We start from the raw sequence: 83,014 nt of genomic DNA, 5'->3' as shown, positions 1-83,014 counted from the left end.
GGGCATGACTCCGGAATTAGGGGGCCTAACCGTCCGGACGATATACTCTCCGAAACAATACAAGTATTTTGTATTATTCAGCTTGGTTGGTCGTTTTTTCGAGGGTGGAGCGAAAACAATACAAATTAGTTGTATTAATCGCCCCCCAAATCGTCCGTCTCCGAAAATTAATACAAATAATTTGTATAACCTTCACCCTAAGCGTGGAGCCTCTTTAAGTGCGGCGGGTCGGATGCAAGTGTGCTGTCACACTCGCTACAGTGAATAAATGCGGAAAGGGCATCGACCTGACCGTGCCTTGATTGGCCTTTCCGCCCACAATATATCACTCACGGACAGGTCAGAGCCGCGGCCACTACAGCCCCACACCGTGTGCCGCTTCAATGCCGCTATTCCACCTTCCCCATTTCATCCGTCTGCAAAACCACCGGACAATGATCGCTCCCCAGAACATGGCAATCGATCTGCGCATCCACAAGCAACGGCGCAAGCCGCGCCGACACCAAAAAATAGTCAATGCGCCAGCCAATGTTCCGTTCTCTCACCTTCGGCATGAACGACCACCAGCTGTACACCTCTTCCCGGTCAGGATAAAAATATCGGAACGTATCAACAAATCCGCTTTCCAACAGCGTCGTCATCTTGCCCCGCTCTTCATCCGTAAAGCCTGAGTTACCCCGGTTCGATTTCGCATTTTTCAAATCAATGTCCTGGTGCGCCACGTTCAAGTCCCCACATACAATGACCGGCTTACTGGCATCCAGCTTGAGCAAATAAGCACGAAACCGTTCCTCCCATTCCAGGCGGTATTCCAGTCTCGACAAATCTCTGCGGGCATTCGGCGTGTACACATTGACTAAATAAAAACCGTCAAATTCCAGCGTAATCACACGGCCCTCCGGATCGTCCGGCTCGTCATCTAACCCATAGCGCACGGATAGCGGCTTTATTCTCGTGAACACAGCCGTACCGGAGTACCCCTTCTTTTCCGCATAGCTCCAGTACTGGCTGTATTCTTCCCCAAGCTCCAGGTCGATTTGCCCTTCCTGCAGCTTCGTCTCCTGTACGCAAAAAACATCTGCATCCGACTCGCGAAAATATTCCAAAAACCCTTTATTTACACAGGCCCTTAGGCCGTTAACATTCCATGATACAAGCTTCATTTCATTCTCCCCACCCTGATGTTCTCTTTGACCGTTTTGCTTCATATTCGCTTTATTATCGCACAGCCTTACAAGCTGCTGCTAGTATCTCTTCATTCAAACCGCATATGCCCAAAAACTCCTCCCCCATTGTGAATACAATCACAAACAACAATCGAAAAACACGCTATAGTGATGGTATCAACAATACATCGAGCATCAATCACAACTCATTAGGAGATGATTCCCATGATGAATATGGTCAAAACGATCGCCACCGCCTTCATTGAAGCATACGAACTTGCCAGCCAAACGAAGAGAAAACTTCAATACTTCGAATAAAACCTTGGCGTCACCGTAATCTACTAAACGAGTATCCATCGATAGCGGTACTGGAAAAAAGACTTCGCGCATTCCTTGCAGCGGTGTAATTCGTAGAGCATTTATCGAACTCTAAACTCTATACGGATAAACAGCTTCGTACAATGGGTTACTAAACCAATGCCGCTCGACGATCGACAATAGTTATCTCTAAGTATTGCGGAAAATATGTCTTCGTTTATTTATCCGTATCTACAGAAAAGACGAGCCTAAAGCATTCGCTTTACACTCGTCTTATTTTGCATTTTAGCTTTTTGCTCTGCTCTGTTGCTTTGTTGTTTGCTCTGCTTTGTTGTTTGCTTTGCTTTGTTGCTTTGTTGTTTGCTTTTTTCTCTTAATTTTTGCCCTACTGTCCTACTCTACTGTTTTGCTCGGGTGCTTGCTCCCAGCCTTCACTCTCTTATAGATGCTTGCTCCAACCTCTACACAAGCTCTACGTTCAAACCGTGCTTACGAAAAACCTTCAACATCGCTTCTTTTGCCTCAGCCTCGTCAGGACCGTGAATCTCCAAATGGTAAGTGTGGTCATGAAGAAGCGTTATGCTTAAACCTAGAATACTTTTGACATCGATTACTCTCCGTTCCTCACGCAGCACAATGCTCGATTGGAATTCAGATGCCGTCCGATTGATTTCAACAATAGAGTTAGGATTAATACCTGGCATAAAACAGCCTCCTGTTCATTTTTTGCTATTTGATTCCCGCCTGTTTCTAATATTTCCTAGATTTATATTCCCTGATTATAGCCCACAACAAAACCCACCACAAAACTCCTTACACAATCAACTCCATCAAACCAATGGTTAATTACAAAAATGTCAATAATTTTCACCATAGTAAACAATATTTTTTGTTACAGCCCCAAAGAAAGAGCTTTATAATTTTCATTGTAAACGTTTACAAAAGATTGTAAAGAGTTTCTTCACCGGCTGCTGCAGCACCCTGCTCGTCCACCTTCATGTCAGTCCCGACACCACACAAAAGGAGGAATCAAGATCTTGACCTTTACAGCAAAACCTACGGTTTGGAGGAAGGTAACATTACTGCTGCTTGGTGCCGTCTTATTTCTGTCCACCTTAATCTCCCCCTCAGCCGGCGTTGCAAATGCCCAAGTCGCAAACGATTTTCAAGCATCCGTCATGGCTCCGCTAACGAAAATCACTGATTGGAACGCGTTTAAGAACCAGCTGAAAACGTTAAAAAGCAACGGCGTCTACGCGCTGACCACCGACATCTGGTGGGGTGATGTCGAAGCCGCGGGCGACAACCAATTTGATTGGAGCTATTACAAAACCTATGCGAGTGCTGTCGCAGAAAGCGGCCTGAAATGGGTGCCGATCCTCTCTACCCACACCTGCGGCGGGAACCCGGGTGACGACTGCAACATTCCAATTCCGGCTTGGCTTTGGACAAAAGGTACTGCCGATGAAATGAAGTTCAAGAGCGAAACCGGGTACGTAAACGGTGAGGCGCTTTCTCCGTTTTGGAGCGGAATCGGCCAGCAGTACCGCGAGCTGTATGCCTCCTTTGCGCAAAATTTTTCCAGCTACAAGAGCTTAATTCCGAAAATTTATTTAAGCGCGGGCCCGTCCGGCGAGCTTCGCTTCCCTTCCTATTATTCGGCAGCGGGCTGGAGTTATCCTTCTCGCGGCAGCTTCCAGGCCTACACAGATACTGCAAAGCAAGCGTTCCGCAGTGCCATGCTGACCAAGTATGGCTCACTTAGCGGTGTAAATCAGGCCTGGGGCCTGCAGTTGACGAACGCAAACCAAATTAATCCGCCAAGCGACGGCGACAGCTTTTACAGCAGCGGCGGCTATGCAACAACGTATGGAAAGGACTTTCTTAGCTGGTACCAGGGGGTACTCGAAAATCATCTCCGTGTCGTAGCTTCGGCCGCGCATAGCAGCTTTGATCATGTGTTCGGCGTACGCATCGGGGCCAAAATTTCCGGCATCCATTGGCAGATGAACAACCCGTCCGCTCCGCACAGCGCCGAGCATGCAGCAGGATACTACGATTACAACAAGCTGATCCAAACATTTAAGGACACCGATCTTGATCTTACTTTTACTGCATTGGAAATGTACGATAGCGGCACGGCACCTGCGTACTCGCTGCCTTCTACACTCGTCGATACCGTATCGTCGATCGCCAATGCGAAGGGTGTACGCTTGAACGGCGAGAATGCGCTTCCAACAAACAACTTCCAAAAAATCGAGGAGCAGATTACAAAGTGGAACTACAACGGCTTCACGCTGCTACGCATGCAAAATCTTGTGAACAGCGACGGTTCTCCAACCGGCAGCATGGCAGGCTTTAAGCAGTATGTTATCAGTCATGCCCAAGCACCAGATCCGGGAACCGGCAATTCGGTAACGATTTATTACAAAAAAGGCTTCTCTACTCCGTACATTCACTATCGCCCGGCGGGAGGCACATGGACCACGGCTCCAGGCACAGCGATGGCCGATTTCGAGGTTAACGGCTACGCCAAGGTCACCATCAACATCGGCTCCGCTGNCTCTACTCCGTACATTCACTATCGCCCGGCGGGAGGCACATGGACAACGGCTCCAGGCACAGCGATGGCCGATTCCGAGGTTAACGGCTACGCCAAGGTCACCATCAACATCGGCTCCGCTGCCCAGCTTGAAGCGTGCTTTACTAACGGCAGCGGCTCTTGGGACAGCAATAACGGAAGCAACTATCTCTTCCCGGCAGGAACATCGACATACACGCCAAGCACCAATGGCTCAGCCGGCACCATCTCCTCCGGCGCTCCTTCCGGAGACGGCAATGGTTCGACTGGTAATACCGTCACGATCTACTACAAAAAAGGCTTCTCCACCCCGTACATCCATTACCGTCCGGCGGGAGGCACATGGACAACGGCTCCAGGCACAGCGATGGCCGATTCCGAGGTTAACGGCTACGCCAAGATCACCATCAACATCGGCACCGCCACCCAGCTTGAAGCGTGCTTTACTAACGGCAGCGGCTCATGGGACAGCAATAACCAAAGCAATTATTTCTTTAACGTTGGAACCTCCACCTACACTCCAGGCTCCAACGGCACCGCCGGAACGGTCTCTTCCGGCTCTCCAGAAAACAGCGGACCGGGCTTAAGCCCGGTCTCTGTTGATTGGAGTAAGCAGAGCAACGTTTTCACCGACCGCGACCGCCTAACCATCAACAGCCTCGCATTTTACTTTCCAAGTGCTGTTTTACATTCGGCCATTCCCGGTCAAGAATGCTGTAATACACGGAATCGCGGATATATCCATCCGGTAATATCATGTGGTTGCGCAGCACCCCTTCCTTTACAGCGCCCAGACGCTCAATTGCCATTTGCGAGCGAGTATTTCGGGAATCCGTTTTTAATTGAACGCGGATCATATGCAGCGTCTCAAAGCAATGCTTGAGAAGCAAGTACTTGCATTCCGTATTCACGTAGCTTCTCCACTTAGAGGGCGTTAACCAGGTCGAACCGATCTCTAACCCCTTGTTTGGTAAGGAAATATCAAAAAATCGCGTACTGCCTACGATCGCATCCGTTTCTTTATCTACAATGACAAAAGGGAGTGCGTTCATTTGCTCAAGCGCTTTTCGAACGTATTGTTCCGCATCCTGTAACGAGCTTATTTCCCCCTGCGTCACCGTCCAAATTTCCGGGAAATTCCCCGCCTCAAACAAGCCCTCCGTATGGCCCTCTTCCATAGGAACCAAACTAACTCTTTGGCCCGTAAGTACAACCGGATCGATCATCCAGCAACCTCTCCTTATTGTGTCAGCATACCTCTTCTGCAGAAAAACCTATCCAAGCTTGCTAGTCTTTGCCGCTCTCTCACTCCGGATCAGCACTTACAAATCATGAGCAGATTCCCGTCCGGATCCTTCAAATTAAACCAATGCCCATTTTCTATGCCGGTCACCAGCTCAATGCCCTGCTCCTCCACATAACGGTACGCAGCCTCAATATCATCGGTATTAAAATGAAATGCCGGATTCCGGTAAACCGCGTCCTCACTGTAAATTTTGCTGTCCAGCACGAGATTTGATCCATTATTGTCAAGCGGGATGCAGCACAAGTGGCCCGCTATAATCTTATAGTCCGCCTCCATGCCAAGCAGCGCGCAGTACCAGTCCCTCGCCTTTTCAATATTGCTCACCGGCACGAAAATCGCGCCTGCCCGGTTTAAAATTACTCCCATAAGATACACTCCCTTATTCGATTTCGAATGAATATGAATCCGGTTCATAAATAGCTGACGCATCCTTCGGAAGCTGCCGAACATGCTCAAGATAAGCCGTGACCTTGCGGTCCTCTTCGAAGTTATAGGTAAAGCTCATTTTGTCCGCAGCATGAATGGCGCTTTGGCGAAACAGCTCACACATGGTAAACAGCGCGTTCCAAGTTCTCTCGGTATCTGCATCCGCATACGTTGCTTCAAATGCACGCCACTCGCTTTCCGTAAGAAAGCGTTCAAGATATTTGCCGCACTTGCCTGTGTTTACCGAGAAATCCGTTTTTGTCCCGACGTACCATTCCAGCATCTGAATGAGTACATTGCGGTTAACCTGTTCAACCATAAATTTGACGTACGGCAGCTCCCCACGCCACAGCCCTTTACTGATATTGAGACAAATCCACCAGAACTCATTGCATAAATCGTGAAAATGCTTCTCTGTTGGCTTTTGAACCCAATAGTTACAGTCAGTGGAGGCAGGAAGTGGATCGATCACCCCGTCCTTATCGAGCAGCACGACTTCGAGACTATCCAATCCAACGTGCTCCTCCATTTTTTCTATTGGAATCAGCGTAAGATCAATTCGATTTCCGTCTGTAAACTGCATTAAGTATACAAGACAGCCGTTATTGCTCGGAGGCGGCAGCTCCTTGTCCTCCGGCATCTGCATCATAATTCGATCCCCGAAGCAATCGACCCACTGCGGATTTCTTTTGAACGAATGAATATCCCGAACCGCATACACAATGTCATAATCCTGGAAAATGTCTTTGGGTGCGTTCGGGTTCGCTCTTGATCCATGGAGTAGAACGGCACGCACCCTGTCATCGCTCTGTGCGGTCCCCAGCAGCAGCTCCATCATTTGATTTTCATCCCGCGTCTTCATGCTTCCGTCTCCTCGCATGGAATGGCTCTCGCGAATGCCTGCACTCTCTTATTCTCTTAATGCATCAATCACTCCAAGCAGAAAGGCAAAGAAAGGAAGAGCAGTGAGAACAGACAAAATCGATACTCCAGCGACAAAATATTTCTTGATTTTGCGGCTCTGCCCCGTCCAAATCAAATACACGGCAAGTAAAAACACGATAAAAAGCGACAACCATGGATTCATGTGTAAACAACCTCCTGTATGATGAAATTCCCGTTCCATTTGGAATATATTGTAGCATAACATCATCATATTGAAACATTGATTTTCATAGTGAGAGTACTAACTCAAGGCTATATGTCCACCCCCTTTTATTAAAAAAAAACGTCTCCTGTGGCAGCTAACGAACTGGCTAAATCCATCTCCACTTGCCGTTAGATGATATGTCATGTATAATCGCGATAAATGACATGTCATTCATGAACTCACTCTCGTATCGGAGGACCGCCTATCATGGGTAACGTATCGCGGATTCACATTTTACATACCGGCACTGTTCAAATCGACCGCGCTCTAGCATACCAAGAACGAACGCTTCATCCCCTGCCTTTTACCGGATGGCTTAGGCCTGCCTCGACGCGTATCACGGTTCCCGTATCGTCCTATATCATTGAGCATTCGGAAGGACTTGTTTTGATCGATACAGGCTGGCATACCGATCTGCGTCACAATCCGCGCGGCCATCTCGGCTTTCTGGCCTCAACAATGTTCCAAGGCAGCCTGCCCGAAGGGGCCGCTATTCACGAGCAGCTGGCAAAGCTCGGCGTCAGCGAACGGGAGCTAAAGGCAGTTGTTCTTACCCACCTCCATGCCGATCATGTAAGCGGGGTCAAGCATGTCTCGGGTGCGGAACGTATTCTTGTCAGCGAACGGGAGCTTCATGCTGCCGAACGCTCTCCAAGCTACACGAAATCAATGTGGGAAGGAGCCGTGTTGGAATCATTCCGGCTTGAGCCGATCCCTTTTGGCCCGTTTCGGCTTGGACTTGATTTATTTGGAGACGAATCGATTTATCTTGTCCATACCCCCGGACACAGCAAAGGACAGCTTTCTATTCTTGTAAAGCTGAAGGACGGCTGGGTGCTTCTTGCAAGCGACGTCGGATATTCAACGCGATCCTGGAGCGAAATGATCCTCCCGGGCGTAATGGACAATCGCACCGAGGCGGCCCGTTCTCTGGAATGGGTGCGGCAGTTTGCAGCGCGTCCCGATTGCCTCGGCGTTTATGCCAACCATGACCCGAACGTACTGCCAACGATCATTGAAGCGGAGGCAATATAGCCATGAACGATCAGGAGAAAAGAGAGCTGGCGGAGAAGCTCCGTTATATGATTCTCGCCGCCCAGCGCCAAGGCGGACGAATGCTGGAAGAGCTGCTCAAGCCGCTCGGCCTGACCGGCTCCCATTACGAGGTGATTCGCGTGCTGGCAAGCCGCGAACCATTGACCCTAAAGCAGCTGGGAGAGCTGCTGCTCTGCGAATCGGGCTCCCCGTCCCGTCTCGTCTCTCACATGGTTTCGCTGGAGCTGATTGAACGGCGGGCGTCCAAAACTGACGCCCGAGCCGTTGAGCTGTACCTTACACCGAAAGCAAAAGAACTTGCCGAGCAGGTGGAGCAGCTGGAAATGCAGTTTTGCGACCAGCTTGCTTCTCTGCTTCCGGACGAAGAGCTGAAGGAGGTCGTTCGCTTATTCGGAAAGCTGTTGTCACCGATGCCGATTGCGGACCCGTTACGGCGAAGAGGGTTTCTTGCGGACTAACCTTTTATTAATCGGCCGTGCCAAGCTCTGCCTTGTCCTCGGTCCCGCTGCCGGCGAGGACATGGGCTGCACGGCCGCCCTCTCGCAGCTTCCTGCTAACCGGTACGACAAGAACCGCCGCACAAGCACAAAGCAAACCAACACCTGCAAAGCCCCCTTGGCTAAGCAGCAGCGATGAGACCGCAGTCGCCGACATCATGCCCGCATACATAGCCGAGCTGTTCAGGGATAACACCGTCCCGCGATGCTCCGGACTTAGCTCGGAAGTGATTGCAGTAAGCGCCACATGTCCAAAGCCGAAAGCCGCCGACCAAACGACATGCAGACCAACGGCCAGGCCGACACTATGCTCGACCAATGAAAGCCCAAGCACACCCGCCGCCGATACTATGGCCGCAGTTCCAAGCACAACACGCTTTCCTACCGCGTCCGACAGCTTGCCGCCCGTAACCGTTCCGATCACACTGCCAAAACCTGCGGCCATCAGCACAAGGCCGATTTGCCCGACATCCAGCTGAAACCGGCTGCTGTAAAACAAACCGATATTCGCGAACATTCCCTGCAAACCGCCAAACCAAAGAAAGGTCGCGAGCAGCGAGAAACAGACCGTCCGGCTTGTTAACGCCGAACCCAATTGCGCTAAAAACAACGGGGATGGAGTAATTTCACCTTTTTGCTTCACCCTCGCTTCCCCTTCAGGCAGCGCTAGCTGAACAATAAGCATCGTAAGAAGTGCTAGTCCCCCGATCACTCCAAAGGCCCAGCGCCAAGAAAGCCACTCGGCAAGAAATGTACCCGCAGGCACACCAAAGAGGGTCGAGCCAACCAGCGCCCCCATTACAATGCCTACCGCACGCCCGCGCTGCGCGTAAGGAAACCTGTCTCCCACATAAGCCAATACACTTGGCTCGAGCATACCCGCTCCAAGCCCCGTTATCGCGCGAAAAGCCAATAAACTGACAAAACCATTTCCCAGCCCCGTTAATACGGTTCCAGCCGCAAGCACGAACAACCCGAGCAGGATCATCTTTTTACGTCCCCAACGATCGGCTATTACCCCAAACAAAGGTGCGCTGATCATATATACCAACGCATACGCCGTTACGAAAAGGGCTCCTAAATGACTCGCGATTCCGCCATCTTTAGCCATCAGCGGCAATAACGGCACCGTTATAATCGAATCTAGTCCGACCCAGAAGGAACACAGCGCTAATACAAATAAGATACGCCCATTGCCATTCATTTTCATAACACACATCCCTCTCTAACTATTAATCGATTTATAATTAAGTAATTAACTATAATCCCTTTTTAAGCCTTTGGACCAACAAGCAGTACAGTCCAAAGGCAAGTCGTCACACTTATTTCCCCTGCTCCAGCTTTCTCAATAAATGAAGAAGCTGCATTTGCTCCTCGACGCTTAAAGAACCGAAGTTACCTTCAATCGTCTCCTCATATACCGGCCAAGCCAGCTCCAAAAGCTTTTCTCCCTGCGGCGTCATATGGACGAAGACACGCCTGCGGTCCGATAAATCAAGCTCTCTCCGAACAAGCCCCGCTTTCTCCAAAGCATTCAAGAGTCCGCTTATATTCGCCCGCGTCACCGCCAAATCGTCCCCCAGCTCCGAAGGAAGCGCCGGCTTACCGGCCCGCTGCAAGGCGTATAACAGACAAAGCCGTCCTAAGGTCAGACCGAGAGGCTCCAGCTTCTCTTCAAGCTTACGGACCTGGGACGCGTTGTTTTTATACAATGTGAAAAATAGGTCTACCGACAGAAGGGGTTTTTCAAAGGGGTCGTGTTTTGGAATGGGAGATCTACCTCTCTTCAAGCATTATGTATTATAATTAATTACTTAATTAATAACAACCTAATCATAGCTGATTTATTCAAAATGTCAAGCCGAAAAGTTGCCGACAACCATAAAAATACCCGAATCATTCCTCGAGGGAACGACCCGGGCAAACTACTGAACCACAGCGTTTAAGCCTTCCTATACCGTCTTCTCACAACCATGACCACCGCAATCACAAAGAGTACTGCCAAAGCGGCATATACAAAGTTAGAGTAGACGTCCATGTAAGCGACAATGCTTTCCCATGACTCACCTGCAATAGTACCTACGTAAACCAACGCAAAATTCCAAATCAAGGTTCCTAGTGTGGTCAGGAGCAAAAATAAACCGATGTTCATTCGTACCATGCCGGCGGGAATGGAAATTAAGCTGCGAATGAGCGGAACAAACCTGCAGAAGAAGACCGTCCACACGCCGTATTTCGTGAACCATGCATTTGTTTTATGGAGATCCTGTTTGGTCAGTCTAAGGTATTTCCCCCATCGCTCCACAATGTATTCCATTCGAGCTTCATCCAGCTGGCGGCCAATGCCGTAAAGAATGACCGCGCCCGCTACGGAGCCTAACGTTGAAAAAAACACTACGCCCATTACACTCAACGCTGTTCTCGTCGTCATAAACCCGCTGAAGGTTAGAATGACCTCGGAAGGGATCGGGGGGAAAATATTTTCCAAAGCAATGAGTCCAAAAACCCCCCAATACCCGAATGTCTCCACAATTTTCTCAATCCACTCTTCCATCCCGCTCTCCTTTTCTATATCTTTTTTTTAAATTTCTGTCTTCGCTGTCTGCATCATTTAGCCCTCCACCCCGTTAGTACGTTCCATGTCCTCTTTCCGTTCCTTCGACAAAAACCATCCGGCTGCAGCAATCAAGATGAGAACCGCGTAGAAAGTAACCTTCCACACCGGATTTTTGGCGAAGCCTTCCGGCAATACGGACAAAGCTGGATGAGAAAGGGTGTATACAGATAATTTTACACCAACCCACCCTACAATGAAAAATGCTGCGATTTCAAGACCCGGTCTGCTGTTCAACAGCTTGACAAAGAAGGAAGCGGCGAAGCGCATGATGAGAAGCCCGATAAATCCTCCGGCGAAAATAACGAGAAAATGTCCGCCGTCCATTCCCCCGATTTGCGGCAGCGAGGTTGTAGGCAGCGCAACCGCCAAAGCAACCGCTGCCAGAATCGAATCGACCGCAAAAGCGATATCGGCCAGTTCAACTTTAAATACAGTTGACCAGAAGCCTGATTGTTTTTGCGGTTTTCCCATTTCCTTTGCGGCCTCAGCTTCACCTTTTTTCACAATGAGCTTTCGGAAAATATGATTCAGCGCTATAAAGAGCAAATAAACGGCGCCGATCGCCTGCACCTGCCAAACATCCACCAGAAACGAAATGATAAACAAAGAAGCAAACCGGAATACAAAGGCACCGGCCAACCCGTAAAACAATGCCTTTTTCCGCTGCTCATCCGGCAGATGCTTCACCATGATTGCCAGCACCAGTGCGTTATCCGCGGCTAAAAGCCCCTCTAAAGCGATTAATACAAGCAACACCCAGCTGTACTCAAACAATAATGCAAAATCCATAATCTCATCCCTCCGTTTTCTTTTTGTATGATGCGGCGTACTAACAAAAAACAGCCCTTACCGATGACGGCAAAGGCTGTTTCCATAAAAAAGACCTTTGCCGGGTAGGCAAAGGTCTCGCTAACAACGTGATCGTACGTCGCAACAAAGCCGGAGGCGATTCGCCACGGAATGACGACTTTGTTTAAGCAGCTACTCCCCTTTGAGGGCTGATTCAGTTATTTAAACTATAACAAGCATTTGAAGGATCGTCAATACTGGAAAAAAGTTTTTACTTCCCTTCTTCGTCTCTGCTCAAAATAAACTGGTCGGTATCCCGAATGAGCCGCTTCGCGGTTTCATCTAATTGCTCCGCCATTGACGTCAGTCGCTGGATGGAATCCCCCTGCGACGTAACGGTAGCCGAAACCTGCTGGGAGCCGGCTGCTGTTTGCTGACTGACAGCGGCCATGTCCGTGATAGAGCTCAAGATCCGATCTTTCACTTGATCAATTCGTTCAATTCCGCCATGCATAGCATGAATACTTTCGCTTGCAGACTCGACCGCCGAGGATATATCTGAGAACGAAGCCTTGGTTGTACGGAAGGTCGCATTCTGCTCCTCCAAGTTTTCCCTCGCTTCATGAATCGAGCGGATCGTCTCCTGAATACCGACGTTGATTTCATCTACGATAGATTGAATCTCATTGGCTGATTTCGCGGATTCCTCCGCGAGCTTCCGTACTTCTCCCGCTACGACTGCAAATCCAGCTCCATGCTCTCCTGCTCTTGCCGCTTCGATGGCCGCATTTAAGGCAAGTAAATTGGTCTGACTTGCAATATCCCGAATTAATCCGGTTACGCCGACAATTTTTTGCGATTTTTCATTTAACTGCTCAATTGTTTCGACGATGGCTTGATTTTTTTGCCCGCCTTCCACTACCAACCGTTCCATTTGCTCCAAGCGTTCATATCCGTCTCTGCTGGTCGACGCCATCAAGCCCGCCAGTTTCACCGTCTCATCCGTTTCCGTTTTTAAACTATGCAGTAAATCAACGAGACCATTGACCTCCTGATATCCGGTTTCCGTCTTTTCCGCTTGGGCCGCGGCGCCCTGCGCGATTTCTTCTACAGAAACGGCGATTTCTTGGGATTGAACGGAATATTCGGTCGTATGCTGGGCAATGGTCTGTGAAGCCCCGGTCACTTCTCTCGAGGCGTATACCACTTGCTGGATTAAGCGTCCTAAGGAATGGACCATTTCATTATACCGGTTACCCAAATCCGAAAACTCATCGCTGCCCCTAATCTCAACCCGTCGGGTAAAATCACCATGCTGCAGCGCTTTTATCCCCTCCTGCAGCTCCCGGATTTTTCGAATAAGCTGCCGGACAAACAAATACATGACAGCCATGCCGACAACAAAAGAAACAATAATAACGAGGATCGTTTTATTGCGGATATTATCCTGCATGGTCATTGCGAATTCATTCAGGTTAAAGTCCATTCCGACTACTCCAACTACATTGCCCGAAGGGTCGTGCACCGTTTTCGCAAACGTGATTGTAGAAGTTTTACTTCCCGTATCCAAATAAGGCTCTGTCCAGACGACCTGTCCCGGGGCCGCCGCCGCTTCGGTGTACCATTCCCGCCCCCGCGGATCAAATTGAGTCAGATCGACCTCCTTGGGAACAACCGGGTACACATAAAATTCACCCGTGCTCGAAGCAAGGTACACATTCAACATATTTGGGTTGTTATCCATAAGCTGTTCAAAGTAATGGACATAGAAGTCCGCCTTGTCGGTCTGATTTACAGAGGGCATGTTACTATAGCCAGCACCGGATGACTTTGGAAATGCATACGAGGTGTGCTGTAATTCCGGATTTTTCGACACTTGATCGAGGTCTGCTTCCGCTTTGTTGAATATGTCGGTAAACTGCTTCGATAGTTGCTCCAGTTCCTCTTTCTTTCCGATAACGGCGGTATGCTGTACAAACTCGGTCTCTTTATACGTGATATAACCGAGCAGTAAGGATGGAACCGTTAATGCCAAAGCAATAACCAGGATAAGCTTCGTTTGGACGCTATTGAGTGTGAATGATTGTTTCATTGTTGAAATCAGCCTCCGATGCAATAAAGTTATGTAACGATTCCTAACATGATGAAATCTATCATACTCGATTATTTCATAGATTTAAATAGTTTTTTGAATATTCTATGAAAATGTTAGTTTCTTATCTTTTTGCTAAGCTGATGTGACCTTTGTAATACGAAATCTATGACTCTTAATCGCTTAACCCTCTAAAATATGACTTTTTTTATCCAGTAGTCACTATTCGAGATCACAAAAATTCATTAAAGTGGATCAAGTAGAAATATTCTTCCAAATTATTGAAGAAGGGAACCACGAAGATGACAGCTTTACGAATGTTTATTGCAATCACACTTGGCCTCGCTGCAATTGTGTATACCTTTATTTTTGCAGCCGGTGGGATCAGCCCGACGGTGGACCGCGTGATGCTGATGCTGATTCCGACAATTGGCGCGATTAGCGCCGCTTGGATTCAGCGCAAAAACCTGAAAGGCTTCGGCTTAAAATGGGGGAAGCTGCGGTATTGGCTGGTTGGTGCGGTTGTTCCTATCCTCTCATTGGTTCTGGTTTATTTACCGGTATGGATTTTGGGCAGGGGAACCTTTTCACCGGCGCAATTAACGGACAAGTCGGGATTATCGCTTCCGATGACCCTCCTTATTTTGATGACCGTAATGTTCATCTTCAACTTACTCGCGGCTCTCGCTGAAGAGATCGGATGGAGAGGCTTTTTACCGGAGGAGCTGTCAAAAACACTCTCGTATCCGGCCGTTTGTTTGCGTATCGCTCTGGTCTGGGCGGTATACCACTACCCTTTACTCCTTTTTGGGGATTACAATAATGGCGGGCCGCTGCTGTACAATCTGATCTGCTTTACCCTTATGATCACGGGCTGGACTTTTATTGCCGTATGGCTTCGTATGCGTTCGGGAAGCGTCTGGCCGGCTGCGATCTTTCATGCGGTGCATAATTTATTCATTCAAGGCATATTTGATCCGCTTACCGTAAATACACCTTTTTCGGGGTATATCACCTCTGAGTTCGGCATCGGAATCGGTATCGTCTATGCTTGCATCGGTCTCTTTTTATACAAAAACTATCAGAAACACAAACCCTCCTATTTGCTGTCAAAAGCTAGCGCCTCATCCCCCCGGATTTCTGCGTAATCCAAGCATTCAAAGAAGCAGGAGAATTTCCTCCTGCTTCTTTTTACTCATTTCGATAGATCACAAACATCACATGGGGCCTATGGCGGTTATTCGTCCCTCATCTTAAGGACAAGCTCCAGCACGGGGTCTTTCCCTGCAAAATAGTCCTCCGATGTCAGCAATGCCTCCTTATGCGGGTAAACAGCATCCCGGTCATCGCGGCTTGGGTGGAAATATTTGCTGGAATAACACACCTTCACTCCGGATGCTGGAAGTGTTAATGTTTTGACCTCACCAAAATGGTTCGGTCTACCCCCCGTTGGCTCCCCGATCAAAATCACGCCCGCTTCATCTCGAAGCGCAACGGCATTGAGCACAGCCGAGGAAAATGTATTCCGTCCGATCGCCGCGTATACCTTACCCGTGCGGGCCGGACCTTCGGAAGCCAAATATCCAATCAAGGGCTCCAATAGCGAGGAGCTTCCTCCGCCATTATTTCGCAAATCAATAAGCAAAGTATCGTTGGGATTCGCCTGGATTGTTGATTTCAATTCGTTAAGAAAAGGCCGGATCGGCCGGTCCTTCAGCTCCCGGGCTTGATTATATGCAAAATAAATCAGCTGTTTCTCCGGGAGACGAGTGTACCAATAATTGACGTCTCTATTTTGACGGTACAGCGGCATCGCGGTTCCGTCCTTTTCTACTACATCTGGCTGCGGCTCCCCCCTGTTTATGGTATCGTCAGCAATCCCCGCGTTTTGCGGTTGTGCTTCCGGATTGAACGAAACGCTAAATTGCGTCCCCGTCTTTTCTAATGTAAACACCGGATGTCCGCCGTCCGTCAATCCGAGAAAATCAAGCACGTCCTGCATCACCAGCAGCTGTGGTGCGGCTTTGAGCCGCTGCATCCGGTTTTCATTCGGAATGAGAACCGACACCTTCTCAAGCGCCTCCGCCGCATCGGTATTCCCAATGCGAATGACTTTTGCGCCGATCATCTGCCTATACGCGTCCTCCGCTCCCGTAATAAACAAACCATCAGAAAAGGAATATAACGTAACCGGAAGCGAGGTCATGCCGTCGCGAATACGAATATCGGTATGCGCATCCTGCGCAAGCGCGGTCAGCCGCTTCAAGCTGAGCACCATTTGCTGATCCGTCAGTTCCGGGATACGGCGTGCAAGCTCCTCCGTCTCCTTTTGGAAGGAGACCCTGTCCATGCGGTAAAACCAGTTTGGGTGCCGTTCCGGCAGCTCCGTTACGAGCCAGCGTAAATCCTTGAGCCATGAGTCGTCCCTCGCCGTCGAATAATGATGGGAATCCAGCGCCTGCTTCGCCCAATGCCGGTAACCGAACTCCCACAAATGGTCGTCGTTACGGATGAAAAATAAGAACGACAAAAATACAGCGGCCAGCCCTAGTATGAGTCTTCGTTCTCTGCTGCCCGTCGTCCTGCGAAACCGCCATGATGCCACCAGCATAAAAAGTACGCCAACGAAAATAAGCCGAATAAGCGCACCGTATGGAATCCAATACGGCGTCATTAGCGGCCGAATTGGAAAATAAGCGACTGCCGCCGTGATCGGAAGCAGCAGCATCCACACATAGACGAGCAGCAGCACGGCCATTCCCGCAGAACGGTGCCGCAGCGAGCCGGCAGCCAGGCCCATTGCAAGCGCGAAGAAAATCGACGCCGGCACATAGGCAAGCCAAAATGTTCCGCTGACCGAAGGCATCGTCGCCGCTACAAATAAAACGACCACCAGCGTCACAGGGAACATCGCGCTGAAGGCCAAGGCGGCCTGCAGCAGACTCGCGCTGCTGCTTTTGAACACCGAAAGCTGCATAAATACCTGCACCCCCGGCTCGAATAAAAGGTTGCCGCCTGCATCGTCACGACGGATACGGCGATTAAATATAAGATGTACAGCTTATACGATTCTCCTTCGTACCGGAATTCCGGAAACAACAGCAGTGCGGCAAGCAGTAAACCCGATATGTAATAAACCAGCTTCTCTTCCCGAAGCCAAAGCAGCAGAGATTTCCAATAAAGGCGAATCAACCGCGCCACCTTCTTTGCTCCGTTTTTAAGACCGCCCAGTATAAGAAGGGCAGCAGTAAAATGTACAGCCCTCTTCCCGCCCAAAAGGAAGCATCCGCCTTCTCCGCGTAAGTGATCACTTGATCGGGCCCCCACCACAAGGACCATAAAGGGTGGCTTAATGCGAGCTGTCCGATCATAAACAGGAATAAGATCGGCACCGTGTAGATGACCTTTCGAATCCATTGCGCCGCCAATATGGACAGCAGCAGCAGAACCGCGTAAGCGGTAAAGAAGGCTGCCGCTCCTGCCCCTATCCCTTCCGCTCGCAGGCCTGTCCCTAACCATACAACGGTCAATAAAACGATCAAATGCGTCCCCAGTAGGCAAGCCAGCACGAGCACGGCCAGAGCAAACACCCGTGCAGCAGTATAGTCCAATCCACGCCTGAGCTTCGTCAGGATGACCGTTGAAATGAATCTTTCATGATCCTCGTTAAATAATATCGATACCAAGATGGGGAACGACAGCCCAAGCATGAGCAGCTGCATATGAAGCCAGCGGAGCCACAAGGTTTCCTCCACACCTCGCCCTGCCGCCGACATGAATAATGGCAGAACGAAGTCTGCCGCTATGAACACCAGCCAAAATAATCGGCTGCGTACAAGGAGCCGCAGCTCCAGCCTCACAAGACGAATCCGCTCATGCATGGGTCGGCTCCTCCAAGCTGTTGTAATACAAATAAGCATCTTCCAGCGTCGGAACCGCCGGAGTAAGCTCGTTAACATCCTCCGGTGCCGACTCGCTCAAAAACCGGGCCTGAATCAAGCCGCGTTTTCGAATAATGGTGACGAGCTTTACCCGGGTAGCCAATGATTCAATTTGATCGAGGGTAACCTCCGCCTCCCAAACTTTCCCCTCCGTTCGAAGCAGCAGATCATCGATCTTCCCTTGGAAAAGCGCATGCCCGCTGCGGATAAGCGCAACCTCCTCGCAGGTGCTGGCAATATCGCTGACAATATGCGTTGAAAGCAGGATTACCCGGCCCGCGCTGAAGCGGTTAATGAGCTGCCTAAAGCGAATCCGTTCTTCGGGATCGAGCCCTACGGTAGGCTCGTCTACTATTAATAACTTCGGATTGCCGATCAAGGCTTGGGCAATACCTAGTCTCTGCTTCATGCCCCCGGAAAGCTCTTTGATTTTTTTCCGCCGATGAGCCGTCAAGCCGACCTGCTCCAGCAATGTCTCCTTCTCTTCCCTCCATTTGGCGGAAGGCGGCAGCCCCTTAAGCTCCGCAAAGTAATCCATTGCGAAATCAACGCTTACCCCCGCAAAAAAATGAAAATCCTGCGGCAAATAACCGAGAAGCGCCCGAACGGCTCCCGGCTCTTTCTTCAGATCATGTCCAAATACCTCCACGCTGCCATGGTCGAAACCGTGGACAGTCGCCAGAATATTCAGCAGCGTCGTCTTACCGGCACCGTTATTTCCGAGCAGTCCATATACGCCTTCTTTAAAGTTAAGCGACAGTTGCGACAGCGCCCGAGTTGACCCATACGACTTGGATACGTCACGTATGCGAATCATTTCATTTCATCTCCAATTACACCCCAGAATTTTCCTCCATGAAGTCCATTATATAACGATGCACTGTATCCATTTGTTGCAAATCAGCTACAGATTTCGTAAAAATGCAGCTAACATACCCGTGCCTCTCCTCCCCATAGTCAACAACACCGTCTCCCTCCATTTAAGCTCCATTTAAGTAAAGTCGCTTATTGTAAAGGTACAGTAAAGATTTGCAAGGAGTGAATGTTCAAATGACCCACACGAAAAGAAAGCCGAGAAGAAAGCTCATCATCGGCCTGACCATTACCATTTGTACTATTGGCGCCATCCTCTACGGCTTGGCGGACCGCTATTTGATCCAGCATGTGGAGGCCATCGTGGAAAGCAAGCCCGCCGCTGCTTCCAGCACAGCAACCCTTGCTTCCTCAGCAGGAGCTGCCGTTTCAGCTGGAAATTCAGCGTCCATCATCACTTCCGATGATTGGAGCTACACGAGTGACCGTATCGATATTTCAATTGAAAAAGTGGAAACCGGCAGTGGCAATAGCAAAATTACATACTTTGTCGCTGACGTTCAGCTGAAGGATGCTGCAAATCTACTGACCGCCTTCGCAAACAACGCCTTTGGCCGCAACATTATCGCAAACACCTCGGAAATTGCATCCGCCAACCAAGCAATATTTGCCATGAACGGCGACTATTACGGCTTCCGCGAGGACGGCGTCATTATCCGCAATGGTCAGCTGTTCCGCAACGAACCGGCACGAGACGGGCTGGCCTTGTTTCGCGACGGTACGATGACTTCTTATTACGAGAAGGACATTTCCGCTGAGCAATTGCTAAAGCAAGGCGTCACCAACACGTTTTCCTTCGGGCCTGTTCTGGTCAAGAACGGCGAAGCGTCAGACCATTTCGATAACGTCAAGATCGATACGAACTTCGGCAACCGTACGATCGATGCTGCCAACCCGCGTACGGGAATCGGAGTCATTTCGCCCAACCATTACGTCTTCGTCGTCGTTGACGGGCGGCAGGAAAACAGCAGAGGAATGACGCTTAACGAATTTGCACAATTGTTTGAGGATCTCGGGGCAACGGATGCTTATAATCTCGACGGAGGGGGCTCGTCTACGATGTACTTTATGGGCAGAGTCGTCAATCGTCCGGGAAACAAGGGGCAGGAGCGCGGTGTCAGCGATATTATTTATGTCGCCGAATAACGATTACGAGGGAGGTAGAGCATCATGACTATAGTAATTCCAGCCTATGAACCGGATGAGCGGCTGCTAACGCTTATCGACAATCTTAGGACTGCATGCAGCTCCAGGATCGTCATTGTCGATGACGGAAGCGGTGAGGCATATCGCACTATTTTCGCCTCGGCTCGCGAGGCCGGCTGCATCGTCCTTACCCATTGTACCAATTTAGGTAAGGGACGCGCTTTAAAAACCGGCTTCAATTACCTCAAGGAAACAGGCGAGACCGAGGGCGTCATCTGCGCGGACAGCGATGGACAGCATCTCCCGTCTGATATAATGCGGGTCAACGATGCTGTAGCAAAACATCAATATTCGATTGTGCTCGGATGCAGATATTTCACAGGTAATGTCCCGCTTCGCAGCCGGATTGGGAACAGCGTCACACGCGCAATTTACGCCCTGACGACCGGCCGCCGCATCCACGATACCCAAACCGGCCTGCGCGGCTTTTCGGCCTCAATGCTGGACTGGCTGTGCCAAATCCCCGGCGATCGATTTGAATATGAGATGAATATGCTGCTAAAAGCGGAGAAGGACGGGTATTCGCTGCAGGAGGTACCGATCGAAACCGTATATCTTGAAAATAATAAATCGTCGCATTTCCGCCCGATTGCCGATTCCGCCAAAGTGTACGCGCCGATCCTAAAGTTTTGCTCATCCTCGGTGCTGTCTGGCGCACTCGACTTCGTGCTGCTTCTGCTGCTGCAGCTGTGGACCGGCAAGCTGCTTTTCTCCGTTATCGGAGCACGAGTCGGAAGCTCGATTTTTAATTATACGTTGAACCGCCGCTTCGTCTTTGACAAGCGCCATAAATCAAAAATGATCTCGTCTGCGCCTAAATATTTTGCTCTCGTTGTGCTTATTATGCTGTTGAACTATGGCTTGCTGTATCTTATTCATCAAAGACTGGGAGTCCCGCTCGTTTTCGCTAAGCTAGTAACGGAGGGCCTATTGTTCGTACTCAGCTTTTGGATGCAGCGTACCTTCGTGTTTACGGCTTCCCAGCCTTCTCCCTCTGCACATTGCGCATGTGAATACGGGACTACACATCGATAGCAGCATCGATGTATCCTTCAGCATCATTCTAGTCCTTTATGAGTCTGCAAGGCCGGAAGCTCAGCCTCGGGCCGCCAATACAACAGCGCGGCCTTAAAGCGATGGCGATATCCCGGCTTTCCATCAATATCTTCAATATAAGAGGAAACAATCCGCTCCACAGCGACGCGGTCGAACTCCGGCTCTACAATTTTTTTCAGCTGCTCCTCGATAAACTGTTCTACGCTGTCAAACGAATATGTCCGCTCCAAGGGGATGATGCGGCAGTTCACATCGATGCCAAGCTGATACAAAACATTGGTTATATAGATGTAATCACGCCGTGTGAATTTCATTCGGTAGCCTAATTTCCGGTGAATCTCCCAAAGATGAGCGGGCTCCGGACCGCTGGTCATCCCGACCACGGCCAGTCGCCGTGCCGCGCGGTTCATATTTAGCATAGCACGATCAATATCCTGCATACGGTAAAAGCAATTGATGCCAAATACCACATCATAGGCATCTGCCTCTGCAGCATATTCCTCCCACTTCCCGTGAAGGAATTCCATGCCGTCAATCCAAGAAGCTGCCGCCGCCTCCTGCAAGTAGGTCAGCACACTCTTGGAGCTGTCGAAACAGCTGTACTGCTTGACTCTTCGCGCTGCTTCAAATGTGTAATTTCCCCAGCCGGGGCCGATTTCCAGCACAGAGTCATCCGATTGAAGAAGGGGTAACAGCTCCTCCATAATGTGGACGGCATAGGCATGCGGCTCCGGCTTTTTTTTGCGTCTTTCTAAATATTCCTGCCAAAATTGCTCTTCAAGCCGATCATCAACCATTCGTTCTGGCATCCGGTTATTCCAATCCCTCATGCCATCGATCCATGCCTTTTTGTAATCCCCATGCAGCTTTGTTCCGAAATTCATCGCATTATTCCCTCAACTTTTCCTTCAGTTAGCTTGGGTAAAGGGCGTACCGGAGTCACTTTCAAGCCTAGAGGCCCGTTTTCCAGCACTACCTCGACCCCGTAAACCTCGCGGATGCGGTCGTGTGTCAGCACTTCTGACGGCTGTCCCTTCATGACGACCTCGCCCCGGTTCATTAAAATAAGGCGGTCGGAAAATCGCGCCGCAAGCTCCAAATCATGCAGAATCATCACAATTAATGTCCCATCCCGTGATGCTAATTCCCGCGTCTTCTCGAGCACCTCAAGCTGATGACGAATATCGAGTGCAGCTATGGGCTCGTCCAGCAGCAATATGTCGGGCTGCTGAGCCAGCGCCCTGGCAATCCATACCTTCTGACGCTCTCCCCCGCTAAGCTCATCGACAAATCGGGATGACATCGCCGTCAGGTTAAGATCTTGAAGGATCCTCTCAACGATCAAGAGATCACGCTCTCCTATGCTCCAAGAAACATAAGGCTTCCGGCCGAGCATGACTGTATCCATGACAGTCATCGGGAAGGAACCCGCCCCCTGCTGAGGTACATACGCGATACGCCGAGCCCGTTCTTTCGCGGCGTATTCCATCAATGGCTTCCCATCCAGTGCAATGACGCCGCGTTTGGTAGGCACAATCGCGCCCAAGCATTTTAACAGCGTCGTTTTTCCCGCCCCATTCGGACCCACAATCGAAACACACTGCCCTTCTCCAAGCGTGAGCGAAATACCGCGAATCGTCTCTTTATCCCCGTAACCGAAGCATAAATCGCGCACAGCAAGCTCCATAACCTTCCCCTCCCCGCTCAATTCCAGTGGTCCCTGCGTTTTTTGATAAGCAAATAAATAAAAAATGGCACTCCAATCACTGAGGTCACGATACCGACAGGAATTTCTACGGGTGATAAAATCGTTCTTGCAAAGGTATCGGCTGCCAGCAGCATAATCGCTCCGCAAAGACTAGCCGCCGGGATGAGAAAACGATGATCCACCCCGATCAGCATCCGCGCGATATGCGGCGCCACAAGACCGATAAAGCCGATCACACCGGTAAAGGCCGTCGCTGCGGAAGCGATAATGGTCACTGTAAGCAGGGTAACAAAGCGTGTCCTTCTGACGTGAACACCGGCCGTGCCGGCCACCTCTTCTCCCATGCCGAGCACGTTTAAGTCCCAAGCGAAGCACATCAAAACGACAAGACTCAGCAGAAGCCCAGGCGCCAGCCAACGGATTACTTCCCAGTCCGCGCCCCAAAAGCCGCCCATTAGCCATACGACTAAATCCTTCAACGCTTCATTGTTGGAGAAATATTTAAGTGCGGAAACCCCCGAGGAAAACAAATGCCCCATCGCCACTCCGGCAAGAAGCAGCACCGTCGTCGAGCCTTTTTTCAATTTAGCAATTCCATAGACGAGCATCACTGCAATACTTCCGAAGAGAAACGAATTCAAAGCGATCAGCCAGCGTGCAGAGTGAACGGCCTGCTCCAAACCGAACAAGCTTGTTCCAAGCACAATCGCCAGTGCCGCCCCGAACGATGCGCCGCTCGACACACCAAGTGTAAACGGGCTTGCTAGAGGATTGCGGAGAATCGCCTGCATGATCACCCCCGCCGCGGCCAAGGCCACCCCCGTTAACAGCGCCATCGCAATCCGCGGAAATCGGACCTCCCGTAAAATATAGCCCTTCATTTCATCAAGAGGCTCTTGGCCGGTCAGCCCTCTTATCAGTTCTTCCAATCCTACAGAAACGGTACCCGCATCAAAAGAAAAGAGTAATACGACCAGCAGCAATACGAGAAGAAGCGTTAGAACCAGCCATTTTTTCCGAACGCTTCCGTGATACGCTTGGCGCAAATCCGGCGTCATCCGTTCACCGGCTTCTCCGAGTAATGCCATACGCCCTGATAAGGAACACCGAGCCAGCGTTCAAAATATTCCTTCAAGTACGCATCCGGCTGTATATCGGCGAACCTTTCGGGATATAACACTTTAGCCAGCTGCAGAACACCGATGTACCGTTTATCCGAGCCGATAATATTCGTATGGAATACATAAAGCTCATTATTTTTGCCCGCCTTCAAACGAGGCACAGAGGATATGTTTCGAATATTGTCCAAAACCTTTTGATGCTCCTGAGTGTCCTTCGCGTTGTAGCCTCCTAAAAATGTGCCGTGCAGCGTAATCACATCGGGATCATGGGAGAGTATATATTCTTCGTCAACGAGAATGGTGGTGGAAGCTTCCGCACGATCCCAGCGGACATCCGCCGCATCACGTCCGCCCGCCAGCACCGTCGCGTACCCTTCTCCGACACCCGGCGACCCGTCCTTGGCTAAGCTCGGAAATACCCGATAGCCGCCGTTGGAATTCAAAAACCCGACGGATAACGCCAGCACGCTTTTCTTTTCCGACTCCGGAATTTGCTTCACACGTTCGGCTAACATGTCTTCCAGACCCTTCTTCCACGCAAGAAATTGCTCGGCTCTGTCTTCCTTGCCGAACAGCCGGCCTAATAGACGCAGTTCATCGTCCGTCTGCTCCGGCAAATAGTTGTTGATTCGGATCACCGCGATACCTGCCGGCTCCAGCTTTTGCTCCAGCATGATGTCAGGGCGGTTCGTATAGGTAAACACGGCCTTCGGCTTCAGTGACAGCAGCAGCTCCAGATTGACTTCGCTCGTTTTCCCTACATCCGGCAAGCTTGCAAAAGGCAAGTAGGGATTGTTTTGGATCGTCGTATCACCCGTGGCAATCACATGCTCCTGCGCTCCAAGCAGCTGAATGGCCTCCGCTGTGTTCCGATTTAAGACCACAACCCGATCAAGCGGAAGTGTCAGCTTATGCTCCTTTCCCGCCGTGTCGGTAAATACAAATTCATCGGACTTGCTTGCTGATTCAGGCTGCTTCTCCACAGGGGCTGCGATCGGAGCTTGTCCCGCACATGCGGAGAGGGCCAGCATGGCGATCATAATCACCCACAATAACATGCTGCGTGCTCTGTTCATCCTTTTCCACACTCCAACTCTTTTTTTACATACAAAAAAGACGCCTGTTTCTGATGGGAAAGGCGCCACTGCTCTTATGCACAATGCTGAACCGGCCCGCTATATTGTCCATTGCTTTAGCAGCTGCTTGCGCAAGACAGGGGTCGGCTAAGATCGGCATCCTTTTCCGCGAAGGATACGACATGTACCTCATAGGCAGGTCTCCTGGCTTACCCTTCATCGCTGCACCCTACCTTCCCATGATCGGCAGATCACAGTGGTTTATTAGGGCTCGCTAAGGGCTCACAGTGGCGGGACCGCGTCGGAATGAAACCGAACTTCCCTTTTAATCCTTGCCTTGTAACGGCTCGGAACCTATGAAGCTTCGTATGCAGTTGTCTTTTAAATGCGTTTTTTTGTACTGAGGTACAGTATAGATAATATTGGATAGGCTGTAAACCTAAATATTAACTTAAAGCCATTTTCTGTTATTTAACCATTTGATTCAAATTAAAATACCCGCAGCTCCTTCTTCAGGAGTTACGGGTATTGTGTACGTTATATTTATTACATTGCAGCCTTGCTGCGCTTGTCGAGCTCCGTTCGGTATTCCAAAATTCGTTCCTTGTACATTTTCGCTGTCTCAAACTCGAACATAACCGAGGCGTCCCGGTATCCGATTTTGCATTCCGCAATAAATTCCTTTAACTCGGCACTCGATAACTCTTCCAATGGCTTCACTTCCATCAATCCTCCCCGTGATGATTGCTCAAAACAAGCACTGATGTTTGTTGATTATATGAACCAATTTGATGAGTGATGCGTGTAATCCTTGTGAGAATCTAGGATGCGGATGCTTTAGCGAAGCACCTTACAATATTACTTCCCCAAACGCTTCACATTTTCCTGCAAATTCTGATTTTTCTATTGTAAAAGTTTCGTAATCTCAGTTTTCAGCCTAACTCGCCGTTCTCACCCACTTCAAGTTTATATTGCTCAACAAAAAGAACCGGGACATCCACCAGCTGCAGCGTTCTGCAAACTTGATGAATATCCCGGTATTTTTCTTCCCTAAAATGTAAATTCATTGCGCCTTCAAACGGTAAATCGATCTGGAGGTGAAATCCGTAATATAGAAATATTGACCGTCATAATCAAAATCTACGATGTAAACCGTATGATCTAGTCCTGTGTAATCAATATTGTCAGCCCACACTAGCATGTCAGGAATACCATTGGTTACTGTAAAAATTCCATGATCATTTAAAAAATACACTTTACCTTCATGATACAAGGGTCTTTCCATTAAGAAAACGGGATTGTACGAATCTTCCTCTGGAATCTCCACAAAACTCGTCATTCCATCGTCGAGCTTCATATCCATAATAAATCCATTCCCGTTATACAACCTTAACTCATTTCCTTTTACAACGGGCAGTACATGGCGGTTTGTCGTATAGATGGGTGAATATTTTCGAATGCTTCCGAGATGGGAGCCCCAGCTCATTAGCTCCTCCACTACACCGCTTGGACTTATCTTCACGATCCCATGATAGGAATGATTGACCTGCTGTCCTCCACCCTCTACTTCCTTGTAATGACGCTGGCCCAGCTCTCTGGGAACAATCAGTGAACCGTCATCAGCAAAAGTAAAACGCAGCTTCAATAAATATCGGCTGTAATCGTAGAGATAAAAATCTCCCCATTGCAAGAAATTTTCCGGTCCCCCGCTTTTGGTCTCATACCAGGTGAAATTGTCAGGCTTTTCGTTTACCTTAGCGCGTTCAACGTAAAGCAGTGTCGGCTGGTCATTTTCCAAATAGAAAATCACGTTATAGGAAAAGCCTAGTAGTAAAATCTTCTCTTTGTAATAATCGTACGTCTCTCCTTCTTTGTTGACAAACATCAGTCCGGAGATATACAAACGTCCGTCTCTCTCCTGCATGTCGGAAAGCCGGAAACTTTGAATCGTGCTCTGATCGTCAAGACCGTAGGACTTCAGCATCGGCGCTAAATCCTGCAGGTTAAAAAAGACTTCGTCGGTACCCTCACGATAACGCTTCACTTTAATGCCATCCATCGCGTACAGCGTCTGATCGGAACCAATCGTAAAGCCTTGGATCCAATCGTACATCTCGGACGGCGCTCCCATAGACCAGACCTTCTCCAGCTTCGGAATTGACGATTCCTGAGAAATCGTAACCGTTCTTGCTGCGGCATCCCAAGTGACCTCCGCTCCAAGGGACTCACCAACAAATCGCAGTGGAACATAGGTAGATTGATTTTTAATGACGGCGGGTACGGCTAACCCCATGTCCCTGCCATTTTTAGTGGCAATCCATCGACCGATCGTAATTTCAATTTTAGTATGACTCAATTCAGCAACGACGGTTTGGGTTTCCGGAATCCATGCGACCTCAGCACCTAATGCTTCAAATAAGGGCCGCATTGGCACAAGCACACTGTTGTTTTCAATCATTGGAGGCGCGTCGGTGTTGAGTTGACTCCCGTTAATATAAACGGTAATGTCACTGCTCGCCGATGCTTGGTGCAGCGGAGCGATGGAAACGAACAGAACGAGCGCTGCAAATAGCTTAAACCATTTTTTCATGATGTCACCTTCCCTGGCTGCTCTCTATTTCAGGCTAGCATATTATCTCACAACGATGTAGAAGAGAGTAGTAAGGATATGGGTTTGTCATCAAGAACTTCAAGGAGAAACCTGACCCTTCATCGTCTCGTAATCGATTGCTCCGAAAAACGCTCGACGAATGATGCCATGCCCATCAATGAAAAACGTCGTTGGATATGCGCGGATCTTGTAGGCGTTCATCACTTCCCCCTTCGAATCGAGTACGATCGGAAAGGTCAGTGCGAGCTGCTCCGCGAACGCTTTCGCATCGTTTGCATTATTTTCAATGGAGGTTAAATTCACCCCCAACACTACCGTGTTTTCCCCTTGATCATCCTCATGAAATCTCTGCATATGCGGCATTTCCGCACGACAGGGAGGACACCAGCTTGCCCAAAAATTAAGGACTACGTTCTTGCCGCGATACTGCGACAGTCGAACTGTATTCCCCTTCATATCAAGCAGTTCAAAGTCCGGAGCCTGCTGACCTTGAGCAATTCCAACCGTAACCTCCCCATTGTTTTGGGGGGCTTCCGACCACACTTGATGATAGTGATCGAACAAGGCATAAAATAGGAAACCTGCCGCCATTAGAGCAATAGCTGCATTTTTGCGGCTGTTGAACATCCATATACAGGCCAGCAGCAGCACGGCTAGAACGGCGAGAGCAGTATGCTGAAGCCAATTTACCCTATCGATTAGCGTCAAAATAATTTGATAGCCTGTCCACGCACCGAATAAATAAATCAGGGTGGTCTGAATGGAGCGAACCAGCGGAGCCTTTATTCTCTTAAGCCGAAAAGCAATATAGGCGGCAGTCAGGATACTTGCGAGCCATCGGCCGCGAATGCCACCGCTGTAATACAGCAAAGAAGCCGGATAGTGGATGACATCCGTCGGGTTAAATATTACTAAGCTCAGCTTCCAAGTCAGGAGCCATACAACCCACGCTGAAAAATAAATGGAGAGCAGCGCCTCGCGTTCGATTAGGTTACGGGCATAATATTGAAGAATCGTTACTCCAACGATACCAGAACCGGTATAAAGTATGATTTCACCATTTAGTACAAACGAGCCGAGTTGAATGGTGTACATGCTTGTTTTAGCTCCTCTCCTTTATCCCTTAGAAGGAATCCCCCAAAGAATTATACCAAAATTGCTGAATTCACATCTAACATCGAGAGGAATTTACAAATCATGTAAAGGGTGCTGTAAAAAGAACCGACACCCGTATCACGGATGTCGGCATTCCCCACATTTACAATGTTCCTGTCCTTTTACTATTATCGTTCGATCACGATATTATAGATCGCTTGCGCCATCTCAGCACGTGTCACGGAGGCTCCCGGCTGGAAGCTGTTTTCCGTGCGGCCTGCCATCAGGCCGTTCGCAAGTGCTTGGCCTACAGCAGTCATTGCCCACGGCGAAATCTCTTCCCGATCCTTAAACGTGAGTGTTAGATCGGATGCATCCCCTTGCGGCCCCGCCTGCTTCTTATACGCGCGTACTAGGAGCGCCGCCATCTCTTCCCTCGTTACCACACGGTCAGGCTCGAAACGGGAGTCTCCCGTTCCGTCGATCAGCCCGTGACGATGCGCGGTTACGACCGAATTCGCGTACCAAGCGCCGCTGTCGACATCGGAGAACGGATTCGAAGCGCTCGTATCCGAAAGGCGCAGCGCACGGGTCAACAGCGCGATGAATTCCGCTCTCGTTACCGGACGATCAGGTTCAAATTGTCGATCGGCTGATCCTTGGATAAGATGTTTTGCTCCCAATAAGCGAATCGTACGAGCAGCCCAATGCTCATTCCGAACATCGTCGAACGTCTGCACCCATTCCATAACGGCGTACGTGCTGAAGTGAGACAGCTTTGCCGTTACAGTGTTTGTCCGCGGATCCGCCTTGCTTTCAACATACTCCCACTTGTTAATCGACTCATTAAAGAAATACAGCCCTACTAAAGCTTCCTCGACCCCGGCATCGTCGTAGTCTACGGACAGTTCCACTGGTTCTTGGAACTCCGCCAGACGAACTTCCTCATCACCGTTTCTCCAGAACAGGTCGAAATCGTAAGCGCCGCCTACGACCGTATAATCGACGGTGTTAGCCGCAGAAGACGCCGCTGCGCCGGACAAGGTGATCGGCTCAATTTGCACGACGATCAGTCCTTCATCCGCCTGATCCCCAATATTCGTCCGCAATTGCCGCAGCACATCGCTCGGGAATGTGAGCGTTGCAGTTCCCTTCTTTACCAGCAACTGATTCTCGCCAAGCGTTTCTGCCGCATCGGCAGGTAACGTAATTTCCGCAGCGTCTCCCATTTCGATAACAACGACGCCATTATTCGCTTGTGACAATTGAGTTGTCGAAACGGACGGCTGAGTGGATGCAGCTGGTGTCGATCCGCCGCCGCTACTGTTTCCGCCGCTTCCTCCTCCACTGTTGTCCTCGTCGTCGCTATCTCCGCCGCCGCTATTGTCATCGCCGTCGTCGCCTCCACTATCCCCGCCGCCGTCATTGCCGCCTCCACCATTGTCAGGGGCTTCGGACTTCAGCGTTTGGATCCGCAGACTCGGCCCATCCGACGTCCACTGGCCATACCGGTTGCCGGCTTCCACCTTGAACGTATACGTCGTATCAGCGGCGAGTCCCTTGATTGTTGCGGAATAGACACTCTCCGTTACGGACTGCATCTCCGCGGTTGCAAGCTCGGAAGGGGCATCGGTGCCAAACCATACGTTATATCGATCCGCGTTCTGTGCGACGTACCAGGTCAATTCGACCTCGTTTGATTTCACGTTCGTCTTCAGCAGCAAGCTGCCCTTCGGCCACACCGGCACCGTTTCGGTCAACGGAACCAGACGGTCGATGCCTTCCTTGAGCGTCCGCTCTGCTTCATCAATCTGCAGCTGTGTCGCTTCGCCGTTTGCATAGACGGATTCCGCAGTTTGTAACCGCTCCAAAAGCGCCGACCATGAATCAGACGTATATAACGACGCGTCCAATGTCTTAGCTTGCGCGATCCGCCCACCAAGCGCCTGCTTTTCCACCGGCGGCGGTACCACAGTAACAGTCGCCGAGGCTTGAACGGATCCGCCAGGACCGCTCACGGTCACAACGGCTGTTCCGGCCTTCTTCGCAACGACCGTGCCTTGCGATACGTCCAGTACGGTATCGTCGGAGACCGTCCAGGAAAGCGCCGATTCCGTCGCCTCCTGCGGCAATACAGTGACTGTAAAATCATACGATTGTCCGATTTCAAGTGTGATCGCTTCTGGGCTCAGCTTAATCTGTTCAATCGGAATGCGTTTCGGCATAATCCGTATCCAGCTGACCGAAGGATCTGTCGTGCCGGTACGCAATACAGACACACTCAGACGCCCATCCTTCACTTCCGCTTCAAACCACTTTTCCTCGTTAGTGTTATAAGGTGGATTGTACGCCGTCAACCGCGTTTCACCGTTGATGGCCACGTCCTGCGTCCGGCCGGCGGTATCGACGGGGCTTCGGAAACCGATGGCGACGTCGTAGACGCCATTTGGCGCTTCGAAATCATACGTGATTCCTTTCCCAATGCCGCCGTTGTCCGTCAATACGCTGCTCCACGGATCAGGTCCGCCCTGCACTGTAGCCGTTCCATCCGTCCGATAACCCCACTGCTTTCCGGTCGCCGGGTCGGGACCGAACGGTTGATCAACAACCGAGTTCGAGGTACCGTACTTCTCTCCCGGAGGTAAGCGGCTTGGATCATCGCTGCCGGAATCAACGTAATAGAGCGGCTTTGCAAACGCGAAGCGTTCGGCAAAGTTAATATCGTACGAGAATCGGTCTTTCTCGCCGATCAGGTTTTTCATATCAAAATACGTCCGCTCTTCTTCCGGCATGCTTTCGACCCATGGCGAGAAGGTGTGGAATTGAATCGAGTTGTTGGCTTCGTCAAATTCGGCGAAGCGCATCCAGCCGTTGCCTCCGTGGTATTGGCTCTGATAATCCGCCAGCACTTCCAGAACCTCGTTGCCGTAGTCATTCTTGCTGACCATATACCCGGCTCCATGATGATGCCCGGATACGGTCATAAAGATCTGATCATTCGAACGTACGAAATCGTTCCAGTTGCGAGCGCCTCTTCCGGAATGCTTTACTTCCGTGCTTTGTTCCCCTTGGAACTCTAAAATTTCATGACTGATCAGGATCGTCGGCGTCGTCTTATGCTCGCGAAGCACCTGCTGGATCCAATCGCGGTCAGAGTTATAGTGGTCGTCTCTCCAATCCGACCCGATGATCATGTATTCATAAGAGCCTGCCTTAAAAAGGCTATAGGAACTATAACCCGAAGGCGATTCATTCGTATAATACGGCTTGTCCGAATAACGATTTTTACCGAAATACGTCAGGTACGGCTTATCGTTGCCGCCCCACCAGTACTCGTAATCGTGGTTACCCGCAATCGTCATGTAAGGTGCTTTTACATAGTCCAAGAAGGTAATTGCTTTGTTAGCCGCAAACCATTCGCTTTCTACGTTCCATTGGTCAACGATGTCACCCATGAACGCAGTAAACACAACGTTGTTTTCCTCTGCGTGATCCGCGATCCATCTTGTCTGTTCTTCCACGATTTCCGGCATATAACGGATTGGCTTTTGGATATCTGGAACAAACAGAATGTTGTAGTTGTCTTCCTTCTGCAAAAGCGGCAGGTCCTCGTTATTTCCATATTCCGGAGTACGATCGAGCGCGTTTGGAATGAGCCAGCGTTCCATCGGCAGCGCACGGTCGATGATTCGAATTTCTTCCAGGTTCCCGGCTAAGAAGTTTTCTGCACCGATGCCGTTTCCTAAGCTCGCCGCACCGATGTCCCATCCTTTACCTACAATTCCTGCAAAGTTCTTGATCTCCTGCGGTGCGTTGCGGAAGTCGGTGACGCCGTTTACGTAAATTTGCGTCTTCTTCCCGTCATTCACCAAAGCAATATGGTACCAGTCCTGAACGCTGTCTAGCGAAAACGACCAGCTTGTCGGGTTGCTTGCGAGCTCTGTGGTGTAATACGTCCACTGGAGCTCCTTCAGATTGGAAACGGCTAACTGGCCGAGCAGGTCGTATTCCCCCTGCGTCTTGCCAGCCAACGCCCCCGTTCCTTGACGGTTAAAGATTTTCATCCACGAATGTGAATTCCTTGAAAACTCGGCAGGCAGCTTGTAGATGAACTCCATCGTGTATCCGTGTGGGAACTGCTCGTCGTTCATCGGTGCGGATGAAACCGTTTCGAAGTAGCGCTGAACAGGTCCGGTTTTCTTGTTGTTGAACAACAAGCTCCGTGCGTCCGCATGCCCGTGGTAGTCATCCTCCGACCACTTCAGCACCTCATTAACCTCTGGCAACGCCGCATTACCCACAGTTACGAGCTTCAAGTCATTACCCTGATTCGTTAAATCGGCCAACACCAAGTCACCCGATTCCAACGAACCCGACTTTGCGTATGAAGGGTCGAATTTCCAGTGAACAACTGTTTTGGCTTCAGCAGGATCCTTCATTTCAGCCGACGCTGCATTGTCCAAGTAAGCGAACGAATTGGACCACAAGCCTGCAGCACCGCTCGGTATCGACGAATCGGCGGCCCTAATGAGCTGCTCGCCGTTGACGAATCCCGTTAATGCACTGCCGATTACATTAAGGCGCATATTATACGTCGTGCCTGGAACCATGGCATACGAGGCGCTGCTTAGGACATGCTCATCGCCCTCGATGCTCCGGACGAGCTCTAATGTTCCGTTCTCCTCTGGCGTCCAGCGGAACAAGTAATACGTCTCGGGACCCGCTACGCGACCAGCCACCCCGAAGACGGCCTCCGGTGAGGTCGGCGTCACATCCGCCTTCACATAATAGCTTTCCCATGCCGGATCACCCGTCGCCAGAAGGCCCGGTCCATTCATGGATAGCTGCTGGAACGCTTGATTATACACCGCTTCCGAAACGGTCTGATAGACGTTGTCAACAACACTCCAGCTGCCGGTAACCTGCACCCAAGGTGCGATGGATCCGGTTTCTGCATCGCTGTGCACCCTGCGCTCCTCCCTTACAACGATATCGTCGACGGATAACGCCGACCAACGATTACGGAATCCGATCCCGCCCGAATCGAAGGTATCGTCGTAAGCTTCAATCAGCTTGTGGCCATCAACATAACCTTGGATGATGTTCCCTTTCACGACAATTTTGAGCGTAACCCAAGACCCCGGCGTTGGGTTGTAGGAAGCTGACTGCAATAATCTGTCCGAGTTGTTTTGCCGAACAGTGAGGTCCATGCCCTTTTTACCTGGGTCGTATCGAAACATATAAAAATTGCTCCGGTCTTGCATTCTCGCAAGTACGCCAGGGTACCCGCCACCCTCTACCTTCACTCTCGATTCGAAGGAATAATCGGTCATCTTTTTATCCTCGAACCCAATAATCGCCTCTGTGCCGGGATCGCTATACACGAGTGCTCCCGAGGCGGCGTTCCAGCTCGAGCCCGCGAAAGTTGTCCATCCGTTAAAATTACCGTCATTAAAATTATCTTCGAATAAAATATCATTCGGGGCAGCCTTCACCTCAGGAGCCGGAACGACCGCGAAGCTCAACGAAGTCCAAAGCAGAGCAGCGGATACTACTGCAGAAATAGATCTATACAATCGCTTCAACCCAGTTCACCTCAACAAGTGTAAAATGTGATTAAGACCTGCTCACGCCCTGGTCCGGACGTAACCCTCCTTCCCCTTGAAAGTGGTTCTATGTCGCGGGCTTAAAACCGTACGAATCTGCTAAAAATCACTATTGAAAACGCTAGCATTATTGTGTCAAAATAAGTTTGGGCGTCTTGTCATAAGCAAGACCTCTAACGAGAGAAGGGCGGAGTCCGAGCGAATGGTTTCCGCCCCCTCCTTCCCGCGACATAGATTACATTACATTTTCTAATAGATTATTTAATAGAACGTTAGGGCAATGTAATTTTTTTCTAAACTTTCGCCATTTCCATCCAATAAATGACGTGTATCCCTATTAAAGGATTTCTATATAAAAAAACCTTGACCATTGGGATTTCCCAACGTATCAAGGTTTTTGTTATTCCTCTAACTACTATTTAACTGCCGATCCCTTCCACTTTTCCGACAAGCCGGTTCGCTTTCATACTTTCCTTATTAACCATCCAAATTCCAAAGGAGACAAACAAAAGAGCAACAATGTTCTTGATTTCCATTATCGTTTCCCCCAAAAAGATGGACGAGAGGATCGCCCCAAAGATAGGAATGAGGAAGTTATAAACCGATACCGACCCGACCTTATTGTACTTCAGAAGCATATTCCATAAAGAGAACGCCAAGGAAGACAATACAGCCAAGTATATAAGGATGGATGCTGAAGCTAGTGTAAAAGAGTGTACCTCTCCCCCATAAAACATTCCTAGAAGTGTCAATGCGATTCCTCCGAGAAAAAGGCTGTAGCCTGTTACGAGTATAACCTCCATCGTTTTCGTTAATTTTTTCGCATAAATAGCTGCTACGGAGAACACCAACGCTGCGATGATGACAAATCCTTCACCAACAAAACGGAACGAAAAATCCAGCAAATTGCTGCTGAAATTAACAACCATAACTCCAATAAACCCTACTAAACATCCTAAGGCTTTGTTAGCGCTCAATTTATCATTTTTATAAATATAATGAGCTAAAATTACGCTGAAGAACGTACCCGTGGAATTCATGATAGAGCCCTTGACTCCGGTAGTGTTAGCAAGACCAATATAGAAAAATATGTACTGCAGGGTGGTTTGGGCCAAGCCCAGAACGGCCAGGCTTCCAAATTGTTTGGCGGAAAAAGAAAACACCTTTCGTCCGAATGCTCTCGCCACGATCAGCAAAATTACCCCTGCAAGAATAAAGCGGTACCCGGCAAAAACAAACTGGGAGGGTATATCGCCGGCAGAAATATTAAATAACTGATAGCCAATTTTGATCGAAGGGTACGCGCTCCCCCATAATAAACAGCATATGGATGCGATAAGCGCTACGAATTTCACGTTTGTATACAAGCTCTTTTTGTCCAAAATAAGTATTTCCTCCTTAAGTCGTATCAATGGAACTTCTGTACAAATTATAAGCCGCTCATTTACATTAGTAAAATTAATTTTTATAATATTTAACATGAAATCCATTCATGAAATGGAGGCTTGAAAATGACACTGCAGCAGTTTGAGATTTTTGTTCAAGTCGTGAAGGCCGGCAGCTTTACGAAAGCGGGAGCAATGCTGTCCCTGACCCAATCTGCTGTGAGCCACATTATATCGGCATTTGAAGCGGAGCTAGGCTTTACGCTATTGTATCGCAATCGGTCTGGAATCAGCTTAACCAATGAAGGGCAAAAAATCTACCAGCACGCGCTCGATATTCTCGGCAAGGTGGAACTCATTAAGCAAGAAGCCGCTGCGATCGCCGGAGTGGAGTCAGGAATCCTTAACATTGGCTGTTTCCCCAGTTTTGCTGCCAAAAAATTGCCCGACATCATTGTACATTTCCAAGAAAAGTATCCGAAAATCGAGCTAAAAATCTTCGAAGGCAGCTATTACGAGATTGAAGAATGGGTTTCTACAGGAGTTATTGATATTGGATTTTCTGCCATTAACCCTGGTCATCTGGATTTTATCCCCCTCTGGGAAGATGAGCTCGTTGTAATTGTACAGCAGAATCACCCATTCAGCGCAAAAGAAACCGTCTGTATCGATGAAATTAGCGAGCAGCCTTTTATCATGCCGAAGTCCGGCTGCGACGTGCTGCTAAAGCAAATTTTCAAAGAGCACAATGTACAGCCCAATATTACATTTGAATTCGAAGATACCCGCACGATTGTATCCATGGTCGATAGAGGACTTGGGATATCCATCGTACCCGAAATGGCTGTAGATCTACCCCCACCGCGGTTGAGAATCATCCGCTTACTTCCAAATTCGCCCAGAACCATTGGTGTGGTGCTCAAATCACAGCAAGCAGCATCTCCCGCAGCCGCAGCCTTCATCAGAGAAGTTGAACAGCTGGTTGAATATAACGTTTGGAGAACAACGAAATCGGGTCTAGGCGCAAGGTTACATTAATTAGGAATTTGTCGAAGAAGTTAAAGACTCAAAATATTCTACAACGACTTCACGAAACTCTCGAGCAGCTCGCGAAATGTACCGGCTTTTGTGCCATAATAAAGCGATTTCCCGTACTAATTCATGTTCTTCGACTTGAAGATAATGAATCTGTTCCCTTGAATTCATTGCTGTTTTAGGGATGAAAGCAATGCCAATTCCCGCTTCTACCAGAGCGCTTAACCTTGCAGGTTCATTTCCCTCATATACATAATTAGGCGCAAATCCAACCGATTCGCATACGGAATCCACTAGGTCTCGAGTAAGGTATCCTCTTTTTACACCGACAAACCGTTCATCCCTTAATTCAGCCAAAGATACTCTGCTTCGATCAGCCAAACGATGTCCGAATGGAACAGCTACAAGGATAGGATCGGCATACACGATTTGACATTCAATGTCATCCCCTAAAATTGGTGGCGAGGACAAACAAAGATCGACCTCTCCCCGATGCAGGAGTGTTACCATTTCCTGCGTGGTCAGCATTTGCACATGAAATTGGATGTAGGGCCGCTTCTTCCCAAACTTTCGAAGAATATCTGGCAGCGTGCTTGCGTTGGTCACCGCCAATTCAATTGTGCCATGTTCCGGGCCGGACAAATCTCGAAGCTCCTGCTTCCCCTGTTCCAATTCAAACAAAGCTCTCTCTGCACGGAAAAAAAATTTACTGCCGAATTCATTTAACCGGAGCCTCCTTCCGATTCGATCAAAAAGTGGGACCCCTAGGTCCTCTTCAAGGCGTTGAATGGTTTTGCTTAGTGACGATTGTGTAACGTGCAAACTTCGTGCTGCTTCAGTCATATGTTCCATCCGAGCCACCGTAAGGAAGTATTGCAATTGAAGAAGTTCCATTCTATCCCCCACTCATTTATTCATTCCTTCAAATCTATGAAATCATAGCACAAAATGCGTTGGAGTAAATAAACAGTTTCGATTACGATGACATCAAGACGCTGGAGGAGGGAACAAAATGGGTGGCCGCAGCAGATGGTTGTTGATTTCTATTGGATTGGGAGTACTATTAAATCCATTAAACTCTTCGATGGTTGCCGTTGCGATTCCAAGGTTGCAGCAGGCGTATCATCTCGATTTTACAGTTGTTTCTTGGATTATCTTCAGTTTTTACATTGCAAGTGCTGTCGCCCAGCCTGTCATGGGAAAAGCAAGTGATATAATCGGCCGCAAGAAAGTCTTTATCACAGGGCTCCTTGTAGTCTTCGTCGCATCAATATTTGCTCCACTCTCACCAAACTTTGGGTGGCTCGTCTTGTTTCGCATCATGCAATCCATTGGAACAAGCATGATGATATCAGTTGGGATGGCCATTGTTCGAATTCATATTACAGAGAAACAAGCTGCTGCGCTTTCCATCATGTCCAGCTTCCAATCCGGAGCAGCTGCCATTGGGCCCTTTATTGGCGGTGTCTTGATTCATTTTTGGGATTGGCCTGCTATCTTCATTGTTAATGTACCGTTTCTGGCAGCGAGTCTCCTATTTTCATGGAGGATGATTCCTAAGGATACACCTCCTAAACCCGTTGCATTAGGTATTTCCATTCGAAGTTGGATGAATTTATTTGATGTTTTAGGAATCGTGCTCTTCTCAACGAGTCTAATTGCCCTTCTCATTGGTTTACTAGCCGCAAAATCTTCCGGATATGTTTCAATTTCACATATTATTTTCTTACTAATCGGCTTCGTTGCCCTAGGTACGTTTTTACGACATGAGATAAAAACCATATCACCCTTTATTCCTTTGCGAACATTTGCCAAACATCCTGCAATTATTTGGATCATCGTCGAATTCTTGATCGTTAACGTGCTTTTTTACACTCTCTTCTTCGGGATTCCGTCTTACTTGCAGCTGGTGCTTCATATCGGCGAATTCCACACAGGAGTTCTTATGCTTACCTTAGGCTTAAGCTCGCTAATCGCATCTCCGATGGCAGGACGCTGGATCGATAAATTAGGACCTCGCCCCGCACTTCTTGTTTCTGCAATGCTGATGCTGTTTGGCTCAATATGGCTTGTTGCATTGAATCAATCTGCACCGATGATCGGTGTTTGTGTGGCATTAGCAGCATTTGGACTGAGCAACGGATTAAACAGTGTCGGTATGCAAGCTGCCTTATTCAACAATTGTCCAAAAGAAATCATTGGTGTGGCTTCTGGATTATTTAATACATCAAGAAACTTGGGAGCCATTCTTTCTTCGTTATTGATCGGTATCATCATGGGAGATAAGTTTAGTTACGGGGGACTTCAACTCCTTGGGATTATTCTCACAATCACTGCATTGTCACTGGTGTTGATGTTCTTGAGACGCAAAGAGCAAAAGCAAATTGAACTCGATCATTTGTAGATTACGAACTGCCAAGTCTTATCATCCAACTCCGTCTGCTCGTCTTACTTCTTCAACGATGGCTTTTACCCCTTGATCAATTTGCTCAGGCTGCGTCTGGGAAATGCTGATCCGCAGAAACTTCTCCCGCTCCAAATGATTCGATAGATAGAAGTCTTTACTTGACACGACACTGATCTTCCTCTCAACGAGCCGCTTTATAAGTCGCTCTATATTCACCGTTGGCTTCACTTTAAAATGTGTATAAATGCCCGAATGAATATCGGGCACTTCCATCAGCCCTGGTTCATTATACCGTTCTACCGACTCTGTTAACGCGCGCATTCGCGACGTATACAGGCTGCCTATCGTGTGCTTGTGCCGCTCGTACATGCCATTCTTGATGTATACTTCGAGTGCCGCCTGGGACAAAAGCGAGCTGTCGGGGTAAATCTTGTAAGCATGAAACGTCTTTAGCAAACGTTCCGGCAATACAATTGCGCCCAGCCTTAACCCGGGGAAGATGATCTTGGAAAAGCTCTTCACATAGATGACATGCGAACCCCCATCGTATGCGTAAATCGGGTCAAACTGGCGCTCTGTGCCAAGGTCGGCCATGTAATCGTCCTCCAAGACATACACATCGTATTTACGAGCCAGCCTTGCGATTGCCTTTCTTTCTTCCAAGCTGCAAGTAGTGCCAAGAGGATTATGATATCTAGACATCGTGTAGAAAAATTTGATTTCGCCGCTGCCGAACCTCTCTTCCAATTCCCCTAGATCAAGACCTTCCGCCGTACGAGCGATGCCATATACCGGAATGGCCTCCCTCTCCAAAAATCGCAAGTATCGATCATAACTGGGCTGTTCAATCAAGACCGCTGTTTTACCGTTGGGAAATGGCATTTTCGCCAAAATTTCCAGTGCCTGCTGCGCTCCTGAAGTAATATAAATTCGCTCCGTTTTTGCAAATACTTGATCGTTAGCCAAATGAGAAACCAGCGTGTGGCGAAAAGACTCCAGCCCTTGCGGATCTCCATAGGTAAATAGGTCGTATTTGTAGATGTCAATCGCTTTGTTTAAACAATGCTGAAAATCCAAATACGGAAACGCATCTATATCCGGCAATACCGTTGCAAAGTTGATCATCCTGCCATCTCTCTTGTCTCGCCAATCTCCCGGCTTCACGACAACGTAAAAACCGCTTTGCGGGACCGAATATATAGCATGGCGTTTCTCCAATTCCGCGTATGCCCTCGTGATCGTACTGATGCTGCACCCATAGGTTTCTGCAGCAATGCGAACGGAAGGCAGCTTTTGGCCCGAAGTGTATAGCCCCTCCCGGATCTTCTTCTCGATATCGGATAAAATCAAAAAATACTTTTTCACCCTATGCCCCTATCATTTACCCAAATTTTTAGTTTCCCTCTATTCAGTTTACTATAATGACAAAGAACTGTATCGATACAGTTTTGATAAAATGCCATTGTTCGCACTGCCATATTGTCATATCCTCAAAGCAGCGGTTGAGATGTTCGCGAACACGCTGCCGTTCTGTAGGAGAGGATGATGTAACCATGAACTCAAGAGACTTACGGCTTCCTTATTTTTTCGCCGTTCTTAACGCGGTCATTATTGGAATGTCCTTTTTGTTTGCCAAGCTCGCGCTCGAATATACCGGTCCGCTCGACACTCTGACATTCCGCTTTGCCGCTTCGTTTTTAGTCATGTCCGTACCAGTAGCGTTCGGATGGGTAAAGCTTGAATACCGCGGCAAGCCGCTGTATAAAGTGCTGCTGCTCGCAACCATGTACCCGCTTGCCTTCTTCACGCTTCAAGCGTTTGGGCTGCAGCACGCCACCTCCGCTGAGGGAGGTATTTTGTACGCCTTCACTCCGGTCGTAACAATGATCGTCGCCTCCGTATTTTTAAAAGAAGCAACGACCTTTTTACAAAAACTGTCGATCTTTCTTTCCGTGTTTGGCGTTGTCTTCATTTTTGTTATGAAGGGCAGCCGCATTGATTTGTCGAATCTGACGGGGATTTCGTTGTTATTATTGACCTGCGTCGCCTTTGCCGGATATACGGTGTTGGCGCGCTCGCTTTCCAAGCAGTTCCGCCCGGCGGAAATCACTTATCTGATGCTGGGAATCGGATTCGCCGTGTTTCTGGCTATTTCGTTCACCGTTCATGCGGCGGCCGGAACGCTCCAGCTTTTCTTCACTCCGCTCTCCAGCGGCACCTTTGTCCTATCGATCCTTTTCTTGGGTATCGGTTCCTCGCTGGTCACTGCGCTGCTGGCCAACTATATCCTGTCTAAGATGGAAGCTTCGAAAATGAGCGTTTTTACCAATCTTTCTACGATCGTCTCCATAGCGGCGGGAGCGATATTTCTCGGGGAAGAGGTTACGGTTTATCATTTGATCGGGTCGGTGATGATTATAGCGGGAGTCATTGGAACCAATCGGTTGGGGCAAAAACCTACAGCGGAGAAAATGTTAAAGGCAGAACGTGCAGATGTATGAGAGCTGCTGCAGCCACAATCTCCAATCCAATCACTCGCCTACCTTGATCTAATCTCATCAGGATTTAAATTGTGAGTGATTTTATTTCAGAAAATATATCATCGTGGAATGGTTTCTGTTATCATAGTAATAATTACAACAAACGACTGTGCGAGGTGCATCATGGAAACAAACAAGCATGACCTTAAACTTGAAGAACATTTATGCTTCTCGTTGTATGCCTGTTCTCGAGCAATCTTGCGGGTTTACCGCCCCTATCTGGACGAGCTTCAACTGACATATCCTCAGTATCTAGTTCTAGTCACGCTGTGGGATAAACAGAAAAGTACGATCAAGGAGCTTGGTGAAGCGCTGGATCTTGATACCGGCACGCTAACCCCAATGCTAAAGCGGATGGAAAGTGCCGGACTCCTTAGAAGAGAAAGGGACACCAAGGATGAACGTGTCGTGAACATCCATATCACGCCGGAAGGCATGTCTCTACAAGAAAAGGCTGCTTGTGTTCCACAATCGCTGCTGCTAGCCTCGGGTATGAAGGAAGAGGAGCTTGTCCAGCTGAATTCAGCAATATTGCATCTGCTAAGGAATGTAAACACTACGGACAAATAATCTACATGGAAAAATCCACTCCAAGATTGAAGTGCCCCAATGGTTAGATCGTGTCTAACCATTGGGGTGCAGTTCAGATTGCTGGTGTGGATTTTTTTATGGTATGAATTCTGTACCTCAAAATATTTGGAGCTGCGCCCCCCTTGGGAAGCGCAGCTCCTCATCCAAATCAGCCTTTCAAGAATTTCACCAATGCATTGTTAAATTCCTCAGCGTGCGTAGCATTGAAGCCGTGCGGTCCGCCTTTAATCACCACTAGCTGGCTGCCTGCGATCTGTTCATGCGCTCTCTGCCCGCTAATCTCAACCGGTACGATCGCATCGGCGTCACCATGAAGGATAAGCGTTGGCAGGTTGAATTTCTCCAAATCCCCGCGGAAATCCGTGTAGCTGAATGCCGAGATGCAATCGAGCGTACCTTTCGGCGACGCGAAAGCTGCAATGTCCCGGTTATATAGTCGAAACGCTTCGGAAACCAGATCGGTTCTGTCCCCCGAGGCGAAAAAGTTGGTCGTGAACGTATCCAGGAACGATAACCGGTCGGCCTTGACCCCTTCAAGGAATCCAGTGATTGTCGCATCGTCGAATCCGCCGTCCGGGTTGTCCGAGGATTTGTGCAGGAATGGAGGGATTGCGCCAGCCAGCACCGCTTTTGCCACACGATCCGTTCCATAAGTGCCGATGTAACGCGACACTTCTCCGCCCCCCATTGAAAACCCAACCAGTGTCACTTCGTGAAGGTCCAGATGCAGGATCAAGGAATGCAAATCCGCAGCGAACGTATCATAGTCGTAACCGTTCCAAGGCTGGGAAGACTGACCAAACCCGCGGCGATCATACGTGATTACACGAAAACCAGCTTCCACGAGTGCAGGCACTTGCTTTTCCCAAGACCTTCCGCTAAGCGGCCAACCGTGAATCAATACAACCGGTTTGCCTGTTCCTACATCCTCGTAATGAAGCTCGATTGCTGTTCCATTCTCATGTCCAACCGTAACCTTTGCCATTTGTACATCCCTCCATTTTTGGTTTTGCAAAATTTTATATCGCAAAAGCTTATACACCCATATTATGGGATCTAATAAATATTGTCAACAATTAAATTGTAAAAAATATATTTAGGCGATGTTCAACGTTTCACCGCGTTTCCACGATCACCAGGATGGCCATCCTCCTTACAAGAACTAAAAATATAGACCATCCTGTTCGGATGGTCTTACGTTTATGGCGTATTGATACATGAATCCGTGATCCGCCGGCTCGCAATACAGCTCCCGCCCATGGATGGCTGCAGCATGGAAGTCAAGTGCCATTTTATCGAGGGACATTCCGCATGATATGGATTGGAGGTTTCGGCCCTATTACACTGGTCAAACCTTGGACTCTTCCGTATATCTTTTAAAATTGTCCAGAATCGCTTGCCAGCCTGCCTGCTGCATTTCAATGGAATGCGTGCTTTCTGCGTCGAACGTTTCGACTACCTTCGTTTCGTCCCCTTGATTGACGAAGGTGATTTCTACCTTTCGCCCATCGCCAAGTGTGTATGAAATCTGCTCATGCATTTTCACAACGTCATACGTTCCGAAGAAATCGAATCCTACACTGCCGTCCTTCGCTTCCATCCTTGTAAGAAACTTGCCGCCGACCCGCAGATCGTTTTCCGCCTTCGGCGCGTGCCATGTGTCCGAAGCTTGATTCCACTTCATGATGTGCTGCGGCTCGGTCCAATACCTCCACACTTTTTCTATCGGTGCTTGAATGACGGACTGTACGGTTACTTTCGTTGAATTGCTTGCTCCCATTGTAAAGGACACCTCTCATATTAAATTTATTATTTTGTTTCTCACTTCTTTAGACGAAATGAGATTGCAAAATTCATCGGTGTATTTGTTCAGGAAGCCCAAATCGGGAAAATAATTTTGTGCTTATAAAATTTTGAACGTGGAATATCTTTTGGTCCTTACTTTCAATGACGTGAATCCCCCATGGCACCAAGCAGTCTTCTTCCTTGCTTGGCATATACTGCGCAAAAGCAGGATACCCACCATTCACCGTAATCGGCAAAAACCGAGATCCCTCACAATGCCAGCGTGTAAGCGTAAAGAATTTGAACAAATCGTCCTTGCCGCGCACCCACATCGCAAAAGGCGGCATGGACATACGGCCTTCCTCATGAAACAACGCTACCAGCGCATCAATATCAAATTGCTCAAAGGCTTGCACATACCGTGACAGCAGCTCATGATCAGGTTGTTCATTTACCATTTTAAATTCGTTAGAACGAAGCTTTGCTCGGTCCATCGTTTCTCTGGCTCTTTGCAGGGCGCTGTTCACCGCAGCCGGGGACATTCCTAAAGTATCTGCGATCTGTTTCGAGGTCCATTCGAAAACATCCTTCAAAATAAGAACTGCACGTTGTCGAGGAGGTAAAGTTTGTAGGATTGTAATAAAACAAAGTTGTAGCGTATCCTTGCGAATAAATAGATCCTCTGGATTTGCTGAGAAATCAGGGGCGGGCCAAATCCAAGTTGAGTCGGGCAGCGTTTCGCGGGGTTCAATGATGGATACTGCAGGGTCGGAAAAGTCAACAGGACGAGTGCGTCGTTTGGCTTGTCTGAGCTTGTCCAGGCATAGGTTTGATGCAATCCGATAAACCCACGTCTTGAATGAAGATTCCTGCCTGAACGAGTTCCAGCCTTGCCAAACACGAATAAAGGTTTCCTGAACAGCATCGTCTGCGTCATCGATGGATCCTAGCATTCGGTAGCAGAACGATGTTAACTCCGGCTTTAAGTTATCAAATAACTGGAGCTCTAATGCTGTTTCGTTCATCTGAGCCTCCTTTATGGAGAGAAACTTCTTAACCTCTATATGTTAATGATTGACTCTATTATATCAACTAACAAACATCACCTGCTATCTCTTTTTTACCATTATTTATGTTGCGGGTGAGTGAATCTTTCTATTCGGTTGGCAATAGGCAAAAGTTTATACACCGTCATTTATTTAGAAGTTTATCGCTTAATTCTGGTTCTAACTCTATCTTTGGTTCAGAATTTACCTTTTCAACTCCGATCCACCATAATACTCTAAAAACAACTGGACTTAAAACATTTATTTAGGATATATGTGTAGCTCTTCCGATAAGCCTTTCATCTGATATCTTTCGGATGACAAGCTCGGAAATAGTTAGCAGCAGCACGATGGAGGCATAGACGCCAATTGTGTAGCTTGATACGTATTCGTATCCAAATCCTTGATTGAGTAGCGCAGTAACAAGATGAATTGTCAGATTCGTATAACAGAAGACATAACTTCGGACCATCCAGTTTCGATGTTGGATAATTCTTTTCTTCTTGATGTGAATCATCGCCACTGTGGTCACGTACAGCCATATTATATTTAGTACATTAAAGCCAATGCTGGTTATTTTTCCTCCAGTGGCGTGCGGAGCTAAGTATCCGGAAGTAAGCACAACGATAAACACAGACACAACATAAATATATCCGTTGATACGGTGGAGCCTGCGTCTATTATGATAGATGCGATATGAAAAATTAAGCAGCCCAACCGCCATAGCTATGCAGGCAAAACCGATATGAACATACACTACGTTTAACCAAACCGTGAGATTCAGCCTATGCTTGACTCCCGTTTTATGGCTTAAAAATCCCTCAAATTCAAAATCAATAATATAGTTCTTTACAATGATGTAAAGGATCAATAACATACAGATTCCGACCATAAATCGGTAACATGATTCAATGTTATTCAATGGACCGTAACCTCCGGTTTCAATTCTTGACCGCATGTTGTTCTCCTGGGGTTAGCGTGAATTGGTAGGTAGTCAACTAAATGCATAGGTTAGGCTACCAATGTCTTCAAAAAAGCAGAAATATGATTCGTACTGTAATGAATATGCCGATTGTCTTCTTCAAGGTTGCTCAGCATAATTCCGCCTTCAAGCGCGACAATAAGAAAAGAGGCTATGCTGTCTTGATCGATGCTGGACTTGAATTCCCCATTCGTTATCCCCTCAGTACAGTCTCGGCGGCATATTCAAAGGCTTCCATTGCAATTTCATCTTTATTGACGAAATGTTTATAGATGCCCCCTTTCTGAAAGCCCGTAGCATTTGTGATTTCGTTGAGAGAGACACCGGCATATCCTTGCAGGTTAAAAAGCTCGGCTGATTTGCTAATGATGTGTCTGCGGGTTTGCTCGCCTTTTTTCATGTCTCCACCTCCGGATTGCATCATTCACTGAAATGGGAATGATGTTTGGCTGCTTCGATAATCTGAATCAATTTTGTATCGTTTTTTTTCTGAAGCTGGTAAGTAAAATGCTCAATCATTTTTTGATTAATCCCGAGACGCGGGTATTCTTCGATGACTTGGTGAATAAGATCTTTCGGAAAAAGATCGACCCGAAAACCTGCATCAACCATAACCCCTAAATGTACCAGTGCAATCTCAGGCTGGTTTTTTTCCGCTTCGACGGTGGCGTGCAGTTCGACCGCTTTTTGCACGATTTCCGCCTTTTCGATTGGGTAACCATGTTGAACTAAGAAATGACAAGCCGCCTCTCCGCCCTCGATTTCAAAAGTACGCTCCCTGTCTGCGAATGGTTCGGTCAAGCCTAAATCATGCATGATGGAACCGAGATACAGCAATTCCATATCAATGTTCAGATCATTCTTCTGAGCGATCATATAACCAAAAGCATATGTTCTTATCAAATGATTGAATAGGGTCTGGGTCGAAAGTTCTCGTACATAATGAGTCGCATCAACGGACAACTTGCTTTCTGGAACAATAAACAGAGAATTCATGTGTATGTAACTACTCTCCTCGTTAAATAAATAAGTATATCTATGGTAACACATAAAAGAAACCGATCGGTATCTTTTATGTTAGCACAGTTTCTGATTCGTTTTCAATAGTTGCGCCCTCTAAAGCTTCCAAAGATTTCTTAATTGCGGAATCTTGGATAGGAAGCCCCGGTCAAGATCAAACCGCGATAATGGAAAGCGGGAATGTCTCCAATATCGTCTTTTTGAATTGGAGTATTCCGCAAATTAACGTTCGCAAATACATGAAATCTGCATGCCTGTGATATTGAACAATTCTACCGGTTCCTTGCGACCTATGTCGCCTGATTCAGTAACGATAAATTCAGTGTTGGCGAGCACGCTACGAGCAGTGTGGATTATTCCCAAAATGCTGAAAAAGTTCTGAATGACAGCTGCCCTCTTAAGCCGATAACATTCAAGTCCACCGTGTAGTCCCTAACGCCGAAAAAACGCAAAAAAAGAGAGCTAGCTTGATGAAAGGCCAGTTCTCTTGAACAAATACGTTATTCCTATGCTAGGATGTCAGATTGCACTCTTCTGGTGGCCGAGGGAATGGGCAGGGTTGCTTGGTGATCCAGGCAATTACAACGGCAATCCTAGACCGATCCTTCACAAGAGTGAAATTATTCAACTGCAAGGTGACAGCTGTCGTCTTATACATCCATGGTGGAAGTATAGTATAATGTTCACAATCATATATTGGAGGTAATTTAGTATGGAATTACCATTTATCGTTTATTTTTTTGGATTTTTTCTACTATTCTTATTTCGTACTTTTCTCTTATTAATCATTGATACATTTTTCGGAAAAACCATTGTTTGGAATCATTATTTCGATAAACAAATAATGGTAATTGCCATAATTTTCTCATTATCATTAAGCATTATTATAAAACTTTTTAATTGAAAAAAGGTCATTTAGGATAAAACCTAGACGACCTTTTTCAATTTGCAACTTGTTCAATCTCCGAAAACTGAATGAGTAACCGTTCCATGTACTCCACTAGATTGAAAAGTATCAGGTGCTGATAGACTCCAATAAGATTGTCCCCTATAATAAACGGTTCCCTGCAAACCTACATCACTATAAGTAGCATAAATATCATATTTAAAATAATCACTGCCTATTCCTTATAAACCACCAGTAGCAATTCCTCCAAAGTAACCTTTTGCTAAACCCTTACCTGCGCTCAGTAACGGGTCAGGCTTTGAAATTCTTGGACCAAGCACTCCCGTCTCGGAATAGCTTTTTGCTGCCGCCGCCTTTTGTGCTTTATAATTTTTATTATCAGTCCTCAATTTGCTATTACCTAGTTTATTCATTAAAATATTGTCTTGCCCAATCTCGGTTTTCGGAGGTATTTCCTTCTAAAGCATAATGATTTCCTATCGGCATATTAAATAAATACAGAAAATCATTATTATTTTGACTTGGCATTAAAATTGAGCAATAGAACCCAATTCACCTCTTACATCCCAATACATTGAAAAATCTTCGTTCACTCTACTTGCTGAGTCAATCAACTTTGCAATATTTTCATAAGATTGTTTTGGTGCATACCCCGTTGGATCAATAAACTTCAACGGATTATTTATCACATAGTATACAAAATTCAAACTCAACGGACCTGTCCGTTCTTCACTACTCCCTCAGCAATCATATTGCTGCCATCATAGTAGTAACGATGAGTTACTCCATTCTCTGTACGTTCGTACAGTAAGCCGTCACCGTTATATCGGTACCCACTGTTTTCCCTACGTCATTAATCACTTGTGTTAGGCGGTTTCGCTCGTCGTACTGATAACCAGCTCCCATAAAATCGAACGCCTTCATACTTGTTACTGCTAACGCATAACGTCCAGCGGTTGACGGCGTAAGTTGTCCTGCTATTGACGGTCAGTCTGTCCGCATGAAGCTATGCTGAAAGGGGAATCACGACAATTCCCCTTGGATCACGCGCTTGACCATATGATCATCGATGATGCGATGTTTGTTCTGTGCACCGTAGATCAGGCAGTGCGTGCATAGACTGTTTATCAGACGGGCCGCACCGCTGGAGAAGCGGTAAACGTCGTCGATGGCTCCGTCCGTGAAGACATCTCGATCCGCGCCGGCGTAAGCCATATGCCGGCCAATGTACGCTGTGTGGAAGCTCGCACTGTAGATCGATTCGCTGGCGAATGGCAGCGTATGCCTGCAGATGGAGTCGCTCCCACAGCTCGCTTTGCCCGACCAGGATCAGCGACATCGGACTCTGAGCATCCATCTTGAAGTTGAGCAGGAACCGCACCTCTTCTAGCATCTCTCGGTCCAGGAGATGCGCTTCGTCCACGACGACGACAGGCTGCAAATTAAGAACTCTTAGTCCGGTCACCGGACTAAGAGTTTTACTAATATAATTGCTATCTCTCCCTCATTTAAAACGGTCATCTCGCCTTCTCACCCGATTAGCCCATGCATAATATAGCCAAAAGCCGCCAGAGCGCTCCGGCGGCTTTTGATTCAAGTGCTGATCCTTAGCTAGTTAATCGTAATACTGTCAATCTCCGCATACCCTGTGTTTCCTTTGGCCAACCGGATAATATTGTCGCCGGAAGTTAGATTCACGCTGACGTTCACCGTTCCAAATTGACCCCAACCAGCGGTTGCTGGGTATGTAACCGTCGAAAATGGACCACCATTATAGGCTAGGTTATGCGTGGCGTTCGCTCCGGTACCATTGGCATAGCGGATGGTCATCGTGTAGCTTCCGGTGGTCGGCACTTTGACATAGAAATCGACGTAGCTGTCGCTATGGTCGATTTGGGCGACGTATTTACCGCCGGATGCCGCACCGTTGGAAGCGATGTTCGCGCTGTTGACCGCTGCATCCTCGGCTTCGTATACGTTGGTCGCCTGCCCATACGGCGTGATATAAATACGATAGCCGTCGTTATTGTACAACCCCGTCATCGGGACGGTTATTTGATTGTTGCTAATCGTATAATCGCCCTCAAGCAGCGTATTGGTCGTGTTGACGACCGTGCTTCGATTGACGAACGGTGTCCAGTCCACCCGTACATGTACTTTGCTTCCGTTGCCGCCGAAGAACGAAGGAAAATTTTTAATGACTGCATTGACGGTTCCATCCGTTACCCCGCCGAATAGGACGCTGGCATACTTCTTCGTCGCGTCCACGTTGGCAAACCCGTCTAGCGCAAGAATATCGTTCACGTTTGGAGGTGTGACGCTAACCATATCTCCAGACATATCACCATACCATTTGTAGAACCACCAGCCTCCATTCCGCTGCGTGTCGTTTGCGAGAAGCGTTCCTAATCGGCCTGGATTCGGTACATCCCAATAGCTTTGCATCGCTGTATCAACCTTAAGACGTTCGAACTTAGCAATCAAAGGAGCGACAACGCCAGGCTTTCCTTCATCATTTAACCATCCTGCGCCGCTGTACTCATTGATTGAGATGGGCCGCGGAGTAATACCAAGCGAGGCTTCAATTGCACGGTAATCGTTATGAAGGGCCGTGAAATTTTCGTTTAACAGTTGATGCCAAGAGGTAATTTCCGGTAGTGTATTTTGCGCTTTTTGATAGGTCATGAAATCAACCATGGCATAGTGCGAATACCCGGCCAAAGAAGGGCCGATTGATCTGGCCGACGGATCAAGTTGCTTCAACTTCTTGTAGGTCTCGCTGAAAAACTCACGAAAAGTCAGATTACCGGAAATGTCGGAGGAAGCATATCCGCTATTGTATACATTGCTGTGATTAACCGCACCGTTCTCAGCCTCGTATCGTACCGGACTGCCTCCGGCTACGTCGATGTAATCCAATTCGGCATACCCTGTGCTCCCTTTGCTGAATCGTATTTTATTACTGCCAGCCGTCAAATTTAAGTTCAGTGTAATCGTTGATGCCGCACCAGTATTGAACCAGCCACCGGAACTCGGGTACGAGACCGTTACCGGACTGCCGCCATTGACGCTAACCTGATGAGAGGAAGCCGCTCCTGTACCGTTCGCATAACGAACCGTTACGGCGTAGGACTTGGTCGTCGGGACGTTGACGGTATATTCTACGTAACTGTCACTGTAATCAATCGTACCTACATATTTGCCTTTCCACGTACCATCAGGCTCGTTCCACAACTCGTAACCGTATACATTCGTAAGTCCAGCGACCTTTACGTCATTGACCGTCGTGGTCAACTTGTTGAACCAATCCGTCAAGTTCGTATAATCATACCAGCCGGTATACCAATCAGCTAGACGGATTGTGACTTTACTGCCAGATGGCGCCAACCGCTGCGCGACGGGAATAGCCGCCCCCCATGGCTGCTGATAGCCTGATACCGCAGGATTAATGTAAGCTTTGGCGCGCAAAGGTAGAAAAAGATTATTGTCAGGCTTATTTTCAATTACGCCATAAAGGGAACCTGCAGAGCTATGGGTGACCGGACCGATGACGCTGGAAAGATCGACCGTCAAATCAGATGCTGCTTGGGCTGGTGCGGCGGATAGCGCGCTTCCTAACAGAACTACTGCCATGCTTGACATCAATACTTTTTTCACTTAAAACACCTCCGTATATTAATCAATACGTTAAACCCTCAACTACTCCACTTCACCTCCAGGGGATAGAATTGGTATCGCTTACATTCCTAATATACTAAATCGTTAGAAATCGGAAATTACAATTTTTTTGGATAATTGTCGTATATTTGGGCTTCACATGAAGCGCTCTTCACCAAGGAAACCACCTTCAAAAAAAAGAATAACCTCATTCCGAAACGACGGAACCAAGGTTATTCTCGTTAGTATCTGATCTACCTCTCCCGCACCCAGACCGCCATCTCACCTTCTCCGCGATTTGCCCATGCGTAATAAGGGATGAACGTAGCCGTGGCGGGCTCGAATAGCGAATTCACGTTTGAGGCGTACAGCTCGCCGTTCCAGTTTTCATCTGACAGCCGCGAGGCTTCCATTCGGATCATCTGAACACCCCCGAGCACATTCTGCTCGAATACCGTCTCGGCCGCCTGGAAGGATCCGACGTATAGTCGGTGAAGGTGCTCTCCGTTATCCGCTTCTTCCAAGCAGTAGACGAGAGGCCCGCGTTGAATCGCGACCTTGCCGCTCGTTTCGCGAAGCAGCGGGTGCCCTTTTATGCGCAAGACCTCCATCGGTATGCTCAGGTCGATTCTGTCACCGTCCATCCATGTACGGCGGATAAGGGCATAACCATTATGAATGACCGGTATGTGCGGTACACCATTAATCAGGATATGCATAGAATTGCACCATGACGGGACCCTTAGAGCCAGCGCAAACATAGCGCCTGTCTCTGCATCTGTACGGATGCCTAACCGCACATTCCCTTGCCACGGTAGCTCAGAATGCTGCTTTAACATAATGCGGTTGTCGCCAACCATGAGATCGGCCTCGCCGCCAATATATAGATGCGTATAGACTGTAGAATCATCGATCGTATAGATATATTGACCAAGCGACGCGAGGAGGCGTGCTACGTTCGGCGGGCAGCAGGCGCAACCGAACCAGCCTTGGCGGACGGTCTTGACATGGTCATATCCATGATTGACGCCGCATGCCTTCGGCCATACCTCCAGCGGATTGACATAGAAGAAATGCTTTCCGTCCCTGGACATACTCCCTAGTACCGTGTTGTATAAGGCTCTCTCCATGACATCGGCGTACCTGCTGTCCGGTTCCAATCTCAACATCCGTTGAGCGAAGAAGATTAACCCTATGGACGCGCATGTCTCTGCGTAGGCCGTATCACTTGGAAGATCATAATCAAGCGTAAATGATTCCTCCTGCGCCATCGCGCCAATCGCCCCGGTCACGTACATTTGCTTTGTGACAATATTGTTCCATAAGTTCTTGCATGCCGTAAGCAAACTCACATCGCCCGACTCCAGCGCAATATCCGCCATCGCAGCGCACATGTAGACGAGGCGTACGGCATGCCCTTCAGCCGTTTGCTGCTCCCTGATAGGCGCATGTGCCTGGCTATATGATTTCTTCTTGATCATGAAGTCCGATTCCCAATGATGTGTATGGCCGCGTGCCTCATACTCCTGATCATAGAAGGAAGGCGTACGGCCCCGTTCATCCAGAAAGTAACGGCTCAGCTGCAGGTAGCGCTCTTCATCCGTTGTCCGGTAGAGCCTCACGAGCGCCAGTTCGATCTCTTGATGCCCGTCATAACCGTGAATTTGTCCAGGTTCCGGCCCGAACACCGTACCGATATAATCCGCGAACTTGCAGGCTACATTAAGAATCTTCGTATTGCCGGTCGCGTGCCAGTAGGCAACTGCGCCTTCAATTAAATGACCTGCCGTGTACAGCTCGTGGCATTCACATAGATTCGTCCACTCGTTTCCTGGCTCTTTTAACTGGTAATACGTGTTCAAATATCCATCTTCGCGCTGTGCTTTGGCGATCAGGTCGACAACGGCGTCCGCCATCCGCTGTAATTCGGCATCTGGCTCGCTTTCCAGCAAGTAGGCGACGGCCTCCAGCCATTTGGCCACGTCGCTATCCTGGAAGACCATGCCGTAGAATGAACCCTCTTCTTCTCCTGCCGCGATTCGCAGATTCTGGATCGCATGGCTCGGCTCTACGTCAGGGATACGGTCGTTGAGCGCCTCCCACTGATAAGGGATGACGACATCTCGGATCAACCGGATATAGTCTGACCAAAACGGATCCTGAATGCGGATATCGCGCAGCGCTCCGGTTGTTGTTTTCATCTTTTTTGCTGTCATCGTTTGCACTCCTTCTTCTTCATTGCTTTGCCTGCTTCCCATGCTACCCTTCCTTCAATCCCGATAGTGTAACGCCTCGTACGAAGATATCCTGTGCGCTTAGAAATACGATAAGAATCGGCAGAATGGTAATTACCGTCGCCGCCATCAAGGCCGGCCAGTCTGTTGAATACAGCCCCTGCATGTTGGCAAGCCCTAACGTAAGCGTCATTTTGCTCATTGAGTTGATAAAGACGAGCGGGTTGACGAAATCGTTCCAGGTCCCCAACATGATGAAAATGCCGAGTGTTGCCAGAGCCGGTTTGGACAATGGAACGAAAATACGCCAGTAAATTCCGAAAGGCGTGCAGCCATCGATCTTTGCCGCCTCCTCCAGTGCCTCCGGGATCGTTGAGAAAAATTGACGCAGCAAAAACGTACCGAATGCGGACACAAGACTTGGGAGAATGAGCGACCAATGAGAGTCCAGCAGCCCGTAATATTTCATCAACAAGAAGGTTGGAATCATCGTCACCTGAGCCGGTACCATCAAGGTTGCCAAATATAATCCAAACAGCCCTTCACGGAAGCGAAACCGCAGCCTAGCGAACACATATCCTGCCATCGAGCTTGTTATAAGCTGAAAAACAACGACGATAACGGTAATCTTAAGCGTATTAAAGAAGAATTGAATGATTGGGAATCGATCGGTCATATTCGTATAGTTCGAGAATTTCAGCTCCTCACCAAAGAAACGCGGAGGGTATGTGAATACCTCATTGACGTTCTTCAGCGATGTGCAGATCGACCAAATGAACGGAAACAGCATGATAATAGACCCGATCAGCAAGATGATATGTGCGGTCGGTTTTAACCAAATATGTGACTTCATGACTGCCTCCCCCTTAATAGATGCTCCATTTTTTCTGGCGCCAGAATTGGATGAACGTTATAATTAGCACAATAAAAAACAGCACATATGCCATTGCGCTAGCATAACCCATGCGGAAATACTGGAATGCGTTCTGGAAGATATAGTAGACAAGTACTGAAGTGGTCCGGGCAGGGCCGCCCTGAGTCATCAAGTAAACCGTATCGAACACTTGGAACGAATTGATGATGGACATGACCGTGACGAAGAATGTCGTTGGTGAAAGAAGCGGCAGCGTAATATGCCAAAATTTCGAATACCATTTGGCTCCTTCGATATCGGCCGCCTCGTAGTAGCTTTCAGAAATCGATTGTAGTCCTGCTAGGAAGATAAGCATGTTAAAGCCCAAGCTCTTCCAGATGCTCGTTAGGATAACAGTCGGCATAGCCCACTGTGGGTCTGTCAGCCAAGCAGGGCCGTCAATGCCGAACCAAGAGAGTGCATAGTTAAGCAATCCGTATTCTGGATTATAAATCCACTGCCAAATGACCGATACGGCGACCATAGACGAGATGACGGGAATGAAAAATGCAGCCCGGTAAAACCGGATAAACCGAAGCTTCTGATTCAGGAAAACGGCAAGAAGTAGCGAGATTACGATGCCGATTGGTACGCTGCCAATCGTGAAGTAGAACGTATTACCCATGACCTGCATGAAAACCGGATCTTGGAACAGTTCCTTGTAATTATCGATTCCGTTAAAAGCGAAGGAATCGGTTAAATTCCAACTCGAGAAGCTGATTACAAATGTGGCAAGCACGGGTAGCAGCAAAAACATAAGGAAGCCGATCAAATTCGGCAACAGCATGAGGAATGCCCAGAAACCGTCTTTATAGAGAACTGGCTTTATAGATTTCATCATCTCACCCCGGAGCAGACGTAGAGGGGGACGCGGAAAGCTTCCCCCCCAAACGCAGCTTGTTGTTTTATTGTCTGGCTAGGCTTTTATTAACGACGCTTTCGATGTTTTGCACGGTCTGATCGATTGATTGATCGCTCAGGAAGAACTTATCAAGCTCTGCAGTTGTATCCTCCTGAATCTTCTGGCTGCTGAGCAAAGCATACGGGTACGGTTTGGAGGAAGTGAAGTAAGGAATCATTTCCTTAAACCCGTCCGGATGAACGCCCTCTGTCAGCCACTTCTGAATTCCCTGTTCGGTATACAGCGATTTGTGGTTCGGCAGCCACAATCCAGCCTTAACGTTCTGCAGTTGGTAGTCCTCAGAGGAGAGATACTTAATCAACTTCCAAGCCTCCTCCGGATGCTGCGTATTAGCCGATGCAACATGCATATGCGCTTGACCGTGTGTAACGGCCTCATCGAACTTCGGCAGAACGCCCACGCCCACCTTGAACTTCATTTGGGATAGTTCTTGAAGCGCCCACGATCCGTCTACGAGCATGGCAACTTTGCCGGTTTGAAGCATTTGCGCCGCGCTCATGCCACTGTTTGTCAGTAACTTCCCTTCAGGGCTTACCCCTTCCTTTTTACGAAGATCCGAGACGGCTTGAAGAACTTCTTTCACTTCCTGAGTATTAGCCGCGGAGGCCTTCAGGTCGCTTGTAAACCAGTTGCCGCCGTTACTCATTATTTCTGCTATAAGGTTGTAATAGGTCTCCATTCCATAAACGCCATACTGCTCGACTTTATCGCCGTTCTTGATTGTCAGTTTTTTGGCCGTTTTAACGAACTCATCCCATGTCCAAGCTTTGGATGGATCACTTGGCGGATAGGCAACTCCTGCTTTATCAAAGATATCCTTGTTGTAATAGAGCACCGGCGCCACGATACAGGATTCGATGCCGTAATATTTATTGTCCACCGTGCTAAGCTGGACGGCCGAGTCGATCAAATCTTCGGAAACGCCCTCTGTCGTAACGTAGTCCGTAATATCGAGCAGACTGTTCCGTTTGACGAAGTCACGGTAGTAATCGCTTTGTAAGAAGAACACATCCGGCGCTTCATCGCCGAGTACCATCGCTTGCATCTTAGCAACGTACTGCGTACCACCCGGGATCGTCGTGTATTCCACTTTTATGTTCGGGTTTTCTTTCATGAACTGCTCAAGTCCCTGTTTGACACTCTGCGTCTCCAGCGGGCTGACCTCCCAACCCATGAACTTCAAGGTTACCTGTTCTTTTTTTCCGTCATTACCGGAATTCTCAGCGTTTGTGCCGCCGGCGTTGTTATCGCTACAAGCCGTCAGCGGTAATGCCAGCATCATGAGCGAAGCAATTGCGACTGACCATTTTTTCATATAAAAGACCCTCCATGATCGGTATGGTGTGGGCTATTACAGCGTCATGTATAGCGCTTTCATAACCACACCTTTACTATACCGAAAGGCTGGAGGGCCAAAATTGCAATATTATTCGTTTTTTTGACTATTTTTGCGAAAATAGAACACTTACTTTCTTTGCGATCTCCTGTAGGGCATCAATGGCCTTTTTCTCACCTTGCCATACGGGAATCAATCCTTCAGTGACTTCAGGAAAAATCTCTAATTGGTTCTGAAGATAATATCCAACACTTGGTCGTCCATTTTCCAGTAACTGTTTCATCATTGCTTCTCTGAACCCTGGTGGATGCGCCGCTGGATTAGAGTTAACCCATGCGTCGACAAGAACCGGATCCGTGTACCACTTCTTTAGTACAGGCATCCATAAACCGTCGGAGTACAAAGACAAAGATTTGCTCGGATCCGAGAGCCACTTATACAACAGCCATGCTTCCTTCGGATGTTCAGATGAGCGAAAAATGACCGTCGCTCCGCTCAGTCCTACCGTCACGCTATTCTTTAGCTTAGGTAGCACACCAATATCAAAGTCGACCCCTGCTTTACCCAAATCAAGATTAATCCACTGGCCATCAACGATCATCGCTGCTAGACCAGCCTGCAGTGACATACTCATGGATGGAAGCGATTTCGACTCGTATGGCGAAGGTGCCACATGATGAACATTGATTAGATCGGCCAAATGCTGAATTGCTTCCGCTGCTTGCGGCGACTGAAGTGCAAACTGCTTCCTGTCATTGCTGACCCAATCACCACCATTACTGAAAATAAAATTGTTCAGTGGGTCCGACCACGTCTCGAACATGATACCGTAGCGAACAATATGGTCTTTATCAAAGGCAGGATCGTAAGCGTTCCTGCCCTGACTATCAAGCGTAAGCTTCTTGGCCGCATCCACAAGTTGCCCCCAGCTCCATGCTTGTTCAGCTTTCGGTGAAGGCGGGTTTACACCTGCTTGCTTCAATAGATCCTTCCTGTAGAATAGCCCAAAGCATTCTGCCGCTGTACTGACGCCCCATGCGTAGTCTTCGGCGGACTTATACCAGATATAATCGAGAAAATCGTCTTTATTTAATTCATCATCTTTAGCCAAAAATTCAAACAGATTCAAAAATTTATTTTCTCGGCTAAATGCTTCTCCTAGCTCAGTCGTCATGTACGCCAAATCCGGTTCTTCATTGGAAGCGGACATCGCCATCATTTTCGTATTGTAGTCGGAGTTCGGAAAATGAATCGGCTCAATCGAAATCCATGGATAGGCTCTTGTAAATTCCGAGAGCGTTTGCTCGATAACCTTTTTCTCCTCAATCGAACCCCAATACGTAAATTTCAACGTTATATGATTCGGGTACTCTATTTGCGGGTCTGGGTCAGATGTGCGCATATTCGATCTCCATAAGAGTAACGTCATAGCAAACATGATCACCGCAGTAATTATGATTAATCCTGTTTTCCGCAAGTCAGTCCCTCCTGGGCAGGCGGAAGCGTCACGGTCACCGTCGTACCTTGACCGGGCACGGACGCAATCTGAAGACCGTAAGGCTCGCCGTAGAGAATATGAATTCGACGGTTAACGTTAGTAATGCCCACGTGTTTGCTGCCTTCCAGCATTGAGGCCAGTTTGGCCATATCCATTCCTTCCCCGTTATCCTCGATCAGATAGATCCGAGCCTCCTTCGAGCATCGGCATGAAATGCGAAGCTTCCCTCCCCGGCTCAGCTTTTTGAAGCCATGGACGAACGCATTCTCAACAAGCGGCTGCAGGAAAAACTTCGGTACCTCATCGCCTAGCATTTGTTCGTCAATATCGTAAATAACTTCGAAAGCGCCCTCAAAGCGGTTGCTCATAATTGTCACATAACTTTCTAGGTACGTCAGATCATCTCGAAATCGAACTAGGTTCGACTCTTGCTTCACCATATATTTCAACATTTTGGACAAACTCACGACGATATCGCTAATCTCATATTCCTCTTTTTCAAGCGCCATTAGACTGACCATATTGAGTGTGTTATACATAAAATGGGGATCCAACTGCAGGTTGAGTGCTTTTATTTGAGCTTCCTTCTCACGTATCTGGGTCTCGTAGTTTTCTTGAATCAACTTCACGATATTCTCATTCATATCATTGAATTTTTTCATCAAAATACGAAACTCATAGCTACCGCTCTGTTCAAAACGTGTTTCGAACCTCCCTTCCCCCGTATTGACGATCGCCCGAATCATGGTACGGAACGGATTCGTAATGAGCATCGAAAGAAAATAGGAAAACGCAACAAATACAACGGTAATGATGGCTACAGAAATTAACATGTTTCGAACGTACTGCTTCGTTATTGGGGCCAACAGCTCGCTTGGAGGAATGACGGCTATACTCAGCCATCCCGTAATATTCGATCGAGCAAAAGCAAGCACTTGCTGTTCTCCGCCGATCCTGGCCATTCGTACGCCGCTTTTGTCATTCATTAATTCCTTAAGCATTGGAAGACCTACCTTTGTTGTCAGTAAAGAACGATCGGTATGTGCGATAATCTGACCGTTCGAGTCGACGACCATATAGGAAGAGCCTCTGACGGGAATGCTGTCTTCAAACACATTTGTAAATAAGGAATCCTTGAAATTCAGCAGCAGAGTCGGCTTGTCCTCAAGATCCGTATAAGCTCGGAATTTACCCTTATAGTAAGAGCCTTGAATTAAGGATACAGCGGAAAACAAATACTTATAATCATATTCCATACTCTTGAGATACGAAACTTGGTACATATCTGCAAAGTTATATGTCGGCACCCACTGAATTTTCCCCTCCCCCTCCTTGGCCGTCCGGTCCAATTGGGTATTTCCGAATCCACTAATAGGTATGAAATTTTTCGCGTGCTCGCTATTCGCTGAAGAAGACGTGCCGAAAATGAAATAAGAAGTCGCTATTTGCACGGAATACAGATCTTGTGACTGCGCAAAATACTTGTCTAGAATCCTTTTTATCCGTATATCGGCCGCAAGCACGGCCGTCTTATTGTTCTTGTCAAGTCTCGAGAACGTCTCATAAAAATCATCATCCTCCATAAATCCGTAGATCATCTCGCGGATCCGTGAAAATTTCGCATCAATAATTTCGTTGTTTTTTCGGACGATGGTGAAGACATCCTTTTGCGCCATATCGAGCACTGTACTACGATTCAGACGAAAGTCGCTGATGCCAAAGATAAGGATGGTACCTGTGAGCAGCATGACATATGTAAGGAGCAGCTTCGTATGCAACCGACCTTCTTTTAAGGTTCGAATCCATGACTTCATTTTGCGGCACCGCTGCCTTGCATTTGCCGAAACGCTTTGGGCGATATGCCGGTTTCGCGTTTAAACATTTTGTTGAAATATGCGGGGGTTTTGAATCCCGTCCTCAACGAGATACTCGAAATTTTGTCATCTGATTGCTCCAGCATCAGCTTTGCTTTGTTAATGCGCAGATCCAGAAGATATTCCGTAAAGTTTATCCCTGTTCGCTGTTTAAATAAATTGCTGAAATACGATGAGTTAAAATGAAACATTGCTGCAACCGACTCAAGCGAAATATCGTCCATGTAATGCTGCTGAAGATAATTCTGGCAACGGAGAATCAGAAGACCGTTCTTATCTAAATTCGTCTTCTTGGCCAATTCTATTAGCTGCAGGACGAACTCTTTAAACCTAAGCCGAAGCTCTTGGTAATCCCGGTATCGGTTGAACTTCTTCCGCAACCGTCCATACTCCCACTCATCGTCGTCCGCAGGTAAAAGACTTTTCAAGCCGTGGAGAAGCTGCCATACCATGAGACTTACTTCATCTCGGATCAGTCCCGGTTCTGGATATGGCGACGTCTCTCTCGGCTGGAAGAAGGAATTCACCAGTTGTAGTGCCCGGCTGCGTTCATCCGCCTTGATTGCCGAAATAAGCGGTTCCGTGATCTCCTTCGCGTTTGGCGATACTTTCTCTATAAATGGCTGAACATCCGATCTCCAGAAGACTGTATCCTCCAATGCATAGAACCGGTGCCGCAATGCTAGTACTGCTTCACCATACGAAACGATCACATCCATATGAAAGTGCGCGTAGACACGGCTCACTCCCACGGAAATGTCCTCAAAACCGTCCGCCCTTACACGCTCCAACGCTCGGCTGATCTTCATTACCATTTCTGACGGCTTAGCCACAATATTATGGTTCAGCCAAACAAGACTCACGATATGATGCTCGTTAAAATCGGTAAATGTCTCACACTGTCCGAGGACAACAGTTTCGACAGTCCAACGCTCTTTAAGCAATGCCATTCGGTCCATACCGGCAGTGCCGCTCATCTCAAACACGAGGGCAAGCCCCGGACCATCAGAAGGCGCATATCTTTCCATTAGTTGCCGTTGCTCCTCGGTAAGAATGCCTTTAATGGCCTGATGCCAATAGCGTTCTTTGCTCAACTCCTGATGTTTATTGTCTTGTTCGAATAGTCCCTCCAGCTTAACGATAATGCGCTCAATATCCGAAAGACCAATTGGTTTGATAAGATATTCGGCAACCCGATGCTCAATAGCTTTCTGCGCATAATCGAATTGACCGTAGCCGCTAATGATTACCGTTCGAATATGAGGCTTCTTGGTAGCAATCCATTCAACAAGGGTAAGACCGTCTTCCTCCGGCATCCGAATATCGGTGAGCACCGCATCGATCTGTTCAAGCTCCAGTAGCTCCCAGGCCATCTTTACATCCGTCGCTTCCAAGGTCCGATACGTCGGACGAATTCTTCGGATGACCGCTGAGAGAGATTTAACTTGCCGAACCTCATCGTCCACGATCATTATCGTTCTCACATTCATCCCCCTTAAAATGAAAGCGTTATCAACAAATAATATACTCTTTTCTGTGCATAAGCACATATCATTTTTATTGGAAAATAGTACGATCTTTGTTCAATAAGAACGCATATTCCAAATCGTGCATCGCCAAATGGCAAGCCCTTGCTTCTATGTAAGCAAGAGCTCTACTCCTTCGCGGTTAGTTTCTAAATTAAGGCTTCTTGTAGGATTTGATTTGTGATAACCCACGCTTAACACTATTTAAGCTGTTATGCATTTTTCGAGATTCATACACGTATCGCGGCAATAACACAACATTCACGTATAGCCGATAAGGGCTCGTCATCGGTCCAATCAGTAGTACCAGTGATCTGGGCCCTTGGCTCACGACCGGATTTGCATTTTTACGTGTCCGGCGGATTTTTTGAAGAACCGCCGCGGCGATTATAAAAAAAGAAAAACCACGATGCGAGTGTTAGTCTCATCGTGGCTTGATACCCTGAATTATTTCGTTTTTTTCTGTGTGTCGCGGGGAGTGTTCTTTAAAGAACCAAACCCCCTTAACTACAACGGCTGTACCCGCAGTTGCTGCAAGTCTTGCAGCCTTCCGTGTTCACGAGCGCTGCCGAGCCGCAGGACGGGCAAAGATCGGTAGAGATCGCCGTTGGCTTCGATGCTGCCGGCGCAGCTGCCGTGTACGCCACCGGCGCTTCCTTCAGCGCAGCCGCCTGATGAGCCCCAGCTCCCGCTTCCGCTAAGCTTGTGCTGCCTTCCTGATGCATCTCAAGCGCTTTGGCTACCGCATCCGCAATCGACTCAACACGGTTGGCGCCGAAGCCGATGGCGCCCGACCCGCCAATGCCCTTCAAATGCTTAATCAGCAGGCTAACCTTATTGCCATGGTCTCCATAACGAAGGAATAAGGAGCAGACACGTCCCAACGCTTCTGCCATGGCGAATACGTCGGAGCCCGCTTTGCCGACATTAAGGAAAATCTCGCTCGGCGTGCCGTTCATATCGTTAATCGTAATATATGCCATGCCGAATGGCGTATTGATTTTGTACGTGCTGCCTCGCAGAACCTGCGGACGGCGGCGGTACTCTTGATCAAAGACCTCTTCGGTTTTCGCGTCGACCCCTGCATTCAACGAGCCATTGAGGCTTGCAATTGCCTGTGTGTCTTGACCTTCGGTAGAAGCAGACACGGCTGCAGCTGCAGATTCAACTTCGGTCGATGCAGTCGCCTTCTCGTCCTTCTTGCCGTCTTTCTTATCGGTCGAAAGCACCTGAACATCACGGCTGCCGTCACGGTAAATCGTAACGCCCTTACAGCCAAGGTCAAAAGCGAGCTCATAAAGACGCTTCGTCTCTTCAACGGTAAAGTCCGACGGACAGTTGGCCGTCTTCGAAATGGAGCTGTCCACCCATCTTTGGATCGCCGCTTGCGCGCGAATATGGTCTTCAGCGGATAAATCCATAGCCGTTACGAAGTGAGCCGGAAGCTCCTGTCCCGGATGCTTATCCTTCCATTCCTGCGCGATCGGTACGTACTGTTTATCGAAGCCAAGTCGGCTTTGACGATAATATTCAAAGGCAAAGTAAGGCTCAATGCCTGTAGAGGTTCCAACCATCGTACCCGTGCTTCCAGTCGGAGCTTGGGTAATAACCGTAACGTTGCGCATTCCGTTCTTCTTGATCGAAGTTCCAACCTCCGGAAACTCCTTCACGATGTTCTTCATGAAGCCGGACTGCATGAACTTCTCGTAATCGAACTGTGTGAACGAGCCCTTCTCTCCGGCGATATTCGCGGAAGCGACATAAGCTTCCTTCGCCATGAAGCCGTACAGCTTATCCAGGAACTCAAGTGATTCCGGGCTGCCGTAACGGATTTCAAGCTTGATCATCAGCTCGGCAAGACCCATTGAGCCTAGGCCGACACGGCGTTCACTGGTTTGATTCTTCTGGTTTTCTTCAAAGTGATATGGTGTCTTATCGATGACATTATCCAAGAAGCGTACAGAGTATTGAACCGTCTTCGCGAGATCCTCCCAAGCGACATCATGGTTCTCCGCATCATAGAACTTGGAAAGGTTAATCGCAGACAGGTTACAAACGCCCCAAGCCGGCAATCCCTGCTCACCGCACGGATTCGTACAAATAATCGGGTTGAAGTACCAGCTGTTGGACATTTCGTTGTAGTATTCCATAAATACAATGCCCGGCTCCGCCGATTTCCAGGCAGATTCAATAATCGTATGCCATACTTCGCGGGCACGGACGGTACGGTAATGCTTTACCGGCTTACCGAGCTGCTTCCACTTGGCCAGATCGCCGTCCCACAGCTCATCGTAGCCTTCCGCTTTCGTGTCTGGGAAAACAAGCTCCCATTCCAGATCTTCCTTTACAGCCTTCATAAACCCGTTGCTCACGCATACGGACAAGTTCGCATTCGTAACTTGGCCCATCGTTTGCTTCACGGTAATAAAATCAAGCAGATCCGGGTGCCAATCGTTAATCATGAGCATGAGCGCGCCTCTGCGCGAGCCGCCCTGCTCAATCAAACCGGTCGTGTAGCTGAACAGACCGCCCCAAGAAACAGCACCGCTAGAAGAGCCGTTCACGCCCTGCACAATCGAACGGCGCGGACGAAGCGAAGAAAGGTTAATTCCTACGCCGCCGCCGCGGGACATAATTTCCGTCATTTCGCTCAGCGTCTGCATAATGCCGCCGCGGCTGTCATGCGGCGATGGAATGACGTAACAGTTGAACAACGTCAGCTCGTCGCTTGCTCCCGCTCCGGCAGCAATCCGTCCGCCTGGAACGAGCTTCCAATCATCAAGTATATATCGAAACTTTTCAGTCCATTCCTGCTGTTTTTCCGGGGCCTCAACCGAAGCCATCGCCTTAGCCAAACGGTCCCAAAGCTCGTCTGGAGTCTTCTCCACCGTCAAGGTTAGCTTCTCAATGCTAGATTCGATGGTGTCGCCGCTGCGAAGCTTTACAGTTACATTCTTGCCGTTACGCGCGATAACCTCCCCAACTTCCTTTGCCGGGAATTTCGGATCATCCTTCGTTAACACAAGAACAACGTCACCGACCTTCGTGTTGTTCGAGTCGGCATCCTTCATCGCGTATCGATCAAGAAAAATTTTCTCGCTTAAACCTTCTAATCGGCTTGCTTTCTTATCCAACAGTTGCTTCGTCTCCAAAACGCAGCGACCTCCCAAAAAAAAATACAACATACACGAAAATGTCGAAAAACCGGAGAAATCGTTGATCTAGCGCGATTTCTTGGGTTCGGCATTTTCCGCCTGCACTGGTGTTAAATAGTTTATGTACCAGGCACTATATGTTGTGTGCGTGTTTCATTATACAACACTAGATCTTGTGTGCCTATCAGGCAGAAGACCGAATTTCAGTTTTAATAGATTTATAAATCGTCCAAGCTTTCTATTTCTCCTGATATCTCATTTTCTCGCATCCCCAATAATCAAAAATAAACGACATAATTCGACTATTTTTGACTCCAATTTATTGAAATCCTGATTTTGACAGCCCGTGATGGAATGCGATAATGTAGTATCAAGCTTTTTTAGTATACCATACATAAATCGAAATATACAAACACATGTTCGCAATTACTCACAGGTATATTTTATCTCATTATATTCAATGGGCGGTGTGCCGTGAGTAAGCGAGGGGAGGAATGCAGCTGTGAAAATACTTTGGAACGGCGCGATCATCGATCAAGAGGATGTACAGGTCAGCCCTTTGGACAGGGGTTATCATTTCGGGGACGGAATTTACGAGGTGTATCGCGTTTATAATGGCGCTTTCTACGAACGCGATGCGCATAACGAACGTCTTGAACGAAGCGCAAAAGGGATTAAAATAACGCTCCCTTGGAGTATTCCCCAATTCAATGCTTGGCTTGACGAATTGCTCGCAGCCAACGCGATCGTAAACGGCAGCGTTTATTTACAGATCACCCGCGGAGCGGCATCCAGAAGCCATCCGTTTCCCAAAAATGCGGAGCCGGTCACTCTTGGCTTCTGCAGCCATGTCGAACGGCCTCTGGATTCGATGCGCGCAGGCATTTCCGCCATTACACTGCCCGATATCCGCTGGCTGCGCTGCGACATGAAAACCTTAAACCTGCTTCCTAATGTTATGGCCAAGCAGGAAGCGCTGGATGCAGGAGCACAAGAAGCCATTATGCACCGGGACGGCACCGTCACCGAATGCAGCGCCTCGAATCTTTTTATCGTAAAGGACGGCCGCTTACTGACGCATCCTGCCAACAACCTCATCCTGCATGGCATCACCCGCATGGTAGTACTCCGGCTCGCCCAAACGCTTGCGATCCCAGCCGAGGAGCGCGCCTTTACGCTTGACGAGCTGCGAAACGCCAACGAAGCGTTTATCGCCGGTACAACCGTGGAGATTACGCCGGTGATTCAGGTGGATCAGCAACCGATCGGTGCAGGAACCCCGGGGCCGCTCACGAAACGCCTTCAGGAAGCTTTTGAGACTACGCTGCCTCCATCATAATCCCCTCTCCGACATCGAAGCCCGAAAACAGCACAAAACAGGCCTGCCGCTTGCATGCGATGGCCTGTTTCGTTTTCACAGCTTATCTTACCTTCGCAAATTCCAGGAATCGTGCCCATACCGCTCCGCCGCAAGCTCAGCGGCCAATTGTTTTTCTTCGTCAGTCAGCTCGGATGGCACCAGCTTCACGCCAAGGCCACGAGCCAATCCCTCCCGGAACGCTTCCGTCACCTTGTCCATCGTCGTTTCCTCGAGCCCTCTCGCCCGCAGCAGCTCCTGAATCGCCGCCGCTTTATCGGGAAACGAACGCATCAAGCGCTCCTTCAAGCGTTCGCTCGGAAACCGCAGCACCGAAAACAGCTTTTCAATATCCATTTCCAATAAAATCGAGCCATGCTGCAAAATGACTCCATGCTTCCGGGTCTGCGCGCTTCCCGCTACCTTCCGGCCTTCCACCACAAGCTCGTACCAGCTCGGCGAATCAAAGCAAACCGACGAGCCTCCTGCGGCAGCGTACTTCGCCTTTTCTTCCTCCGATGCGAGATTCACCATCTCCGCGTCCAGCCCGAGCGCCTGAAAGCCATACAGCAGCCCCTCGCTAAGCACACGGTACGCCTCCGTCACTCCGCGCGGCATCCCGGGATACTTTTCATCTACTATGATACTGTATGTCAGCTCCTGATCGTGCAAAACCGCCCTTCCCCCGGTTGGCCGACGCACAAAGCCGAGTCCTTCCCTTGCAAGCGCCGCAAAATCAACCTCTTCCTCCGCCTTTTGAAAATATCCGATCGACAGGGTTGCCGGATCCCATCCATAAAAACGCAAGGTCGGAGCCACTTTCCCTTGTCCATGCACAATCGAAATCGCTTCATCCACAGCCATATTCCAAGCAGGCGAGCCTTTGCCCGTATCGATAAATCTCCAAGTCGTTGTTTCCATGTATGCTTCCCCCACAACACAAACCATTTTCTTCTCATCATACACGATCGCGATTTTCTCGTCCAAGCAGCTGGAGCTTTTCCCCTTCCCAGACCCTGCCTGTTAAAAAATGTTTACTCTCCTCAGGTTACGGGAAGCCTGTTGAACGAGACAAACACACGGGGGATGTTATGGAAGATATGGATAAGCTGTTCGATGAACTGCTCCGTCTGGCCGCTTTGGCTCCGCTCCTGCTTGGCTCTGCCTTGTTCCTAGGAAAACGCAAGGTTTCCGAGCTTCCGGCCTCCGATTTTATGATCATGCTCGTGCTAGGGGTCATTTTGGGTGCCACGATTGTCAACCCTGCCATTCATCCTTTATATCCGATTGCAGCGGCTGCCGTCCTCTTGGTTCTTCACCTGCTTTTCTTACGAATGTTACAAGGCATTATGGAAACGAACGGAACCCTTACGATGAAGAAAAGGAAAGGAATTCAAGAGCCCGTTTTAAACGACGGCCTTTTGAAAGGGCCGGCAGCCCGGTCCGACGACGGCTCCAGCAAAGATGCACAGGGTATGCATTATCCCGTTATTGTTGAAGGGAAAATTTACAAGGAAGTACTGGAGTACCTCGACCTCGACGAAAATTGGCTGAAAAAGGTGCTGAGCGACAATTCCATCCGTGTCGAGCAGGTTACCTTCGCCTCCATCAACGAGGAGCGAGAGCTGCATATTTCAGTGGGCAAAAAGGGAGAGCCCCGCGACGCCAAGCCGCCGACACTTGTGCATTAAGTGTGGCGGCTTTGTCGCGGGGCTTGGGGATCGGAGAATCTGCGGACTCCTGCACCCGGACTGCAGCGGTGCTCAACCGCAGCTGCAGTTGAGCACTGGCTTGCGGGCCGCCTGAGCCTCATCGAGGCGCTTGACGATCGTCGTGTACGGCGCGTTTTGCACCAGCTCCGGCGTCTCCTCCGCCTCGCGGGCAATCTGGATCATCGCCTCAATAAAGGCGTCGAGCGTTTCCTTGCTCTCCGTCTCCGTCGGCTCGATCATCATGCATTCCTCCACGATAAGCGGAAAATACACCGTCGGCGGATGATAGCCGAAGTCGAGCAGCCGCTTCGCCATATCAAGCGTGCGCACGCCGTGCTTCTTCTGACGCTTGCCCGAAAGCACGAACTCGTGCTTGCAGACGCGGTCGAACGGCACGTCGTAATACGGCGCCAGCCGCCGCAGCATATAGTTCGCGTTCAGCACCGCGTTCTCCGATACCGCGCGCAGGCCGTCCGGCCCAAGCGTGCGGATGTACGCGTACGCGCGCACCAGGATGCCGAAGTTGCCGTAGAACGCCTTCACCCGGCCGATCGACTGTGGAATATCGCCCTCCAGCCGGAACGCGCCGTCGGCGCCCTTAGCCACCACAGGCGCCGGCAGAAAAGGCGCCAAGATCTCCTTCACGCCGACCGGACCTGCGCCCGGCCCTCCGCCGCCATGCGGCGTCGAGAACGTCTTGTGCAAATTCAAATGCACAACGTCGAAGCCCATATCGCCGGGGCGCGAAATCCCAAGAATCGCATTCGCGTTCGCGCCGTCGTAATAGAGCAGCCCGCCCGCCTCATGTACAATCGAGGCGATTTCCGCAATATCCGTCTCGAACAAGCCGAGCGTGCTCGGGTTCGTCAGCATGAGCGCGGCCGTATCCGGCCCGACTGCCGCCCGCAGCGCAGCCAAATCGACCAGCCCGCTTGCATCGGACGGGATCGTCACCGTTTCAAACCCGGCGACCGTTGCACTCGCAGGGTTTGTGCCATGCGCCGTATCCGGCACGATCACCTTTGTGCGCGCCTCCCCGCGGCTCTCATGATACGCCTTGATCATCATAAGACCGGTCCATTCGCCGTGGGCCCCGGCAGCAGGCTGCAGCGTCACCCGGTCCATGCCGGTAATTTCAGCCAAATCCTGCTGCAGGTGGTAAAGGAGCTCCAGCGCTCCCTGCACCGAAGATTCCGGCTGATACGGATGGATCTTGGCAAAGCCCGGCATCCGCGCAATATCCTCATTAATTTTCGGGTTATATTTCATCGTGCATGAGCCCAACGGATAGAACCCGTTATCGACCCCAAAATTACGTCTCGATAGCGCCGTATAGTGGCGAATGACATCAACCTCGTACACTTCCGGAAGCTCTGCCGGAGACGAGCGCAGGAACCTCGGGTTGATTAGCTCCCCAAGCTCCGATTCGGGAACATCGCACGCTGGCAGCGCATAAGCGGTCCGCCCCTGTTGACTACATTCAAATATCAGCTTTTGCTCGCTCACAGCAATCCCTCCAGGCATTGTGCAAATTGGTCGATCTCATCCTTTGTGCGCTGCTCCGTGACCGCCACCAGCATATGACCGGAAAGCTCGGCATACGCGCGGCCCAAGTCAAAGCCCCCAATAAAGCCGTTCTGCAGCAGAGCTTCATTCACAGCGTCCACCTGCACGCCTTCCGGAAGCTTCACGACAAACTCGTTGAAAAAGGAGGCCTCGCCAAATGGCAGCGTCACCCCGGCAACCTGGCTCAAGCGCCGCGCCGCATAGTGCGACTTCTGCACATTGAGGCTGCTGACGTCCCGCAGCCCCTGCCTGCCCATCGTCGACAAATACACGGATGCGCACAGCGCCAGCAGCGCCTGGTTCGAGCATATATTCGACGTCGCCTTCTCCCGGCGAATATGCTGCTCGCGCGCCTGCAGCGTGAGCACGAAGCCGCGCTTGCCGTCGCGGTCGACCGTTTGGCCGACGATGCGGCCCGGCATGCGCCGCATCCACTTCTCCGCGACTGCGAAGTAGCCGCAGGACGGGCCGCCGAACGACGCGGCGATCCCGAACGGCTGCGCATCGCCGACGACGATGTCGGCGCCGAGCTTGCCCGGCGGCTCCAGCAGCCCGAGCGACATCGGGTTCGCGCTCACGACGAGCAGCGCCCCGCTCCTGTGCGCGACCGCCTCGATGGCCGCTACATCCTCGATACAGCCGAAGAAATTCGGCGACTGCAGCAGTACCGCTGCGGTGCTGTCATCCACCGCCGCCGCCAACGCCTCCGCATCGGTCACGCCACCTGTATGCGGAACCTCCACGACCTCGAGGCCAAGCCCCTTCGCGGAGGTCCGAACGATCGCGCGCGCCTCAGGATGAACCGCCCGCGAAACGACGAGCTTCTGCCGCCTCGTTGCTCCCGCCGCTAACGCCCCCGCCTCAGCCAATGCCGTCGCTCCGTCGTACATCGAAGCGTTGGCCACCGCCATGCCGGTCAGCTCGCAAATATACGATTGGAATTCGAAAATCGCCTGCAGCTCGCCTTGGCTGATTTCCGGCTGGTACGGCGTATACGCGGTATAAAACTCGGAGCGCGACACCACATGCCCGACCACCACAGGCAAATGATGATCGTACATCCCCGCTCCTAAGAACGAAGCATAACGGTCAAAATCGGCATTTTTCCCGGAGAGCTTGCGCATGTACCGCAGAAGCTCCGGCTCGCTGAGCGCTTCTCCCACCTTCAGCCGCTCGTTATAGCGAATTCCCTCCGGAATATCAACGAACAAATCCTCCATGCTCTGAACGCCGATGGCGTCCAGCATATCCTTACGATCCTGTTCCGTTAACGGCAAATATCGATGCTTCACTCGCGCAGCTCCTCTCCTTAAATCGCTTCATTTGTCCCCGTGCCGCATGTCAGCGGGGCGTTCTTTCCCTATTTCTTTCTGCTGTAAAAAGGAGTCTTGACCACCCGGGCCGCGACCCGTTTGCCGCGGATTTCCACCCACAGCTCCGTCCCGAGCTGAGCATGCTCGCTGCGAATCAGCGCGAGTCCGACATTTTGGCGCGTCGTTGGCGACTGTGTGCCTGACGTCACCTCGCCTATGACCTCATCGCCATGCCCAACCGCATAATGCGTGCGGGGAATGCCGCGCTCGATCATTTCAATACCGACGAGCTTGCGCGCAAGCCCCGCTTCCTTTTGCTTGACCAATGCAGCACGTCCGATAAAATCGGCGCCCTTGTTCAGCTTTACAAAAAAACCGAGCCCCGCTTCCAGCGGCGTAATCGAAGCATTCAGCTCCTGTCCGTACAACGGCAGCCTCGCCTCGAAGCGCAGCGTATCCCGCGCCCCAAGCCCGACCGGCAGCAGGCCGTCCTCCCGGCCGACTTCAAGCAGCTGCTCCCAAAGAGAGCACGCCTCCTCCGCGCGCACATAAATCTCAAAGCCATCCTCACCGGTATATCCGGTGCGGGAAATGAGCGCCAAGCCGTCTCCGGCCTGCGCTTGATCGACAAACCGGAAGGGGCCGAGCTCCTGCAGAGGCACATCCGTAATCCGCTGCAATATCGCTTCCGCCTTTGGCCCCTGCAGCGCCAGCAAAGCCATCTCATCGGATAGGTTCACCAGAGTAACCCCATCCTCCCTATGCCGCTCCAGCCAATCGAAATCTTTTTGAATATTGGACGCATTCACCACGAGCATGAAGGAATCATCGGCTTTCTTATAAATCAGCAAATCGTCAACCACGCCGCCGTCCGTATAACACATCAAGCTGTATTGAGCCTGGCCCGGGACGAGCGCTGACACATCGTTGACCGTCATTTTCTGCAAAAATGATTCAGCCGCAGGTCCTTCTACAATAAATTCTCCCATATGCGATACGTCAAACAGTCCCGCAGCGGTACGAACCGTTTCATGCTCCTTCATAATTCCGCTGAAGTGCACCGGTAAATCCCAGCCGCCGAAATCAATCGTTTTCGCGCCGTACTGACCGTACAATGGGTACAACGGCGTCTGTTTCAATCCCGACATCTCCTCACCATCCCCCTCGGATTCCCTTTCCCTTTCTTTGCACACACAGCACAAAAAGGACATAGCCTCAGCATGCCGCAAACCGAAGAACACCATCCCAGAGCCCAAAGCCCCTCTGTACAGATTGATCCTTCGTTTGTGTGCGGTCATCCTGACGCTCTGTCCTTTTACCTGAGAGTTGCCTCTGCTGTTCTGTCCAATGACAGACTGCAAAGTTTCCCCTTGGGTGGCTGCCCTTCGGATTTGACGCAATCCTCCATCAACCCGAATCCCAACGCTCTCCAGAGTTGCGTCCGAAACAGGTCCTTTTGCCTGAGAGATTCACCGCAATCGTACGGCTTACTCCTTCGGCGCTGCGAGTGAACACAGTCTCTCCCTGTCCCATCATTCGCTTTTGCACACAATCATTATAGGTTGTAAGGAAGATAATGTCTACCCCAAATACATTAAACGAACATTATTACGTTATATTTAAAATATCGTTCGTAAATATCAGTACACTAACCGAATTAATTCGCATTTCACACCATTTTCCACCCTTTCCCAACCGTACCAAAATCCATCCCCACACTCCCTCCTTTCTCAGCCGGCGGTTATGAATCTTCCTATTTTCGAACATACTAGATGGTAATGCTTGGCCGGATCTCGCTTAGAAGGAGGAATTCCATGCGTAAACCCGCAATCCCGGACCCTATTCGTCCGATTAACGAGCACGTGCACGTCCAGTTCGACCGCAGCTGGCTCGGGGAGCTGGAATCTCGGATCGAACGGAACGGCCCTTGGGATCACCCGACATTGTTTGATCTCGCATATGAGTCGGAGCAGGCTTCTCTCATCCACAGCTTTGACGATCTGCAATGCTTAAGCCATCTCCCGCAGCTGACCCCGCTTCCGCATCAGCTGGAAACCGCCCGCAAAGTGCTGAACGAAATGCGCGGACGGGCCATTTTGGCGGATGAGGTCGGCCTCGGAAAAACAATTGAAGCCGGACTTATTTTAAAAGAATATATGATTCGCGGTTTAGTCAAAAAGGCGCTCATCCTGGTGCCGGCCTCCCTGGTCCTGCAGTGGGTGCGCGAGCTGAACCAAAAATTCGGCATACAAGCCGTCGCCCAGAAAAAGGCGCATATGTGGGAGCAGTTCGACGTCGTCGTCGCTTCCATGGACACGGCCAAACGCGACCCGCATAAGGACGTCGTGCTCAACATCGATTACGACATGCTTATCATCGACGAGGCGCACAAGCTGAAAAACAAAAAAACGACCAACTATCAGTTCGTGAACCATGTCCGCAAAAAGTACTGCCTGCTGCTGACGGCGACGCCAATCCAGAACGATCTCGGCGAGCTCTATAATCTAATCACCCTGCTTAAGCCTGGACAGCTCGGCGGTCAGACGGAGTTTTCCAGCAATTACGTCGTCGATAAACGCATTCCGAAAAATGAACAGCAGCTTCAGCAACATTTATCTAAGGTCATGATCCGCAATCGGCGCAGCGACGGCGGCGTCCATTTTACGAAGCGTCATGTCAGCAATATCAGCTTGGAGCTATCTCCTGAGGAGATGGAGCTGTACCACGCCGTCAACGATTTTGTGAAGAGCAAGCTGCAGGAAGAAGGCAGCGGCGAAATGGGCAGCATCTTCTCGCTCGTCACGCTGCAGCGCGAGGTTTGCTCCTCCCGCGACGCGGTTTTCGTAACGTTGGCCAATCTCTCCAAAAAGCTGGCGCAGGATTCGCCGGTGCGGAATAAAATTTGGGAGATCGTCGATATTATCCGCAAAATCAAGGCGAATACGAAGGTGGAAAAAACGATCGACCTGATCCGCAGCATTAACAGCAAGGTTATCGTGTTTACCGAATACCGCGCATCTCAGGAATCGCTGCTGATGCATCTTAAGAAAAACAATATCATCGCAGTCCCCTACCGCGGCGGCATGAACCGGGGCAAAAAGGATTGGATGATGGATTTATTCCGCGGGCGGGCGCAGGTCATGGTCGCCACGGAAGCCGGCGGCGAGGGCATTAACCTGCAGTTCTGCCATAACATCATCAATTACGACCTGCCGTGGAACCCGATGCGCGTGGAACAGCGGATTGGCCGCGTCCACCGTCTCGGACAGCAAAATGACGTTCATATTTACAACCTTTCGACGAAAGGCACGATCGAGGAGCATATTTTGAATCTGCTTCATGAAAAGATCAACATGTTTGAGCTGGTCATCGGCGAGCTGGATATGATTATCGAGCGGCTGGAGAAGCAGGGCACCTCCTTCGAATCGAGCCTCTACAAAATCATGCTGGAATCCGGCAACGAGGATGAGCTCAAGCAGCGCATTCATCAGCTGGGCGACGCCTTCCACACCGTCAAAGGCGAAGTTGAAAGCAAAGAAAAAGGCCCGGATCCCGCGGCAATCCTCGACGCGCTGAGCCGTCCGGCCGCAGGCGCAGGGTCATTGGGGGCGAGCACATGAAAACGAAGCAAATCCAAAACTATGTGATGCGTTATCTGGAGGCGACGGAATGCCATGTGGTTGAAAAAACGCCGGCCCATGTCACCGTAAAGCTGTCGCCGGAGGCCGACAAGGATTTAACCGGCCGCCATTATTATTGGAGCTTTGTGGAGAGGACCGGAGCGGAGCCGCAAACGATGACCTTTACCTTCGTTTTTGACCCGGAGAAGATGAAGGAACAAGAAGCGAAGCAGCAGCAAAAGAAATCGCCGCAATCGCAGACTGCGTCACCGGCACCTGCTACCGATGCGAAGGACTCCATCCTCGGCCATTACTTCGGCGTCAGTGCCCCGACTACGATCAGCACCTATGGGCGTATTCCGCGGGATGAGCTGACGTACGGCAGCCGCAGGCTGGAGCAAATTTTCGGCGTTGCCAAATCGCGCGGCAAATTCGTCCAGCTTTACGAGCACCGGAAGCAGTCCGCGCGCGGCGCGGCGCCTTCCGTTCCCTATACAACCTGGCTCGGGGTCAATTACAAGGTAGAGCTATGCTGCGATATGAAACGAGGCGAAATCCATTCCCTCGGCATTAACTTAATGACAGGAGCAATCGTGGATTCCTTTTACGAACAAATGGCTGACCGTACCCTTACGCCTAAGCTGCCGGTGAATACATTCCTGAGCCGGCCTAGCATTCCGCTCACCAAGGCGATGGTGCAGCTGGAGGAGCATTTATATAAGAAGCTCGAGCCCTACGATCACAAATGGGCCGCTGAAGCGCAGGAGCGGCTCGAGGATGAGCAGGCCCGCATCCGCTCCTTTTATCAGGAGCTGCTGCAAAATGCCGACGAAGAAACGAAGCCGGCTGTCGAGCAGCAGTTTGAACAGCGTCTTCAAGAAATCGAGTGGCAGTACAAGCCGCGCATTGAAATTTCCGCGATTAACTGCGGTGTCTATCATTTAGAGGGAAATTCGCTGTGACTCGACGAAACTCGGCAAAAGCTCTTAGATTTTGAAGACATGAAACAACAACCTTTTTTGGTTCTAGCTTGTACAATAGGAGCATAAGCTGAATAAAGAGGCTTTAGCTTCCGAACCGGTTTTCGCGGAGCGAAAACTAGGAGGAGTGATATTTGTGATCATTTGGAAATGGTGCCGGACCATTGCAGCGGCCGCTCTCATCACAGCAGGCTGCGGCGGCTTCATCGCTTCCACCGGACAAGCTGCCGAAACAACAACAGCTGCGATTTCGATTTCTGCTGAAACGGAGCCGTCGGTTCTGGATCATAACGTCCGCCATTGGGTGGCGGACTTAGCCGGAAAACCCGGCTTTGAGAAATGGGCCGGGGCCAGCTGGAGCAGCGCGCCGCTTGGCGCAGGCCAGCACGGCTTTGTCGTCCACATTTATAATGGGGATGCGGTCGTCGGTTATATGATTGTCGGCGCCTCGGAAAGCGGCGGCGAATACCGTCTCCTTGAATATGGAATCGGGGATCATCCTTTATTCAGTTTGCAAACTCTGCATCAATCCTTGATGCAGCTCGGCCTTATTCCTGAACATCATTCTTACGAGCGTGTTTATTCAGACGGACTCCACGCCTACTGGCGAGTCGATACTGCAGAAGGCAGCCTATGGCTGGACGCCAAAACAGGCGAGCAGCTCCCGGTTCCGAAAGAATGGAGCCCATCGGCAGCCCAGCTTCCGTACACGAATGCAGAGCGGCGTGTAACCGTGCTGCACCAGCAGTTAAAGGAGCCGTTCGAGCCGACGGATCATATCGGCTGGCTCGAAGCTGAGCCGGAACCCTCTTTATCCGTTCACGAGCTCGACGATCCCGCTTCACATTATGTATACCAATCCAGCCTCTTCGAGGGCAATTTGATATATCCATTTGCGGTGACCGGCGCCCATTCGTGGGACTCGGACCTCATTTACACCGCCATCGAACATAACGGCTCGCGGTTTCTTCCGCAGCAGCTGCTCCATTCCGCCGGAGCTTTCTTCCGGTGGGAAGGCGAGCAATAACCTTCGGTAATTCTCCTCCCTTTCTATATTACCTTGGACCTTCGGGCATTTGGCTCGAAGGTCATTTTTTTGTATACGATTTCACTCGCTCCAGCCACATTTCCAGCGCATAAGGGATCATGCCGAACCAGCGGCTTCGCCAAGGCTCCTTTACTTTGACCGGATCCGTTCCCGCCGTCTTCTCCTGCTTTGGAGTCATTATTTTTGCTGCAACCTTCTGGCTAATATAACGGATAAGTTCTTCGGATTTTGCCATTCATTACGCCCCCTTGCCCCCATTTTTTCCAACAGCCGCGCCTCTCATTCCACCTGCCGACGAGAAAGCATTACCGTCGATGCTTTAGGGTACTCTATTTCTAAAATGAAAGGAGGGCACCCACATGGTGTTTCAGTCCAACTACGAATTTGCCGATCTCGATAATACAGATGTAAAGCATCTGGACGAGCTGGAAAAGCAGTTAACCGCACGGAAAGGCGAAGAGGTTACCGTTATCGCCTACACGCGTGCAAGAACGAATCCCGGAGAAGAGTCCTGCCGCCCCGGCGTCGATGAATAAGGAAAGGAAGCTCGTCGCTGCCGACGGGCTTTTTTCTTTGAATAGGCTTATGATGAGGTACTAAAAAAAGTTAGTACTTATGACGTCTCTTCCCCGTTGCTATACTGTGAATATCAAAGCAAATCAGGATTGCAGCTGAAGAGGTGAAATGACAATGTCAAAGAAATGGTTACAACAAGAAGGACCGCAATGGGTAAATGAGCAAATCATTACCCGCGAGCAATATGAGCGTATTTTATCGTTATACTGTGCTCCGCAGCGAAGCATCGGTCTGCTTCCAATCCTCGGCTGCCTGCTTCTCGGGCTTGGCGTGCTGAGCTTTGTCGCTGCAAACTGGCAGGACCTGCCCGAGCTGTTCCGTATCGGCCTGATGATTGCCGCCATGATCGGCTTTTATATCGGCGGTCAGCGGCTGCTCGACAAAGGCCATGCCTCGCTTGGAATCGGAGTCATCGGCATCGGCTTGTTTACCTTCGGGGCCAGCATCATCCTAATCGGCCAAATGTTCCATATGATCGCATACAGTGCGCTGTCGATTGTCATTTGGTCAGCGGCCGGAACCGCGCTCGCTTACTTGTACCGCAGTCGATACTTGTACACCATCAGCTTAATTTTAGTTACGATCGCGCAATTTTACAGCTCCACTTCCTTTCACTCCTTTAACTACGCGGCCTTTGTTTTACTGCTGGTAGGCCTCGGCTATTACGCCCTGCGCAGCCGCGACACATTTACCGCTGTCGCTTGGTCGGCCACCGCGGTGATTCAATCGTTAATGCTCGTGACCTCCAATGATTGGAAGTTCCTATGGTATCTCGTTCCCCTTCTGCTTATCTATACAGCAGGAGACTTTGCAAAATCGGCAGCCCAACGAGCTGCGCTGCAGTTCCCAGCCTTAGGCGCCGCTTTTATCTTTGCGATGGCGATGTCCATGTTCGGATCGGAAGAACATCTTGATATCAAAGAGAGCATTCTCGTCCAGCCGCTCGCATTGATCCCTGTGCTTGGCGCACTGCTTGTCTTATCCTGGTTGTTCAAGCAAAGGGCCGGCAGCAGCCGGAGCTTCCCGCAATGGATGCTATTTCTTCCGCTCGTATACTTGCCTGTACCGGCGATCAGCATCGTCTACCTTATAATCATCTTTGTGTTCTCGCTTTATGTGCTGGTCCAAGGCTACGCGGAAGAAAACCGCAGAAGCGTGAACATCGGAACCGTGCTGTTTTTAGTATCGACCATGATTGCGTATTTCAAGCTGACTTGGGGCTTCTTGGACAAATCGCTCTTCTTTATAACAGGCGGTCTGCTGCTGCTTCTGCTTAGCTGGCTGCTCAACCGCAAACGAAAACATTTATTTCAACACAACCAGGAGGGATAACCGATGAAAAAAAATATGCTGTATCTTCTCATCCTCCTGCAAACCTTATTTCTGCTTGGCATGGCCGGCACCTCTTATGCTACCGGCTGGCTTGGGCAAGAAATTAAGCTTAAGACCGTTCCCGTTGATCCGCGTGACTTTCTCTACGGCGATTACGTGATTCTACAGTATGATGCCAGCCGGATCAGCCCGTCGCAGTGGAAAGGCAGCGAGCCTTATCCTGAAGCAGGAACGGTTGTCTACTCCCTGCTTCGCGAAAAGGAAGGCTTATACGAGCTTGCCGCCGTTTATCCGCAAAAGCCAGAGGCAGGTGCCGGCGAGGTTGTTCTCAAGGGAGTCGTCGATTTCAGCTGGGAGGAGCGAATCGATATCGACTACGGCTTGGAGCGCTACTACGTGCCGGAAGGCACGGGTAAAGAGCTGGAGGAAAAAGCAGATCGGCTCGTGGTCACGATAAAAGTTGCTCCATGGGGACAGGCGCAAATTACAGGCGTCGAAACGATTCAGTAGGGCATGATTCCTCCTCTTCTGGGCATCCTAACCGAAAAAGGAGGTTGCGGAAGCCATGCCAACCAAGGATGAGTTCAAGCCGGAAACCGACGGGAATCCGGCCACCATTTACGAAGACACCTCGGATCATAACAGACCGGGCCAGCGGATCAACGATTCGATGGATATCGGCAGCGATACTGTTATGGATGAAGAGGATGTAGAGACGTAAAAAAACAAATATAACCCCGTTGTGCGGGAAGCTGCCCTTGTATGAATCAGCTTTTCCGTATACGGGGTTCTTTTATCACCTGGATGTATCATTGCAAGATCACAACTTTCGTTCTACATCATATCCCTTAGGAGCGAGTACCCTCTTCCCATTCCATCCTTGTAAAAGCGACATCCTCATCAGAGACTAACAGCGAAACGGAACGCAGTGCCTTAAACTCATTATGTAACCGATTCAGCTTGATTCTTGCGAGGACATTCATTTGTTCATGCTCATGAAGACGTTTCCGTTCTTCCCCGGTAACCTCACGCAGCTGCGCTTTTCGCTTCTGCTCGTTCGTTCCGTCAATTTTCCCTTCACCGAATGCCACAGCTTCCAGACGACTGATTTCTTCTTTGATTTCCTCTACTTTATTATGAAGCCAAAGAAGCTCCGTTTCAGCCCCTTCAATTTCTCTAGGAAGCGATAGCAGACGTTCCACAACTGCTTGCTTTTTCAATCTGGACAACCCTCCCTTTTTTTCTCGGGCAAGCTGCATTTTTCTTCTTCAGCGGACAACGAAAGCCCACTTTATTTTGTATGACGTCCAGCGTAAAAAAGAACTGGTAATTTACCGCCATTATACTGCATTCCGTTCCCAATCCAACCCCAATCCTGCAAGCAAGCAACTGCACACTTCTTTTACCGCCTTTTTCTTATATTATTCATTAGGGGGACTAGTTGAATAAAGAATTTTTTTGACAATAACATCATTTGGTGTCTCAGTTACTATCGCATCATAAACGGTAAAATTGGGTTCAACATCATCAGGTGCTAATTCTAATTTCCCATTATCACACTTTACGAAACTCAACTTATTTCCCGGCTCTAACAATTCTTCGTCCTCGACTTTTATCATTACAAAGGTTTGATCTGACCACACAAAAGAATCGTAACATTTAGGATCTATTGTTCTTTCTTGATTTGGCCGAACAATCATTAAGAACAATAATAGAAAAAGAGCCACCGTTCTGATTCTGAGGTAACGCATTTTTTTCTCCTTTATTTTTAAAATTATAGGGAGGCAACTCACCATGTTTCCTACTAGTTAAAAATAGGAGCCTGCTTTTCTTCATCACCCCGGCCACAGGCTGTGCTAACGATTGAACCATATCAATGAGTGGATCAAACGTTTCACCATTAATATGAAAACTAAAAGGGTGCCAACTTGGCACCTTTAGTGGTTATTTATTTACATTAGCCCCTGAGTTCTAGCTTATCTCATAAAACTCTGGATCATTACTTCATTGATTTAGCCAAATCAATCATTTCGGTTTTAGTCAATCGAGAACTATCCATTTCAAGATAAGTACCATCGTTGATCCATCTGAGTATCCCACCTTTGTTAGTGTTCGCCCACGATTCAAATCGTGCCTCAATACCGTTAAGATAGACCAATTCTCCACGTTGAATTGGTGTGAAGTATTCTTCAACTTTCGCTGTTCTCTCTTCGTTGTTTTTTACGTCTATGATTGTTTCTTCCCTTGTAATCTTGTATCCACTTACCCTATGCTGCTCAATGCCCACGACATAATTTTCATTACTGTCAAAGTAATGCAACCTGACCATTGAAATTGTCTTACTAAGGTCAAGAGGATACGGATATTTAACTTCAACCTTCCATTCGTTACTTATTGGGAGCATAAATCTGAAATCAGTTTTTTCCTTGATTTCAGATAAAACTGTTGAGCTAACCCCATTGCAATTTAAGCTAAATGCCGAACTCAAGATAAGCGAAAAGCAAAAAAGAACATTCTTCAACATGAGGTAAATCTCTCCTGTTTGTACTTTTGGCTTAAAGTACCCACTTTTTCCCTTGAATATGAATGTTACTTTTCTTGGTGATTAAAATGGGAATGATATCTATAAATGATACCAGAGGAGTGGTTCACAAAATGTTATTTACTAAACTTTTGAGCCTTTTACTTACGATCACTTTAGTAAGTGGCGGCACTGGCAATATCCCGAACATTAAAAATGACAAAGCTCTTCAATCGGATGTCCAAAAAGATATTGAAGCATTTGAAAAAGAAAACAATCGAGAAGTCCAACTTCCTAAAGATTTGCCCTTCAGACCTACAAAAATAGAAAGTTCGTATAACAAAACTTCAAACTCTTTAAGAATAACTTATTATGAAGATAAAAATACAATTCACATCGATATCGACAATTTAGATAAGATTAAAAGTAAGCCCCTACCTAAAAATGGTACCCATACAAAACTTTCTGATGGAACAGAAGCAAGATATTTTAACGGCAAAGAATCGGCTGCCGAAATACTTATCTTTTATAAATCTGGACTTATATACGGGATTGGATTTATAAAGCAAAACGGCACATTAATAGGGTTAGAAAAGTTACGGACCATTGCGAACTCATTAGAATGAAAACAGCTTATCCTTTTAGGATGCGCTGTTACTTATTTCGGGAAGCTATATTAAATTATTCCAGAACCAGTACTATCCATCCTGTCCGGTTCCACCACAGTTTGGCTATGTCCGCTCATTATGAGTTATTCACAACTCCAAACTAGGATGCTTAAACATCGCCACACTCTTTGACTCCCGCACGTTGATGATCCGGATCGACTCCACATGCGGCCTCTCCCATTAAAGATGCCCGCGCTGAGCTAGGGAATCAATCGCGTAGAAGATATTCTCCCTCTTGCGGCCGGTCTGTGCTCCAGTAGTTTCATTCGCGGCATGCGGCCGGCGAGAATGCTCGAATAATTCCGCAGAATATGCAACACTTTCTTTCGATATCGTTCAGCATGATTCCCCACCTAAAATTGATACTAACATTATATAGAAACAAGCACTCCTATTTAGGGAGTTGATTTATACGCATAAAAACACGCATAATATTAATCGCGCGCTAATAACGCGTGTTATAATGAGGGTATAGAAAGGAGCAGCTATCAACGCACTAGAGAAAGCAGGATTCATTAAATCCCCTAATCACGGACACAAATCAAGTCACCAAAGACACAACACAGTACCGACCCAACCAGATGCCGACATAAGCTTTCTCAGTGGCGGTGCGGTGATTCCGAAAGGAACACTGGGAAATATCGAACGGACTTCCGGGGTTAAATTCTCGCCAGGACTTCCCAATCGCGTTACCACAGATAATAAACGAGGAGCTGATAACATGAGTCTAAAAACACATTATATGTATCCGGTTGTAGTTGAAAGAGCAGAAGACGGCGGGCTCGGCATGTACTTTCCCGACTTCCCGGGAACAGCGATTCTAGTGCCCGATATCACAACCGGACTTAAACAAACGAAGGAACTTCTAGTCGTTAGGCTATTAGAGCTGGAAGAGAGGAATGAAGTTGTCCCCGAGCCATCCGCGCCAGACCAAATTGAGCTGCTGGATGCGACCGACCGGATCGTTTTCGTGGAGGTTTACATGCCTCCGTATCGCGATGAAGCAGCTAACAAGGCTGTAACAAAAAACTGCACATTGCCGAAATGGCTGCGGGACGCGGCTGAGGAAGCTGGTTTGAATTTCTCCCAAATTCTACAGAACTCTTTAAAGGAAGCCTTAGGCATCGACTCCCTTCGAAGGGGGCTCCGTTATCAAGAACAAAAAGAGCAGTGAGATACTCCCCCAATGTCATTAAGTTAAGGCGATGGGCCAACTT

Annotated in this window: 73 protein-coding genes, 2 pseudogenes and 3 riboswitches; of the genes and pseudogenes, 21 read left to right on the top strand and 54 right to left on the bottom strand. The window is 49.0% G+C overall.

Annotated features, from left to right (window positions below; genetic code table 11):
* Positions 1–389 precede the first annotated feature (389 nt).
* Positions 390–1,163 carry an exodeoxyribonuclease III gene (locus GQS10_RS19675; RefSeq protein WP_166245422.1) on the bottom strand — a complete coding sequence of 258 codons (774 nt, stop codon included), beginning with the start codon at positions 1,161–1,163 and terminating at the stop codon, positions 390–392.
* A 782-nt stretch (positions 1,164–1,945) separates the two neighbouring features.
* Positions 1,946–2,188, bottom strand: a complete 243-nt coding sequence (locus tag GQS10_RS19665; RefSeq protein WP_166245420.1) for an HPr family phosphocarrier protein — start codon at positions 2,186–2,188, stop codon at positions 1,946–1,948.
* Between the two features lie 333 nt (positions 2,189–2,521).
* Between GQS10_RS19665 and GQS10_RS19660 the strand changes: the two genes are divergently transcribed.
* Positions 2,522–4,948, top strand: coding sequence for a family 14 glycosylhydrolase (locus GQS10_RS19660; RefSeq protein WP_341805101.1), 2,427 nt, complete (start codon positions 2,522–2,524; stop codon positions 4,946–4,948).
* On the opposite strand, the pseudogene GQS10_RS23730 reads toward GQS10_RS19660, so the two are convergent.
* The 4 genes and pseudogenes from GQS10_RS23730 to GQS10_RS19640 form a co-directional block, all read right to left on the bottom strand.
* Positions 4,911–5,243 (bottom strand): annotated as a pseudogene (locus tag GQS10_RS23730) (GNAT family N-acetyltransferase); the annotation flags it as partial. The gene GQS10_RS19660 and the pseudogene GQS10_RS23730 overlap by 38 nt on opposite strands.
* Positions 5,244–5,380: 137 nt before the next feature.
* Positions 5,381–5,737 carry a VOC family protein gene (locus GQS10_RS19650; RefSeq protein ID WP_166245418.1) on the bottom strand — a complete coding sequence of 119 codons (357 nt, stop codon included), beginning with the start codon at positions 5,735–5,737 and terminating at the stop codon, positions 5,381–5,383.
* A gap of 13 nt (positions 5,738–5,750) precedes the next feature.
* Complete coding sequence (locus tag GQS10_RS19645) at positions 5,751–6,659, bottom strand: aminoglycoside 6-adenylyltransferase (RefSeq protein ID WP_166245417.1); 909 nt, start codon at positions 6,657–6,659, stop codon at positions 5,751–5,753.
* Positions 6,660–6,707: 48 nt separating this feature from the next.
* Entirely contained in the window at positions 6,708–6,884 is a 177-nt protein-coding gene (locus GQS10_RS19640) for a hypothetical protein (RefSeq protein ID WP_166245416.1), read from the bottom strand.
* Between the two features lie 270 nt (positions 6,885–7,154).
* Here GQS10_RS19640 and GQS10_RS19635 point away from each other — a divergent pair, with 270 nt between their 5' ends.
* Both GQS10_RS19635 and GQS10_RS19630 read left to right on the top strand, forming a co-directional pair.
* Positions 7,155–7,982 carry an N-acyl homoserine lactonase family protein gene (locus tag GQS10_RS19635; protein ID WP_166245415.1) on the top strand — a complete coding sequence of 276 codons (828 nt, stop codon included), beginning with the start codon at positions 7,155–7,157 and terminating at the stop codon, positions 7,980–7,982.
* A gap of 2 nt (positions 7,983–7,984) precedes the next feature.
* Positions 7,985–8,461: a MarR family winged helix-turn-helix transcriptional regulator gene (locus tag GQS10_RS19630; protein ID WP_166245414.1), complete on the top strand. Its 477-nt coding sequence runs from the start codon at positions 7,985–7,987 to the stop codon at positions 8,459–8,461.
* Positions 8,462–8,468: 7 nt separating this feature from the next.
* Here the strand turns inward: GQS10_RS19630 and GQS10_RS19625 are convergent, their stop codons facing one another.
* The 5 genes and pseudogenes from GQS10_RS19625 to GQS10_RS19605 all read right to left on the bottom strand — a co-directional run.
* Positions 8,469–9,710 carry an MFS transporter gene (locus GQS10_RS19625; RefSeq protein WP_166245413.1) on the bottom strand — a complete coding sequence of 414 codons (1,242 nt, stop codon included), beginning with the start codon at positions 9,708–9,710 and terminating at the stop codon, positions 8,469–8,471.
* A gap of 112 nt (positions 9,711–9,822) precedes the next feature.
* Positions 9,823–10,212, bottom strand: coding sequence for a MarR family winged helix-turn-helix transcriptional regulator (locus GQS10_RS19620; RefSeq protein WP_166245412.1), 390 nt, complete (start codon positions 10,210–10,212; stop codon positions 9,823–9,825).
* Between the two features lie 230 nt (positions 10,213–10,442).
* The gene (locus tag GQS10_RS19615) at positions 10,443–11,054 is read right to left on the bottom strand and encodes a DedA family protein (RefSeq protein ID WP_166245411.1); all 612 of its coding nucleotides are present in this window, start codon (positions 11,052–11,054) and stop codon (positions 10,443–10,445) included.
* 57 nt (positions 11,055–11,111) lie between these two features.
* Positions 11,112–11,906, bottom strand: coding sequence for a TerC family protein (locus tag GQS10_RS19610; RefSeq protein ID WP_166245410.1), 795 nt, complete (start codon positions 11,904–11,906; stop codon positions 11,112–11,114).
* Between the two features lie 499 nt (positions 11,907–12,405).
* A pseudogene (locus GQS10_RS19605) lies at positions 12,406–13,830 on the bottom strand (methyl-accepting chemotaxis protein); the annotation flags it as partial.
* A 470-nt stretch (positions 13,831–14,300) separates the two neighbouring features.
* On the opposite strand from GQS10_RS19605, the gene GQS10_RS19600 reads away from it, so the two are divergent.
* Positions 14,301–15,146 carry a CPBP family intramembrane glutamic endopeptidase gene (locus tag GQS10_RS19600; protein WP_166245408.1) on the top strand — a complete coding sequence of 282 codons (846 nt, stop codon included), beginning with the start codon at positions 14,301–14,303 and terminating at the stop codon, positions 15,144–15,146.
* An 89-nt stretch (positions 15,147–15,235) separates the two neighbouring features.
* Here GQS10_RS19600 and GQS10_RS19595 read toward each other — a convergent pair whose 3' ends face one another.
* The 4 genes from GQS10_RS19595 to GQS10_RS19580 are packed head-to-tail and all read right to left on the bottom strand — an operon-like array spanning position 15,236 to position 18,756.
* Complete coding sequence (locus GQS10_RS19595; protein WP_166245407.1) at positions 15,236–16,975, bottom strand: S41 family peptidase; 1,740 nt, start codon at positions 16,973–16,975, stop codon at positions 15,236–15,238.
* Positions 16,897–17,199 carry a hypothetical protein gene (locus GQS10_RS19590; protein ID WP_166245406.1) on the bottom strand — a complete coding sequence of 101 codons (303 nt, stop codon included), beginning with the start codon at positions 17,197–17,199 and terminating at the stop codon, positions 16,897–16,899. The genes GQS10_RS19595 and GQS10_RS19590 overlap by 79 nt, the downstream gene beginning before the upstream one ends.
* Complete coding sequence (locus GQS10_RS19585; RefSeq protein WP_166245405.1) at positions 17,187–17,879, bottom strand: hypothetical protein; 693 nt, start codon at positions 17,877–17,879, stop codon at positions 17,187–17,189. Before GQS10_RS19585 ends, GQS10_RS19590 begins: the two co-directional genes overlap by 13 nt.
* Positions 17,872–18,756: an ATP-binding cassette domain-containing protein gene (locus GQS10_RS19580; RefSeq protein WP_166245404.1), complete on the bottom strand. Its 885-nt coding sequence runs from the start codon at positions 18,754–18,756 to the stop codon at positions 17,872–17,874. Before GQS10_RS19580 ends, GQS10_RS19585 begins: the two co-directional genes overlap by 8 nt.
* A gap of 233 nt (positions 18,757–18,989) precedes the next feature.
* Here GQS10_RS19580 and GQS10_RS19575 point away from each other — a divergent pair, with 233 nt between their 5' ends.
* Positions 18,990–19,958: a phosphodiester glycosidase family protein gene (locus GQS10_RS19575; protein WP_166245403.1), complete on the top strand. Its 969-nt coding sequence runs from the start codon at positions 18,990–18,992 to the stop codon at positions 19,956–19,958.
* 24 nt (positions 19,959–19,982) lie between these two features.
* The gene (locus GQS10_RS19570) at positions 19,983–21,053 is read left to right on the top strand and encodes a bifunctional glycosyltransferase family 2/GtrA family protein (RefSeq protein WP_166245402.1); all 1,071 of its coding nucleotides are present in this window, start codon (positions 19,983–19,985) and stop codon (positions 21,051–21,053) included.
* A 23-nt stretch (positions 21,054–21,076) separates the two neighbouring features.
* Here the strand turns inward: GQS10_RS19570 and GQS10_RS19565 are convergent, their stop codons facing one another.
* The 9 genes from GQS10_RS19565 to GQS10_RS19525 all read right to left on the bottom strand — a co-directional run bounded on the left by GQS10_RS19565 (position 21,077) and on the right by GQS10_RS19525 (position 35,673).
* Positions 21,077–21,958 (bottom strand): class I SAM-dependent methyltransferase, encoded by an 882-nt coding sequence (locus GQS10_RS19565; RefSeq protein ID WP_166245401.1) that lies wholly within the window; start codon positions 21,956–21,958, stop codon positions 21,077–21,079.
* On the bottom strand, positions 21,955–22,761 hold the full coding sequence (locus tag GQS10_RS19560) for an ABC transporter ATP-binding protein (protein ID WP_166245400.1): 807 nt from the start codon (positions 22,759–22,761) through the stop codon (positions 21,955–21,957). The genes GQS10_RS19565 and GQS10_RS19560 overlap by 4 nt, the downstream gene beginning before the upstream one ends.
* A gap of 17 nt (positions 22,762–22,778) precedes the next feature.
* Positions 22,779–23,870 carry a FecCD family ABC transporter permease gene (locus GQS10_RS19555; RefSeq protein ID WP_243735283.1) on the bottom strand — a complete coding sequence of 364 codons (1,092 nt, stop codon included), beginning with the start codon at positions 23,868–23,870 and terminating at the stop codon, positions 22,779–22,781.
* Positions 23,837–24,979 carry an ABC transporter substrate-binding protein gene (locus tag GQS10_RS19550; protein WP_166245399.1) on the bottom strand — a complete coding sequence of 381 codons (1,143 nt, stop codon included), beginning with the start codon at positions 24,977–24,979 and terminating at the stop codon, positions 23,837–23,839. Before GQS10_RS19550 ends, GQS10_RS19555 begins: the two co-directional genes overlap by 34 nt.
* Positions 24,980–25,156: 177 nt before the next feature.
* Positions 25,157–25,352: riboswitch (cobalamin riboswitch) on the bottom strand.
* A 173-nt stretch (positions 25,353–25,525) separates the two neighbouring features.
* On the bottom strand, positions 25,526–25,699 hold the full coding sequence (locus tag GQS10_RS19545; RefSeq protein ID WP_166245398.1) for a hypothetical protein: 174 nt from the start codon (positions 25,697–25,699) through the stop codon (positions 25,526–25,528).
* Positions 25,700–26,042: 343 nt separating this feature from the next.
* Positions 26,043–27,569: a copper amine oxidase N-terminal domain-containing protein gene (locus tag GQS10_RS19540; RefSeq protein ID WP_166245396.1), complete on the bottom strand. Its 1,527-nt coding sequence runs from the start codon at positions 27,567–27,569 to the stop codon at positions 26,043–26,045.
* A 99-nt stretch (positions 27,570–27,668) separates the two neighbouring features.
* Positions 27,669–28,685 carry a peroxiredoxin family protein gene (locus GQS10_RS19535; protein ID WP_166245394.1) on the bottom strand — a complete coding sequence of 339 codons (1,017 nt, stop codon included), beginning with the start codon at positions 28,683–28,685 and terminating at the stop codon, positions 27,669–27,671.
* A 188-nt stretch (positions 28,686–28,873) separates the two neighbouring features.
* Entirely contained in the window at positions 28,874–34,270 is a 5,397-nt protein-coding gene (locus tag GQS10_RS19530; protein WP_166245392.1) for an S-layer homology domain-containing protein, read from the bottom strand.
* A gap of 440 nt (positions 34,271–34,710) precedes the next feature.
* On the bottom strand, positions 34,711–35,673 hold the full coding sequence (locus GQS10_RS19525) for a DMT family transporter (RefSeq protein ID WP_166245390.1): 963 nt from the start codon (positions 35,671–35,673) through the stop codon (positions 34,711–34,713).
* A gap of 129 nt (positions 35,674–35,802) precedes the next feature.
* Between GQS10_RS19525 and GQS10_RS19520 the strand changes: the two genes are divergently transcribed.
* Positions 35,803–36,714 carry a LysR family transcriptional regulator gene (locus GQS10_RS19520; protein ID WP_166245388.1) on the top strand — a complete coding sequence of 304 codons (912 nt, stop codon included), beginning with the start codon at positions 35,803–35,805 and terminating at the stop codon, positions 36,712–36,714.
* On the opposite strand, the gene GQS10_RS19515 is transcribed toward GQS10_RS19520, so the two are convergent.
* Complete coding sequence (locus tag GQS10_RS19515) at positions 36,715–37,605, bottom strand: LysR family transcriptional regulator (RefSeq protein WP_166245386.1); 891 nt, start codon at positions 37,603–37,605, stop codon at positions 36,715–36,717.
* Positions 37,606–37,723: 118 nt separating this feature from the next.
* Here GQS10_RS19515 and GQS10_RS19510 point away from each other — a divergent pair, with 118 nt between their 5' ends.
* A complete protein-coding gene (locus tag GQS10_RS19510) occupies positions 37,724–39,115 on the top strand; it encodes an MFS transporter (RefSeq protein WP_166245384.1) in 1,392 nt (463 codons plus the stop codon).
* 21 nt (positions 39,116–39,136) lie between these two features.
* Here GQS10_RS19510 and GQS10_RS19505 read toward each other — a convergent pair whose 3' ends face one another.
* A complete protein-coding gene (locus GQS10_RS19505) occupies positions 39,137–40,483 on the bottom strand; it encodes an aminotransferase class I/II-fold pyridoxal phosphate-dependent enzyme (RefSeq protein WP_166245382.1) in 1,347 nt (448 codons plus the stop codon).
* 188 nt (positions 40,484–40,671) lie between these two features.
* Between GQS10_RS19505 and GQS10_RS19500 the strand changes: the two genes are divergently transcribed.
* Positions 40,672–41,619, top strand: coding sequence for a DMT family transporter (locus GQS10_RS19500; RefSeq protein WP_166245380.1), 948 nt, complete (start codon positions 40,672–40,674; stop codon positions 41,617–41,619).
* Positions 41,620–41,781: 162 nt separating this feature from the next.
* A complete protein-coding gene (locus GQS10_RS19495) occupies positions 41,782–42,228 on the top strand; it encodes a MarR family winged helix-turn-helix transcriptional regulator (protein WP_166245378.1) in 447 nt (148 codons plus the stop codon).
* A gap of 169 nt (positions 42,229–42,397) precedes the next feature.
* Here the strand turns inward: GQS10_RS19495 and GQS10_RS19490 are convergent, their stop codons facing one another.
* From GQS10_RS19490 to GQS10_RS19400, 20 genes are all read right to left on the bottom strand, one after another.
* The gene (locus GQS10_RS19490) at positions 42,398–43,234 is read right to left on the bottom strand and encodes an alpha/beta fold hydrolase (protein ID WP_166245376.1); all 837 of its coding nucleotides are present in this window, start codon (positions 43,232–43,234) and stop codon (positions 42,398–42,400) included.
* A gap of 363 nt (positions 43,235–43,597) precedes the next feature.
* Positions 43,598–44,029, bottom strand: a complete 432-nt coding sequence (locus tag GQS10_RS19485) for an SRPBCC family protein (protein ID WP_166245374.1) — start codon at positions 44,027–44,029, stop codon at positions 43,598–43,600.
* Positions 44,030–44,102: 73 nt separating this feature from the next.
* Positions 44,103–45,074 carry a sigma-70 family RNA polymerase sigma factor gene (locus GQS10_RS19480; RefSeq protein WP_341805102.1) on the bottom strand — a complete coding sequence of 324 codons (972 nt, stop codon included), beginning with the start codon at positions 45,072–45,074 and terminating at the stop codon, positions 44,103–44,105.
* Between the two features lie 271 nt (positions 45,075–45,345).
* A complete protein-coding gene (locus tag GQS10_RS19475) occupies positions 45,346–46,038 on the bottom strand; it encodes a DUF2306 domain-containing protein (RefSeq protein ID WP_243735282.1) in 693 nt (230 codons plus the stop codon).
* A 53-nt stretch (positions 46,039–46,091) separates the two neighbouring features.
* A complete protein-coding gene (locus tag GQS10_RS23830) occupies positions 46,092–46,217 on the bottom strand; it encodes a hypothetical protein (protein WP_424991812.1) in 126 nt (41 codons plus the stop codon).
* Between the two features lie 38 nt (positions 46,218–46,255).
* Positions 46,256–46,462, bottom strand: coding sequence for a TetR family transcriptional regulator (locus tag GQS10_RS23825; protein ID WP_424991811.1), 207 nt, complete (start codon positions 46,460–46,462; stop codon positions 46,256–46,258).
* Between the two features lie 20 nt (positions 46,463–46,482).
* Positions 46,483–47,058 (bottom strand): HD domain-containing protein, encoded by a 576-nt coding sequence (locus tag GQS10_RS19465; RefSeq protein ID WP_166245370.1) that lies wholly within the window; start codon positions 47,056–47,058, stop codon positions 46,483–46,485.
* 1,152 nt (positions 47,059–48,210) lie between these two features.
* Positions 48,211–48,402 (bottom strand): hypothetical protein, encoded by a 192-nt coding sequence (locus GQS10_RS19460; protein ID WP_166245368.1) that lies wholly within the window; start codon positions 48,400–48,402, stop codon positions 48,211–48,213.
* 114 nt (positions 48,403–48,516) lie between these two features.
* Complete coding sequence (locus tag GQS10_RS19455; RefSeq protein ID WP_166245366.1) at positions 48,517–48,663, bottom strand: hypothetical protein; 147 nt, start codon at positions 48,661–48,663, stop codon at positions 48,517–48,519.
* A 106-nt stretch (positions 48,664–48,769) separates the two neighbouring features.
* Complete coding sequence (locus tag GQS10_RS23575) at positions 48,770–48,895, bottom strand: hypothetical protein (RefSeq protein ID WP_279538036.1); 126 nt, start codon at positions 48,893–48,895, stop codon at positions 48,770–48,772.
* Positions 48,896–49,116: 221 nt separating this feature from the next.
* A complete protein-coding gene (locus GQS10_RS23725) occupies positions 49,117–49,239 on the bottom strand; it encodes a hypothetical protein (RefSeq protein ID WP_341805103.1) in 123 nt (40 codons plus the stop codon).
* A 361-nt stretch (positions 49,240–49,600) separates the two neighbouring features.
* Entirely contained in the window at positions 49,601–51,646 is a 2,046-nt protein-coding gene (locus GQS10_RS19440; protein ID WP_166245362.1) for a carbohydrate-binding protein, read from the bottom strand.
* Between the two features lie 254 nt (positions 51,647–51,900).
* A complete protein-coding gene (locus tag GQS10_RS19435; protein WP_166245360.1) occupies positions 51,901–53,862 on the bottom strand; it encodes a glycoside hydrolase family 127 protein in 1,962 nt (653 codons plus the stop codon).
* A 43-nt stretch (positions 53,863–53,905) separates the two neighbouring features.
* On the bottom strand, positions 53,906–54,733 hold the full coding sequence (locus GQS10_RS19430) for a carbohydrate ABC transporter permease (RefSeq protein WP_166245358.1): 828 nt from the start codon (positions 54,731–54,733) through the stop codon (positions 53,906–53,908).
* A 13-nt stretch (positions 54,734–54,746) separates the two neighbouring features.
* The gene (locus GQS10_RS19425; RefSeq protein ID WP_166245356.1) at positions 54,747–55,631 is read right to left on the bottom strand and encodes a carbohydrate ABC transporter permease; all 885 of its coding nucleotides are present in this window, start codon (positions 55,629–55,631) and stop codon (positions 54,747–54,749) included.
* Positions 55,632–55,698: 67 nt separating this feature from the next.
* Positions 55,699–57,030 (bottom strand): ABC transporter substrate-binding protein, encoded by a 1,332-nt coding sequence (locus GQS10_RS19420; protein ID WP_166245354.1) that lies wholly within the window; start codon positions 57,028–57,030, stop codon positions 55,699–55,701.
* Positions 57,031–57,157: 127 nt separating this feature from the next.
* A complete protein-coding gene (locus tag GQS10_RS19415) occupies positions 57,158–58,528 on the bottom strand; it encodes an ABC transporter substrate-binding protein (protein WP_243735281.1) in 1,371 nt (456 codons plus the stop codon).
* Positions 58,510–60,363, bottom strand: a complete 1,854-nt coding sequence (locus GQS10_RS19410; protein WP_166245351.1) for a sensor histidine kinase — start codon at positions 60,361–60,363, stop codon at positions 58,510–58,512. Before GQS10_RS19410 ends, GQS10_RS19415 begins: the two co-directional genes overlap by 19 nt.
* On the bottom strand, positions 60,360–61,907 hold the full coding sequence (locus GQS10_RS19405; protein WP_166245349.1) for a response regulator: 1,548 nt from the start codon (positions 61,905–61,907) through the stop codon (positions 60,360–60,362). The genes GQS10_RS19410 and GQS10_RS19405 overlap by 4 nt, the downstream gene beginning before the upstream one ends.
* A gap of 545 nt (positions 61,908–62,452) precedes the next feature.
* Complete coding sequence (locus tag GQS10_RS19400) at positions 62,453–65,020, bottom strand: adenosylcobalamin-dependent ribonucleoside-diphosphate reductase (RefSeq protein ID WP_243735285.1); 2,568 nt, start codon at positions 65,018–65,020, stop codon at positions 62,453–62,455.
* A 586-nt stretch (positions 65,021–65,606) separates the two neighbouring features.
* Between GQS10_RS19400 and dat the strand changes: the two genes are divergently transcribed.
* Positions 65,607–66,443, top strand: a complete 837-nt coding sequence (dat, locus tag GQS10_RS19395; RefSeq protein ID WP_166245345.1) for a D-amino-acid transaminase — start codon at positions 65,607–65,609, stop codon at positions 66,441–66,443.
* 87 nt (positions 66,444–66,530) lie between these two features.
* On the opposite strand, the gene GQS10_RS19390 is transcribed toward dat, so the two are convergent.
* Positions 66,531–67,382: a lipoate--protein ligase family protein gene (locus GQS10_RS19390; RefSeq protein ID WP_166245343.1), complete on the bottom strand. Its 852-nt coding sequence runs from the start codon at positions 67,380–67,382 to the stop codon at positions 66,531–66,533.
* A gap of 170 nt (positions 67,383–67,552) precedes the next feature.
* Here GQS10_RS19390 and GQS10_RS19385 point away from each other — a divergent pair, with 170 nt between their 5' ends.
* A complete protein-coding gene (locus GQS10_RS19385; protein WP_166245341.1) occupies positions 67,553–68,152 on the top strand; it encodes a YetF domain-containing protein in 600 nt (199 codons plus the stop codon).
* A gap of 72 nt (positions 68,153–68,224) precedes the next feature.
* On the opposite strand, the gene gcvPB is transcribed toward GQS10_RS19385, so the two are convergent.
* The 3 genes from gcvPB to gcvT form a co-directional block, all read right to left on the bottom strand.
* Positions 68,225–69,679 carry an aminomethyl-transferring glycine dehydrogenase subunit GcvPB gene (gene gcvPB, locus GQS10_RS19380; protein ID WP_341805100.1) on the bottom strand — a complete coding sequence of 485 codons (1,455 nt, stop codon included), beginning with the start codon at positions 69,677–69,679 and terminating at the stop codon, positions 68,225–68,227.
* Positions 69,676–71,031, bottom strand: a complete 1,356-nt coding sequence (gene gcvPA, locus GQS10_RS19375) for an aminomethyl-transferring glycine dehydrogenase subunit GcvPA (RefSeq protein WP_166245337.1) — start codon at positions 71,029–71,031, stop codon at positions 69,676–69,678. The genes gcvPB and gcvPA overlap by 4 nt, the downstream gene beginning before the upstream one ends.
* Positions 71,032–71,099: 68 nt before the next feature.
* Positions 71,100–72,200 carry a glycine cleavage system aminomethyltransferase GcvT gene (gene gcvT / locus GQS10_RS19370; RefSeq protein WP_166245335.1) on the bottom strand — a complete coding sequence of 367 codons (1,101 nt, stop codon included), beginning with the start codon at positions 72,198–72,200 and terminating at the stop codon, positions 71,100–71,102.
* A gap of 157 nt (positions 72,201–72,357) precedes the next feature.
* Positions 72,358–72,487, bottom strand: a riboswitch (glycine riboswitch).
* A 3-nt stretch (positions 72,488–72,490) separates the two neighbouring features.
* Positions 72,491–72,588, bottom strand: a riboswitch (glycine riboswitch).
* Between the two features lie 278 nt (positions 72,589–72,866).
* On the opposite strand from gcvT, the gene GQS10_RS19365 reads away from it, so the two are divergent.
* From GQS10_RS19365 to GQS10_RS19355, 3 genes are all read left to right on the top strand, one after another.
* A complete protein-coding gene (locus GQS10_RS19365) occupies positions 72,867–74,672 on the top strand; it encodes a DEAD/DEAH box helicase (RefSeq protein ID WP_166245333.1) in 1,806 nt (601 codons plus the stop codon).
* A complete protein-coding gene (locus tag GQS10_RS19360) occupies positions 74,669–75,634 on the top strand; it encodes a YqhG family protein (RefSeq protein ID WP_166245331.1) in 966 nt (321 codons plus the stop codon). The genes GQS10_RS19365 and GQS10_RS19360 overlap by 4 nt, the downstream gene beginning before the upstream one ends.
* 154 nt (positions 75,635–75,788) lie before the next feature.
* Positions 75,789–76,679, top strand: a complete 891-nt coding sequence (locus GQS10_RS19355; protein ID WP_166245329.1) for a hypothetical protein — start codon at positions 75,789–75,791, stop codon at positions 76,677–76,679.
* Positions 76,680–76,740: 61 nt separating this feature from the next.
* On the opposite strand, the gene GQS10_RS19350 is transcribed toward GQS10_RS19355, so the two are convergent.
* Positions 76,741–76,935 carry a YqzE family protein gene (locus GQS10_RS19350; protein ID WP_166245327.1) on the bottom strand — a complete coding sequence of 65 codons (195 nt, stop codon included), beginning with the start codon at positions 76,933–76,935 and terminating at the stop codon, positions 76,741–76,743.
* Between the two features lie 124 nt (positions 76,936–77,059).
* On the opposite strand from GQS10_RS19350, the gene GQS10_RS19345 reads away from it, so the two are divergent.
* From GQS10_RS19345 to GQS10_RS19330, 4 genes are all read left to right on the top strand, one after another.
* The gene (locus GQS10_RS19345) at positions 77,060–77,236 is read left to right on the top strand and encodes a hypothetical protein (RefSeq protein ID WP_166245325.1); all 177 of its coding nucleotides are present in this window, start codon (positions 77,060–77,062) and stop codon (positions 77,234–77,236) included.
* Positions 77,237–77,390: 154 nt separating this feature from the next.
* Entirely contained in the window at positions 77,391–78,608 is a 1,218-nt protein-coding gene (locus GQS10_RS19340) for a DUF2157 domain-containing protein (protein WP_166245323.1), read from the top strand.
* 3 nt (positions 78,609–78,611) lie between these two features.
* A complete protein-coding gene (locus GQS10_RS19335; protein WP_166245321.1) occupies positions 78,612–79,118 on the top strand; it encodes a GDYXXLXY domain-containing protein in 507 nt (168 codons plus the stop codon).
* Between the two features lie 55 nt (positions 79,119–79,173).
* Positions 79,174–79,329, top strand: a complete 156-nt coding sequence (locus GQS10_RS19330; protein ID WP_166245319.1) for a hypothetical protein — start codon at positions 79,174–79,176, stop codon at positions 79,327–79,329.
* A 127-nt stretch (positions 79,330–79,456) separates the two neighbouring features.
* Here GQS10_RS19330 and GQS10_RS19325 read toward each other — a convergent pair whose 3' ends face one another.
* The 3 genes from GQS10_RS19325 to GQS10_RS19315 form a co-directional block, all read right to left on the bottom strand.
* A complete protein-coding gene (locus tag GQS10_RS19325) occupies positions 79,457–79,828 on the bottom strand; it encodes a hypothetical protein (protein ID WP_166245317.1) in 372 nt (123 codons plus the stop codon).
* Positions 79,829–80,029: 201 nt separating this feature from the next.
* Complete coding sequence (locus GQS10_RS19320; protein WP_207952354.1) at positions 80,030–80,308, bottom strand: hypothetical protein; 279 nt, start codon at positions 80,306–80,308, stop codon at positions 80,030–80,032.
* 299 nt (positions 80,309–80,607) lie between these two features.
* Positions 80,608–81,132: a hypothetical protein gene (locus GQS10_RS19315; protein WP_166245313.1), complete on the bottom strand. Its 525-nt coding sequence runs from the start codon at positions 81,130–81,132 to the stop codon at positions 80,608–80,610.
* Between the two features lie 131 nt (positions 81,133–81,263).
* Between GQS10_RS19315 and GQS10_RS19310 the strand changes: the two genes are divergently transcribed.
* On the top strand, positions 81,264–81,755 hold the full coding sequence (locus tag GQS10_RS19310; protein WP_207952353.1) for a hypothetical protein: 492 nt from the start codon (positions 81,264–81,266) through the stop codon (positions 81,753–81,755).
* A gap of 763 nt (positions 81,756–82,518) precedes the next feature.
* Positions 82,519–82,971, top strand: a complete 453-nt coding sequence (locus GQS10_RS19300) for a type II toxin-antitoxin system HicB family antitoxin (protein WP_166245309.1) — start codon at positions 82,519–82,521, stop codon at positions 82,969–82,971.
* Positions 82,972–83,014 lie beyond the last annotated feature (43 nt).

The organism is Paenibacillus turpanensis (genome assembly GCF_011421635.1).
Taxonomy (GTDB): domain Bacteria; phylum Bacillota; class Bacilli; order Paenibacillales; family YIM-B00363; genus Paenibacillus_AK; species Paenibacillus_AK turpanensis.
This window is presented reverse-complemented; position numbering and strand designations above follow the sequence as displayed.

Coding starts and splice junctions, on each gene's coding strand:
- GQS10_RS19675 (WP_166245422.1), bottom strand. CDS start 1,163: ATGAAGCTTGTATCATGGAATGTTAACGGCCTAAGGGCCTGTGTAAAT.
- GQS10_RS19665 (WP_166245420.1), bottom strand. CDS start 2,188: ATGCCAGGTATTAATCCTAACTCTATTGTTGAAATCAATCGGACGGCA.
- GQS10_RS19650 (WP_166245418.1), bottom strand. CDS start 5,737: ATGGGAGTAATTTTAAACCGGGCAGGCGCGATTTTCGTGCCGGTGAGC.
- GQS10_RS19645 (WP_166245417.1), bottom strand. CDS start 6,659: ATGAAGACGCGGGATGAAAATCAAATGATGGAGCTGCTGCTGGGGACC.
- GQS10_RS19640 (WP_166245416.1), bottom strand. CDS start 6,884: ATGAATCCATGGTTGTCGCTTTTTATCGTGTTTTTACTTGCCGTGTAT.
- GQS10_RS19635 (WP_166245415.1), top strand. CDS start 7,155: ATGGGTAACGTATCGCGGATTCACATTTTACATACCGGCACTGTTCAA.
- GQS10_RS19630 (WP_166245414.1), top strand. CDS start 7,985: ATGAACGATCAGGAGAAAAGAGAGCTGGCGGAGAAGCTCCGTTATATG.
- GQS10_RS19625 (WP_166245413.1), bottom strand. CDS start 9,710: ATGAAAATGAATGGCAATGGGCGTATCTTATTTGTATTAGCGCTGTGT.
- GQS10_RS19615 (WP_166245411.1), bottom strand. CDS start 11,054: ATGGAAGAGTGGATTGAGAAAATTGTGGAGACATTCGGGTATTGGGGG.
- GQS10_RS19610 (WP_166245410.1), bottom strand. CDS start 11,906: ATGGATTTTGCATTATTGTTTGAGTACAGCTGGGTGTTGCTTGTATTA.
- GQS10_RS19600 (WP_166245408.1), top strand. CDS start 14,301: ATGACAGCTTTACGAATGTTTATTGCAATCACACTTGGCCTCGCTGCA.
- GQS10_RS19595 (WP_166245407.1), bottom strand. CDS start 16,975: ATGCAGCTTTCGGTGTTCAAAAGCAGCAGCGCGAGTCTGCTGCAGGCC.
- GQS10_RS19585 (WP_166245405.1), bottom strand. CDS start 17,879: ATGCATGAGCGGATTCGTCTTGTGAGGCTGGAGCTGCGGCTCCTTGTA.
- GQS10_RS19580 (WP_166245404.1), bottom strand. CDS start 18,756: ATGATTCGCATACGTGACGTATCCAAGTCGTATGGGTCAACTCGGGCG.
- GQS10_RS19575 (WP_166245403.1), top strand. CDS start 18,990: ATGACCCACACGAAAAGAAAGCCGAGAAGAAAGCTCATCATCGGCCTG.
- GQS10_RS19570 (WP_166245402.1), top strand. CDS start 19,983: ATGACTATAGTAATTCCAGCCTATGAACCGGATGAGCGGCTGCTAACG.
- GQS10_RS19565 (WP_166245401.1), bottom strand. CDS start 21,958: ATGAATTTCGGAACAAAGCTGCATGGGGATTACAAAAAGGCATGGATC.
- GQS10_RS19560 (WP_166245400.1), bottom strand. CDS start 22,761: ATGGAGCTTGCTGTGCGCGATTTATGCTTCGGTTACGGGGATAAAGAG.
- GQS10_RS19555 (WP_243735283.1), bottom strand. CDS start 23,870: ATGGCATTACTCGGAGAAGCCGGTGAACGGATGACGCCGGATTTGCGC.
- GQS10_RS19550 (WP_166245399.1), bottom strand. CDS start 24,979: ATGAACAGAGCACGCAGCATGTTATTGTGGGTGATTATGATCGCCATG.
- GQS10_RS19540 (WP_166245396.1), bottom strand. CDS start 27,569: ATGAAAAAATGGTTTAAGCTATTTGCAGCGCTCGTTCTGTTCGTTTCC.
- GQS10_RS19535 (WP_166245394.1), bottom strand. CDS start 28,685: ATGTACACCATTCAACTCGGCTCGTTTGTACTAAATGGTGAAATCATA.
- GQS10_RS19520 (WP_166245388.1), top strand. CDS start 35,803: ATGACACTGCAGCAGTTTGAGATTTTTGTTCAAGTCGTGAAGGCCGGC.
- GQS10_RS19515 (WP_166245386.1), bottom strand. CDS start 37,605: ATGGAACTTCTTCAATTGCAATACTTCCTTACGGTGGCTCGGATGGAA.
- GQS10_RS19510 (WP_166245384.1), top strand. CDS start 37,724: ATGGGTGGCCGCAGCAGATGGTTGTTGATTTCTATTGGATTGGGAGTA.
- GQS10_RS19500 (WP_166245380.1), top strand. CDS start 40,672: ATGAACTCAAGAGACTTACGGCTTCCTTATTTTTTCGCCGTTCTTAAC.
- GQS10_RS19495 (WP_166245378.1), top strand. CDS start 41,782: ATGGAAACAAACAAGCATGACCTTAAACTTGAAGAACATTTATGCTTC.
- GQS10_RS19490 (WP_166245376.1), bottom strand. CDS start 43,234: ATGGCAAAGGTTACGGTTGGACATGAGAATGGAACAGCAATCGAGCTT.
- GQS10_RS19485 (WP_166245374.1), bottom strand. CDS start 44,029: ATGGGAGCAAGCAATTCAACGAAAGTAACCGTACAGTCCGTCATTCAA.
- GQS10_RS19475 (WP_243735282.1), bottom strand. CDS start 46,038: ATGCGGTCAAGAATTGAAACCGGAGGTTACGGTCCATTGAATAACATT.
- GQS10_RS23825 (WP_424991811.1), bottom strand. CDS start 46,462: ATGAAAAAAGGCGAGCAAACCCGCAGACACATCATTAGCAAATCAGCC.
- GQS10_RS19465 (WP_166245370.1), bottom strand. CDS start 47,058: ATGAATTCTCTGTTTATTGTTCCAGAAAGCAAGTTGTCCGTTGATGCG.
- GQS10_RS19460 (WP_166245368.1), bottom strand. CDS start 48,402: ATGAATAAACTAGGTAATAGCAAATTGAGGACTGATAATAAAAATTAT.
- GQS10_RS23575 (WP_279538036.1), bottom strand. CDS start 48,895: ATGGGAGCTGGTTATCAGTACGACGAGCGAAACCGCCTAACACAAGTG.
- GQS10_RS19435 (WP_166245360.1), bottom strand. CDS start 53,862: ATGACAGCAAAAAAGATGAAAACAACAACCGGAGCGCTGCGCGATATC.
- GQS10_RS19430 (WP_166245358.1), bottom strand. CDS start 54,733: ATGAAGTCACATATTTGGTTAAAACCGACCGCACATATCATCTTGCTG.
- GQS10_RS19425 (WP_166245356.1), bottom strand. CDS start 55,631: ATGAAATCTATAAAGCCAGTTCTCTATAAAGACGGTTTCTGGGCATTC.
- GQS10_RS19420 (WP_166245354.1), bottom strand. CDS start 57,030: ATGAAAAAATGGTCAGTCGCAATTGCTTCGCTCATGATGCTGGCATTA.
- GQS10_RS19410 (WP_166245351.1), bottom strand. CDS start 60,363: ATGAAGTCATGGATTCGAACCTTAAAAGAAGGTCGGTTGCATACGAAG.
- GQS10_RS19400 (WP_243735285.1), bottom strand. CDS start 65,020: ATGAAGGATGCCGACTCGAACAACACGAAGGTCGGTGACGTTGTTCTT.
- GQS10_RS19390 (WP_166245343.1), bottom strand. CDS start 67,382: ATGGAAACAACGACTTGGAGATTTATCGATACGGGCAAAGGCTCGCCT.
- GQS10_RS19385 (WP_166245341.1), top strand. CDS start 67,553: ATGGAAGATATGGATAAGCTGTTCGATGAACTGCTCCGTCTGGCCGCT.
- gcvT (WP_166245335.1), bottom strand. CDS start 72,200: ATGTCGGGATTGAAACAGACGCCGTTGTACCCATTGTACGGTCAGTAC.
- GQS10_RS19365 (WP_166245333.1), top strand. CDS start 72,867: ATGCGTAAACCCGCAATCCCGGACCCTATTCGTCCGATTAACGAGCAC.
- GQS10_RS19360 (WP_166245331.1), top strand. CDS start 74,669: ATGAAAACGAAGCAAATCCAAAACTATGTGATGCGTTATCTGGAGGCG.
- GQS10_RS19350 (WP_166245327.1), bottom strand. CDS start 76,935: ATGGCAAAATCCGAAGAACTTATCCGTTATATTAGCCAGAAGGTTGCA.
- GQS10_RS19345 (WP_166245325.1), top strand. CDS start 77,060: ATGGTGTTTCAGTCCAACTACGAATTTGCCGATCTCGATAATACAGAT.
- GQS10_RS19340 (WP_166245323.1), top strand. CDS start 77,391: ATGTCAAAGAAATGGTTACAACAAGAAGGACCGCAATGGGTAAATGAG.
- GQS10_RS19335 (WP_166245321.1), top strand. CDS start 78,612: ATGAAAAAAAATATGCTGTATCTTCTCATCCTCCTGCAAACCTTATTT.
- GQS10_RS19330 (WP_166245319.1), top strand. CDS start 79,174: ATGCCAACCAAGGATGAGTTCAAGCCGGAAACCGACGGGAATCCGGCC.
- GQS10_RS19320 (WP_207952354.1), bottom strand. CDS start 80,308: ATGATTGTTCGGCCAAATCAAGAAAGAACAATAGATCCTAAATGTTAC.
- GQS10_RS19315 (WP_166245313.1), bottom strand. CDS start 81,132: ATGTTGAAGAATGTTCTTTTTTGCTTTTCGCTTATCTTGAGTTCGGCA.
- GQS10_RS19310 (WP_207952353.1), top strand. CDS start 81,264: ATGTTATTTACTAAACTTTTGAGCCTTTTACTTACGATCACTTTAGTA.
- GQS10_RS19300 (WP_166245309.1), top strand. CDS start 82,519: ATGAGTCTAAAAACACATTATATGTATCCGGTTGTAGTTGAAAGAGCA.